This is a genomic window from Pseudomonas sp. 1L-C-7-B-C1 (genome assembly GCF_057291635.1).
In genome coordinates this window covers 57,672-173,014 of sequence record NZ_JBXAWH010000002.1, presented here as the reverse complement: position 1 = coordinate 173,014, position 115,343 = coordinate 57,672, and the positions used below count along the sequence as shown (strand labels likewise).

General features: G+C 60.9%; 96 protein-coding genes, 5 tRNA genes and 6 pseudogenes (1 of these 107 only partly in view). 68 read left to right on the top strand and 39 right to left on the bottom strand.

Going from position 1 to position 115,343, the window contains the following annotated elements; all coding sequences use genetic code 11:
* Together AC0Z8Z_RS03950 and AC0Z8Z_RS03945 are read left to right on the top strand one after the other, a co-directional pair.
* A protein-coding gene (locus tag AC0Z8Z_RS03950) for a MerR family transcriptional regulator (RefSeq protein WP_074887387.1) crosses the window boundary here: on the top strand, positions 1–84 show its 3' end. It extends 273 nt beyond the left edge of the window; the window shows 84 of its 357 coding nt (coding positions 274–357); the start codon falls outside the window, past its left edge; it ends in the stop codon at positions 82–84.
* A 108-nt stretch (positions 85–192) separates the two neighbouring features.
* A tRNA-Pro gene (locus AC0Z8Z_RS03945) sits at positions 193–269 on the top strand.
* A gap of 421 nt (positions 270–690) precedes the next feature.
* Here the strand turns inward: AC0Z8Z_RS03945 and AC0Z8Z_RS03940 are convergent.
* The gene (locus tag AC0Z8Z_RS03940; protein ID WP_485617974.1) at positions 691–1,122 is read right to left on the bottom strand and encodes a hypothetical protein; all 432 of its coding nucleotides are present in this window, start codon (positions 1,120–1,122) and stop codon (positions 691–693) included.
* Between the two features lie 510 nt (positions 1,123–1,632).
* On the opposite strand from AC0Z8Z_RS03940, the pseudogene AC0Z8Z_RS03935 reads away from it, so the two are divergent.
* From AC0Z8Z_RS03935 to AC0Z8Z_RS03920, 4 genes and pseudogenes are all read left to right on the top strand, one after another.
* Positions 1,633–2,706, top strand: a pseudogene (locus AC0Z8Z_RS03935) (methyl-accepting chemotaxis protein); the annotation flags it as partial.
* Positions 2,689–3,561: a methyl-accepting chemotaxis protein gene (locus AC0Z8Z_RS03930; RefSeq protein WP_485618261.1), complete on the top strand. Its 873-nt coding sequence runs from the start codon at positions 2,689–2,691 to the stop codon at positions 3,559–3,561. The pseudogene AC0Z8Z_RS03935 and the gene AC0Z8Z_RS03930, both read left to right, overlap by 18 nt.
* Positions 3,562–3,862: 301 nt before the next feature.
* Complete coding sequence (locus tag AC0Z8Z_RS03925) at positions 3,863–4,084, top strand: hypothetical protein (protein WP_122538273.1); 222 nt, start codon at positions 3,863–3,865, stop codon at positions 4,082–4,084.
* A gap of 146 nt (positions 4,085–4,230) precedes the next feature.
* Positions 4,231–4,449, top strand: a complete 219-nt coding sequence (locus AC0Z8Z_RS03920) for a hypothetical protein (RefSeq protein WP_122538275.1) — start codon at positions 4,231–4,233, stop codon at positions 4,447–4,449.
* Between the two features lie 59 nt (positions 4,450–4,508).
* Here AC0Z8Z_RS03920 and pseH read toward each other — a convergent pair whose 3' ends face one another.
* Positions 4,509–5,063 (bottom strand): UDP-4-amino-4,6-dideoxy-N-acetyl-beta-L-altrosamine N-acetyltransferase, encoded by a 555-nt coding sequence (gene pseH, locus AC0Z8Z_RS03915; protein ID WP_485617972.1) that lies wholly within the window; start codon positions 5,061–5,063, stop codon positions 4,509–4,511.
* A 167-nt stretch (positions 5,064–5,230) separates the two neighbouring features.
* Here pseH and AC0Z8Z_RS03910 point away from each other — a divergent pair, with 167 nt between their 5' ends.
* Together AC0Z8Z_RS03910 and AC0Z8Z_RS03905 are read left to right on the top strand one after the other, a co-directional pair.
* Entirely contained in the window at positions 5,231–5,563 is a 333-nt protein-coding gene (locus AC0Z8Z_RS03910; RefSeq protein ID WP_485617971.1) for an ElaB/YgaM/YqjD family protein, read from the top strand.
* A 10-nt stretch (positions 5,564–5,573) separates the two neighbouring features.
* Positions 5,574–5,972 (top strand): DUF2934 domain-containing protein, encoded by a 399-nt coding sequence (locus AC0Z8Z_RS03905; protein WP_240356686.1) that lies wholly within the window; start codon positions 5,574–5,576, stop codon positions 5,970–5,972.
* 78 nt (positions 5,973–6,050) lie between these two features.
* Here AC0Z8Z_RS03905 and AC0Z8Z_RS03900 read toward each other — a convergent pair whose 3' ends face one another.
* Entirely contained in the window at positions 6,051–7,262 is a 1,212-nt protein-coding gene (locus AC0Z8Z_RS03900) for an MFS transporter (protein WP_485617970.1), read from the bottom strand.
* Positions 7,263–7,381: 119 nt separating this feature from the next.
* Positions 7,382–8,539, bottom strand: coding sequence for an MltA domain-containing protein (gene mltA / locus AC0Z8Z_RS03895; RefSeq protein WP_122624226.1), 1,158 nt, complete (start codon positions 8,537–8,539; stop codon positions 7,382–7,384).
* Positions 8,540–8,885: 346 nt separating this feature from the next.
* Between mltA and AC0Z8Z_RS03890 the strand changes: the two genes are divergently transcribed.
* The 9 genes and pseudogenes from AC0Z8Z_RS03890 to AC0Z8Z_RS03850 all read left to right on the top strand — a co-directional run bounded on the left by AC0Z8Z_RS03890 (position 8,886) and on the right by AC0Z8Z_RS03850 (position 17,690).
* Positions 8,886–9,086 (top strand): MbtH family protein, encoded by a 201-nt coding sequence (locus AC0Z8Z_RS03890; RefSeq protein ID WP_122538284.1) that lies wholly within the window; start codon positions 8,886–8,888, stop codon positions 9,084–9,086.
* A 37-nt stretch (positions 9,087–9,123) separates the two neighbouring features.
* Entirely contained in the window at positions 9,124–10,116 is a 993-nt protein-coding gene (locus AC0Z8Z_RS03885) for a TauD/TfdA family dioxygenase (protein WP_485617968.1), read from the top strand.
* Positions 10,117–10,127: 11 nt separating this feature from the next.
* Complete coding sequence (locus AC0Z8Z_RS03880) at positions 10,128–10,961, top strand: formyl transferase (RefSeq protein ID WP_485617967.1); 834 nt, start codon at positions 10,128–10,130, stop codon at positions 10,959–10,961.
* Positions 10,962–11,003: 42 nt separating this feature from the next.
* Positions 11,004–11,741 (top strand): siderophore-iron reductase FhuF, encoded by a 738-nt coding sequence (fhuF, locus tag AC0Z8Z_RS03875; RefSeq protein WP_485617966.1) that lies wholly within the window; start codon positions 11,004–11,006, stop codon positions 11,739–11,741.
* A gap of 170 nt (positions 11,742–11,911) precedes the next feature.
* A pseudogene (locus AC0Z8Z_RS03870) lies at positions 11,912–12,736 on the top strand (cache domain-containing protein); the annotation flags it as partial.
* A gap of 15 nt (positions 12,737–12,751) precedes the next feature.
* Positions 12,752–13,594, top strand: coding sequence for a methyl-accepting chemotaxis protein (locus tag AC0Z8Z_RS03865; protein WP_485618260.1), 843 nt, complete (start codon positions 12,752–12,754; stop codon positions 13,592–13,594).
* A gap of 195 nt (positions 13,595–13,789) precedes the next feature.
* Complete coding sequence (locus AC0Z8Z_RS03860; RefSeq protein ID WP_485617965.1) at positions 13,790–14,539, top strand: gluconate 2-dehydrogenase subunit 3 family protein; 750 nt, start codon at positions 13,790–13,792, stop codon at positions 14,537–14,539.
* Positions 14,540–14,541: 2 nt separating this feature from the next.
* Positions 14,542–16,317 carry a GMC family oxidoreductase gene (locus AC0Z8Z_RS03855; RefSeq protein ID WP_172611747.1) on the top strand — a complete coding sequence of 592 codons (1,776 nt, stop codon included), beginning with the start codon at positions 14,542–14,544 and terminating at the stop codon, positions 16,315–16,317.
* An 11-nt stretch (positions 16,318–16,328) separates the two neighbouring features.
* Positions 16,329–17,690 carry a cytochrome c gene (locus AC0Z8Z_RS03850; protein ID WP_485617964.1) on the top strand — a complete coding sequence of 454 codons (1,362 nt, stop codon included), beginning with the start codon at positions 16,329–16,331 and terminating at the stop codon, positions 17,688–17,690.
* A 347-nt stretch (positions 17,691–18,037) separates the two neighbouring features.
* On the opposite strand, the gene AC0Z8Z_RS03845 is transcribed toward AC0Z8Z_RS03850, so the two are convergent.
* From AC0Z8Z_RS03845 to AC0Z8Z_RS03815, 7 genes are all read right to left on the bottom strand, one after another.
* Positions 18,038–19,270, bottom strand: a complete 1,233-nt coding sequence (locus AC0Z8Z_RS03845) for a sugar MFS transporter (RefSeq protein ID WP_485617962.1) — start codon at positions 19,268–19,270, stop codon at positions 18,038–18,040.
* 192 nt (positions 19,271–19,462) lie between these two features.
* Positions 19,463–19,813 carry an L-rhamnose mutarotase gene (locus AC0Z8Z_RS03840; protein WP_485618258.1) on the bottom strand — a complete coding sequence of 117 codons (351 nt, stop codon included), beginning with the start codon at positions 19,811–19,813 and terminating at the stop codon, positions 19,463–19,465.
* 8 nt (positions 19,814–19,821) lie between these two features.
* Positions 19,822–20,598 carry an L-fucose dehydrogenase gene (locus AC0Z8Z_RS03835; protein ID WP_485617961.1) on the bottom strand — a complete coding sequence of 259 codons (777 nt, stop codon included), beginning with the start codon at positions 20,596–20,598 and terminating at the stop codon, positions 19,822–19,824.
* A complete protein-coding gene (locus AC0Z8Z_RS03830; RefSeq protein ID WP_485617960.1) occupies positions 20,595–21,488 on the bottom strand; it encodes an amidohydrolase family protein in 894 nt (297 codons plus the stop codon). Before AC0Z8Z_RS03830 ends, AC0Z8Z_RS03835 begins: the two co-directional genes overlap by 4 nt.
* A gap of 51 nt (positions 21,489–21,539) precedes the next feature.
* The gene (locus tag AC0Z8Z_RS03825; protein ID WP_485617959.1) at positions 21,540–22,817 is read right to left on the bottom strand and encodes an L-fuconate dehydratase; all 1,278 of its coding nucleotides are present in this window, start codon (positions 22,815–22,817) and stop codon (positions 21,540–21,542) included.
* Positions 22,818–23,131: 314 nt separating this feature from the next.
* Positions 23,132–23,977: a fumarylacetoacetate hydrolase family protein gene (locus tag AC0Z8Z_RS03820; protein WP_122538299.1), complete on the bottom strand. Its 846-nt coding sequence runs from the start codon at positions 23,975–23,977 to the stop codon at positions 23,132–23,134.
* A gap of 63 nt (positions 23,978–24,040) precedes the next feature.
* Positions 24,041–24,781, bottom strand: coding sequence for an SDR family oxidoreductase (locus AC0Z8Z_RS03815; RefSeq protein WP_485617957.1), 741 nt, complete (start codon positions 24,779–24,781; stop codon positions 24,041–24,043).
* Between the two features lie 233 nt (positions 24,782–25,014).
* On the opposite strand from AC0Z8Z_RS03815, the gene AC0Z8Z_RS03810 reads away from it, so the two are divergent.
* On the top strand, positions 25,015–25,776 hold the full coding sequence (locus tag AC0Z8Z_RS03810; RefSeq protein WP_485617956.1) for a FadR/GntR family transcriptional regulator: 762 nt from the start codon (positions 25,015–25,017) through the stop codon (positions 25,774–25,776).
* A gap of 169 nt (positions 25,777–25,945) precedes the next feature.
* Here the strand turns inward: AC0Z8Z_RS03810 and AC0Z8Z_RS03805 are convergent, their stop codons facing one another.
* The 4 genes from AC0Z8Z_RS03805 to AC0Z8Z_RS03790 form a co-directional block, all read right to left on the bottom strand.
* Positions 25,946–26,779, bottom strand: a complete 834-nt coding sequence (locus tag AC0Z8Z_RS03805; protein WP_485617954.1) for an oxidoreductase — start codon at positions 26,777–26,779, stop codon at positions 25,946–25,948.
* A gap of 245 nt (positions 26,780–27,024) precedes the next feature.
* Positions 27,025–28,350 carry an MFS transporter gene (locus AC0Z8Z_RS03800; protein ID WP_272629374.1) on the bottom strand — a complete coding sequence of 442 codons (1,326 nt, stop codon included), beginning with the start codon at positions 28,348–28,350 and terminating at the stop codon, positions 27,025–27,027.
* Between the two features lie 354 nt (positions 28,351–28,704).
* The gene (locus AC0Z8Z_RS03795; RefSeq protein ID WP_485617953.1) at positions 28,705–28,989 is read right to left on the bottom strand and encodes a hypothetical protein; all 285 of its coding nucleotides are present in this window, start codon (positions 28,987–28,989) and stop codon (positions 28,705–28,707) included.
* A gap of 544 nt (positions 28,990–29,533) precedes the next feature.
* A complete protein-coding gene (locus AC0Z8Z_RS03790) occupies positions 29,534–30,730 on the bottom strand; it encodes an amino acid aminotransferase (RefSeq protein WP_485617951.1) in 1,197 nt (398 codons plus the stop codon).
* Between the two features lie 334 nt (positions 30,731–31,064).
* On the opposite strand from AC0Z8Z_RS03790, the gene uvrB reads away from it, so the two are divergent.
* The 10 genes from uvrB (at position 31,065) to AC0Z8Z_RS03740 (ending at position 38,657) form a co-directional block, all read left to right on the top strand.
* Complete coding sequence (gene uvrB, locus AC0Z8Z_RS03785) at positions 31,065–33,080, top strand: excinuclease ABC subunit UvrB (RefSeq protein WP_172611757.1); 2,016 nt, start codon at positions 31,065–31,067, stop codon at positions 33,078–33,080.
* A gap of 83 nt (positions 33,081–33,163) precedes the next feature.
* Entirely contained in the window at positions 33,164–34,645 is a 1,482-nt protein-coding gene (gene gltX / locus AC0Z8Z_RS03780) for a glutamate--tRNA ligase (RefSeq protein WP_485617949.1), read from the top strand.
* A gap of 206 nt (positions 34,646–34,851) precedes the next feature.
* Positions 34,852–34,927, top strand: a tRNA-Ala gene (locus AC0Z8Z_RS03775).
* Positions 34,928–35,010: 83 nt separating this feature from the next.
* Positions 35,011–35,086: transfer RNA gene (locus AC0Z8Z_RS03770), tRNA-Glu, on the top strand.
* A 51-nt stretch (positions 35,087–35,137) separates the two neighbouring features.
* Positions 35,138–35,213: transfer RNA gene (locus AC0Z8Z_RS03765), tRNA-Ala, on the top strand.
* Between the two features lie 54 nt (positions 35,214–35,267).
* Positions 35,268–35,343, top strand: a tRNA-Glu gene (locus AC0Z8Z_RS03760).
* Between the two features lie 199 nt (positions 35,344–35,542).
* Positions 35,543–36,082, top strand: a complete 540-nt coding sequence (locus AC0Z8Z_RS03755) for a TetR/AcrR family transcriptional regulator (protein ID WP_485617947.1) — start codon at positions 35,543–35,545, stop codon at positions 36,080–36,082.
* Between the two features lie 541 nt (positions 36,083–36,623).
* Positions 36,624–37,064, top strand: coding sequence for an acyl-CoA thioesterase (locus AC0Z8Z_RS03750; protein ID WP_485617945.1), 441 nt, complete (start codon positions 36,624–36,626; stop codon positions 37,062–37,064).
* Between the two features lie 75 nt (positions 37,065–37,139).
* Positions 37,140–38,099, top strand: a complete 960-nt coding sequence (locus AC0Z8Z_RS03745) for a tRNA dihydrouridine synthase (RefSeq protein ID WP_485617944.1) — start codon at positions 37,140–37,142, stop codon at positions 38,097–38,099.
* A gap of 114 nt (positions 38,100–38,213) precedes the next feature.
* Positions 38,214–38,657, top strand: a complete 444-nt coding sequence (locus tag AC0Z8Z_RS03740) for an Hsp20 family protein (RefSeq protein ID WP_122538320.1) — start codon at positions 38,214–38,216, stop codon at positions 38,655–38,657.
* Positions 38,658–38,708: 51 nt separating this feature from the next.
* Here the strand turns inward: AC0Z8Z_RS03740 and AC0Z8Z_RS03735 are convergent, their stop codons facing one another.
* A complete protein-coding gene (locus AC0Z8Z_RS03735; protein WP_485617943.1) occupies positions 38,709–39,605 on the bottom strand; it encodes a LysR family transcriptional regulator in 897 nt (298 codons plus the stop codon).
* Positions 39,606–39,760: 155 nt separating this feature from the next.
* Between AC0Z8Z_RS03735 and leuC the strand changes: the two genes are divergently transcribed.
* The 5 genes from leuC to AC0Z8Z_RS03710 all read left to right on the top strand — a co-directional run bounded on the left by leuC (position 39,761) and on the right by AC0Z8Z_RS03710 (position 44,942).
* The gene (gene leuC, locus AC0Z8Z_RS03730; protein WP_485617942.1) at positions 39,761–41,185 is read left to right on the top strand and encodes a 3-isopropylmalate dehydratase large subunit; all 1,425 of its coding nucleotides are present in this window, start codon (positions 39,761–39,763) and stop codon (positions 41,183–41,185) included.
* Between the two features lie 10 nt (positions 41,186–41,195).
* A complete protein-coding gene (leuD, locus tag AC0Z8Z_RS03725) occupies positions 41,196–41,834 on the top strand; it encodes a 3-isopropylmalate dehydratase small subunit (RefSeq protein WP_074885036.1) in 639 nt (212 codons plus the stop codon).
* A 141-nt stretch (positions 41,835–41,975) separates the two neighbouring features.
* Positions 41,976–43,058: a 3-isopropylmalate dehydrogenase gene (gene leuB / locus AC0Z8Z_RS03720; protein ID WP_485617940.1), complete on the top strand. Its 1,083-nt coding sequence runs from the start codon at positions 41,976–41,978 to the stop codon at positions 43,056–43,058.
* Between the two features lie 81 nt (positions 43,059–43,139).
* Positions 43,140–44,252 carry an aspartate-semialdehyde dehydrogenase gene (gene asd, locus AC0Z8Z_RS03715; RefSeq protein ID WP_485617938.1) on the top strand — a complete coding sequence of 371 codons (1,113 nt, stop codon included), beginning with the start codon at positions 43,140–43,142 and terminating at the stop codon, positions 44,250–44,252.
* 312 nt (positions 44,253–44,564) lie between these two features.
* Positions 44,565–44,942, top strand: a complete 378-nt coding sequence (locus AC0Z8Z_RS03710; RefSeq protein WP_122538696.1) for a response regulator — start codon at positions 44,565–44,567, stop codon at positions 44,940–44,942.
* A 62-nt stretch (positions 44,943–45,004) separates the two neighbouring features.
* Here AC0Z8Z_RS03710 and AC0Z8Z_RS03705 read toward each other — a convergent pair whose 3' ends face one another.
* Together AC0Z8Z_RS03705 and AC0Z8Z_RS03700 are read right to left on the bottom strand one after the other, a co-directional pair.
* Positions 45,005–47,035: a response regulator gene (locus AC0Z8Z_RS03705; protein ID WP_485617936.1), complete on the bottom strand. Its 2,031-nt coding sequence runs from the start codon at positions 47,033–47,035 to the stop codon at positions 45,005–45,007.
* Positions 47,032–48,516 (bottom strand): ATPase domain-containing protein, encoded by a 1,485-nt coding sequence (locus AC0Z8Z_RS03700; RefSeq protein ID WP_485617934.1) that lies wholly within the window; start codon positions 48,514–48,516, stop codon positions 47,032–47,034. The genes AC0Z8Z_RS03705 and AC0Z8Z_RS03700 overlap by 4 nt, the downstream gene beginning before the upstream one ends.
* 284 nt (positions 48,517–48,800) lie before the next feature.
* Here AC0Z8Z_RS03700 and AC0Z8Z_RS03695 point away from each other — a divergent pair, with 284 nt between their 5' ends.
* On the top strand, positions 48,801–49,613 hold the full coding sequence (locus tag AC0Z8Z_RS03695) for a crotonase/enoyl-CoA hydratase family protein (RefSeq protein ID WP_485617932.1): 813 nt from the start codon (positions 48,801–48,803) through the stop codon (positions 49,611–49,613).
* Between the two features lie 89 nt (positions 49,614–49,702).
* Positions 49,703–50,557: an NAD(+) diphosphatase gene (nudC, locus tag AC0Z8Z_RS03690; protein ID WP_485617931.1), complete on the top strand. Its 855-nt coding sequence runs from the start codon at positions 49,703–49,705 to the stop codon at positions 50,555–50,557.
* On the opposite strand, the gene AC0Z8Z_RS03685 is transcribed toward nudC, so the two are convergent.
* The 6 genes from AC0Z8Z_RS03685 to AC0Z8Z_RS03660 form a co-directional block, all read right to left on the bottom strand.
* A complete protein-coding gene (locus AC0Z8Z_RS03685; RefSeq protein ID WP_122538340.1) occupies positions 50,519–51,292 on the bottom strand; it encodes a TSUP family transporter in 774 nt (257 codons plus the stop codon). The genes nudC and AC0Z8Z_RS03685 overlap by 39 nt on opposite strands.
* A gap of 278 nt (positions 51,293–51,570) precedes the next feature.
* Complete coding sequence (locus AC0Z8Z_RS03680) at positions 51,571–52,710, bottom strand: Gfo/Idh/MocA family protein (RefSeq protein ID WP_485617929.1); 1,140 nt, start codon at positions 52,708–52,710, stop codon at positions 51,571–51,573.
* A 126-nt stretch (positions 52,711–52,836) separates the two neighbouring features.
* Complete coding sequence (locus AC0Z8Z_RS03675; RefSeq protein WP_122538346.1) at positions 52,837–53,604, bottom strand: SDR family oxidoreductase; 768 nt, start codon at positions 53,602–53,604, stop codon at positions 52,837–52,839.
* Positions 53,605–53,628: 24 nt separating this feature from the next.
* Positions 53,629–54,696, bottom strand: a complete 1,068-nt coding sequence (locus AC0Z8Z_RS03670; protein WP_485617927.1) for a phosphotransferase family protein — start codon at positions 54,694–54,696, stop codon at positions 53,629–53,631.
* Between the two features lie 354 nt (positions 54,697–55,050).
* The gene (locus AC0Z8Z_RS03665) at positions 55,051–55,365 is read right to left on the bottom strand and encodes an SCP2 sterol-binding domain-containing protein (protein ID WP_074887795.1); all 315 of its coding nucleotides are present in this window, start codon (positions 55,363–55,365) and stop codon (positions 55,051–55,053) included.
* A 57-nt stretch (positions 55,366–55,422) separates the two neighbouring features.
* Positions 55,423–56,133 carry a histidine phosphatase family protein gene (locus tag AC0Z8Z_RS03660; protein WP_485617925.1) on the bottom strand — a complete coding sequence of 237 codons (711 nt, stop codon included), beginning with the start codon at positions 56,131–56,133 and terminating at the stop codon, positions 55,423–55,425.
* A 207-nt stretch (positions 56,134–56,340) separates the two neighbouring features.
* On the opposite strand from AC0Z8Z_RS03660, the gene sohB reads away from it, so the two are divergent.
* Positions 56,341–57,363, top strand: coding sequence for a protease SohB (gene sohB / locus AC0Z8Z_RS03655; RefSeq protein ID WP_122538352.1), 1,023 nt, complete (start codon positions 56,341–56,343; stop codon positions 57,361–57,363).
* Between the two features lie 144 nt (positions 57,364–57,507).
* On the opposite strand, the gene AC0Z8Z_RS03650 is transcribed toward sohB, so the two are convergent.
* The 3 genes from AC0Z8Z_RS03650 to AC0Z8Z_RS03640 all read right to left on the bottom strand — a co-directional run bounded on the left by AC0Z8Z_RS03650 (position 57,508) and on the right by AC0Z8Z_RS03640 (position 61,395).
* Positions 57,508–58,002, bottom strand: coding sequence for a DUF934 domain-containing protein (locus AC0Z8Z_RS03650; RefSeq protein WP_074887803.1), 495 nt, complete (start codon positions 58,000–58,002; stop codon positions 57,508–57,510).
* A complete protein-coding gene (locus AC0Z8Z_RS03645; RefSeq protein WP_485617923.1) occupies positions 57,986–59,644 on the bottom strand; it encodes a nitrite/sulfite reductase in 1,659 nt (552 codons plus the stop codon). Before AC0Z8Z_RS03645 ends, AC0Z8Z_RS03650 begins: the two co-directional genes overlap by 17 nt.
* A 587-nt stretch (positions 59,645–60,231) precedes the next feature.
* Positions 60,232–61,395 carry an acyltransferase family protein gene (locus AC0Z8Z_RS03640; protein WP_485617922.1) on the bottom strand — a complete coding sequence of 388 codons (1,164 nt, stop codon included), beginning with the start codon at positions 61,393–61,395 and terminating at the stop codon, positions 60,232–60,234.
* 416 nt (positions 61,396–61,811) lie between these two features.
* On the opposite strand from AC0Z8Z_RS03640, the gene AC0Z8Z_RS03635 reads away from it, so the two are divergent.
* The 4 genes from AC0Z8Z_RS03635 (at position 61,812) to AC0Z8Z_RS03620 (ending at position 66,228) form a co-directional block, all read left to right on the top strand.
* Positions 61,812–62,828, top strand: coding sequence for a 2-dehydro-3-deoxygalactonokinase (locus tag AC0Z8Z_RS03635; protein WP_485617920.1), 1,017 nt, complete (start codon positions 61,812–61,814; stop codon positions 62,826–62,828).
* A gap of 1 nt (position 62,829) precedes the next feature.
* Positions 62,830–63,465, top strand: a complete 636-nt coding sequence (locus AC0Z8Z_RS03630) for a 2-dehydro-3-deoxy-6-phosphogalactonate aldolase (RefSeq protein ID WP_485617919.1) — start codon at positions 62,830–62,832, stop codon at positions 63,463–63,465.
* A gap of 83 nt (positions 63,466–63,548) precedes the next feature.
* A complete protein-coding gene (gene dgoD, locus AC0Z8Z_RS03625; protein WP_065986272.1) occupies positions 63,549–64,697 on the top strand; it encodes a galactonate dehydratase in 1,149 nt (382 codons plus the stop codon).
* Between the two features lie 217 nt (positions 64,698–64,914).
* Positions 64,915–66,228 carry an MFS transporter gene (locus AC0Z8Z_RS03620; protein WP_485617917.1) on the top strand — a complete coding sequence of 438 codons (1,314 nt, stop codon included), beginning with the start codon at positions 64,915–64,917 and terminating at the stop codon, positions 66,226–66,228.
* Between the two features lie 269 nt (positions 66,229–66,497).
* On the opposite strand, the gene AC0Z8Z_RS03615 is transcribed toward AC0Z8Z_RS03620, so the two are convergent.
* The 3 genes from AC0Z8Z_RS03615 to AC0Z8Z_RS03605 form a co-directional block, all read right to left on the bottom strand.
* Positions 66,498–69,608, bottom strand: coding sequence for an autotransporter domain-containing protein (locus AC0Z8Z_RS03615; protein WP_485617915.1), 3,111 nt, complete (start codon positions 69,606–69,608; stop codon positions 66,498–66,500).
* A 151-nt stretch (positions 69,609–69,759) separates the two neighbouring features.
* Positions 69,760–72,762, bottom strand: coding sequence for an autotransporter serine peptidase EprS (eprS, locus tag AC0Z8Z_RS03610; protein WP_485617913.1), 3,003 nt, complete (start codon positions 72,760–72,762; stop codon positions 69,760–69,762).
* A 727-nt stretch (positions 72,763–73,489) separates the two neighbouring features.
* Positions 73,490–74,512: a metallophosphoesterase gene (locus AC0Z8Z_RS03605; protein ID WP_485617911.1), complete on the bottom strand. Its 1,023-nt coding sequence runs from the start codon at positions 74,510–74,512 to the stop codon at positions 73,490–73,492.
* A gap of 237 nt (positions 74,513–74,749) precedes the next feature.
* Between AC0Z8Z_RS03605 and AC0Z8Z_RS03600 the strand changes: the two genes are divergently transcribed.
* Both AC0Z8Z_RS03600 and AC0Z8Z_RS03595 read left to right on the top strand, forming a co-directional pair.
* A complete protein-coding gene (locus tag AC0Z8Z_RS03600) occupies positions 74,750–75,553 on the top strand; it encodes an IclR family transcriptional regulator (protein WP_122538373.1) in 804 nt (267 codons plus the stop codon).
* A gap of 214 nt (positions 75,554–75,767) precedes the next feature.
* Positions 75,768–76,472, top strand: coding sequence for an AlgP family protein (locus tag AC0Z8Z_RS03595; protein ID WP_485617909.1), 705 nt, complete (start codon positions 75,768–75,770; stop codon positions 76,470–76,472).
* 46 nt (positions 76,473–76,518) lie between these two features.
* Here the strand turns inward: AC0Z8Z_RS03595 and AC0Z8Z_RS03590 are convergent, their stop codons facing one another.
* The gene (locus AC0Z8Z_RS03590) at positions 76,519–77,571 is read right to left on the bottom strand and encodes an NAD(P)-dependent alcohol dehydrogenase (protein ID WP_172611782.1); all 1,053 of its coding nucleotides are present in this window, start codon (positions 77,569–77,571) and stop codon (positions 76,519–76,521) included.
* 177 nt (positions 77,572–77,748) lie between these two features.
* Here AC0Z8Z_RS03590 and AC0Z8Z_RS03585 point away from each other — a divergent pair, with 177 nt between their 5' ends.
* Positions 77,749–78,654 carry an AraC family transcriptional regulator gene (locus tag AC0Z8Z_RS03585; RefSeq protein WP_485617907.1) on the top strand — a complete coding sequence of 302 codons (906 nt, stop codon included), beginning with the start codon at positions 77,749–77,751 and terminating at the stop codon, positions 78,652–78,654.
* Between the two features lie 242 nt (positions 78,655–78,896).
* On the opposite strand, the gene AC0Z8Z_RS03580 is transcribed toward AC0Z8Z_RS03585, so the two are convergent.
* Complete coding sequence (locus AC0Z8Z_RS03580) at positions 78,897–80,561, bottom strand: electron transfer flavoprotein-ubiquinone oxidoreductase (protein ID WP_325719529.1); 1,665 nt, start codon at positions 80,559–80,561, stop codon at positions 78,897–78,899.
* 561 nt (positions 80,562–81,122) lie between these two features.
* Here AC0Z8Z_RS03580 and AC0Z8Z_RS03575 point away from each other — a divergent pair.
* The 9 genes from AC0Z8Z_RS03575 to AC0Z8Z_RS03535 all read left to right on the top strand — a co-directional run bounded on the left by AC0Z8Z_RS03575 (position 81,123) and on the right by AC0Z8Z_RS03535 (position 88,369).
* Positions 81,123–81,872 (top strand): electron transfer flavoprotein subunit beta/FixA family protein, encoded by a 750-nt coding sequence (locus AC0Z8Z_RS03575; protein WP_065986283.1) that lies wholly within the window; start codon positions 81,123–81,125, stop codon positions 81,870–81,872.
* Positions 81,872–82,801 carry an electron transfer flavoprotein subunit alpha/FixB family protein gene (locus AC0Z8Z_RS03570; protein ID WP_485617905.1) on the top strand — a complete coding sequence of 310 codons (930 nt, stop codon included), beginning with the start codon at positions 81,872–81,874 and terminating at the stop codon, positions 82,799–82,801. The genes AC0Z8Z_RS03575 and AC0Z8Z_RS03570 overlap by 1 nt, the downstream gene beginning before the upstream one ends.
* A gap of 130 nt (positions 82,802–82,931) precedes the next feature.
* Positions 82,932–83,753, top strand: coding sequence for a substrate-binding periplasmic protein (locus AC0Z8Z_RS03565; protein ID WP_485618257.1), 822 nt, complete (start codon positions 82,932–82,934; stop codon positions 83,751–83,753).
* Between the two features lie 21 nt (positions 83,754–83,774).
* The gene (locus tag AC0Z8Z_RS03560; RefSeq protein WP_205487522.1) at positions 83,775–84,128 is read left to right on the top strand and encodes a DUF4398 domain-containing protein; all 354 of its coding nucleotides are present in this window, start codon (positions 83,775–83,777) and stop codon (positions 84,126–84,128) included.
* Positions 84,125–84,940, top strand: a complete 816-nt coding sequence (locus AC0Z8Z_RS03555; protein ID WP_172611786.1) for an OmpA family protein — start codon at positions 84,125–84,127, stop codon at positions 84,938–84,940. Before AC0Z8Z_RS03560 ends, AC0Z8Z_RS03555 begins: the two co-directional genes overlap by 4 nt.
* Before the next feature lie 150 nt (positions 84,941–85,090).
* Positions 85,091–86,530, top strand: a complete 1,440-nt coding sequence (locus AC0Z8Z_RS03550; protein WP_122538388.1) for an aminotransferase-like domain-containing protein — start codon at positions 85,091–85,093, stop codon at positions 86,528–86,530.
* Between the two features lie 156 nt (positions 86,531–86,686).
* Positions 86,687–87,364, top strand: coding sequence for a translation initiation factor 2 (locus tag AC0Z8Z_RS03545; RefSeq protein WP_485617904.1), 678 nt, complete (start codon positions 86,687–86,689; stop codon positions 87,362–87,364).
* 94 nt (positions 87,365–87,458) lie between these two features.
* Positions 87,459–87,716, top strand: a complete 258-nt coding sequence (locus tag AC0Z8Z_RS03540) for a YkgJ family cysteine cluster protein (protein ID WP_485617902.1) — start codon at positions 87,459–87,461, stop codon at positions 87,714–87,716.
* 44 nt (positions 87,717–87,760) lie between these two features.
* Complete coding sequence (locus AC0Z8Z_RS03535; RefSeq protein WP_122624266.1) at positions 87,761–88,369, top strand: START domain-containing protein; 609 nt, start codon at positions 87,761–87,763, stop codon at positions 88,367–88,369.
* An 86-nt stretch (positions 88,370–88,455) separates the two neighbouring features.
* Here AC0Z8Z_RS03535 and gltA read toward each other — a convergent pair whose 3' ends face one another.
* Positions 88,456–89,745: a citrate synthase gene (gltA, locus tag AC0Z8Z_RS03530; protein ID WP_037009384.1), complete on the bottom strand. Its 1,290-nt coding sequence runs from the start codon at positions 89,743–89,745 to the stop codon at positions 88,456–88,458.
* A 362-nt stretch (positions 89,746–90,107) separates the two neighbouring features.
* Between gltA and sdhC the strand changes: the two genes are divergently transcribed.
* The 10 genes from sdhC to brnQ all read left to right on the top strand — a co-directional run bounded on the left by sdhC (position 90,108) and on the right by brnQ (position 103,226).
* Positions 90,108–90,482, top strand: coding sequence for a succinate dehydrogenase, cytochrome b556 subunit (sdhC, locus tag AC0Z8Z_RS03525; protein ID WP_172611790.1), 375 nt, complete (start codon positions 90,108–90,110; stop codon positions 90,480–90,482).
* Positions 90,476–90,844 (top strand): succinate dehydrogenase, hydrophobic membrane anchor protein, encoded by a 369-nt coding sequence (sdhD, locus tag AC0Z8Z_RS03520; RefSeq protein WP_122538398.1) that lies wholly within the window; start codon positions 90,476–90,478, stop codon positions 90,842–90,844. The genes sdhC and sdhD overlap by 7 nt, the downstream gene beginning before the upstream one ends.
* 3 nt (positions 90,845–90,847) lie before the next feature.
* Complete coding sequence (gene sdhA / locus AC0Z8Z_RS03515) at positions 90,848–92,620, top strand: succinate dehydrogenase flavoprotein subunit (protein WP_122538400.1); 1,773 nt, start codon at positions 90,848–90,850, stop codon at positions 92,618–92,620.
* 11 nt (positions 92,621–92,631) lie between these two features.
* Entirely contained in the window at positions 92,632–93,336 is a 705-nt protein-coding gene (locus AC0Z8Z_RS03510) for a succinate dehydrogenase iron-sulfur subunit (protein ID WP_485617900.1), read from the top strand.
* 269 nt (positions 93,337–93,605) lie between these two features.
* Positions 93,606–96,437 (top strand): 2-oxoglutarate dehydrogenase E1 component, encoded by a 2,832-nt coding sequence (locus AC0Z8Z_RS03505; RefSeq protein WP_122538403.1) that lies wholly within the window; start codon positions 93,606–93,608, stop codon positions 96,435–96,437.
* Between the two features lie 42 nt (positions 96,438–96,479).
* Entirely contained in the window at positions 96,480–97,736 is a 1,257-nt protein-coding gene (odhB, locus tag AC0Z8Z_RS03500) for a 2-oxoglutarate dehydrogenase complex dihydrolipoyllysine-residue succinyltransferase (RefSeq protein WP_485617899.1), read from the top strand.
* Between the two features lie 172 nt (positions 97,737–97,908).
* Positions 97,909–99,345 carry a dihydrolipoyl dehydrogenase gene (gene lpdA, locus AC0Z8Z_RS03495; RefSeq protein WP_065986297.1) on the top strand — a complete coding sequence of 479 codons (1,437 nt, stop codon included), beginning with the start codon at positions 97,909–97,911 and terminating at the stop codon, positions 99,343–99,345.
* Between the two features lie 199 nt (positions 99,346–99,544).
* Positions 99,545–100,711, top strand: coding sequence for an ADP-forming succinate--CoA ligase subunit beta (sucC, locus tag AC0Z8Z_RS03490; protein WP_004882574.1), 1,167 nt, complete (start codon positions 99,545–99,547; stop codon positions 100,709–100,711).
* Positions 100,711–101,598 carry a succinate--CoA ligase subunit alpha gene (sucD, locus tag AC0Z8Z_RS03485; RefSeq protein ID WP_037009399.1) on the top strand — a complete coding sequence of 296 codons (888 nt, stop codon included), beginning with the start codon at positions 100,711–100,713 and terminating at the stop codon, positions 101,596–101,598. Before sucC ends, sucD begins: the two co-directional genes overlap by 1 nt.
* Positions 101,599–101,912: 314 nt before the next feature.
* Positions 101,913–103,226, top strand: a complete 1,314-nt coding sequence (brnQ, locus tag AC0Z8Z_RS03480) for a branched-chain amino acid transport system II carrier protein (protein ID WP_172611793.1) — start codon at positions 101,913–101,915, stop codon at positions 103,224–103,226.
* Positions 103,227–103,327: 101 nt separating this feature from the next.
* Here the strand turns inward: brnQ and AC0Z8Z_RS03475 are convergent, their stop codons facing one another.
* Positions 103,328–103,579 (bottom strand): hypothetical protein, encoded by a 252-nt coding sequence (locus AC0Z8Z_RS03475; protein ID WP_065986299.1) that lies wholly within the window; start codon positions 103,577–103,579, stop codon positions 103,328–103,330.
* Between the two features lie 327 nt (positions 103,580–103,906).
* On the opposite strand from AC0Z8Z_RS03475, the gene htpG reads away from it, so the two are divergent.
* The gene (gene htpG / locus AC0Z8Z_RS03470; protein WP_485617896.1) at positions 103,907–105,811 is read left to right on the top strand and encodes a molecular chaperone HtpG; all 1,905 of its coding nucleotides are present in this window, start codon (positions 103,907–103,909) and stop codon (positions 105,809–105,811) included.
* Between the two features lie 78 nt (positions 105,812–105,889).
* Complete coding sequence (locus tag AC0Z8Z_RS03465) at positions 105,890–106,615, top strand: dienelactone hydrolase family protein (RefSeq protein WP_485617895.1); 726 nt, start codon at positions 105,890–105,892, stop codon at positions 106,613–106,615.
* Positions 106,616–106,723: 108 nt separating this feature from the next.
* Here the strand turns inward: AC0Z8Z_RS03465 and AC0Z8Z_RS03460 are convergent, their stop codons facing one another.
* Positions 106,724–107,587, bottom strand: a complete 864-nt coding sequence (locus tag AC0Z8Z_RS03460; protein ID WP_485617893.1) for a pirin family protein — start codon at positions 107,585–107,587, stop codon at positions 106,724–106,726.
* 191 nt (positions 107,588–107,778) lie between these two features.
* On the opposite strand from AC0Z8Z_RS03460, the pseudogene AC0Z8Z_RS03455 reads away from it, so the two are divergent.
* Positions 107,779–108,546, top strand: a pseudogene (locus AC0Z8Z_RS03455) (MCP four helix bundle domain-containing protein); the annotation flags it as partial.
* Positions 108,541–109,404: a methyl-accepting chemotaxis protein gene (locus AC0Z8Z_RS03450; RefSeq protein ID WP_485618255.1), complete on the top strand. Its 864-nt coding sequence runs from the start codon at positions 108,541–108,543 to the stop codon at positions 109,402–109,404. The pseudogene AC0Z8Z_RS03455 and the gene AC0Z8Z_RS03450, both read left to right, overlap by 6 nt.
* 214 nt (positions 109,405–109,618) lie before the next feature.
* On the opposite strand, the gene fabB is transcribed toward AC0Z8Z_RS03450, so the two are convergent.
* The 4 genes and pseudogenes from fabB to AC0Z8Z_RS03430 form a co-directional block, all read right to left on the bottom strand.
* On the bottom strand, positions 109,619–110,845 hold the full coding sequence (gene fabB / locus AC0Z8Z_RS03445) for a beta-ketoacyl-ACP synthase I (RefSeq protein WP_122538419.1): 1,227 nt from the start codon (positions 110,843–110,845) through the stop codon (positions 109,619–109,621).
* Between the two features lie 10 nt (positions 110,846–110,855).
* Positions 110,856–111,371, bottom strand: a complete 516-nt coding sequence (gene fabA / locus AC0Z8Z_RS03440) for a 3-hydroxyacyl-[acyl-carrier-protein] dehydratase FabA (RefSeq protein ID WP_122538421.1) — start codon at positions 111,369–111,371, stop codon at positions 110,856–110,858.
* A gap of 210 nt (positions 111,372–111,581) precedes the next feature.
* A pseudogene (locus AC0Z8Z_RS03435) lies at positions 111,582–113,081 on the bottom strand (response regulator); the annotation flags it as partial.
* A 68-nt stretch (positions 113,082–113,149) separates the two neighbouring features.
* Positions 113,150–113,519 (bottom strand): annotated as a pseudogene (locus AC0Z8Z_RS03430) (hybrid sensor histidine kinase/response regulator); the annotation flags it as partial.
* 313 nt (positions 113,520–113,832) lie between these two features.
* Between AC0Z8Z_RS03430 and AC0Z8Z_RS03425 the strand changes: the two are divergent.
* Together AC0Z8Z_RS03425 and AC0Z8Z_RS03420 are read left to right on the top strand one after the other, a co-directional pair.
* Complete coding sequence (locus tag AC0Z8Z_RS03425) at positions 113,833–114,858, top strand: NAD(P)H-dependent glycerol-3-phosphate dehydrogenase (protein ID WP_122538425.1); 1,026 nt, start codon at positions 113,833–113,835, stop codon at positions 114,856–114,858.
* A 19-nt stretch (positions 114,859–114,877) separates the two neighbouring features.
* Positions 114,878–115,198: pseudogene (locus AC0Z8Z_RS03420) on the top strand (DUF4389 domain-containing protein); the annotation flags it as partial.
* Positions 115,199–115,343 lie beyond the last annotated feature (145 nt).

Below are 115,343 nucleotides of genomic sequence, written 5' to 3'. Positions count from 1 at the left end.
AAGGATGATTCACTGCAGTACAAGCAGTTGATCAAACAGATGATTGTCGAGCTGGAAGATGTGCTGGTCGTGCTGCGCAAGTGACATCGCGAGGTGAGTCGAAATACTTCCATCATTCAAAAGCTTAGGGTATATTCCTCGACGCTTTCGCAAGAACCCGCAACACAGAAGTAGCAGTGAGTAACGCCTAGTCGGGGCGTAGCGCAGTCCGGTAGCGCACTAGCATGGGGTGCTAGGGGTCGAGTGTTCGAATCACTCCGTCCCGACCATATTTTGTAAAGGGAATCAGCCACTTACCGGCCTGATTCCCTTTTTCATTTCTGGCTTGCGCAAAACCCGCCGCAACTTCCCGGCGGTTTTCAACAAACGGACTTGAGGTGCCTGATGTTCGAGCCTTACGGTGAACAGGCGAGGGATCGAAAATTTTCGGCGTGGGCCGCATTGGTTGCTCTAGTGCTCTGCGTGGGCTTTGTCTTCTATGGGGCCTGGTGGATCGGTTCCGTGTGTGGGATTTTCGCGCTTGTTTTCGGCATTCCCCCATTTGTATTCGGGAAGGAGCGGTTTGCGACAACGATGCATATTCTGAGTTGGATTGGCACGTTCGGGTGGCTCGGATAACGAGCCATCCAATTGAGATCAGGCATCGGGATACTAGGGTGACCCAATCAGGCGCGCCGTTCCAACCTCACGTCATTGGATGCAGTCCGACTTGCTTACCTGCAAGTTGACTATCAGTGAGTCGCTTGAGTCCTTGAAGGTGTAGACAAGGATCAGTCCGGACTTCACAAAAGGTCCCAGACCTTCTCTTGCGCAGGATTGCTCGACCGCGACAGTTTTTGCCCGCGTCTTAAAATCTGCAACATCAATATCAGCCTTTGCTAACTGTGTGAGTGTGTAGGAAACCCGCATCGTGCCGTCTTGGTAGGTGACTGAGTCGAGACGACTCGCATCATCAACCATTTTTGGCGTGCCGAGACTCATAATGACGGCGATGCCTTCAAGCTTTCGCTCTCGTTCCATCTTTTCCTCTTCCGGTCCAACCCTCGCGTGCCAGACCTGAATCAGGACAAAGACTGCTGTGACAACAATGAAAAATATGATGATTCCGCGATACTGCTTCAATTCAGATCCCTCTGGCAAAAGGCCGGCGGCATTTGATCACGCCAACATCGTCACCTCAAGATTGGGAACGGCTCGGTAAGGGCCGGATGGGATTGCCATTGGCCGTTTAGAAAATCCTCTACATGCCGGGCCTCGGCATGATACCGATGCCGCTCGCGCTCGATCCGTGGCAAGCGAAAATGGCCATATAAGTAGCGGTGGCAGTCACTGCGCTTTCTGGATGGGGGCGAGGTCATGATCGCAGTGTTAATGATGTCCTGTTCTGTTCAAGTCCCTCTTTGCGCTGATCGGCTGCAACACCTTTTATGCACGTTGCGAACGCCTCATTCGGCCTGACCTCGCCAGAACGAGAGTGGGCCTCGGGGCAGGGTCGTGGCCCAAAGAAGGATCGACCTCAATCAATAGATAACTTCGAACTGGATCATTAGTTTTGACGATGATCTTTTTGATCAACTTTTCAACCAGTGGGTCGATGACAAAGCATTACGAAAAAAATCAAAGGTTAAAGCTATGAGATCCAATTGGCTGGATAATTTGAAAGTGAGCAAGAAGCTTGGCCTGGGCTTCGGTGCCATCCTGCTGGGCGTTCTGACCGTGACCGGGATTGGCTATGGCAGCGCGGACCTGCTGATCAAGCGCCTGGAAAAAGCAGCCAAGGTCGCGGAAGTGAAAGCCGATATGCTCAACGTAAAAGCGGCGGCGCAAGCTTACGCCGCCAGTCCCAGTGCCAGCGCTGCGGAGGCTTACAGCGCTGCCATTGTGTCAATGAACAGCACAATTGATAACGGGCTGCTAATTCTGACCGTGCCCAAAAACGTGGACATGCTCAAGGCGATCGATAATCAGGCGGCAGAACTCAAGAAAACCTTCGATCAACTGGTCAGCAACAACCAGAAAATCGATGGAGCGATGAAGCCGCTGATCAAGGTCTCTGATGAGGTGAGCGCGACCTTCGAAAACCTGCTGGAGAAAACGCTCCAGGATGCGTCGCGCTCGCCAGACCAGTCCACTATCGACGATGTGAAAATTGCAGGCGACTTACGCAATGGGATGACCAACTTCCGTCTGGTATTCCGTCGCTACTTGAGCATGCCTACCGCGGACAATCGCCAAGCCACTTTCGCGACTGCGGACGCACTGCTTAGCCAAGTGTCCGCAGCCCGTAGTCAGCTGCCTGTGCAGTCAAACGCAGCAGTCGACACCTCGCTTGTTGCGCTTCGGCAGTACAAAGAGAACATGGCGATCATTTCGCAGATGCTGCAACAAAATGATCAGATACGCGACGCGTTACAGCAGCTTACGACCGACACCGTTAAAAGTGTCGAGGACTTGATGGCCTCACAGGTTGTTGCGGCAAACAATGAAAAGAGCAACGCCATCATCCAGTTGTTCAGCGTGGCGTTGGTTGTGCTGTTGCTGGGTGTGCTCGCTGCGGTACTGATCACCCGCCAGATCACCCGTCCGCTTAACGACAGCGTCATTGCTGCCCGACGCATCGCCGACGGTGACCTGACCTACGACATTGGCACAGACCGGGAAGACGAGTTGGGCCTGCTGCAAAACACCATGCAGCTTATGACGTCTTCCTTGCGTGAATTGATTGGCGGCATCGGCCAGGGGGTCACCCAAATCGCAACCGCCGCCGAAGAGTTGTCGGCCGCGACCGAACAGACCAGCGCTGGCGTCACTCAGCAGAAGCTGGAGGTTGACCAAGTTGCAACGGCCATGAACGAAATGGCTTCCACCGTGCAGGAGGTTGCGCAAAACACCGAAGATGCTTCGCGCGCCGCCAGACAAGCCACCGAGCGCGCTGTGCATGGCAGTTCAGTCGTACAGCATGCAACCAGAGAAATCAGTCAGCTGTCTGGAGAAGTCGGTCAGTTGGGCGTGGCGATGCAGCGCTTGACCCATGACAGCGATAAGATCGGCAGCGTCATCGACGTGATCAAGGCCGTTGCGGAGCAGACCAATCTGCTCGCCCTCAACGCAGCCATCGAAGCTGCACGCGCCGGCGAACAGGGCCGAGGTTTTGCGGTGGTGGCCGACGAGGTCCGCTCACTTGCCCAGCGCACACAGAGCTCGACCACTGAAATTGAAGCGCTGATCCAGGCCCTTCAGCACGGCACCGTGGAGGCGTCGAACCTGATGGATGCCAGCATGCGCCGGACAGAGGGCACCGTGGAGCTGGCACGCCAAGCCGAGCAAGCGCTCCTGGAGATCACTCACTCCATTTGCACGATCGAGCAGATGAGCCAGCAAATTTCGGCCGCAGCCGAGGAGCAAAGCGCTGTGACTGACGAAATCAATCGCAGCGTCATCAGTGTGCGTGACGTAGCCGACCAGTCCGCAACCGCGACGGAGCAGAGTGCCGCCTCGACATTGGAACTGGCACGCCTGGGCAATACCCTGCAGAACATGGTGGCTCGCTTCAAGGTGTAAACCACTGGGCTGATCTGTACACGAGAAACCGCTTCGGCGGTTTTTTTGTGCGGCATCACCCAGTGCGTCGCTCAGTGTTCAGGGTCGCTGGATGTTGATACCGAGAACTTTAACGACTGCAACGCGGCGAAGGTGCTGGCCTGGAATACGTTGATCATCTGCTTCATCGACCTGGTTGCGTGACAGGCGGGCAAGTTTCAGCGGCTCAACGCGCCATTCATCTGTCACCCGGCACTAATTCCCCTCAACCCACCTCTGTCCTATAAGCGCAGATTTCCTGCGTCTCGTACTGGAGGTCATCATGGGTATCGAAGACAACGGGCCAGAGAACGCGTATCCAGGCCCTGCCGAGCCGGGTAGCGAAGAAGAGGTCTATCCCGACGCAAGTGCTGACTCGGCTGAAGGCATCGACAATGAAGAGGACGCAGCCATCGCCGCCCGTAACAAAGGGCTGGACGAGATGGAAATACCTGACAATCCTCCCGTCGACGAGGACGAAGAGCCCTCTCCAGGGAACAGCTAGCGCTTGGCGTCAGACCAAACCCCACCCCGTGTGGGGTTTTTTCTGCAACACGGCCAATGTGTAACATAAATGAGCCACTCGTCGGAACGCGCGCACTATCAACGAGTTGGCTACTCCATTCAGTAGCCAAAAAAAACGGATCGATTATGCGACCTCAGACTTTCGATATTCCTAACGCTCTCGACCTGATCAGCGAGCTGGATCAGGCTACCGAGCAAATGATGTCTATCCCTGTTGAGCACGTCGGAGGAACGCAGTGGGAAGAAGCGTTTGTCAGGCAGCAGAGCGCCTTCAGAAAGTGGCGCGACTATTTGTACTGCAAGGCTGATGAACGTCCCGCTGTCCGGCTGATGAATATCGCCTGACGCGCGCCTTTTTGCTGGGCGATCCTGCTCGCTCTTAGCTGCGCAGCTCGGGCGACTCTCTACCGACGCCCGGAAATACGCTCCACCCCAGCCAGCACCTTGGGCCGCTGTGTTTGCCATTCGGTTTTGGTGATGCCCAACAGCACCACGCTGACGCGTTTGCCGTCGCGAATGATGTTTTCACGTCGAACGCCCTCGATCACAAAACCGAATTTCTGATGCATCTTGATCACTGCCGGATTGATCTCCAGCACTTCGCAGTTGAGTTTCTCCAGCGCTGCGGCGCCGAACGCGTGGTCGAGCATCCATAACTCCACCTGACTGCCAAGGCCTTTGCCCTGCAGCGTGGTGTCGAGATAGAAGGCCCAATCTGCTGTGCGGTGGGTGGTGTTGATGGCGCTCAGCGAGACAACGCCCGCCGCCGCGCCCTCAATCAGCACGACGAAGACGTGCTGCCGCGAACTGGCACGAAGCCCCTCTAGCCAGTTCAGATGCTCAGCCTCGCTGATCTCATGGTCGGTGTACATGAACTTGCGCACGTCGGGTTGATTGCGCAGTTGCCGGACGTGGGCTTGCTGGTCAACGGGCAGCTCGAGGATCGGCACGATGTTCATGGAGTCTCTTTTAAACAGATCATAAGGCTATTGAGTCCCGACCCATGCTGGCTGGCGAGCGATGCTCATTACGCGCGGCGTTGCGAAAGGCGGTTTTTTAAAAGTCGCTGGAACGAATCGATTCGCGCTTCAGTCAACCTTTCTCACACCCAGGAGGCAGAATTATTATGGCAAGCGATATCACTGAACAACTTCGTGAAGATCTTTATCAGAAAACCCGTTCCGAGCTGAACACTTTTCTCGATGAGACCAATGCCTTACTGGCGGCAGGGGATGCCTTGAACGAGGATCGCACCACTCAGGCCCATGAGCGGCTCAAGGATTTCCTTGCCCGTGGCACTACTGCGGTGAGCGACATCGAAATGGACGCCCAACCCGCGCTGACCCGAGCGGTGGGCACTGCCAAGTCCTACGTGACGACCCATCCATGGGCCGCCGTCGGTGTCGCTGCGGGACTGGGCCTGGTGGCCAGCCTGCTGCTCAAACGCAACAGGGATTGAGGAGGCCATCGTGGTTCGCCGTCGATTTCCGGTGGATCCGTTAAGTCCGACCAGCGGCCGGCTGGCGTTCGCCGGCCTCTGCACGCCCGTCATTTACCCTCGTTACCGGCTGGTACTGTTCATGGCGGGTACCGTAGCGGACGATGGATTCGGCACCGCTTTGGCGCCGGCCAATGTCTTGCGCAAGCATAAATGGGGGATACGCATGAATGTCGACGAAGACACTGTTCGTCAGTTGGCCCAGTTGATCTGGGAGACCGAAGGCAAGCCGGAAGGGCAGGAATCCCGTCACTGGGAAATGGCCACGCGCTTGGCGGAGTCCGCCGCCATGGCACCGGTCCGCACTTCCAGCAAGCATAAGGTCGATACCTTGTTCCCGTCGCCCGACGAGTCCGGCCCCGACGCATGAGAAGTCCAGAGCGCGCCCGGGCGCAGTGTCAGGGCGACGCTTGAATCAACGTCACAATCAGGCACCAGCCCTCAGCATTCAAACTGACCCGGTCGGATGCCTGACAACGCGGCGCTCCGCGTGCCGCGCATCCATCAGTGCCCAATACCACATGCCCAACCCGCCAAGGGTCAGCGCCGCTGCCGCATAGCCCGTGGCCGGCAGACCGTAACCCGCCGCAATCACCAAGCCACCCACCAGTGGCCCGATGGCGTTGGCCACGTTGAATGCGCTTTGCACCAGTGCGCCCGCCAGGGATTGCGCGTGGGGGGCAACGTCCATCAGGCGGGTTTGCAGAATCGCTGCCAGGCCCACACCGCACCCGATGAAAAACACCAGCGGAATGAGCAGCCACAGGTTATCGGTGGCCGACGGGTAGAGCGCCAGCACCAGCGCGGTGAAGCCCAGCGAGACGCCTGCGGCGAGCATGGTTGCGCGGTCGGCGGCCCATCCGCAGATGAGGTTGCCCACCGTGGTGCCCAGGCCGAACACGGCCATCACCACCGGGATCATGAAATCGGAAGCGTGAGTGACCTCGATCAGCGTGGCCGCCAGATAGGTGTACACGCAGAAGATCCCGCCGAAGCCGATGCCGGCGATGCCCAGGGTCAGCCAGACTTGCCGCGAGCGCAGGGCGTTGAGTTCGCGCAACGGGCTGGCGTCAGCTTCGGCGGGCGACGCGGGCGCGAGGCAGCGGATCAGCACCGCCGTGATCGCGGCGAGTCCGGCGACAATGGCCAAACCCCAGCGCCAGCCGAGGGTCTGGCCGATCCAGGTGGCGAACGGCACGCCGATGATGGTGGCGATGGTCAGCCCCAGGAACACGCGGGAGACCGCCTGGGCGCGACGGTTCTTCGGCACCAGCGAAGCGGCCAGCAGCATGGCGACGCCGAAATACGCGCCATGGGGGAAGCCGCTGAGAAAGCGGAAGAACACCAGCCATGGCAGCGAAGGCGCAATGGCACTCAGCGCGTTGGCGATTCCGATGAAGGCGGCGAGCGCTACCAGCAAGGCTCGACGGGGCAGGCGCACACCGAGGACCATGATCACCGGCGAACCGATGACCACGCCCAGCGCGTAGGCGCTGATGGCATGCCCGGCGAGGGGCTGGGTCACCTGGAAGTCATTGGCGATAAAGGGCAGCAACGTCATTGACGCAAATTCGGAGGTGCCGATGGCAAACGCGCCCATGGCAAGGGCGAACAGCAGCCAGCCCATATTGAAGGCCGGGGGAGTGTGGGAGGTAGTCATGGGAGATCGAGGAGGGTTTCCGGGAAGAAGCATGCTGTGATGCCTGAAACCGATTTCAGTTCAACCCGCGATACAAGCCGGCTGATGCGGGTGGCGCATCAGTCGGCGGTTCAGCATGATCAGTCCTTGGGCTTGGCATCGGGCAGGGCGGCGCCCTTGGGCCACAGCATCCAGATCTGGCCCTGCTGCTTCATATTGCCAGCCAGTTCGCCGGCCGCGTCGCCGGTGCCCCAGAACATGTCGGCGCGGACTTCGCCGGCAATAGCGCCGCCGGTGTCCTGCGCCGCGACCGGGCGCACCAGCGGCGTGCCGTCGGGGCGGGTCGACGACAGCCACAACAGGCTGCCGAGGGGGATGACCTTGCGATCAATCGCCACGCTGTAGCCAGCGGTCAGCGGCACATTCAGCGAGCCGCGCGGCCCTTCGGTGCTGTCCGGGCGCAAGGTGAAGAACACATAACTCGGGTTGCTGCCCAGCAGTTCATTCACGCGTTCGGGGTGCGCGATCGCCCAGTCGCGGATGCGGCCCATCGACACTTCGTCCTTGGTTAATTGCCCTTGCTCCACCAGCCAGCGGCCGATCGGCTTGTAGGGGTAGCCGTTTTGATCGGCGTAGGCGATGCGCAACTGACGGCCATTCTCCAGCTGAACCCGACCCGAACCCTGGATTTGCAGGAACTGCAGGTCGATGGGGTTTTCCAGCCAGGCCAGCACGGGGGCATTGGCGCCTTTGTTGCCGATGGTTGCGGCATCGTCGTAGGGACGCAGCACGCGGCCGTCAAGCCGCCCGCGCAGGCGCTTGCCCTTGAGTTCGGGATAGATGCTGTCGAGGTTGACGATGATCAGGTCATCGGGCACGCCGTACACCGCCACCGGGTGTGCGTCGTTGCGTTGCTCGCTCCCTTTGTAGATCGGTTCGTAATAGCCGGTGATCAGCCCGTTGGCGCCGTGCTCGGAGGAGCGCAGGCTGTAGACCTGCAGTTGATTCTTGAGAAAGTCGCGCACGGCCGCCGGGTTCTGCGGCACCTGGGCGGCGAGGGCGCAGGTGCCGCCCCAGACCGCGTCCTTGGCCAGACGCTTGCACGCCGAGAACCAGCTGTTGTAGCCGGCCATCAGGTCGGTGTCGTTCACCGCCGGCAGTTTGTCCCACTCGACGCTGACGTAGGTCGTCGCTTCGGAAGGCTTGGTCTTCGGCGCGCCGCCGTCACAGGCGGCGAGCAGGGCGATCAATGGAGCGAGGCAGAATACGAAACGGCGCCAGTGCAGGCTTGTGGTCATCACGCGGGGTGTTTCCTGAGAATCATGCGAAGGCGGCTAGCTTGGTGAAAGCCGAGGGCTGCGTCAAATGGATGAGGGAATCATTTGAATGAAAGCTCACGTGGCGGCGCAAGCGCCTTGAATGCGCGGCGGATTTGCGCGCGAATGCTTCATCTCAAACCCCAGATATTTTGTGTGTGTACCGACCCCTTGGTGGACACACTCACTTCACCCTGTCCGTCGCACCTCATCCGCCCTTGATCGGCTTTGAAGGTTTTTAAAAAAAGACTAACCACTTCGTCCCCTCATTCGTCTTTCAGATAAGGCGCGCTTACCTGCGCCGTTCCAACACCATGAGGGTTTACACATGAGCTTCGACAGCGAAAGCACACAGTTCCGGGTCGTCATCAACCACGAAGAACAGTACTCCATCTGGCCCGACTACAAAGCCATCCCGGACGGCTGGAAAAGCGTCGGCGTCGAAGGCGACAAACAGACCTGCCTCAACCACATCGAAAGCGTCTGGACCGACATGCGTCCCCTCAGCCTGCGCAAGGCGATGGCCTGAATCCACCCCCTTCAGCCACATCAGGAGCGTACCGCCCATGAACATGCGCATGCTCACCCCCGAACGCCTGCGCCTCGAAGCCGGCTTTCCCCTGCGCGTCCAGCCCTGCCAGGCCGGGGCTTCCCTGGCCGCCGAAATCGACGCCCTGCGCAGCATCGTCAACCAGTCCCTGGAGCGCGACGGCGCCATCCTCTTCAGCGGATTCACCCCTGAAGGGGTGGAAGGCTTCCAGCGATTTGCCGCCTCCTTCGGCCATCCGTTGCTCAACTACGAATTCGGCTCCACCCCGCGCAGCCAGGTCGATGGCAAAGGCGTCTACACCTCCACCGAATACCCGGCCCACCGCTCGATCCCCCTGCACAACGAACAGGCCTACACCACCGAATGGCCCATGCGCATCTTCTTCTACTGCGCCAAAGCCGCGGTCAGCGGCGGCGAAACGCCGATTGCCGACAGCCGCCGCGTGTTCCAGCGCATCAGCCCGGCCCTGCGCAAACGCTTTGAAGAAAAGCGCCTGATGTACGTGCGCAACTACGGCAACGGCCTCGACCTGACCTGGCAGCAGGTGTTCAACACCGACCGTCACAGCGACGTCGAGGATTACTGCCGCAGCCGGGGCATCCAGTGCGACTGGAACGAGGACGGCGACCTGCGCACCCGGCAGTTGGTGCAAGGCGTCGCCCAGCATCCGCGTACCAGAGACTGGGTCTGGTTCAATCAGGCACACCTGTTTCACCTGTCGAACCTGGATGAAGAAATGCAGGAAATCCTCCTCGACACCGTTGGCGAAGAAGGCCTGCCGCGCAACGTCTATTACGGCGACGGCAGCCCGCTGGAGGCCGACGCGCTGGCGGAAATTCGGGGCGTGCTGAGCGAATGCGAAGTGGTCTTCCCGTGGCAGACCGGCGACGTGCTGATGCTCGACAACATGCTCACGGCGCACTCGCGCAAGCCGTTCAGCGGTGAGCGCAAAGTCGTGGTTGCCATGGCCGAAGGCGTCAGCGGCAACACCCTGCACACCCTTTCCTGAGTCCGATATTCATGCAGAAAACCAAGCTTGTTTACGTCTGGTCGTTGCGTAACGCAGCGGCGGACAAGGCCGGTCAATACGTCGATTACCACGGCGAACAGCGCTACATGACCTCGCCACTGGAGTACCTGGTCAAAGCGCTCAACGACACCGCCCTCGGCGATCACTATTCCCTGGAAGCGATCATCTACGACGAGAACCCCGAGTCGGCACGCGATCGCGAGAGCATTAAGGATTACGGTTTCGCGCCGGGGCAGGGCGCGCACTGGTTCTACCCGGCGGGCCTGACGGTTCAGGGTCGCAAGGTCGATGACCTGCTTGAAAACGTGCCTTCGAGCTACCGCGCCTTGCCTTTGGGCGGCAGCGCGCGGCCGGCCGGCAAATCGGATTTCGAGCGACGTCTCGGCGAGCGCCTGCACGCGCTGGGCGCCGACATCGTGGTGCTCGACGGGCTGCTGGTGATCCTCGATGAACTGGTGCGTGAAGGCGCTGATTTCCATCGGCGCATCTTCAACGTGCACCCGGGCATCACGCGTCTGGAATCGCCTTACGAGCGGCGCGGCGCGTACGCCACCCTCGACGCGCTGTACGGCGCCCGCGGCAAGAAAGTGGTCGACTGGACCACGCGGGAGATGGTCGACATTCCGGTGGTGAACATGACCGGCGCGTCCTTCCATTACGTCGACACCGGCATTGACTCCGGTGAGGTGGTGTTCGATGTGCTCGACACGCCCATCGCGGCGGACGACACCATCCTCGAACTGCGTTGGAACAACTTCAACAACAGCCTGTTTCCGGCGTTGGAGCAGGGGTTGTGGGTGCTGGCGCGGCAGCGGTCTCATTGATCGTACGTGGTTGAACAGGTCGTCGGCGCAGCGAGTCGCCCCATGATTCCTGCGCTGGCGCCTTTGTTCATTGCCGATTTCCAGCACTATCGCGACGTCCTGGTGCTGCCCGACGATCCCCGCGCCGGCGTGCCGTTGCGTACGATTCTGACCGGCGACGGTTTAAGCGACGTGCTCACGCGATTCGGCAGCGCCTATCCGCCCAGCGACCCTCGAGGACTGGCGTCGCTGTGGAGTAAGCACTATTTCATCAAGCTGATTCCGCCGGTGGTGGCGGCGTCGCTGATCCTCAACCACCGCTTGCCACTGCGGCTTGACCACCTGCAATTGATCCTCGATGACAATGGCCTGCCTGCCGCCTTCAAGCTGCCTGACCCAGGCCAGCGCTGGACGCCTGCCCCGGTGGACGCCTTTGCGCGTTTCGACGACGTGGTTGAACACCACCTCCGGCCCTTCATTGATGCCATCGCCCGCACCGTGCGCTTGTCCCCAAACGTGCTGTGGAGCAACGCCGGCAACTATCTCGAGTGGCTTTTGGGCGTGCTGGCGAACGCCATGCCTCACACCGATCTGACCCATGGTCACCAGTTGCTCAACGCCCGACATTTGCCGGACGGACGTCGTAATCCGCTCTTCCAACCCGTGCGGTATGTCGGGGTCGACGGGCGACCCGAGCTGAAACGCCAACGCCGTGTGTGCTGCATTCGTTATCGCGTCAGCGGAGTTGAGTTGTGTGACAACTGTCCGTTGCTCCATCGCAGGCCCGATCTCACAAGCTGACTCCCGACTGGTCGGTCTAAAAGCTGCGCGGGCTCTGGGCTGTGGCTTTTGGCATATCCATATGCATAGGTGGTCGCCATAAGTGTGAGGTCAAATCGCTATCAAAATCTTTAAGTTGTACGATCTCTGGCCGATAGTGTGGGACTAACGACCAGGAGGTGACCCGTCCCATGAAGCTTACCGTCAAGAGCAAGCTGCTCTGTCTTGCCATCATTCCTGCCCTGTTGTTTGCACTGATTCTCAGCGGCGTCGCCGCCTGGGTGCTACAGCGCAGCGCGGATCAGGAAATGCAGGAAACCCGTGAAAAGCTCGTCGAGCGCAATCGCGACGTTCTCAAGAACTACGTCGACGTGGCGCTCACCACCATCAAGCCTTTGCACGACGCCTCCGCACCCGGCGACATGGCCGCACGAGACAGGGCCCTGGCGTTGCTCAAGCCAATGAAATACGGCGAAGACGGGTACTTCTTCGGGTATGACACCAAGGGTGTGCGGGTTTTTCGCGGCGACAGCGCGGCGGGCGTCGGCAAAAGCTTCTGGGACACCCGCGACCCTGACGGCACTTACCATTACCAGACCTTCGTGGAAGTGGCGAAAAACGGGAAACATTACGTCGATTACGCTGCGCCCAAACCCGGCGATGAAGCGGTGCAGGTGCCCAAGCTCGGTTACACCGTGTACCTGGAAAAGTGGGACATGGTGCTGGGCAGCGCGATCAACATGGACGACATCGACGCCGCCATGGTCCTGGAGCAGGCCGCCGTCACCAGCCGCAGCCGCAACATTCTCGGCAGCGTCTTTGTGGTGACCCTGGTCTTGCTGCTGCTCACGGCGGCGGCCGGCCTCTGGACCGCCAACGGGATCGTCCGGCCCCTGCGCATTCTCAAAAGCAATCTGGACGACATCGCTGCCGGCGACGGTGACCTGACCCACCGTCTGGTGGTTACCAGCCGCGATGAACTGGGTGACCTGGCGACCTCGTTCAACCGTTTCGTCGACAAGATCCACGCCATGGTCCGGCAGATTGCGCAGATGACCACCGACCTCGATGGGCTGGTGAATCAGGCCACCCAGCAAACCCTGCGCTCCGAAACAGCCATGCAGCGTCAGCGGGAGGAGACCGACCAGGTTGCCACCGCGATTCACGAGATGTCCGCCGCCGCGCAAGAAGTCGCACACAGCGCGCAACGGGCCGCCGAGGCCGCGTCGGAAACCGACCAGCAGGGCCAGGCCGCGCGCAAAGTGGTGGGCTCCAGTATCACCGGCATGAACTCGCTGGTGAACGACATCCGCCTGAGCGGCTCCAGCCTGGACAGCCTGCAACAGGACGTGCGCTCCATCGTATCGGTGCTCGCCGTCATCCGTTCGATCGCCGAACAGACTAACCTGCTGGCCCTCAACGCAGCGATCGAGGCCGCCCGCGCCGGGGAAGCCGGGCGCGGTTTTGCGGTGGTCGCCGATGAAGTCCGCGCACTGGCCAGCCGCACCCAGCAAAGCACCCAGGAAATCCAGGGCATGATCACCCGCCTCGAAACAGGCACCCACGCCTCGGTAGACGCCATGCGCCGTTCCACCGAAGCGGGCGAGGGCGCCAACCGGCAGACCAACGAAGTGGGCCAGTCGCTGGATTCCATTTCGGGGCTCATCGGCACCATCAACGCGATGAATGCGCAGATTGCCAGCGCCGCCGAAGAGCAGACCTCGGTGGCCGAAGAAATCAACCGCAGCGTCCACCAGATCGCCGGTGCCGTGGAGAACCTCGCAGAGGAAACCGAGCAGAGCTCGCGCACCATGCGTGACGTCTCCACGCTGGGCAGCAACCTCAGCGCGCTGGTGCGCCAATTCAAGATTTGATGAATCGTTTAACCCGAGCACGTTGAGGCGTTAGCTGTTTTAGTAACGCCTCAATGCTTAGCTTGGCAATGATTAGCACGCGATCTATTTCCCTCGCGCGTGCGGCTCAATCGCCGCAGCGCAGGGCGAATCCATAAGAAGAACACACAAGAAAAAACGAAGCACACCCGTGTTTGGTCTCAGGAGAAGTGAACAATGTTCGATGACGACACCTCCCCGGCGCGTCGCGACTTTCTACGCAAGTCGCTGACGCTCATCCCTGTTGTGACCCTGGCCAGCGCAGGCCTCCCGGCGGCTGCTTTCGCCCAGACCCCGGCCAGCGATGCAAAGCAAAGCCCGTCTGCCGCGTCGCCGCCCGCGGCGGGTGACTACACGCCGACGTTCTTCACCCCGCAAGAGTGGGCCTTCCTCATCGCCGCCTGTGATCGCCTGATCCCGGCCGACCACGTCGGCCCCGGCGCCGTCGAATTGGGCGTGCCTGAATTCCTTGATCGGCACATGCAGACGCCCTATGCCAACGGTGGCATCTGGTACATGCAGGGCCCGTTCCTCGAAGCCGCGCCCGAGTTTGGCTACCAGGGCCGGCTGAACCTGCGCGAAACCCTGCGCCTGGGTATCAAGGCCATGGACGCGAACTGCAAGAAGACCCACGACGGCAAGGTGTTCGCCGAGCTTTCCACCGCCCAGCAGGAAGACCTGCTCAAGGCGGCCGAGGGCGGCAAGCTGGCGCTGGACGACATCGCCCCGAAGCTGTTCTTCAGCAACCTGCTGAACGAAGTGCGCAACGGCTATTTCGCCGACCCGTCCCACGGCGGCAACAAAAACATGGGCGCGTGGAAAATGATCGGTTACCCCGGCATGCGCGCCGATTACATGGACTGGATCACCGTGCGCGACAAGCCGTATCCGCTGGCACCGGTCGATCTTTCCGGGCGGAGGGGCTGAGCATGGCCAACGCAAAACCGAAAGTAGACGCCGTCATCGTGGGCATGGGCTGGACCGGCGCGATCATGGCGAAGGAACTCACCGACGCCGGGCTGAACGTGGTCGTCCTGGAACGCGGCGCCGACCGCGACACGCAACCGGATTTCGCCTACCCGAAAGTGGTCGATGAGCTGGAAGGGTCCGTGCATCGCCGCTACCTGCAGAGCCTGGCGCAGGAAACCGTCACCGTGCGCCACAACCTCACGTCCACTGCCGTGCCGTATCGGCAGATGGGTTCTTTCAAACCTGGCACTGGCGTCGGCGGGGCCGGCAGTCACTGGTCCGGCTGCCATTTCCGCGCGTTGCCTGAAGACTTCAAGCTGCGTACGAACGTCGAGCAGCGCTATGGCGCCAGCTTCATCCCGTCGGACATGAGCATTCAGGATTTCCCGGTCAGCTACGAAGACCTCGAACCGCATTTCGATCACTTCGAATACGTCTGCGGCACCTCGGGCAAGGCGGGGATCATCAGCGGCGTCAGGCAGCCCGGCGGCAACCCGTTCGAAGGCTCGCGCTCCCGTGAGTTTCCCCTCGGCCCTAACCCCAATTACCTCGGCGCCGAAATGTTCTACGGCGCAGCAAGGGAAATGGGCTGGGACCCGTACCCGATTCCGGCCTCCAACGCGTCGGCGCCCTACGTCAATCCGTACGGTTGCCAGATGGGCCCGTGCAACGCCTGCGGCTTCTGCAGCGACTACGGCTGCCTGAACTACTCCAAGGCGAGCCCCAACATCAGCATTCTGCCGGTGCTGCGCCAGCGCAAGAACTTCGAGCTGCGCACCCACGCCCAAGTGCTCAAGGTCAACCTCGACAGCGATGGCAAAAAAGCCACCGGCGTCACCTACCTCGACGCCCAGGGTCGGGAAGTCGAGCAGCAGGCCGATCTGGTCCTGCTGTGCGCGTTCTCACTCTATAACGTTCACCTGATGCTGCTCTCCGGGATCGGAAAACCCTACGATCCGCAGACCGGCGAAGGCACCATCGGGCGTAACTATTCCTACCAGAACCTCAACCGGGTGGTGTTGTTTTTCAACAAGGACGTTCAGGCCAATCAGTTCATCGGGATCGGTGGCGCCGGCACGACGATGGACAACCTCAACGGCAACCAGCTGGACAACGCCAAGGCCGGGTTCGTCGGCGGCGGCATCATCTGGGCGCGGCAGCCTGGGGCCGGTCCGGTGCGCGGTATTAACGTGCCGCCGGGCACACCGAACTGGGGCACGGCCTGGAAACAGGCGGCGAGCGATTCGTTCCGTCACTCGTTTTATTTCGAAGTCCAGGGCGCCTGCATGTCCTACAAGCAGCATTACCTGAGCCTGGACCCGACCTACAAAGACGGGTTCGGTCGACCGCTGCTGCGCATGAACTTCGACTGGCACGACAATGAGGTCAAGGCCTCGCAGTTTCTGGTGGGCAAGGCGCTGGAAATGTCGAAGATCCTCAACCCGATCGCGCTGGCCGGCGACGCCAAGAAACCCGGCGAGCATTACAACATCACCAAGTACCAGAGCACCCACACTTGCGGCGGCGCGATCATGGGCAGCGATCCGAAGACCTCGGCGCTGAACCGTTATCTGCAATCCTGGGACGTTCACAACGTCTTTGCCATCGGCGCCAACGCGTTCCCGCAGAACAATGGCTACAACCCGACCGGCATGGTGGGTGCGCTGGCGTACTGGTCAGCCACGGCCATCCGCGAGCAGTACCTGAAAAACCCCGGCCCGCTGGTTCAGGCTTAAGGAGAAATGACATGAAAAAGTTCCTCCTGAGCCTGATTTCGCTGGCGGTGCTGGTGTTTGTCGCGCTGCTGGTGTTCGCGCTGTGGCCGACCTCGACGCCAAAACTCGCCCCCGCGCCCGACCCTGACCAAGCCGCGCTGATCGAGAAAGGCCGCTACCTGGCGGACGCCGGCGATTGCACGGCGTGTCACACCGTCAGTGGCGGCAAGCCATTCGCGGGAGGGCTGCCGATTGCTTCGCCGATCGGCACGCTCTACAGCAGCAATATCACCCCGGACAAGGCGAGCGGGATCGGCAGTTACTCCCTGGATGACTTCGACCGCGCGCTGCGTCATGGCATCGCGGCCAACGGCAACAGCCTGTACCCGGCCATGCCGTATCCGGCCTATGCGCGAACCACGGATGACGACGTGCGCGCGCTGTATGCGTACTTCATGCACGGCGTGGCACCGGTGGAGGCCGAGAACCGCGCCAATGACGTGCCGTGGCCATTGTCCATGCGCTGGCCGCTGGCGATCTGGCGCAAGGTGTTTGCGCCAACGCCCGAGGCCGTTGCGTTCAATGCGGCGCGTTACCCGGATTCGCAAGTGGCGCGCGGGGCTTATCTGGTTCAGGGACTGGGGCATTGCGGCAGCTGCCACACGCCCCGTGCGCTGACCTTGCAGGAAAAAGCACTGGATGAATCGGGTGCGGCGTTCCTGTCGGGCGGGCCGGTGATCGACGGCTGGCTGGCGGTCAACCTGCGCGGCAATCCTGCCGATGGCCTGGGCAGCTGGAGCAAGGACGACATCGTCGCCACCCTGCGCAGCGCGCGCAGTGCGACCCACGCGGTGTTGGGCGGCGCGATGGGCGATGTGGTCGTGCACAGCACCCAGCATCTCAACGATGCCGACCTGCAGGCGGTGGCCGCGTACCTGAAGACCCTGCCGGCGAGCGAGCGTCAGGTGTCCAGCTTCAAGGCGGATCCGGCCACGGCCAAGGCCCTGGCGGCGGGCCAGGAGGGCAGTCGCGGCGCCGAGTTGTATGTCGACAACTGCGCCGCCTGTCACCGCACCAACGGGCAGGGTTATGAGCGTGTCTTCCCGAAGATCGCCGGTAACTCGTCGGTGCTGTCGGAAGACCCGGTGTCGATGATTCGTCTGATGCTCGCGGGCAGCAACTTGCCCGCCACTGCCACGGCGCCGTCGCAACTGGGCATGCCCGGGTTCGCCTGGCGGCTGTCCGATGAGGAAGTGGCGCAACTGCTGACCTTCATCCGCAGCAGCTGGGGCAATCAGGCGCCTGCTGTCACCGCCGCGCAAGTGGCGCAAATGCGCGCGACCTTGCCCAAGGAGTCTCCAGCGGTGAGTCGCACGGACATCGCCAAGCCGTAAGCTTGAGCGCAGCAGGCCTCGCCTTTGTGGGACCGCGTGCCCTTAGTGGGACCGGCTTCAGCCGGGAAGGCGCCAGTGGTCACGCCGCAAAAGTAAGGGTGTTTTCACTGGCCTCTTCCCGGCTAAAGCCGGTCCCACTAAGGCATCGCGCGCACCGATTGGGACTGGCTGAAACCTGATAGTGGGACCGGCTTCAGCCGGGAATGCGTCGTTCCTCACACCGCAAAAGCGAGGGTGTTTTCACTGGCCTCTTCCCGGCTAAAGCCGGTCCCACTGACTGACCGCGTGCCCTCAGTGGGACCGGCTTCAGCCGGGAAAGCGTCACTCGCCACGCCGCAAAAGCCCGATCACGTCTCCCGTCCGCGCAACCCGCTGCGCCCATAAAACGCCACCACCACAAAACAACCTAGCGGCAGCAGGTACGCCAGCGCCGTGGAGAAGTGGTCCGCCACCAGGCCCATGAAATACGGCATCAGCGCGCCGCCGACGATGGCCATGATCAGGAACGAGCTGCCGCGTTTGGTGTGCGGGCCGAGGTTTTTAACGCCCATGGCGAAGATGGTCGGGAACATGATCGACATGAAGAAGAACACCGCGACCAGCGCCACCACCGATACGCTCTGCACGCCGCTGACCACCACCGCACATAGCGCAACGTTGATCCAGGCGTAGACCATCAACAATCGCTGTGCCGGAATGCGGCCCATCAGCCAGGTGCTGAAAAAACGCCCGCACATGAAGCAGATCATCGCCACCGACAGCAGATACGCGGCGTTCTGGCTGGTCATGCTTGCCCAGTGCTCGGTGACGTAGTTGATGAAGAACGCGCCCACGCCTACCTGCGCCGCCACGTAGAAAAACTGCGTCACCACGCCGCCGACAAATTCCCTGTGCTGCCAGAGGGTCTTGCTGTCGTGGCGTTGAATGCTCGATTCCTGCTCGCGCAGATCGGGCATGGGCGTACGGGCGAACAGCGCCGCCACCAGCAAAACGATCACCGCGATGACTACGTAGGTGGTTTGCAGCGAGCTGTTGTCGTTGCCCGCGTTGCTGCCGCCGAAGAACAGCGCGCCCCCCAGCAGCGGCCCGACGAACTGGCCGAGGCCGTTGAACGACTGCGCCAGATTGAGCCGACGCTCCGCGCCTTTCGGATCGCCCAACACCGTCGCATAGGGATTGGCCGCCGTCTCCAGGCAGCCCAGCCCCAGGGCGATGACGAACAGCGCGAACAGGAAAAACGGGAAGCTCGCCGCGCTGGCCGCCGGCATGAACAGCAACGCACCAGCGGCATACAGGCACAGCCCCAACAGGATCCCGGCCTTGTAGCCGAAGCGGTCCATCAGAAAGCCGGCGGGCAGGGCGATGATGAAATACGCCCCGAAGTACGCGGCTTGCAGCAGCCCGGACTGGGCCTTGCTGACGTGCAGCGTTTCCTGAAAATGCTTGTTCAGCACATCGAGCAGCCCGTACGACAGGCCCCAGAGGAAAAACAGACTGGTCACCAGCATCAATGCCACCCGCACCGACGGCTCAGCGTGCCGGTACACCCCAGTCTGTACTTTGCTGTGTTTGGTCAACATAACGCTCTCCTTTTTTGTTGTTGTTCAAGCGTGCAGCGTGATGAAGCAGATGTTCGGTCGTGCAGGGATCGAAGCCTTGCACTCGTACCTGTGGGAGTGAGCTTGCTCACGAAGACGGCGTTTCAGGCGCTGAGGATGTAGGAGGTGTTTCGGCCCCTTCGCGAGCAAGCTCGCTCCCACAATTGGAGCGCTTCAAGGCGGTTGATCCGCCAGACTAAAAATCTGCCCCATCGGCTGCCATTTATTGCCCGTCTCGGTCCACGGCGTCGGCCTCTGAAACCGCCACATCAATGCCTCCCATTCCTGCACCTTGGGGTTCGCCGCCGACGCCTGATCCATCGCGTCTGCACTGAATTCCGGGGCAGTGTCCATGACCATGAACAGCCGCGTGCCCAGCCTCCAGATCTGCATGTCCAGCACGCCTTGGCTGCGCAGGTGCGCGGCAATCTCCGGCCAGATGCGCCGATGCAACTGCTCATACTCGGCAATCAACGCCTCGTCATCGGCAAGGTCCAGGGCCAGACAGAACCGCTGCGCAGCCATGCCGGTACTCATGTCAGTGCCCGGTCGAGGTGTGTGTAGCCGCCATCGACCACCAGCCATTGCCCGGTGGTGTGGGACGCCCGCGGTGACAGCAGAAACAACACGCTGTCGGCAATCTCCGTTGGCGTGGTCATGCGCTGGCCCAAGGGGATTTTCTCGACGATCTTCGCCAGCTTCCCGTCAGGGTCGTCAAAGCTGGCAATCCAGCGCTCGTACAGCGGCGTCATGACCTCGGCCGGGATCACTGCATTCACGCGCACGCCATCACTCAGCAGCGAGGCAGCCCACTCCCGGGTCAGCGACAGTTGCGCGCCTTTCGACGCGGTGTAACCGCTGGTACCGCCCTGGCCGGTGAGGGCGGTTTTCGAGCCGATGTTGACGATGGCGCCCTGGCTGGCCTTCAGCGCGTCGACGCAAAGGTGGGCCATGACGTAGTAGTGAATGAGGTTCTTCTCCAGGGACTCGATGAACGCGCTGCGACCGGCGTCCAGCCCGACGTTGTCATTGACCCCGGCGTTATTCACCAGCCCGTCGATGCGGCCAAAGCGTTCCAGCACCGTGCTCACCGCCGCCGCACATTCGGCCTCGTCACGGAGCTCGACCTGCACGAACAGGGTTTGCGGCTGGCGTCTGTCCAGCTCGGCGGCCAATTCGGCAGGCAGCGGCTGATTGGCGAAGATCACCGGGATCGCGCCTTCTTCGGCCAGCCCCAGCGAGATGGCCGCGCCAATCCCCGAGCCGCCGCCGGTGACGATGATCACTTTGTCTTGCAGGTGCAGATTCATGGGCAGTTTCCTTGCAGGCCATAGAGGCGAATCGCGGTGCCGCCGCGCAGCGCATCTTGCTCGTCGACGGAGAGCGTGCTGATGGCGGATTCGAACAAGTGGTGAACGTCGCTGTAGCTGCCGGCCAGCTGACAGACCGGCCAGTCAGAGCCGAACATCAGCCGCTGCGGGCCGAACAGTTCCAGCGCCAGGTAGAAATACGGCAGCAGCTCCACCGGTCGCCAGTGCTGCCAGTCGGCTTCGGTGATCAGTCCGGACAGCTTGCAGGCAACGTGGGGCAGGGCAGCAAGGGGGGCAAGGCGCTCGGCCCAGGCGACGGGGTCTTCCAGGGCGAGGTCCGGTTTACCGAGGTGATCAAGGATCAGGTGATGCTGGTCGTGGCGTTGGCAGAAGTCAGTGGCGGCGTGCAGGTCTTTGTCTTTTATCAGCACGTCGTACGTCAGCCCGAGGGTTTGCAACTGACGCATGCCACGGGCAAAGGCCGGGTCCTGGAGGAACAGCGACGGCGCGGGTTCGTCCTGGATCAGGTGACGCAGGCCGACCAGCTTACGAGCGTCTTTATTAAAGTCGGCCCAACGGGCGAGTTGCCCGTCGAGATCGCCCGCCCGCAGGTCTGCCCAGCCGACCACGCCGAGAATCCATGGGTGATTGGCGGCATGGCTCAGCAGAACATCGGTTTCATCCAGGCTGTGCCGCGCCTGGACCGCGATGCAACCGTCGATACTGTGCTGATCGAGCAGCGGCTTCAGATCGTCCGGCAGAAAGTCCCGTTGCAACACGCCATGGCGTGGTTCAATCCACGGGTAGTCCTGCGGGGTGTAAGTCCAGAAATGCTGATGGGCATCCACCCGCAAGGGCGGTGCCGGAACGCTTGAGTGTCGGGACGACATTGTTGTTGTACTCCGTCCGTTTCATGCCTGGGCAAAGCTCTGGCGGGGTCCTCAGCCTTTGTACGCGTAGTGCTCCCGCGAAGCGGATTTCATCTGAATCGAGAACCCCGGCGCGGCCGGTGGCAGATACGCCGCATCGCGAATCACGCAAGGGTCTTCAAAATGCTCATGCAGGTGATCGACGTACTCCACGACCCGACCTTCATGGGTCCCGGCGATGCACAGAAAGTCGATCATCGACAGGTGCTGCACGTACTCGCACAGCCCGACACCGCCGGCATGGGGGCAGACCGGCAGCTGGTATTTGGCGGCCATCAGCATCACCGCCAGCACCTCGTTGACCCCGCCGAGGCGGCAGGCGTCGATCTGCACCACGTCGATGGCCCCGCGCATGATCAGCTGCTTGAAGACAATGCGGTTCTGGCACATCTCGCCAGTCGCCACCTTCACCGGGTGCACGCCGAGACGAATGGTGCGATGGCCCTCGACGTCGTCGGGGCTGGTCGGTTCTTCAATGAACCAGGGCTTGGCGAACGCCAGCTCGCGGACCCAGTCGATGGCCTCGCCGACCTCCCAGACCTGATTGGCGTCAATCATCAAATGGCGATCCGGCCCCAGCACTTCCCGGGCGATGCGCACACGGCGGATATCGTCCTGCAGGTCGCGGCCGACCTTCAGTTTGATGTGGGAGAAACCGCCGTCGACCGCTTCCTGACACAGCCGGCGCAGCTTGTCGTCCGGATAACCGAGCCAGCCCGCCGACGTGGTGTAGCAGGGGTAACCGTCGGCGAGCAGCGTTTGCAACCGTTGCGCCTTGCCCTCTGCACGCTCGGTCAGCAGGGTCAGGGCTTCGTCCGGGGTGATGCAGTCGGTGATGTAGCGAAAATCGATGCAGCGCACCAGTTGCGCGGGGGGCATTTCCGCCACCAGTTGCCACACCGGCTTGCCCTCGGACTTGGCCCACAAATCCCACGTGGCATTGACCACGGCGCCGGTCGCCAGGTGAATCGCGCCCTTGTCCGGGCCGATCCAGCGCAACTGGCTGTCGCTGGTGACGTGGCGCCAGAAACGGCCCATGTCTTCGGCGATCCACGCCAGCTTCAAGCCGACCATCACGCCGGCAAGCGCCTTGATCGCTGCGCAGCAGATCTCGTTGCCGCGACCGATGGTGAACGTCAGGCCGTGGCCCTGTAGGGTTGGGTGATCGGTTTCGAGAATGACGTAGGCCGCCGAGTAATCGGGGTCCGGGTTCATCGCGTCGGAGCCGTCGAGAAATTGCGAGGTGGGGAAACGAATGTCTTCAACGCGCAAGGCGGTGATGGTGGTCATGGCGGGTCCCTTTGGCATTGTTATGGGCAGCGCGGCGTATTGGGAAAACTGGAAAACCTGTTGTATCGGCACCACATGAATCTCAGGTCCACGAGGTCCTGTAGGAGTGACCGGGGTGGCGCTCCACCTTGCTCGCGAACGCGGTGGATCGGGCAACACGGATGCGCCAGACCCATAGCTTTCGCGACCGTCGTAACCTCCGATTGCTCCTACAGTGGATTTGCGTGTGCCCCGAATTTTGAATACCCCAATGACCTGTAGGAGCAAGGTGGAGCGCCACCCCGGTCGCTCCCACAGGAACGGTGTTTGCTGCCTCAGGCGTCGACCGTCAGCTGCTGCTGTTCGCCCAAGCCTTCAATGCCCAGACGCATGGTCTGGCCGGCGCGCAGGAACACCGGCTCAGGTTTGATTCCCAGGCCCACGCCCGGCGGCGTACCGGTGGAAATCACGTCGCCCGGCTGCAGGCTCATGAACTGGCTCAGGTAGCTCACCAGTTTGGGAATCTGGAAAATCATCGTGCGCGTGTTGCCGTTTTGATAGCGCTTGCCGTCGACTTCCAGCCACAGGTTGAGCTGATGGGGATCGGCGATTTCATCACGGGTCACCAGCCACGGGCCGATCGGGCCGAACGTGTCGCAACCCTTGCCTTTGTCCCAGGTGCCGCCGCGCTCGATCTGGAACTCACGCTCGGACACGTCGTTGATCACGCAATAGCCCGCCACGTGCTCCAGCGCATCGGCCTCGTCGATGTAGCGACCGCCCTTGCCGATGACCACGCCCAGCTCGACTTCCCAGTCGGTCTTCTTGGAGTTGCGCGGGATTTCCACGTTGTCGTTGGGACCGACGATGGCGCTGGTCCACTTGTTGAAAATGATCGGCTCTTTTGGGATATCCGCGCCGGTTTCAGCCGCGTGGTCGGCGTAGTTCAGGCCGATGCAGATGAACTTGCCGATCTTGCCCACGCACGGGCCCAGGCGCGGGTTGCCCTCAACCAGCGGCAGGCTGTTGACGTCCTGGGACTGCAAGTGCGCGATGCTTTCCGGGCTCAGGGCGGTGCCCGAAAGGTCGCCAATCAGATCGGTCAGGTCGCGAATGCGGCCGTTGCTGTCCAGCAGGCCTGGGCGCTCTTGACCGGGTTCGCCGTAACGCAGCAATTTCATGGGGTGTCCTCTAGAGGTGATTGACCAGAATTTGGTTTGATGTCGAAGCAAGGCTTGGCAGGCTCAGTTGCTCCAGCCGCCGTCGATGATCTGCGCGGTGCCAGTGGTAAAGCCGCTGGCGGATGAGCCCAGGTACAGCGCCAGTTGGGCGATTTCCTCGGGCGTGCCCAGGCGCCCCATGGGCTGGCGCGCTTGAAATGCCGCGTACACCTCGGCCTCTTCGCGGCCCTCGCGCGCCGCCTGATCGGCCACCCGCTGACGCAGGGAAGGGGATTCCACGGTGCCGGGGCAGATGCAGTTGCAGCGGATGTTCTGCCCGACGAAGTCGGCCGCGACCGAACGGGTGATGCCGATCACGGCGGCCTTGCTGGCGCAGTAGGCGAAGCGGTTGGGCACGCCTTTGATGGCCGAGGCGACCGACGACATGTTGATGATCGAGCCGCCGCCATTGGCCAGCATCGCCGGCAGAAACGCGCGGATCATCTTGTACATCGCCGTGACGTTGAGGTCGAAAGCGAAGCGCCAGTCGTCATCGGAGCATTCGAGGATGTTGCCGCTGTGTACCACGCCCGCGCAGTTGAACAGCACGTCCAGCGCGCCCACGTCGGCGGCCAGCCGTTCGATGGCGGCGTGATCGGTGACGTCGAGGACACGCTTATGCACGCCTTTGAGGTGATCCAGCGCTGCGCCGTTGATGTCGACGGCAAAGACTTCCGCGCCGGCCTTCAGATAAGCCTCGACGCTGGCTTGACCGATGCCCTGGGCGGCGGCCGTGATGAGCACTCGCTTACCGGTGAGGTCCATGTTGATCCCTTGTTTTTATTGTTGAGACGACCCGGCTGTGGGGTCTGTTGATCTAACCGGGGCCGCGCGATGAGCTGGATTGGATGCACGCGAACCCTAGTGGGGTTTGCTATGCTCCGCTCACTGCAGTGCTCCAATGGTCAGGCCATTGGTCCTGTTTTTAGCACTTGTCATGGACCGCAACAAGGTCATTTTTCGATCAAGTGCGCTGTAATTTTCCGAGCCGATTTCCGATGCCAATCCAAGTAATTGATAACCAGAGACTTTATCGCCAGATCGCCGATCAGCTCCGCGCGCTGATCGACAGCGGCGAGTTTCCACCAGGCAGCCGGCTGCCGGCCGAACGTGAACTGGCGAAGATGCTGGGGGTGAGCAGGGCGTCGGTGCGCGAGGCGATGATTGCGCTGGAGGTGATCGGGCTTGTAGACGTGCGGGTGGGCAACGGCGTGCTGGTATGCGAACCGCCGGTGCGGGTGCTGTCCGATGAACCGGTGATGACCCAGGTCACCCGTGACCAGTGGAAGGACGTCGACCCCGAGCTTGGCATTGAAGTGGATTTCAGCGCGGAAATCCCGCCCTTTGCCTTGCTCCAGGCAAGACGGCTGATCGAACCGGAAGCGGCGGCGCTGGCCGCGCATAACGCCAGCGATGAAGAACTTGAAGCCATCCGCGAGGCCTTCGAACGCAATGCGCGGGATAACCGCGAGCATTCCCACACCCACCCGGGCGATCGGCTGTTCCACATCCGCATTGCCCAGGCCTCGGGCAATCCGGCCTACGCGCTGATGATCAAGCATCTGCTCGGGCATCAGTACGGCAGCATGTTCCAGCGCTTACAGGCGCACTACACCTCCGACGACATGCCGTTCCGCTCCGAGCACGAACACCGCCTGATCCTCGACGCCCTGCAAAGCCGGAATGCAGAAGCCGCGAAGCAGGCGATGGCCGGGCATCTGGATGAAGTCATCCGGATATTCAGCCGGGGCGGGGTGTAGCTCGTAAAGCGGAAACATATCAGATGTAGCTGCTGGCGGAGAACTTGTGGGAGCGAGCTTGCTCGCGAATGCTGACTTCCAGCCGCTAAAGATGCAGTGGCTGGACCGGAGCCTTCGTGAGCAAGCTCACTCCCACCAGACCGCGCATGGCCCACCTTTCCATGACGCCTCACCCATCCGTCGAGCGCGACACCTCTTCCCATTCCGCAAACTCGGCCTCCAGCTGCGCCAGCTTTTCCCGCACCAGCTTTAACGCATCGCTGCCGAGCAACAGATGCGCTGGCGGGTTGGGGCTATCAATCAGCTTGAGCATCGCATCTGCCGCCTTGACCGGATCGCCCGGCTGTTTGCCGCTGCGTTCTTCGCGGGCCTTGCGGATCGGGTCGAAGCTGGCGTCGTAATCGGCGATCTGCCGTGCAGTCCGTTGCATCGAACGGCCCGCCCAATCAGTGCGGAACGAGCCCGGCGCCACGGCCGTGACAAACACGTTGAACGGCTTCAGCTCCTTGCTCAGCGATTCGGAAATGCCTTCCAGCGCGAACTTGCTGCCGTGGTAATACGCGATGCCCGGCATCGTAATGAAGCCGCCCATGGAGGTCACGTTGAGGATGTGCCCGCTTCGACGCTGGCGGAACAGCGGCACGAAGGCCTTGATGATCGCGACCGCGCCGAACACATTGACGTCGAACTGACGACGCAATTCATCCAGCGGCGACTCCTCCACAATGCCCTCGTGGCCATAACCGGCATTGTTCACCAGCACATCGATGGGCCCGAATGCGTTGTCCGCCTCGGCCACCACGCGGTCGATGGCGTCGAAGTCGGTGACGTCCAGCAGCACGCCGTGGGCGCGGCCGGGTGCCTGGGCTTCAAATGCCTGAACGGCGTCTTCATTGCGCAGCGTGCCGATCACGATGTGACCCGCCGCCAGCGCCTGTTGCGCCAACGCCTGGCCTAAGCCGCTGCTGACACCGGTGATGAACAGGGTTTTGGTTTTGCTCATAGCGCGTTTCCTCTCGGGGCGGAAGCCGTTGATCGTAGGCCCCCATGGTAGGAACCTTGCGCCCCAAACCGATCACCCAGTTCTACGCGATCATTGCCTGATCCTGTTCTGGCTGGATGCCACGATGGCTGCTGCCGATCCCTGTAGGAGTGAGCTTGCTCGCGATCACGGTGTGTCAGTCAACTCACCTGCAACTGACACGCCGCAATCGCGAGCAAGCTCACTCCTACAACATCGTGGGCATATCAAACTCGTGGATTGGCCGTGTTCTTCGTCACCAACCGCAAGCCGCTCGCCACACTGCCCACCGCCGCGAAGCCCGCGCCGATGCTCAACGCCAGCACCGGGCCGTGGGTGCTGGAAATGCCGAAACTCAAGGCCACCAACGCCGCACCCGTGGCCTGACCAATCAGGCGAGCGGTCGCAATCGTGCCGCTGGCGCCGCTGGAGCGTTCTTTCGGCGCGCTGGTCATCAGTGCTTTCTGATTCGGCGCCTGGAAGAAACCGAAGCCGATGCCGCACAGCATCATTCGCGCGATGATCGACATCACGCTGGCGTCGGCCGGCATGCTCGCCAGAGAAATCATCCCCAGGCACAGCATCGCCAGGCCGATCCCGCCCAGCAGCCCCGGCGGATAGCGGTCAGACATGCGCCCGGCAAACGGCGCGATCATCGCTACCACCACCGACCACGGCGTCATCAGAAATCCGGTCTGGATCGGGTCGCGGCCCAGGGTGCTTTCAAAAAAGAACGGCAGCGACACGAACGCCAGACCCTGGGTGGCGAACGAACAGAACGCCGTCAGCGCCGACAACGCAAACATCGGCCGCTTGAGCAAATCCAGGGGGAACATCGGGGCAGGGTGACCGACCTCGCGTTTTAGCATCAGCGCGCCGCCCACCAGAAAGATCGCCAGCGCGATCAGCACGCTGGCCATCGAACCCAGCTGCGCCGCCTGACTCAGGGCGAAGATCAGGGCGCCGAAGGTGATGACGTTGAGAACGGCGGTAACGCGGTCGAAGGTCAGCGTGCCGAGGCGCGTCGCGGGCAGCGAATTCCAGGCGAACACCAGCGCGAACAGGCCGATGGGCAGGTTGATCGCAAACAGCCACGGCCAGCTCGCCACCGACAACACCAGCGACGCGACGGTCGGGCCGATGGAAAACGACGTGCCGACCACCAGCGCGTTCATGCCCAGCCCGCGCCCGAGCCGTTCGTGGGGAAAGATCGAGCCGATCAGCGCGGCGTTGACGCTCATGATCGCGCTGGCGCCGATGCCCTGCAGCACGCGGGCAACAGTCAGCGTGGGCAACGACCAGGCGAGTGCACACAACGCCGACGACACCACGAACAGAATCAGCCCGCCCAGATACACCTTGCGATGGCCAAGCACACCGCCCAGCGCCGCGAACGGCAGCAGCGTGGCGACGGCAGCGAGCTGGTAGGCGTTGATAATCCACACCGATGCGGCGGGCGAGGCGTGCAGGTCGGCAGCGATGGCGGGGAGGGCAGTGTTGGCGATGGCGGTATCGAGGGTGGCGAGGGCGATTGACATCAAAATCGCCGCCATGCCGCGAAACTCGCGAGGGGTGAGTTTATTGCCGACGCGCGGCGCATCCTGAGTGGCGGGCTGGACCATTATCGACAACGCTCCGGGGAATGAACTTCAGGCGGGTCTGCAGGCGCAGACGAAAGCGTGATGGTGCCGTTTTGTTAGTGTGCTATGCAATGAAAGATCCGCGAGAGTGAGCGGATGGCGACGGCATAAAATAGCGGAGCTGCGGGAATGGCGACGCTCCACCTGACTGGAGCCGGCTTGCTGGCGAACGCGTCAGGTCAGTTATGAAACGGTCGGCTGACACGCAGCATTCGCCAGCAAGCCGGCTCCTACGGGTGAAATCAGGCAAGCATTCAGAGCATCACCTCAACCCCCCGCTGTATCAATGTCTTTATCCAGCTCGCCGGTCTGCCGTTCCTCTTTGGTGGTGTCCGGCGACTCATGCTCTTCAGGCTCGAAATCAGGCGTGAAACTGTTCTCGCCCGTCAGGTTGCCGTTGTTCTCCTGACTCTGCGCGCCGTCCTCGGACTGGCTCTGCGACCCGCCCTGGTTCTTCAACGCATCGTTCTGCGCCAGGCTGCTGTCCGGCGTCTCTGGATTAATCGCCGGGTCGTTGCGGTTGACGGTTTGATCATTGTTATGGGTAGCCATATGCACCTCTTCTGTCATATCCCGTTCACAGGACTTACAGATATCGAGGGCAATGAAGGGCAAGGGTTCGATTAAAGTGCTGATCGGCAATTTAGCAGCGTGCCCACTGATGCCTTCCCGGCTAAAGCCGGTCCCACTAACAGCAGTAGTGCGTGCGTTCAGCGGGAATGACCACAGCATGACGAATGCGCAGTCCGTAGGACCGGCTTCAGCCGGGAAGCCTTTGATGTGCTTTAAACGTGCTTTTGATCTTGATCTTCATACAAAAAAGGTCCAGACACCGCCAATCGCGACTTGGGTGCAGGCTGAACGCAGGTCTCGCTCCGTGGGCCGGGCGGCATGGATGCCGCGAGAGCCGCCCCCCGCCATGGATGGCGGATGGCGGCGGGCCCACGGAGCGAGACCGGAGTGAAGGAACCCGACGAAGTCGGGCCCAACCGAGAGCAGGCACTTTTGCTTACTTTTGGTGCTTTTCAAAAGTAAGTCGCCGAAGGCGAAACGTCTGCCCTTAGGCAGACGCTCTTGATCTTAAATGTTCAGCGGTTTAGATAACCGCCAAGATCGCCTCCGTAACAGCCCCGATATTCCCCTTGTTCAACGCCGCCACACAAATCCGCCCGGTATCCAGCGCATAAATCCCGAACTCATTGCGCAACCGATGAACCTGCGCCGTCGTCAGCCCCGAATACGAAAACATCCCCCGCTGCCGCGCGACAAAACTGAAATCCTGCCCCGCCGCATTATTCGCCAGACGCTGGGTCATCTCCTCACGCATGCCACGAATCCGCAGGCGCATCTCACCCAGCTCCTCCTCCCACTTCGCACGCAACTCAGGGCTGCTCAACACTGCGGCCACAATCGACGCGCCGTGGGTCGGCGGGTTGGAATAGTTCGTGCGGATCACACGCTTCACCTGAGACAACACCCGCGCCGTCTCCTCCTTCGAATCCGTCACAATCGACAGCGCGCCGACCCTCTCGCCGTACAGCGAAAAAGACTTCGAAAACGAACTGGAAGCAAAGAACGTCAGGCCGCTGTCGGCGAACAGACGAACCGCCGCCGCGTCCTCGTCAATGCCATCACCGAAGCCCTGATACGCCATGTCCAGAAACGGCACATGACCCTTGGCCTTCAGCACCTCAAGGACCTTCTTCCAGTCTTCCTGGGTCAGGTCAACGCCGGTCGGGTTGTGGCAGCAGGCGTGCAGCACGACGATCGAGCCGGACGGCAGGTTCTGCAGATCTGCCAGCATGCCCGTGCGGTTCACGTCATGGGTGGCGGCGTCGTAGTAGCGATAGTTCTGCACCGGGAAACCGGCGGTTTCGAACAGCGCGCGGTGGTTTTCCCAGCTTGGGTCGCTGATCGCCACAACGGCGTCGGGAGAAAGCTGCTTGAGGAAGTCAGCGCCGATCTTCAGAGCGCCCGTACCGCCGACCGCCTGAACCGTCATCACCCGGCCCGACGCCAGCAGCGGCGACTCGGCGCCGAACAGCAGGGCTTGCACGGCCTTGTCATAAGCGGCAATGCCGTCGATGGGCAGGTAGCCGCGGGGCAGGTGTTGGGCCACCCGGTTTTCTTCCGCTTCGACAACGGCGCGCAGCAGCGGAATTTTCCCTTCTTCGTTGCTGTAAACACCGACACCCAGATTGACCTTGGTCGTACGGGTATCGGCGTTGAATGCTTCGTTGAGGCCCAGGATAGGATCGCGTGGTGCCATTTCGACAGCGGAGAACAGGCTCATTGTGCGGGGGCTCTGAGTTGGGGAGTGAATGGGTCGCGTCGCTCCAGCCGATTGCACTAGAGCGGTGCACAAACGGGGAGCTAGTATAAAGACCCGGAACAGTGCGGGCGACAGGCCAGGTCGGGTTTTTGCCGCTTTTTGGCGAAATTTTTCGACCGTTAGTCCCGTGCTGCGGACTAATCTCGGGAGGGTGGCTTGAAAGCTGGCGCAGTCGACTCCACTTGTAGCCCCATCACTTCTTTTATGTACGTCTTTTCCCTAACGGGATCAGCCGTCCGTGCTCAATTGCGTTGCTGCAGGATTTATCTGGCAGTGACCCCTCCAGAGGTACCTTATGTCCGAGTTTCAGCTCGTTACCCGTTTTGAGCCGGCCGGTGATCAACCGGAGGCGATTCGTCAGTTGGTTGAAGGCATCGACGCCGGCCTGTCGCACCAGACCCTGCTCGGTGTAACCGGTTCGGGCAAGACCTTCAGCATCGCCAACGTCATTCAGCAAGTGCAGCGCCCGACCCTGGTGCTGGCGCCGAACAAAACCCTGGCCGCGCAGCTGTACGGCGAGTTCAAGGCGTTTTTCCCGAACAACTCGGTCGAATATTTCGTTTCCTACTACGACTACTACCAGCCCGAAGCCTACGTGCCGTCATCGGACACCTTCATCGAGAAGGATGCGTCGATCAACGACCACATCGAACAGATGCGCCTGTCCGCGACCAAAGCGTTGCTGGAGCGCAAAGACTCGATCATCGTCACCACGGTGTCGTGCATTTATGGTCTGGGCAGTCCGGAAACCTACCTGCGCATGGTTCTGCACGTGGACCGCGGCGACAAGCTCGATCAGCGCGCCTTGCTGCGCCGGCTGGCCGACCTGCAATACACCCGTAATGACATGGATTTTGCCCGGGCGACCTTCCGTGTCCGTGGCGACGTGATTGACATCTTCCCGGCTGAATCGGACCTGGAAGCCATTCGCATCGAGCTGTTCGATGACGAAGTCGAGAGCCTTTCGGCGTTCGACCCGCTGACCGGCGAGGTCATTCGCAAACTGCCGCGCTTCACGTTCTACCCGAAGAGCCACTATGTAACCCCGCGGGAAACGCTCCTGGAGGCAATGGAAGGCATCAAAGCCGAGCTGAACGAGCGCCTGGAATACCTGCGCGGCGCCAACAAGCTGGTGGAAGCGCAACGTCTGGAGCAGCGCACCCGTTTCGACCTGGAGATGATCCTCGAACTGGGTTACTGCAACGGCATCGAAAACTACTCGCGTTATCTGTCCGGGCGTCCTTCCGGCGCGCCGCCGCCGACGCTGTACGACTACCTGCCGGCAGACGCGCTGCTGGTGATCGATGAGTCCCACGTCAGCGTGCCCCAGGTCGGCGCCATGTATAAGGGCGACCGTTCGCGCAAGGAGACGCTGGTGGAATACGGTTTCCGCCTGCCGTCGGCGTTGGACAACCGGCCGATGCGTTTCGATGAGTGGGAAAACGTCAGCCCGCAGACCATTTTCGTCTCAGCGACACCGGGTAACTACGAAGCTGAACACGCGGGTCGTGTGGTCGAGCAGGTGGTGCGGCCGACCGGGCTGGTGGACCCGCAGATCGAAATCCGTCCGGCGCTGACCCAGGTCGACGACTTGCTCTCCGAGATCCACAAGCGCGTGGCGATCGAGGAGCGGGTGTTGGTGACCACGCTGACCAAGCGCATGTCCGAAGACCTTACCGATTACCTGGCTGACCATGGCGTGCGGGTGCGTTACCTGCACTCGGACATCGACACCGTTGAGCGCGTCGAGATCATCCGCGATCTGCGCCTGGGCACTTTTGACGTGCTGGTGGGGATCAACCTGCTGCGCGAAGGTCTGGATATGCCGGAAGTGTCGCTGGTGGCGATTCTCGATGCCGACAAGGAAGGCTTCCTGCGTTCCGAGCGCTCGCTGATCCAGACCATTGGCCGCGCTGCGCGTAACCTCAACGGCCGGGCGATTCTGTACGCCGACCGCATCACCGGCTCCATGGAACGCGCGATCGAAGAAACCGACCGTCGTCGCGAGAAGCAGATCGCGTTCAACCTGGCCAATGGCATCACGCCGAAAAGCGTGATCAAGGACGTCGCCGACATCATGGAAGGCGCCACTGTGCCCGGCTCGCGCAGCAAGAAGCGCAAAGGCATGGCCAAAGCTGCCGAGGAGAACGCCAAGTACGAAGCCGAACTGCGCTCGCCGAGCGAAATCACCAAGCGCATTCGTCAATTGGAAGAGAAGATGTACCAATTGGCCCGTGACCTGGAGTTCGAGGCGGCGGCACAGATGCGTGATGAGATTGGCAAGCTGCGGGAGCGGTTGTTGGCGGTTTGATCCGCGCAGGGTCTTGAATACTGGAGCCGCGCAGGCCGCGCCTGTTAACATTCGCGGCTTGTTCGACCTATCCGGGATTTTCCATGACCACCGTTCGCACCCGCATCGCGCCATCGCCCACCGGCGATCCCCACGTTGGCACGGCGTACATCGCGCTGTTCAACTATTGCTTCGCCAAGCAGCATGGCGGCGAATTCATCCTGCGCATTGAAGACACCGATCAACTGCGCTCGACCCGCGAGTCCGAACAACAGATTTTCGACGCTCTGCGCTGGCTCGGCATCGAGTGGAGCGAAGGCCCCGATGTCGGCGGTCCCCATGGTCCGTATCGCCAGAGCGAGCGCGGCGACATCTACAAGAAGTACGTGCAGCAACTGGTCGACGCCGGTCATGCCTTCCCGTGTTTCTGCACCGCCGAAGAGCTCGACCAGATGCGCGCCGAGCAGACCGCCCGTGGCGAAACCCCGCGCTACGACGGCCGCGCGCTGTTGCTCTCGAAAGAAGAAGTCGAGCGCCGCCTGGCCGCTGGCGAACCCCATGTGATCCGCATGAAGGTGCCAAGCGAAGGTATTTGCGTGGTGCCGGACATCCTCCGTGGCGAAGTCGAAATCCCCTGGGACCGCATGGACATGCAGGTCCTGATGAAGACCGACGGCCTGCCGACCTACTTCCTGGCCAATGTCGTCGACGACCATCTGATGGGCATCACCCACGTGTTGCGCGGCGAAGAGTGGCTGCCGTCGGCACCGAAGCTGATCCTGCTCTACGAATACTTCGGCTGGGAAAAACCGGCGCTGTGCTACATGCCGCTGCTGCGTAACCCGGACAAGAGCAAGCTGTCCAAGCGCAAGAACCCGACCTCGGTGACGTTCTACGAGCGCATGGGCTTCATGCCGGAAGCGATGCTCAACTACCTGGGCCGCATGGGCTGGTCGATGCCCGACGAGCGCGAAAAGTTCTCGCTGGACGAAATGGTCGAACACTTCGACCTGACCCGCGTCTCCCTGGGCGGCCCGATTTTCGACATCGAGAAACTGTCGTGGCTCAACGGCCAGTGGCTGCGTGAACTGCCGGTGGAAGAGTTCGCCACCCGCGTGCAGAAGTGGGCGTTCAACAGCGACTACATGATGAAGATCGCGCCCCACGTTCAGGGTCGCGTCGAAACCTTCAGTCAGATTGCGCCACTGGGCGGCTTCTTCTTCGCCGGTGGCGTGACGCCGGACGTGAAGCTGTTTGAGCACAAGAAGTTGTCGCCGGAACAGGTGCGTCAGGTTATTCAACTTATCCTGTGGAAGCTGGAATCCCTGCGGCAGTGGGAGAAGGACAAGATCACCGGTTGCATTCAGGCCGTGGTCGAGCACCTTGAACTGAAGCTGCGCGATGCCATGCCGCTGATGTTTGCCGCCATCACCGGTCAGGCAAACTCGGTGTCAGTGACCGATGCGATGGAGATTCTTGGTCCGGACCTGACCCGCTTCCGTCTGCGCCAGGCGCTGGACATGCTGGGCGGCGTGTCCAAGAAAGAGAATAAAGAGTGGGAAAAGCTGCTCGGCGCTATTGGCTGAACGCCGCCGGGCCATTGGGCATTTGCCGGATGGCCCGGCGTGGGGCATTTTTGCGGGAGGCGGTAAGTGATTGTTATCCCGGAAAATTCTTTTGGAATTGTTTGAAAAAGAGTTTGACAGCTTTGTGGGTCGCACTTAATATGCGCCCCGTCCACACGGCAACGCAGAAACACGCGGTAACGCACCGTTCTCTGCAAGTGTAATGTGGGGCTATAGCTCAGCTGGGAGAGCGCCTGCATGGCATGCAGGAGGTCAGCGGTTCGATCCCGCTTAGCTCCACCAAATTAGAAGCTTCAAGGGTCGCTTTACTGCCTTGAAGCTTGTACCGCTTCGGAACCAGCACCGATGCGGCACGCAAGGGTTACGTCCCCTTCGTCTAGTGGCCTAGGACACCGCCCTTTCACGGCGGTAACAGGGGTTCGAGTCCCCTAGGGGACGCCAGTTTCACCGAGTGATGCGTTAAAGCTGATCTCCGCCGAGAGGCGTAAAGTCGGGGCTATAGCTCAGCTGGGAGAGCGCCTGCATGGCATGCAGGAGGTCAGCGGTTCGATCCCGCTTAGCTCCACCAATTTCTGCCAGGGTTCGTCATGTTATCACCGACGAATCTGCTCGAAGGTTTTGCGTCCCCTTCGTCTAGTGGCCTAGGACACCGCCCTTTCACGGCGGTAACAGGGGTTCGAGTCCCCTAGGGGACGCCACGATTTCTCGCTCTGCGAGACCAAGGGTCATTCGATTATTGAATGGCCCTTTTGTTTTTTTTGGGGTCTGGTTCCAGACCTTGTCCTTGATATGTCTCTCCAGTCGTTCATCCACCGGTCGTTGATCTCAAACATCGGTTGAGTCCTTGCCAACGCACATGATGAGGATAATATTATCGCCATCATCCCGGAGGCGGTCATGAACGACAAAAAAGCACAGACCCGCGAACGCATACTCACTGCTGCAAGCACAGCGCTGATCGCGCGCGGCCCGATCGAGCCCAGCGTCAACGAGATCATGGGCGCAGCCGGACTAACCGTGGGTGGCTTCTATGCGCACTTCGACAGCAAGGAAGCGCTGATGCTGGAAGCCTTCAGCCAGTTGCTGGCCGAGCGCCGAGAGATGGTTGCGACGATCGACGATCAGTTACCGGGCGAGGAGCGGCGCGCGCTGCTGGCGGCGTTCTACCTGTCGCGCAAGCACCGTGACGCGCAACAGCATGCATGCCCGTTGCCGACGGCGATCGGGGAGATGGCGCGTCTCTCCGCCGACTTCCGCAGCGCCCTGGCGGAACACGTCGAACTGATGGTGGCGCAACTCGCTGCAAGCCCTGAGGAGGCCGACAAGACCCTGGCCGACATCGCCTTGATGGTCGGTGGTCTCGCGCTCGCCCGGGCCCTGGGCCCCGGCGAACTGTCGGATCGGGTGCTGAGGGCGGCGAAGTCGGCGGTGGTCTGAGTCAGGCAGGTGGAGGGGACTGATTTATTTACAACGCTTCACCGTAGATCAATCTGTCCCGGGTGAGCCACCGTGGGACCGGCTTCAGCCGGGAAGGGGCCAGCATAAGCAACCTCAATCTTGCGGTGTAACGTCCGACGCCTTCCCGGCTAAAGCCAGTCCTACTAAATGCATGCGGTCAGTCAGTGGCACCGGCTTCAGCCGGGAAGGGGCCAGCATAAGCAACCTCAATCTTGCGGTGTAACGTCCGACGCCTTCCCGGCTAAAGCCAGTCCCACTAAATACAGGCGGTCAGTCAGTGGGACCGGCTTCAGCCGGGAAGAGGCCAGTGCAGGCGCCCTCAATTTGCGTTGTGACATCTGACGCCTTCCCGGCTAAAGCCAGTCCTACAAGATGCGCGCGGTCAGTCAGTGGGACCGGCTTCAGCCGGGAAGGGGCCAGCGGGGACACCCTCAATCTCTGGTCAGGCAAGCCCGCCATCAGTTTTGTCCGATGCTTTTGGTTACACTGCCCGCAGGATGAACCGAGGAGGCAGGAAGAAATGGTCTGGGATCTGGCAACGCCGTTCGTCATCGATCTGCAGGTGGGCGAGGAGGACATTGATGGCTTGGGTCACGCCAACAACGCTGTGTACGTCACCTGGCTCGAGCGCTGTGCGTGGCGGCATTCGCAGCAACTGGGCCTGGACCTGACGGAGTACCGTCGACTGGACCGTGCCATGGCCGTGGTCCGGCATGAGATAGATTACCTGGCCAGCGCCTATCAGGACGACCAACTGCAACTCGCAACCTGGATTGTCGACTGGGACCAACGCCTGAAAATGACCCGGCGCTTCCAGCTCAAACGTCCCAGTGACGGCATGACATTGCTGCGGGCGCAAACCACCTTCGTCTGCATCGAACTGTCGTCGGGCAAACCCAAGCGCATGCCCAGCGAGTTCATCGACGGATACGCCGCCGGCCTCCACAGCGCGATCTCCTGACGTCCGGCGCGCTTAAACCGTATCCAATCCGCCGGCCTCTGCGTAAACTGCCGGACTTTTTTTCGAGTGTGACCCATGCAAATTGCCCTGGCGCCCATGGAAGGCCTGGTCGACGACATCCTGCGCGACGTGCTGACGCAGGTCGGCGGTATCGATTGGTGCGTGACCGAATTCATCCGGGTGACCGAGCGCGTATTGCCGGAGCATTACTTCCACAAGCTCGCGTCCGAACTGCTGCAGGGTTCGAAAACCCGCGCCGGCGTGCCGCTGCGTGTGCAGCTGCTGGGTTCGGACCCGGTGTGCCTGGCCGAGAATGCAGCTTTCGCGGCCGAACTGGGCGCTCCGGTCATTGACCTGAACTTCGGCTGCCCAGCCAAGACGGTCAACAAGTCCCGGGGCGGCGCGGTGTTGCTCAAAGAGCCAGAGCTGCTGCACACCATCCTCAGCCACGTGCGCCGCGCGGTGCCGGCACACATCCCGGTCACCGCCAAGATGCGCCTGGGCTACGACAGCACCGAGCCGGCCCTTGATTGCGCCCGGGCGCTGGAAGCGGGCGGCGCTGAACACATCGTCGTCCACGCCCGCACCAAAGTTGACGGCTACAAGCCGCCGGCGCACTGGGAGTGGATCGGCAAGATTCAGGACGTGGTGAAGATTCCGATCATCGCCAACGGCGAGATATGGACCGTTGACGACTGGCGCCGCTGCCGGGAAATCTGCGGGGCCCGCGACATCATGATCGGTCGCGGTCTGGTGGCACGTCCGGACCTGGGCCGGCAGATTGCCGCCGCGCAGGCCGGGCGTGAGGTCATCCCCATGACCTGGATCGAGCTGCAGCCGCTGCTGCGAGACTTCTGGCTGCAGGCCATGGCCAAGATGACCCGCGTTCAGGCACCGGGCCGGCTCAAGCAATGGGTGGTCCTGCTGACCAAAAGCTACCCCGAAGCGACCATTCTGTTCGATGCCCTGCGCCGCGAAACCGACTGCGAGCGGATCAGCCAGATGCTCGGTGTGAGCGTGCCGGAAGCTGCCTGAATTTTTTTTTTGAGGACTCTTGAAACGCAAATGGCCGTCCCTATTTTGGGATTACGCGATGCCGAAGTCGGGTCGCGGAGATAACCACTTGCTGATTTATCAGGAGATTTTCAGATGACTACTGCATTTTCCCTGGCTCCACTGTTCCGTCACTCCGTTGGCTTCGACCGCTTCAACGACCTGTTCGAGTCTGCGGCGCGCAACGAGTCGGCCAGCAGCTACCCTCCCTACAACGTCGAGAAACACGCTGATGACCAATACCGCATCGTCATCGCGGCGGCCGGGTTCCAGGAGGAAGATCTGGAGTTGCAAGTCGAGAAGGGCGTACTGACCGTCACTGGCAACAAGCGCGAGAACACCGCAGAAGGCGTGACCTTCCTGCACCAGGGCATCGCCCAGCGTGCATTCAAGCTGTCGTTCCGCCTGGCTGACCACATCGAGGTCAAAAACGCTGCTTTGGCCAATGGCCTGTTGAACATTGACCTGCTGCGTCTGGTGCCTGAAGAGGCCAAGCCAAAACGCATCGAAATCAATGCTCAGAAAACCCTGACTCACTGATCCCGAGTCAGCGTCAGAAGGCGCCCTGCGGGGCGCCTTTTTTGTGCGCGTTCAGCGCGCCTGCGATTGCTCCAGCCCTGCAGCCTGCGCATCCAGCAGCGCCATGAACGCCCGCGCGGCGTTGGACAGTGTGCGCTCGGTGTGGACGATGTACCCCAACTGCCTGCGCAACTGGATTCCCGGCAACGGGATGGCCGTGACTTGCTCGTCGAGCATGGTCCGGGGCAGCACGCTCCACGCCAGGCCGATGGACACCATCATCTTGATCGTCTCCATGTAGTTGGTGCTCATGGCGATATTCGGCTTCAGGCCCTGGGCTTCGCAGAGTCCGCTGACGATGTGGTGAGTGAAGGTGTTCTCGCCCGGAAATACCGCCGGGTAGCCTGCGATGTCGGCCAGGCTGACGTTTTTCTGAGTGGCCAGCGGGTGCTCGGGTGCGGCGACGAAGTCCAGGGGGTCGTCCCAGACCTTCACGGCTTTCACCCGCGCGTGGGGCTCGGGCGCCAACGTGATCACCGCCAGCTCCGCACGGCCATGGAGGATTTCTTCGTAGGCCACTTCCGAATCGAGAAACTGGATGTCCAGCGCAACGTCCGGATAAGTCTTGGTAAACGCCCTTAACAACGTAGGCAAACGGTGCAGGCCAATGTGGTGACTCGTCGCCAGGGTCAGGCGCCCGGTCACTTCGCCACTCAGGTTGGTCAGCGCACGCCGGGTGTCGTCCAGCACATTGAGGATCTGATAAGCGCGGGGGAGCAGGGCGCGACCGGCTTCCGTCAGGCTGACTTCGCGGCCCAGCCGATCAAACAGTCGCACGTCGAGCTGCTGCTCCAGACCAGCGATGCGCTTGCTGACGGCGGGCTGAGTCAGATGCAGGCGCTCTCCCGCCGCCGAGAAGCTGCCCGTCTCGGCGATGGCAATAAAGGCATTGAGGTTAGCCAGATCCATCTCGAATTCCTGTTGGTTATGCAAAGCATGAAAAATATGAATTTGAGTTATTTAATCATATTCCATAGCATCACCCCCACAAGCCAAGGGTCTTTCCGGTGTCATTGCGACATCGGCGGCCGGGGCATAGAAATACGCTGATGAGGAACCGTCTGATGGCTGGCAAAACGCTCTACGACAAGCTCTGGGATTCGCATTTGGTCAAGCAGCGCGACGATGGCTCCGCGCTGCTCTACATCGACCGTCACATCATTCACGAAGTGACTTCGCCTCAGGCTTTCGAAGGCTTGCGCCTCGCCCGTCGCAAACCTTGGCGCATCGACGCCAACGTTGCGACCGTCGATCACAACGTGCCGACCACCCCAGACCGCAAGGATGGCGTTGACGCCATCGTCGATCAGGTGTCGCGCTTGCAGGTCAAGACGCTGGATGACAACTGCGACGAGTACGGCATCACCGAATTCAAGATGAACGATGTGCGTCAGGGCATCGTTCACGTCATCGGCCCGGAGCAAGGCGCGACCTTGCCGGGCATGACCGTGGTCTGCGGCGACTCGCACACCTCGACCCACGGCGCATTCGGCGCATTGGCCCACGGCATCGGCACTTCCGAGGTCGAGCACGTCCTCGCGACCCAGTGCCTGGTCGCCAAGAAGATGAAGAACATGCAAGTGAAGGTCGAAGGCAAGCTGCCATTCGGCGTCACCGCCAAGGACATCGTCCTGGCCATCATCGGCAAGATCGGCACCGCCGGCGGCAACGGCCATGCCATCGAATTTGCCGGCAGCGCCATCCGCGACCTGTCTGTAGAAGGCCGCATGACCATTTGCAACATGTCGATCGAAGCCGGCGCCCGTGTGGGTCTGGTGGCGACCGATGAAAAGACCATTGCCTACGTGAAGGGTCGTCCTTTCGCACCGACTGCCGAGCAGTGGGACGCAGCCGTCGAGGCCTGGAAAGACCTGGTGTCCGACGACGACGCGGTGTTCGACACCGTGGTCGAGCTCGACGCGGCCCAGATCAAGCCGCAAGTCAGTTGGGGCACGTCGCCGGAAATGGTCGTGGCCGTGGATCAGAACTTGCCGGATCCGGCGCAGGAAGCCGATCTGGTCAAGCGTGGCTCCATCGAGCGCGCCTTGAAGTACATGGGCCTGAAGGCCAATCAGGCGATCACCGATATTCAACTGGATCGCGTGTTCATCGGCTCGTGCACCAACTCGCGGATCGAAGACCTGCGCGCCGCAGCGGACATCGCCAAAGGCCGTAAAGTGGCGTCGACCATCAAGCAGGCGATCGTCGTGCCGGGCTCGGGTCTGGTGAAAGAACAGGCCGAGCGGGAAGGGCTGGACAAGGTGTTCATCGAAGCTGGTTTCGAATGGCGTGAGCCGGGCTGCTCGATGTGCCTGGCGATGAACCCGGACCGCCTGGAGAGCGGCGAGCACTGCGCGTCCACCTCCAATCGTAACTTCGAAGGCCGTCAGGGCGCCGGTGGACGTACTCACCTGGTCAGCCCGGCGATGGCGGCAGCGGCAGCGGTCAACGGCCGTTTCGTCGACGTTCGCACCATGAGCCAGGCATAAGGAGCCCCGTATGAAGCCTTTTACCCAACACACCGGTCTGGTCGCTCCGCTGGATCGCGCCAACGTTGACACCGATCAGATCATCCCCAAGCAGTTCCTGAAGTCGATCCGCCGGACCGGCTTTGGCCCGAACCTGTTTGACGAGTGGCGCTACCTCGACGTAGGTCAGCCGTATCAGGACAACAGCAAGCGTCCGCTGAACCCGGACTTCGTGCTCAACGCCGAGCGTTACCAGGGCGCCAGCGTTTTGCTGGCCCGGGAAAACTTCGGCTGCGGCTCAAGCCGCGAACACGCCCCGTGGGCGCTGGAAGAGTACGGCTTTCGCAGCATCATCGCGCCGAGCTACGCGGACATCTTCTTCAATAACAGCTTCAAGAACGGCTTGCTGCCGATCATCCTGAGCGAAAGCGAGGTCGATGAGCTGTTCAAGGTGGTCGAAGCCACACCGGGCTACCAGTTGAGCGTGGATCTGGAAGCGCAGACCGTGACCCGTGAAGATGGCAAGGTGTACCGCTTTGAGATCGATGCCTTCCGCAAGCACTGCCTGCTCAACGGCCTGGACGATATCGGGCTGACCCTGGTGGACGGCGAGGCGATTGCAGCGTTCGAGAGCAAGCATCGGGCTTCGCAGCCTTGGCTGTTTCGCTGAGGGGCAGTTATTAGCTTCAAGCTTCAAGCGGCAAGTTGACCGCGGTGTGACTGCTGGTTCTTGCAGCTTACCGCTTGGAGCTTGCCGCTCCCGAGTTGGCACCATCTACCGGCTCGACGCATATTCTGAAACGAGGGTTTTATGAGCAAGCAGATTCTGATTCTCCCAGGTGATGGCATCGGTCCGGAAATCATGGCCGAGGCGGTCAAGGTGTTGGAGCTGGCCAGCGAGAAATACCAGCTGGGTTTCGAACTGAGCCACGACGTCATCGGCGGCGCGGCGATCGACAAGCACGGCGTGCCGCTGGCAGATGAGACCCTTGAGCTTGCCCGCTCTGTTGACGCAGTGTTGCTTGGCGCCGTCGGCGGCCCGAAATGGGACGCCATCGACCGCGACATTCGTCCGGAGCGCGGCTTGCTGAAGATCCGCTCGCAACTGGGCCTGTTCGCCAACCTGCGTCCGGCGATTCTTTACCCGCAGCTGGCCGATGCGTCGAGCCTGAAGCCCGAGATCGTGGCGGGCCTGGACATCCTCATCGTCCGCGAGCTGACCGGTGGCATCTATTTCGGTGCTCCCCGTGGCACCCGCGAACTGGAAAACGGCGAGCGTCAGTCCTACGACACGTTGCCCTACAGCGAAAGCGAGATTCGCCGTATTGCCCGTGTCGGCTTTGACATGGCCCGCGTGCGCGGCAAAAAGCTCTGCTCGGTGGACAAGGCCAACGTGCTGGCGTCCAGTCAGTTGTGGCGCGAAATCGTCGAGCAGGTCGCCAAGGACTACCCGGACGTCGAACTCAGCCACATGTACGTCGACAACGCTGCCATGCAGCTGGTCCGCGCACCGAAGCAGTTCGACGTGATCGTCACCGACAACATGTTCGGCGACATCCTTTCCGACGAAGCCTCCATGCTCACCGGTTCCATCGGCATGCTGCCGTCGGCATCGCTGGACTCGAACAACAAGGGCATGTACGAGCCTTGCCACGGTTCGGCGCCGGATATCGCCGGCAAGGGCGTGGCCAACCCGCTGGCAACGATTCTGTCGGTGTCGATGATGTTGCGTTACAGCTTCAGCGAGCACGCAGCCGCCGACGCGATCGAGAAAGCCGTAAGCCTGGTGCTGGATCAGGGTTTGCGCACTGGCGACATCTGGTCCGAAGGCAATGCCCGGGTCGGTACGCAGGAAATGGGCGACGCCGTAGTCGCCGCGCTGCGCAATCTGTAATATCTCGGGCCCACGACCGTCAGGTTGAGCCCGTTGGCTCTCTGCGGTCGGGGCCCCACTTTTAATTAAGGTGTAGTTGCGATGAAACGTGTAGGTCTGGTCGGTTGGCGCGGGATGGTCGGTTCCGTGCTCATGCAGCGCATGCTGGAAGAGCAGGATTTCGATCTCATTGAGCCGGTTTTTTTCACCACCTCCAACGTCGGCGGCCAAGGCCCGTCCGTGGGCAAGGATGTCGCGCCGCTCAAAGATGCCTACAGCATCGACGAGCTCAAGACCCTGGACGTGGTGCTGACCTGCCAGGGCGGCGACTACACCAGCGAAGTATTCCCCAAGCTGCGTGAAGCGGGCTGGCAGGGCTACTGGATCGACGCGGCGTCTTCCCTGCGCATGCAGGACGATGCGGTGATCATCCTCGACCCGGTCAACCGCAAGGTCATCGACCAGCAGCTGGATGCCGGCACCAAGAACTACATCGGCGGCAACTGCACCGTCAGCCTGATGCTGATGGGCCTGGGCGGGCTGTTCGAGGCCGGTCTGGTGGAGTGGATGAACGTCATGACCTATCAGGCGGCTTCCGGCGCCGGTGCGCAGAACATGCGTGAGCTGATCAAGCAGATGGGCGCGATCAATGCGTCAGTGGCCGACGAACTGACAAACCCTGCCAGCGCGATTCTGGACATTGACCGCAAGGTGGCTGAGGCGATGCGCGGCGAGGGTTTCCCGACCGAGAACTTCGGCGTGCCGCTGGCGGGCAGTCTGATTCCGTGGATCGACAAGGAGCTGCCGAACGGCCAGAGCCGTGAAGAGTGGAAAGGGCAGGCGGAGACGAACAAGATTCTGGGCCGCTTCAAGAGCCCGATTCCGGTCGACGGCATTTGCGTGCGCATCGGCGCGATGCGGTGCCACAGCCAGGCGCTGACCATCAAGCTGAACAAGGATGTGCCGATTGCGGACATCGAAGGGATGATCAGTCAGCACAACCCGTGGGTGAAGCTGGTGCCGAACAACCGCGAAGCGAGCATTCAAGAGCTGAGCCCGACGTCGGTGACCGGGACGTTGAATATCCCGGTAGGGCGTTTGCGCAAGTTGAACATGGGGTCGCAGTATCTGGGCGCGTTCACCGTGGGTGACCAGTTGTTGTGGGGTGCGGCCGAGCCGTTGCGTCGGATGTTGCGCATTCTGCTGGAGCGTTGATTTTGCGGTGACTGCAGCTCTTCCTCGCGGCAGAGCTGCATCGCGTTCGGCGAGTTACTTTCAAAACTGCTGCACAGCGCTTCGGCTGGTATGGCGATCTCCTGCCCAGCGCGGCCTGTAATGATGCGATGGCAACGGCCCTGTTGAATCGCAAGATGCCCTTCTGAATCCATCTGCCAGAGATCTTTCGGCTGTCAGGCCGCCCCATTCTCAGCCCCCCACAGGCCCTGATCAAATAACTGATGATCTGCGCAACCTCCGGCGCGGCCCATGGTCGTATTGGCAGCTATCTATAAGATCAAAGGCGTTCAAATGAGCTCTGATGCAGAAAATGTCGTACTCATCGTCGAAGACGAGCCGCTCATTCTGATGCTGCTGTCCGATTACCTCTCGGGCGAAGGCTATCGGGTGTTGCAGGCGGAGAACGGGGAGCAGGCATTCGAAATTCTTGCCACCAAACCCCATCTCGATCTGATGATCACCGATTACCGCCTGCCGGGCGGGGTGTCTGGCGTGATGATCGCCGAGCCCGCCGTCAAGCTGCGACCGGAGCTCAAGGTTATCTTCATCAGTGGCTACCCGGCAGAGATCGTGGATTGTGGTAGCCCGATCACCAAAAAGGCGCCGATCCTGGCCAAGCCGTTCACCATGGAAACGCTGCATTTGCAGATCCAGACCCTGCTCAACTGAGCCTGCCTCAACAAACAACAAAGCCGGCAATCGCCGGCTTGTGTGTCTAAACCCGTCCTGCTTCAGATCTCGATCATCTCCCGCACCTTGGCCGTCAGTTGGTCAAAGGCAAATGGCTTGGTGATCATCTGCATCCCTTCCTCGAGAAAGCCTGAGCGGGCGCTGGCGTTTTCCGCGTAGCCGGTGATGAACAGCACTTTCAGGTCAGCCCGCAGCTGTCGGCCGATGTCCGCCAATTGGCGTCCATTCATGCCGGGCAGGCCGACATCGCTGATCATCAGGTCGATACGCTGGCTCGATTCAAGTATGGGAATCGCCCCGACCGCATCACCGGCCTCCACGTACGCATAACCCAGTTCGCTCAGCACCTGGCTGACCAGCGCGCGCACGGCCGGATCGTCTTCAACCAGCAGAATGGTTTCGCCCTCTCGGGCCTGGGGTGTGTCGCCGGGAAGGGCGGGGGTCTCTTGCTGCTCGGCGCCCTGATAACGGGGCAGGAACAGCTGCACCGTGGTGCCATCGCCCACTTGGCTCTCGATCGCGACATGACCGTGTGACTGCTTGCTGAAGCCGTAGATCATCGACAAACCGAGGCCGGTACCCTGGCCGATCGGTTTGGTGGTGAAAAACGGATCGAACGCCCGGCTGATGACGTTCTCCGGCATCCCGCAGCCTGTGTCGCGCACGCTGAGCACCACGTAGTCGCCCGGCAGCAGGTTCTCGTAGGCGTTGGTGAACTCGCGGTCGAGATGGCGGTTGAAGGTCTCGATCATCAGCATGCCGCCGTCGGGCATGGCGTCGCGGGCGTTGAGCACCAGGTTGAGCAGGGCGCTTTCCAGCTGGTTCGGATCGGCCTCGGCGGTCCACAGTTCCGGGTCCAGGCACATGTCGAGGCGGATGCTCTCATTGACGCTGCGATTCAGCAGTTCGCCCATGGAGTTGACCAAGTCGTTCATCAAGACCGGCTTGGGGTCCAGCGATTGGCGCCGCGAGAACGCCAGCAGGCGATGGGTCAGGGCAGCGGCGCGGTTGGCCGACGTTACACCGAGGTCGATCAGGCCATCGAGATCGTCAGTGCGACCCCTTGCAAGACGCCGCCTCAGCAGCTCGAGGCTGCCGATGATCCCGGTCAGCATATTGTTGAAGTCGTGAGCGATACCGCCAGTCAGCTGGCCCACGGCTTCCATTTTCTGCGACTGACGCAGGACTTCTTCGTTATGACGCAACTGCGAGGTGCGTTCTTCGACTTGCTGCTCCAGCGTTTCGTTGAGGCGGCGCAGCTGTTGTTCGGCCAGCTTGCGCTCGGTGATGTCCGACGTCACACCGGAAAGCAGGCTGACGCGGCCGTTCTGCGCCCGAATCGCCCGTGCGCGAATATCGATCCAGTGCACCGACCCGTCCGGCCAGACGTTGCGAAACTCAATGATGAAGTCCGCGCCGCTGTCCAGGGTGTGCTGCAGAGCCGACTGCATGCGCGGCTGATCTTCGGCATGCACCGAACTCAGCCAGTCGTGGTAGGACAGCGCGTCGCGCTCGGCCCTGCCAAAATGCGCCTTGGTGATGTCCGAGCACTCCAGCGCCAGAAATTCGGTGTCCAGCTGCCAGGAACCCAGGCGTCCAGCCTTCAGTGCATGCTGCAGCCGCTGTTCGCTTTCCAGCAGTTCTTCCAGGCGGGAGCGGGCTTCGTATTGCCGTCGACGCCCGCGCACCGCCGTGCTCACCAGACTGATAAGCGTCGCAGGATGAAACGGGCGCTCCAGAAATGTGACGTTGCCAAGCATTTTGCCCAGGTGGGCCGACGGATTCTGTTTCGGGCCTCCGTGGTGGGTCAGCAACACGATGGGAAAGTCCGACCAGGCCGGCTGATGGGCCAGCAGCCTCAGCAACGGGTTGATGTCCGCATTGCGCAGGGCCTCGTCGGCGATGATTGCCAGACCGGCACCGGCCATCAGCTCACTGCAGAGCTGCGCCAGGTCGCCGGTAATCATCGCCGGGTAGCCGGCTTCCTGCAGCATCGTCAACGCGATCTGGCTGTCCCGCCCAAGGGGGGCCAGGATAATGGCCCGCTCCGATAGCTGTCCCGGCGTGCTCACGCGTCAGTGTCCCGCAGCAGCGGATTGTTCTCACCGTGATACTGAGGGATACCACGCAATACGCCCTGAAAGGCTTCCAGCGGTTCGCCGATGGTCATGCCGGACGAACTGATGCGATATTCACGAATGGTTGATTCATGGGTGCCTGTGCGTTTTTTGATAACAGAAATGGCCCGACGGACCTGACCCAGCGCTTCGAAGTAACGCAGCAGGATCACTGAATCGGCGAGGTAGGTGATGTCCACCGGGGTCTGCATGTCGCCGACCAGGCCGTGCTGGGCGACGGTCATGAACGTCGAGGCGCCGTGACGATTGAGGTAGAGCAGCAATTCGTGCACGTGCAGAACCAGCGCGTTCTCTTCAGGCATCGCAGCCTGATAGCCGTTCAGGCTGTCGATCACCACGGTCTGGATGCCCAGTTCGTCGACACAGCGGCGAACGCGGTGGGCAAATTCCCCGGGGGACAATTCAGCGGCGTCGACTTGCTCAATGAGCAGATTCCCGGTGTCTTGAAGTGCACGAAGATCAATGCCGAGGTTGCGCATCCGCGTGTACAGCAGGCCCAGTTCTTCATCGAAAATAAACAGCGCTGCCTTCTCGCCGCGCGCTACTGCCGCAGCGGCAAATGTCAAAGAAATCAGCGACTTGCCGGTGCCTGCAGGCCCCAGAATCACAGTGCTCGAGCCGCTGTCCAGTCCGCCCCCGAGCAGGGCGTCGATTTCCTTGATGCCGCTGCTGAGCTGTCGGCTGACATACCCGGCACGGTGCTCGGCCGCCACCAGGCGGGGGAATACTTGAATGCCGTTATCCATGATGTTGAAGTCGTGATAGCCACCGCGGTATTTCTGGCCGCGGTACTTCACCACCCGCAGGCGGCGGCGCTCGGCGCCATAGGTCGGCGTCAGGCCTTCAAGGCGGATTACGCCATGGGCAACGCTGTGCACGGTTTTGTCCAGAGACTCGGTGGTGAGGTCGTCGAGCAGGACGACTGTCGTGTCGTAGCGCGCGAAGTAATGCTTGATCGCCAGGATCTGCCGGCGGTAACGCAACGAACTCTGTGCCAGCAGGCGAATTTCCGAAAGGCTGTCGATGATCACCCGGGAAGGTTTGACCTTTTCCACAATTTCGAAAATCTGCTTGGTCGCCTCGCCCAGTTCAAGGTCCGAGGAGTACAGCAAACTCTGCTGATGGGCAGCGTTCAACAAGTCTTCAGGAGGCGTCAGCTCGAACACCGAAATGTTCTCGTCCAGCTCCCAGCCGTGGGAACGTGCGCCGTCGCGCAATTCGCGCTCGGTTTCAGACAACGTAATGTACAGACCCCGTTCGCCCGCTGCCGAACCCGCCAGCAGAAACTGCAGCGCGACGGTGGTCTTGCCGGTGCCGGGCTCTCCTTCCAGGAGAAACACGTGGCTGCGTGAAAGACCACCCGCGAGGATGTCGTCCAGGCCCACGATACCGGTTGCCGCTTTTGATGTAGTCAAGAATCGCCCTCTTGCGACCTGAGAAAGTGTCGGGCGCCAAAACAGATTTGGCTGCCCAGGCCGTCAGGGTCGTGAAAATCCGATCCCATATCGCCAACACTCTGGACCGTTACCGGATAAGACCGTTCAGTTTATTACTGGCCGATCAGTGGCATTTGCTGGGGGTTTTCGCCGTATTCGCCGTCCGGCAAATGGCGCAACCGTGGCCTGCGAGCGCACATACTGACTTGCTATGATCCGGCGTCAAGGAATAAACCTCGTCTGCCCCTGGAAGGATCAACATCGTGTCTGACTACAGTGCGTTCAAGGTCGAACTGGCCGACCACATTGCCCATGTGCAAATCAATCGCCCGGAAAAAATCAACGCGATGAACGCGGCGTTCTGGCAGGAGATCGTCGAGATTTTCCGCTGGATCGAGGACACCGACGACGTCCGCGTGGTCGTGCTCAGTGGCGCCGGCAAGCACTTTTCAGCCGGCATTGACCTGACGCTGCTCGCGTCGGTAGCCAACGAGCTGGGCAAGGATGTGGGCCGCAACGCGCGCCTGCTGAGGCGCAAGATCCTGCAGATGCAGGAATCCTTCAGCGTTGTCGACCGCTGCAGCAAACCGGTGCTCGCGGCCATTCAAGGCTACTGCATCGGCGGCGCCATCGATCTGATCAGCGCCTGTGACATGCGCTATGGGGCGGACGATGCGCTGTTTTCCATTCGCGAGATCGACATGGGCATGGCGGCAGACGTTGGCACGTTGCAGCGCCTGCCGCGCTTGATCGGCGACGGCATGATGCGTGAGATGGCTTACACCGGGCGTAACGTCGGTGCTGATGAAGCGCTGCGCATCGGCTTGGTCAACCGGACGTTCACCGACCTCCCGCAGCTGCTCGACGGCGTGTTCGCCATCGCCCGTGACATCGCAAGCAAATCACCCATCGCCATCAGTGGCAGCAAGCGCATGATCGGCTACATGCGCGATCACAGCGTGGACGACGGCCTCGAATACGTTGCCACCTGGAACGCTGCCATGTTGCAATCGGCCGACCTGAAGCTGGCGATGGTGGCTCACATGAGCAAACAAAAGCCTGTCTTCGACAATTGACTGACCTATTTGAATGCATAACTGCCTGCCGCTTCTGAGCACTTCATCAAGCTGCAGACGGTGAGGTCGGTGATCAGAGGAGTTGAGGCATGACACGCCCGAAGCGTTGGACCACCGCCGTGCTTGATGTTCAGGCACCCGGCGGTTGGGCTGTGGTTCAGAGTGACCAGGGCTTTTTGAAGGACCGCAACGGCGTGCTGTTTCCGCGCGAATGGCTGAAGCGGCAGGATTTGTCCTTGATGCATGAGCACGGCATTGGCCATTTTGACGGCGAGCCGGTGTACGTGCAGACACTTCGAGATGCTCAGGCGTTGGATGTAGAGGGTGCGCAGTGGCAAACCCTGCGCCAGTTCATGCTCGCCGACGACGCCGAGGTGTTCCAGATGCTCGGTTACGCGGCGCAGATCAGCACTTGGGCCCGTGAACATCGTTTTTGTGGCAGTTGCGGCCAGCCGGCCCGGCAGGTGCCGGGGGAGCGGGCGATGTATTGCCCGCATTGCGATCTGCGTGCTTATCCGCGGATCTCGCCGAGCATGATCGTACTGATCACCCGCGGCGACGAAGTGCTGCTGGCGCGTTCACCGCGTTTCGTGACCGGGGTGTACAGCACGCTGGCCGGATTTGCCGAGCCCGGAGAGTCGGCCGAGGATTGCGTGCGCCGCGAGGTGATGGAAGAGGTGCAGGTGACGGTCAGGAACATCCAGTACAAGGGCAGCCAGTGCTGGCCGTTCCCGCACTCGATGATGCTCGGCTTTCACGCCGAATACGCCAGCGGCGAGATCGTGCCCCAGGCAGACGAAATCGAAGACGCCCAGTGGTTCAGCATCCACGATCTGCCGCCGTTGCCGGCCAGTCGCTCGATTGCGCGCTATCTGATCGATCTTTACCTGGCCCAGCGCTCAGGCTCAGTTGAACCAGTGTTGCCAGGCCAGGCGGACGGTTAACCCCAGCACCACGGTGATGAACACAGGGCGGATGAACTTGGCACCGCCCTTGATCGCGGTTCTGGCGCCCATGAAGGCGCCAGCCATCACCGCCACGCCCATCGTCAATCCGATCACCCAGTCCACCGAGCCGTTGATGGCGAAGATCATCAGCGCAGCGGCGTTGCTGACGAAGTTCATGCTGCGTGCGACGCCGCTGGCTTTCACCAGATCGACCGGGTAGATCAGCAGCGTGCTGACGGTCCAGAACGCCCCGGTGCCGGGTCCGGCCACCCCGTCGTAAAAGCCCAGCCCCAGGCCTTGGGGCAGCTGCCATTTGGTCTTGATCGGCGCGTTGCTGTCCAGCGGTGCTTTGGGCGTGCCGCCGAACAGCAGGTACAGCCCGCAGCCGAACACGATCACCGGGAGCATCTGATTCAGCAGCTCGGCAGGCAGATAATGTGCGACGACCGCGCCGATCAGCGCTCCCACCGCCGTACCGATCAACGCGCGTTTCCACTGCGCCGGGTGAAACAGCTTGCGGCGATAAAAGGTGTAGCTGGCGGTCGCCGAGCCGAAGGTCGAGCTGAGCTTGTTGGTGCCCAGCACCAGATGCGGCGGCAGGCCGGCAGTGAGCAGGGCAGGCGTGGTCAACAGACCGCCGCCACCGGCGATGGCGTCGATGAAACCGGCGACAAAGGCAACGACAGCCAGCACCAGCAGGGTGGTGGGTTCAACGGTGAGTTCGAAAGGCATGGGAAGGCGCTTATCGGGCAGATGGGCAGAATGGCTGCCCGGAAGCGCAGCATTCTACCTGCAAGGCGGGCGGTGGAGTAGGACCGGCTTCAGCCGGGAAGAGGCCGGCGTGAACACAATCAATCTCGCGGTGTGGCACCTGACGCCTTCCCGGCTAAAGCCAGTCCCACTCACAGCGCGCGCGGTGTGTCAGGGGGTGCACGCTCTTACTGTGGGACCGGCTTCAGCCGGGAAGAGGCCAGTTTGAACGCCCTCAATCTCGCGGCATGACACCTGACTCAAATATCGGAAATACTCACCCAGCGCATCTCTTTCGCCGCCATGCGAATCGCTGTGGCCAGGCGCTCGACTTCCATGGCTTCGGCAAAATCCGTCCCGTTTGAACCCTGCCCACCCAGCGCCTGAATCAGTTCATGCACTTCCAGCGTCTTGAGCTCGTTGTAGCCCAGCTGATGTCCCGGCGCCGGGCAGAAAGACGCATACCCCGGTTGCGCGGGCCCCGCCAGAATTCGCTGAAACCCGTCGCGTCCGGGGGATCCTGCCCGGTACAGCCGCAGTTCGTTCAGACGTTCTTGATCAAACGACAGCGTGCCTTCGGTGCCACCGATCTCGAAACTCAGATGATTTTTGTAGCCATGCTTGAGCCAACTGCTGCCGAACGTGCCCCGCGCGCCGTTGGCAAAGCGCAGCAGCGCGTATGTCTGGTCATCGATGCTGATCGCCCGTTGGTCTTCACTGCCGCAGGTGGCCGGGCGTTGTGGGTGCACCGTTTGCGAGTCCGCGCACACCGCGTCGACGTCGCCGAGCAGGTACCGCGCCATCGCCAGCAAATGACTGCCGAGGTCCGCCAGGGCGCCGCCGGCATGGGCGTCTTCACAGCGCCAGGACCAGGGCGACAGCCCATCGCCCATGAAGTCCTCGCTGAACTCCCCCTGAAAACTGACGATCCGCCCCAGCTCGCCGCTTTCGATCATCTGCTTCGCCAGCCCGATGATCGGGTTGTGCTGGTAGTTGTAGCCCACCCTCGTCACGACGCCGGCCTTGCGCGCCGCCGCCTGCATCTCCCGCGCCTGTTCCAGGCTCACCGCCAGCGGCTTCTCGCAATACACCGCTTTGCCCGCTTCAAGAGCGGCCATCGCCATGGGGAAATGCAGCAGGTTTGGCGTGGTGATCGCTACCAGGTTGACCGCCGGATCGCTGACCAACTGCTGCCAGTCGCCATGACTGCGCTCGAACCCCCAACCGGCTGCGCACTGTTCCGCGCGCGCAACATCCGCATCGGCCAGCGCGACGAGCTTGAGGTTGAAGGGAAGATCGAAGGTGGTGCGTGCGTTGTGGAACGCCAGGGCATGAGCCCGACCCATAAAGCCCGTGCCGATCAGACCGACGCCCAGTTCTGGAAGAGAATTCCCGCGCATGACAGCGTGTCCTTTGAGACCTGTTGTTGTGCGGAAAATGTAGGCGGTTGGAGGTTCCTGATGGAATCTTTATTCCATCAGGAACACCTCAGTTTCACCTCGGCGGCTCAGGTGGGCTCAAGAGGCTCAGGACAGGAAACCGCCATCCACATTCAATGCCACGCCTGTCGTATAGCTCGACGCATCGCTGGCCAGGTACAGCACCGTCCCCGCCATTTCGCTTGGCGCCGCGACCCGCTTCAGGGGAATCTGCGCCAACGCGGTGTTGAGGATCTTCTCGTTGCTCACCAGCGCCGAGGCGAACTTGGTGTCAGTCAGGCCAGGCAGCAGGGCGTTGCAGCGGATGCCGAACTGCGCGCACTCCTTGGCGAAGACCTTGGTCATGTTGATCACCGCCGCTTTGGTCACCGAATAGATGCCCTGATACACACCCGGCGAGACGCCGTTGATCGACGCGACGTTGATGATGCTGCCGCCGCCGTGTTCGCGCATCAGCTTGCCGGCCTCCACCGACATGAAGAAGTAGCCGCGGATGTTCACGTCGACGGTCTTCTGGAACGCGCCGAGGTCGGTGTCCAGCACGTTGCAAAACTGCGGGTTAGTGGCTGCGTTATTTACCAGAATGTCCAGGCGGCCAAACTGCTCGCGGATCTGCGCGAACACTGCCGTGATCTGTTCCATTTCACCGATGTGGCAGGCGATGGCCGTGGCTTGGCCGCCGTCGGCGATGATCGCATCTGCCACTTGCTGGCAGCCGTCGATCCGGCGGCTCGAGACGATGACATGGGCACCCTGCTGGGCCAGCAGTTTGGCGATCGCCTCGCCGATGCCACGGCTGGCGCCCGAGACGAAAGCGATCTTGCCATCGAGGTCGAACAGTTGGGTCTTGGACATGTTGTTTTCCTTGTCGTGTCGCAATCAGAGGCTGGAACGCTCAATCACTTGCAGGGCCATCCGCTCGAGCAGTCCGTTCATGTGAATGAACTGGGCGAAGCGCTTGTCCTGGGTCTGGCCGTAGAAGAAGCGGTAATAGATTTGCTGGACGATGCCGGCCAGACGGAACAGCCCATAGGTGTAGTAGAAGTCGAAATTGTCGATGGCAATGCCCGAGCGCTCGGCGTAGTAGGCCACGAACTGCTCGCGGGTGAGCATGCCCGGCGCATGGCTGGGCTGGCGCCGCATCAGTTGCACCGGTGCCGGGTCGTCCGCCTGAATCCAGTACGCCAGGCTATTGCCCAGGTCCATCAGCGGATCCCCCAGCGTGGTCAGCTCCCAATCAAGCACGCCGATAATCTGCATCGGGTTGTCCGGGTCGAGGATCACGTTGTCGAAGCGGTAATCGTTGTGCACCAGGCTTGAAACGGGATGGTCCGCGGGCTTTTTCTCGTCCAGCCAGCGCGCGACCTTTTCCCAGCTCGGTGCGTCGGCGGTGCGCGCTTTCTCGTAGCGCTCGGTCCAGCCGCGAATCTGCCGCTCCACATAGCCCTGGGGTTTGCCCAGGTCGCCCAGCCCACAGGCGGTGTAATCCACCTGATGCAGCTCGACCAGCCGATCGATGAAGCTCTTGCACAGGGCTTCGGTTTGCGCGGCGTCGAGGTTCAGCTCGGCGGGCAACTCCGAGCGGAGGATGACGCCCTTGACCCGCTCCATCACGTAAAACTCGGCACCGATGACGCTTTCGTCGGTGCAATGCAAGTACGCCTTGGGGCAATAAGGGAAGGCGTCGCGCAACTGATTGAGAATGCAAAATTCGCGGCCCATGTCATGGGCGCTTTTCGCTTTGTGGCCAAACGGCGGGCGGCGCAGGACGAATTCCTGCTCCGGATACTTCAGCAGGTACGTCAGGTTCGACGCGCCACCGGGAAACTGGCTGATCTGCGCGCTGGCGCTCAGGCCGGGGATATGGGCTTTCAGGTAAGGGTCGATCAACGCAGCGTCGAGTTCTTCGCCGGATCGAACCTGGGTGGACTGGTCGGTGAGCGGCATGCTTATCCCTGCAGATTATTTTGGTTGGCCCGGATCATTGGCTAATCTAATGCGCCCCCACGCCCGTGAACAAGGGCTATTGGCGTGGGTGTTACGGGGCAATCAGCCTCCCTGATTCACGGCTTTCGCGAGCAAGCTCGCTCCCACAGTGTGCCGTGCTACAGAGAATACGCACACGGACAGGCACCACGTTTTCGCGCAGTAAACACGGCCCCGGTGGGAGTGAGCTAGCTCACGAAGACGGCATTCCAGTCGCTGCATACTTAGCGGCCGTTCCTCTGTCTTCGCGAGCACAGTCCGGGCGAAAAAAAACCGAAGCCGGGCAGCTTCGGTTTTTGCAAGAACGGTGCGTTCTCAGGAAGGGAACAGCTCGCTCAGTTTCATCGCCAGCATCATGTCGCCTTCAGCGCGCAGTTTGCCGCCCATGAACGCCTGCATGCCGTCGGTCTCGCCGCTGACGATGCCTTCCAGGGTTTCGCCGTCCATCACCAGCGTGACCTGCGCGTCCGGGTTTTCGCCTTCCTGCAATTCGCAGGTGCTGTCCTTGACGATCAGGGAGAAGTTCTTGGTTTCGTCGATGCGAAACCCGAACACCAGGTCCAGGCCTGCAGCGGCGGCTGGGTTGAACTTGGCTTTCATGGCTTGAACGGCGTTTTCTACGGAGCTCATGGTGTGATCCTTTTATATGAGTGATGACGAGCACTTTGCGGGTGCGGTTGGCCGGGCTCAGCGGTAGGTGATGAGCTCCGGCGCCTTCATCAGTTGCAGGTGCGCGTAACTGTTGAAGGAAGCCAGGGACACCTCGCGCTCACGGAACTTCAGGTGGTTAAGCGAGGTGTTGACGATGTGCCAGTTGAGTTCGAAGGCCTGGGTGGCCGGCATTTGCGTAATCAGGTGGAGCAGGGCAGTGATGGTGCCGCCGGAGGTGAACACGGCGATGCGATCGCTCGGCCCGGCGCTGTCGAGAATCCCGCTCAGGCCCGCTTCAACCTCCTCGACGAACGCTTGCCAGCTCTGCAGGGCGGCGGCGTCGTGATCGCCCACCAGCCAGCGGCGAATGATCGCGGCAAACAAACGCTGAAACTCGGCGCGGTTGTTGGCGGCGTCGCGCATGATCTCGAAGGCATGGGGCTCGTCATCCAGCATGGCCGGGAGCAGCGCACGGATCACGCCTTCGGCGTTGAATTCATTGAAGGCGATGTCGGTTTCAAGCTCGGGGGTGGGGAGGCCGGCGGCGTTGAGCTGGGCAATCACCGTTTCAGCCGTGTGGCGCTGGCGGTACAGGGCGCCGCTGATGCAGCGGTCGAAGGTCAGGCCCAGCTGCGCGAGGTGTGCGCCGAGGATTTCCGACTGGCGAAAACCGGTGGGCGACAAGACGTCGTAATCGTCCGCACCAAACGAGGCCTGGCCATGTCGTATGAGATAGATGCTGCCCACGACCGCGTCACCCTGGCACGTTGAAAGTGCTGGGAGGTTATGAGGACGGCCCGCGGTCTGTCAATGAAAAAACATACGCTCGTTTGAATTGGCCGATCTGGCCCGTATTCACCCGTCTCGTCACTGGCCCGGCCACCGGCGCACCGGTATGCTTGGCCCCATTCGCGATCCTCTGCCGAGGATCTGCTGTACCGGTAAGGAGTTTCTGTGGAGTTCATTTTCGATTACGCCAGTTTCCTGGCAAAGACCGTCACCATCGTGATCGCGATCATCGTGGTGCTGGTGGTCATCGGCTCGATGCGAGGTCGAGGGCGCCGCGGTGCAGGCGGACAGTTGCACGTCACCAAGCTCAATGACTTCTACAAAGGGCTGCGTGATCGCCTTGAAGGTTCGCTGCTGGACAAGGCGCGGCTCAAGGCGTTGCGCAAGTCCCAGGCCAAGGAATTGAAAAAGGACAAGAAGTCCACCGAGGTAAAGTCGCGTGTCTACGTGCTGGACTTCGACGGTGACATCAAGGCCTCGGCCACCGAGAACATGCGCAACGAGATCACCGCGTTGTTGACCCTCGCCACCCCCAAGGATGAAGTGGTGCTGCGCCTCGAAAGCGGCGGCGGCATGGTGCACAGCTACGGTCTGGCGTCGTCGCAGCTGGCGCGGATTCGTCAGGCGGGCATTCCGCTGACCATTTGCATCGACAAGGTCGCGGCCAGCGGCGGCTACATGATGGCGTGCATCGGCACCCGGATCATCAGTGCGCCGTTCGCGATTCTTGGGTCGATTGGCGTGGTTGCCCAGCTGCCTAACGTCAATCGCCTGCTGAAGAAGCACGACATCGATTTCGAAGTGCTGACCGCCGGCGAGTACAAGCGCACGTTGACGGTGTTCGGCGAAAACACCGAGAAGGGTCGCGAGAAATTCCAGGAGGACCTGGACATCACCCACGAGCTGTTCAAGAACTTCGTCGCAAGCTACCGCCCGCAGTTGCAGATCGACGAAGTCGCCACCGGCGAAATCTGGCTGGGCATCGCGGCCAAGGACAAGCAACTGGTGGATGAGCTGAAGACCAGCGATGAATACCTGTCGGAGAAAGCCAAAACCGCCGAGGTGTTCCATCTGCACTACGCCGAGCGCAAAAGCCTGCAGCAGCGTGTGGGCATCGCGGCGAGCACCTCGGTCGACCATTTGGTGACAGGGTGGTGGGGCAAGCTGACGCAACAGCGGTTCTGGTGATTTCGTAGGACCGGCTTTAGCCGGGAAGGCGTCGGACGTCATACCGCAGGACTGAGGGTGTTTGTAGCTTGATCCCGCAGAACTAAAAAAGCCCCGGCTTCTCACGAGACCGGGGCTTTTTGTTGCCTGTCGATCCGTGTCGGATCAACGGCGCCGGAACAGCGGCAGCGGCTCGTCGGTAGCAGCTTGATACGTTACGGAAAAGTCCCTCAGACCCTCCAGCGCTTCGTACGGGTCTTTGTCTGCACGAATCGCGAACGCGTCGAACCCGCAGCGGTGCAGGTAGAACAGTTGATCACGCAGCACATCACCGATGGCCCGCAACTCGCCCTTGTAACCGTAGCGGTCACGCAACAGGCGGGCGTTGGAGTAGCTGCGGCCGTCGGTGAACGCCGGAAAGTTCAGGGCGATGACCTGAAACTGATCCGCGTCGTCGCCGATTTCCTCGGCTTCCTCGTCGCTGTCCAGCCAGACACCCAGACCGCCGTCGCGGGCCTTTAGCGCATGGGCATGCTCGCGCCACAGGTTCAGCGGCACAATCAAGTCGTCGCAGTTGGACAAGCTGTCGAACGTCGTGTCCTTGGGCAGCAAGTGCCAGGTCTCGTCGATGACTGCGTTGTTCTTAATGATTCGCTGCATAGACGCGCTCCTTGAAAGGGTCGATGCCAATACGCTGGTAGGTATCGATGAAGCGCTCGTCTTCGTTGCGTTTCTCGACGTAGACGTTGATCAGCTTCTCGATCACATCCGGCATGACGTCCTGTGCGAACGACGGGCCGAGGATCTTGCCCAGGCTCGCGTCGCGGCTGGCGCTGCCGCCCAGCGACACCTGATAGAACTCTTCGCCCTTTTTGTCCACGCCGAGAATACCGATGTGGCCAACGTGGTGGTGACCGCAGGCGTTCATGCAACCGGAGATGTTGAGGTCCAGCTCGCCGATGTCGAACAGGTAATCAAGGTCGTCGAAACGGCGCTGGATCGATTCGGCAATCGGGATCGACTTGGCGTTGGCCAGCGAGCAGAAGTCGCCGCCCGGGCAGCAAATGATGTCCGTCAGCAAGCCAATGTTTGGCGTCGCGAAGCCTTGCTCGCGCAGCTCGCCCCACATCGTGAACAGTTGGCTCTGCTCAACGTCGGCCAGGATTATGTTCTGCTCGTGGGACGTACGCAGTTGACCGAAGCTGTAGCGGTCGGCGAGGTCGGCGATGCCATCCAGTTGCTTGTCGGTGAGATCGCCCGGGGCAACACCCGTGGGTTTCAGCGACAGCGTCACCGCGGCGTAACCCGGCTTTTTATGGGCCAGGACGTTGCGCGAGCGCCAACGGGCAAAACCGGGGTGCTGTTTATCCAGCTCAGCCAGTTCGGCGCTGTAATCGGTCAGCGGCTTGTAGTCCGGATCGACGAAGTGTTTGGCGACGCGATGCACTTCGGCCTCGGTCAGCGTGGTCTGGCCGCCGCGCAGGTGGGCCATTTCGGCCTCGACCTTCTCGGCGAACACTTCAGGCGTCAGCGCCTTGACCAGAATCTTGATGCGCGCCTTGTATTTGTTGTCGCGACGGCCGTAGCGGTTGTACACACGCAGGATGGCGTCGAGGTAGCTCAACAGATCCTGCCACGGCAAGAACTCATTGATGAACGCACCGACCACTGGCGTGCGGCCCAGGCCACCGCCGACCAGCACGCGGAAGCCCAGTTCGCCGGCAGCATTCTTGACCGGCTCCAGGCCGATGTCGTGCACTTCGATGGCGGCGCGGTCGGACGTCGAACCGTTGATCGCGATCTTGAACTTGCGCGGCAGGTAGGCGAATTCCGGGTGAAAGGTCGTCCACTGACGGACGATTTCACACCAGGGGCGCGGGTCTACCAGTTCGTCGGCAGCGACGCCGGCGAACTGGTCCGTGGTGACGTTGCGCAGGCAGTTGCCGCTGGTCTGGATCGCGTGCATCTGCACGGTGGCCAGCTCGGCGAGAATGTCGGGAATGTCTTCGAGTGCCGGCCAGTTGAACTGCACGTTCTGGCGGGTACTGATGTGCGCGTAGCCCTTGTCGTAATCGCGGGCGATCTTCGCCAGCATGCGGGCCTGGCGTGACGTCAGCTGGCCGTAAGGCACAGCCACCCGCAGCATCGGGGCGAAGCGTTGGATGTAGAGGCCGTTTTGCAGGCGAAGCGGGCGGAACTCTTCTTCACTGAGCTCGCCGGCCAGATAGCGGCGGGTCTGGTCGCGGAACTGCTTGACGCGGTCCTCGACGATCCGCTGATCGTACTCGTCGTATACGTACATGGTGGTCCTGTTCTCAGGCGGTTCACTGCTGCTGGGCCAGCCGGAAAGGCGATGCGTTGTCGTCTGCTTTCAGGCTACCGAACAAATCTGCGCGCACGGCCGCGCACTCCTTGCGGAGCCGGGGGAGGTTACCAGTTTGCAGATATGCGCAAAAGTGATGTTTGAGTATATGCACAGAACCGAAAGTGCTAAGCAGCACGTCGGGTTGGCATAGCCTCACTTGTGATAAGGGCATCCCTGAACTTTACTGAGGCGGTGGCCGACCACGTCCGTCGTTGGCACGCGAGTTTTGCGATCACCCATAAAACAGACAAAAGGCGATGCAATGCGAAATCACCCGAAAGTTGCCAAATCCGAGAGCCATGTGGATGCATGGGCCATTCTTTTCATTATTGTGCTGGTTGTGGGGGCGGTGGCGTTCTGGGTGACGCACCAGTAGCGGGCATGGCCTGTTCGGCGAAGAGTGCCGATGCCGCAGGAGCCTCGCCATTGAAGGTGGCGGGTCCATGTGCCAGACCGGACCGGACTGAGGGTACTCGATGAAGTCGGATTAAACCGAGAGCAGCGCCCTAGATCCTGCTCTGCCCTCAGACATTGATGCGAGAAACATCATCGCTCCGCCGGCCACGAAACGACCTGCGTCTCAAGCACTCCCCAAACCGCACCCCAGGTACCTCGATGTAGCGATGAACCAACATCGAAAGGACCACAACCGCCACCACCACCAACAGCAACAACAGATTGTCGTTCAGGGCACTGCCTGTACTCAGATAACGCACCAGCGACCCCGGCATCTCCCCCGGCCTGTCCACCAACAGCGGATAACCGCCGAACTTGGCCGCCACCGTCAGCCCGGTGGCGACCACGAAAATCACCGCCGCATGGGTCAGGTAAATCGACAGCCACAGCCTGCCCAGCGCCGGAAACACTCGCTTCTGCAACAGCCGCGAAACCGCTCCGGCCTCCCACGCGAATATCAGAATCGCCAGGCAAAACAGCAGCGCCAGTTCAATCGTCAGCGGGGCCTCGCCGTCCACCATCATCCAGCCGATCATCGCCAATATTCCCAGTTCAAGCACGCTGGCCAATGCCACCCCCGGCGCAAAATTCCGCAGCCGCGCATAGAGCCTGTACGTCACCGTGCCCGCAAAGAAACACGCCGCGCCCCACAACACATAGCGCGTCAGCAGATCGGAATCTGCGAACAGCCCGACAAACGCCAGCCCGCCCAGCAGCGTGAACAGCATCCGCGCCATTCTCGGCAACGCGTAGCAGATCAGCCCGAAGATCAGCCACAGATAAAACGCTACGCTGACCCACCAGGACGGGTAGTTGAACGACAGCGCATTGAAGCCCGGCCACCACGCCTGGATCAATAACAGATTGGGCAGGATTTCCCCGGGCGCCCGATCCCCACTGAACGCCGGGAAATTCAACAGCAGCCCATAGCGCTCCATGACTAGCTTCAAACACTCGAAACCGATGAAGAACAACAGTACCGCCAAGTGCAGCGGCATTACCCGGCAGGCGCGGGCCATCGTGAAGTCGCCAAGCTGCCGCGCACTATTTAGTGCGCCGACGTAGCGGCGGTACATCAGAAAGCCGCTGAGGGCAAAAAACAGACCGGCGAACTGGCTGGCATTACGGAAAAACGCCAGCTCCGTGATGCTTCGCTCGATGTGCGAGTGATGAACAATCAGGGTCAGGGCGCAGAGACCGCGCAGGCTGTCGAGCACGACGAATCGCTTCATCTTGAGGATCCTTTTTCAGATGAGTCAGGCGTGCGGGCACGCGAAAAGGCGCCAGCAGGCGTGCAAGGCAGAGCAAACAATGAAAGGGTGCGACAGGCAGGAAAGTTACCACCTTCGACACTGAGGCCGATGAGTGGGCAGGGCACATGAAAAACCGGTGAAAGGCACAGCGTGAGGCGGAGCAGCCCCAAGGTCATCATGCGTCGAGACGAATCCGGGTCTTCGTATAAGTGCCGCCAGCGACGGGCAGCAGTATGCCGAACCGCAAACCCGGACGGAACAGGCATTTATCGAATTTGCCTGTCGATCCACTGGTATCCCAATATGTGGGATCGAACGTTATATATTGAGATATCGCCAGCAACCGGTTTATAGTCCGTCCCGCATTCACTCATTAATAACAATCAGGTGAAGCCATGCAGGCGCAATTGATCGCGCTCGATTGGGGTACGACATCCCTTCGCGCGTATCGACTCGGCGAACACGGCCGGGTACTGGAACAACGTTCGCTCGACGCGGGCATCATGCAGCTGCCCTCGACGCCTCGCTCGATCGGCGGGCAGCAGACATCCAACGGATTCGAACTCGCGTTTGACGAAGCCTGCGGCGACTGGCTCGACGCCGAACCAACGCTGCCGGTGATCGCCTGCGGGATGGTCGGCAGCGCTCAGGGCTGGCGCGAAGCCGTCTACCAGCAGACGCCCGCCAGCGTCGCGGCCCTCAGTTCCGCGCTGGTCACGGTGCGCAGCGTGCGCGGCGTCGACGTTCACATCATTCCCGGCATCCTGCAGCGCTCCGAGCTGCCCAACGTGATGCGCGGCGAAGAAACCCAGGTCCTCGGCATTCTCGACTCGCTGCCCGCCAGCGAAGCCGCCAAACCCTTGTTGATCGGCCTGCCCGGGAGCCACTCGAAGTGGGTGAGGGCGGTGGACGGCCGGATCGAGCATTTCGATACCTTCATGACCGGTGAGGTCTACGCCGCGCTGTCCAGCCACACCATTCTCGGCCGCACGATGCAGCGCAGCGAGACCTTCGACGCTGAAGCGTTTGACCGCGGCGTGGCAGTGTCTCGCTCGGCCAGCGGTGCGGCAGGTCCCCTGTCGACCATCTTCAGTTGCCGAACGCTCGGCTTGACCGGTGTATTGTCCGGTGCTGCCCAGTCCGATTACTTGTCCGGCCTGTTGATCGGCCATGAAATCGTCGCGCTCGCCCAACTGTTGCGCCAGACCGACGCGCAGTTGCCTGCCGTGATCCTGATCGGCAGCGACGCCCTGATCGCCCGCTACCGGCGCGCCCTCGATGCCAATGGCTTTGCCCAGGTGATCCTGGCGGAACAGGCCACCGAACGTGGTCTCTGGCAGGTTGCGGTGCAGGCCGGTCTGATTCAATCCTCCTCTTCGGCCGCTGCCCGGCCCCTTCACGTAGAGAACTGACATGCTCAAGCAAGCCCTCGTGCAAAACGGTCTGGTCGCGATTCTGCGCGGCCTGCGCCCCGAAGAAGCGCCGGCCATCGGTGATGTGCTGTACACCGCCGGTTTCCGCGTCATTGAAGTGCCGCTCAATTCTCCGCAGCCGTACGACAGCATCCGCCTGCTGCGTCAGAGCCTGCCCGCCGATTGCCTGATCGGTGCGGGCACGGTGTTGACGCCGGAGCAAGTGCGTCAGGTCAAGGAAGCGGGCGGTCAGGTCATCGTCATGCCCCACAGCGATCCGAGGGTGCTGCGCGCGGCCAAGGCCGAAGGCCTGTTCCTCTCTCCGGGCGTGGCCACACCGACCGAAGCCTTCGCCGCGCTGGCCGAAGGTGCCGACGTGCTGAAGATGTTCCCTGCCGAGCAGATGGGCCCGGCGGTGGTCAAGGCCTGGCTGGCGGTGTTGCCGGCCGGCACGGCGTTGATCCCGGTCGGCGGCATCACCCCGGACAACATGAAGGTGTTTCTCGACGCCGGGGTCTCCGGTTTCGGTCTGGGTTCGGGCTTGTTCAAGCCGGGCATGAACGCCGAGGACGTCGCAAAGAGCGCCAAGGCCTACGTTGAAGCCTGGAACCAGCACAAGCCAGCAAACAACCAGTGAACCACCCGCTCGTTGCGCCATCGAGGCTGTGTTTTTAAACAAGTGCGCCAACAGCATGTGTTTTTGAATAAGAGAGACAAGACATGAAAATCACCAAACTCACGACGTACATCGTTCCGCCGCGCTGGTGCTTCCTGAAAGTCGAGACCGACCAGGGCGTCACCGGTTGGGGCGAGCCTGTGGTCGAGGGCCGCGCCCACACCGTGGCTGCAGCGGTTGAGGAACTGTCCGACTACCTGATCGGCAAAGACCCACGCAACATCGAAGACATCTGGACCGTGCTCTATCGCGGTGGCTTCTATCGGGGCGGCGCCATCCACATGAGCGCGCTGGCGGGCATCGATCAGGCGCTGTGGGACATCAAGGGTAAGGCGCTGGGCGTATCGGTCAGCGACCTGCTCGGCGGCCAAGTGCGCGACAAGATCCGGGTGTATTCGTGGATCGGCGGCGACCGTCCGGCTGACACCGCCCGTGCCGCAAAAGAAGCAGTGGAGCGAGGCTTCACCGCGGTGAAAATGAACGGTACCGAAGAGCTGCAGTTCCTCGACACCTTCGACAAGGTCGATCTGGCCCTGGCCAACGTCGCCGCGGTACGTGATGCCGTAGGCCCGAATGTCGGTATCGGCGTCGACTTCCACGGTCGCGTGCACAAGCCGATGGCCAAGGTGCTGATGAAAGAGCTGGACCCGTACAAGCTGATGTTCATCGAGGAGCCGGTGCTCAGCGAGAACTACGAAGCGCTGAAGGAACTGGCGCCGTTGACCAGCACGCCGATTGCCCTGGGCGAGCGCCTGTTTTCCCGCTGGGATTTCAAGCGCGTCTTGAGCGAAGGCTATGTCGACATCATCCAGCCGGATGCTTCCCACGCCGGCGGTATCACTGAAACCCGCAAGATCGCCAACATGGCCGAGGCCTATGACGTCGCACTGGCGCTGCATTGCCCGCTGGGCCCGATCGCGCTGGCCGCATGCCTGCAACTGGACGCCGTCTGCTACAACGCGTTCATTCAGGAGCAAAGCCTGGGTATTCACTACAACGAGAGCAACGACCTGCTCGACTACATCAAGAACCCCGAAGTCTTCGACTACGACAAGGGCATGGTGAAGATCCCGAACGGGCCGGGCCTGGGCATCGAGATCAACGAAGAGTACGTCAAGGAGCGCGCCGCCATCGGCCACCGCTGGCGCAACCCGATCTGGCGCCATGCCGACGGCAGCTTTGCCGAGTGGTGATTGACCTGCAAGTTTGACGTCGATTCGGCGTCAAGCCCATTCGCGAGCAAGCTCGCTCCCACAGGAACTGTGCATGACCCTGATATCGAGGGCGCTGACCATCCTGTGGGAGTGACCGGGGTGGCGCTCCACCTTGCTCACGAAGCTTTTGGCTACTCGTCCACACACGAAACACATAACGCCAGACCTCAGATAACCATAAAAAGAGGCACTTCCCTTGCGCACACAGACCGCAACCCAGGCGCGGGCGACCACCGCCACGCCGACCCGCAAACGCTTTTTCATCATGGTGCTGCTGTTCATCACCGTGGTGATCAACTACCTCGACCGCAGTAACCTGTCCATCGCCGCGCCCGCACTGACCAGCGAGCTGGGCATCGACCCGGTGCACGTCGGCCTGATCTTCTCCGCGTTCGGCTGGACCTACGCCGCCATGCAGCTGCCCGGCGGCTGGCTGGTGGATCGCGTACCGCCGCGCATCCTCTACACCGTGGCGCTGGCGCTGTGGTCCATTGCGACCATCTTTCTCGGCTTCGTTGGCAGCTTCATCGGCCTGTTCATTTTGCGCATGGCCGTCGGCGCGCTGGAGGCCCCGGCGTACCCGATCAACAGCCGCGTCGTCACCGCCTGGTTCCCAGAAAAGGAACGCGCCACCGCCGTCGGCTTTTACACCTCCGGCCAGTTCGTCGGCCTGGCGTTCCTGACCCCGGTGCTCGCCTGGCTGCAAACCCGCTATGGCTGGCACATGGTGTTCGTGGCCACCGGCGGCGTCGGCGTGCTCTGGGCGGCGATCTGGTACATGGTTTACCGCGAGCCCCGCGATTTCAGAGGCATCAATCAGGGCGAGATCGACTTGATCAAGGACGGCGGCGGGCTGGTCGACATGCAGACCGACGCCTCGAAACGCAAAAGCGGTTTCAGCTGGCAGGACCTGGGCATCGTGCTGACCAAGCGCAAGCTGTGGGGCATCTACCTGGGCCAGTTCTGCCTGAACTCGACGCTGTGGTTCTTCCTCACCTGGTTCCCGACCTACCTGGTCAAATACCGCGGCATGGACTTCATCAAGTCCGGCCTGCTGGCGTCGCTGCCGTTCCTCGCGGCCTTCGTCGGCGTGCTCTGCTCGGGGTTCTTCTCCGACTGGCTGATCCGTCGCGGTTACACCGTGGGTTTCGCGCGCAAGACGCCGATCATCGCCGGTCTGCTGATCTCCACCTCAATCATCGGCGCCAATTACGTCGACTCGACCCCGCTGGTGATCGCCTTCCTGGCCCTGGCGTTTTTCGGCAACGGCTTGGCGTCGATCACTTGGTCGCTGGTCTCGACCCTCGCACCGGCGCGGCTGTTGGGGCTGACCGGCGGGACGTTCAACCTGATCGGCAACCTGGCAGCGATCGCCACACCGATCGTCATCGGCTTCCTGGCGTCGGGTGATTCCTTTGCGCCAGCGATCACCTACATCGCCGTTCTGGCGCTGCTTGGGGCGCTGTCTTACATCCTGTTGGTGGGCAAGGTGGAACGCATCGAGTTGTGATGACCCTGTCGATGCGTAATGAGGGACGTCAATCACTTGCCCGGTGACGAACGTTTCTTGAGGAAGGCATGGCAGCCGCCAATGCCTTGTTAAGAGCGTGCCTGAGAGGTTGTCTACATCAAAAAGAGAGCGACCTTTCGAGCGCGTGCTCAGGTGCTCCATCCGATAGCTGCTGAACCGTTTGGAGGGACAAAATCGACCCGCCAAACGGTTTTTTAGTAGCGGGTGAGAGCACCAAGCTGGCGCAGACTTTCAGGCAGCGCTAGAGGTTAGAACTGCCAATTCAGCGACAGGCCTACGCCGTGGGTTTTATCCCGGGCACCCAGCAGCCCGTTGTAGTCCAGGTTGATCCGCGCATCCCGATTCAAGGCAAGGCTGGCGCGAGCGCCCACCACGGCTGCGTCCCGGTCCATGGACACGCTTTGCACGGCAAAGGTATTCACCCCGCTGGCAAAGGCCAGGTGCTGCTCGGCCGAGGTATCGCTCAGGTTATGCTGCCAGCCCAAGGTACCGGACACATCCAGCTTCTGAGCGTCGGTCAGGTTGAAACGGCTACCGGCGCGTACGCCAAGGGTGGAGAGCACGGTGTCGCGGGTGTCGTCATTACCCTTGAGGGCCGTGGCGCCTCCCTTCTCGGTAAAGCTGTCGCTGTCGAAGTGCACATAGGCCAGGTTGGCGAAAGGCTCCAGCGCCAAAGGCTGCAGGTTCAGGCGATAGGCCGCTTCGGTGAACACCTGGGTCGATTGCGCGTCGAGCTTGACCTTCAGGCGGTCGTTCGAGGTGCCCAGTTGCAGGTCTCGCTTGACGTCGATGCGGTGCCAGCTATGGGATGCACCCGCGGTCAGGCGCAACGGCCCTTCTTCGTGGCCAATGTAGGCACCCAGGTGGTAGCTGTCAGCCGAGGCGCTGGAATGAGTGTCGTCACCCATGCCTAGCGAGGTATCGCTGTAACCGGCCATGGCGCCCAACCGGGTGTGCTCAGCCACCAAACCGTCCACACCGGCGAGCAGGCCGCCCAGGGATGAGGTTGAACTGGCGCTGTCGCTGCTGCCGGCGTTCTTGCCCCAGGCGCCCAGGCCTTTCACCCACAGGTTGTTGCCTTCAACACCCTCCGCAGGCTGTTCGTACAGCGCTTCGACGCGCAGGCGATCACCTACGGCATCGCGTAGCTGTCGGCTGTCGTTGATCAACTGAGTGGCGATGGCCGGATGCACTTCGCCGGACAACTGGGTATAGGCACGCCGAGCGGTAGCCGCATCAGGGCTCAACAGCAGCTCTTCGTACACCGCATTACCGGCGCCTAATTGCTCGGCGGCGGCCGCTACGTTGGCCTGGTTAGCGGTTTGCGCGGCGCTGGCGAAGCTATCCCCGTTGCGCTCCAGGGCCAAGGCAACGCCCGTACCGCTGTAGGCCAGGTCGCCATCCAGAAAGGCGTAGTTATCCAGCACCGACCCGAACTGGCCCTGCACGCCGCCAGCGGCTTGCAGCACGTTGAACTGCCGGCCGATCAGGCTGTTGACCTCGCCTGTGGTGAAGCCGGTGCCGTTTTCCAGCGAGAGGGCCATGGTCGCACCGCTCACCGTAGCCTGTCCGCCGGCGATGATGCGGTCGCTGCCAGTGGGCGACAACTCCACCGCATACACAGCGCCGGGCGCCAGGTTAAGGTCGCCCGCCACCTGTAAGGTCCCCACGGAATTGCCCGGCGCTACCGTACCGCCACGGTTGGCAGTAAGGGACGCGACCCGGCCGTTGCCGCCAAGCATGCCGGTGTCGTTGACGGTCACCGCCGAGGCCAGCGATCCATTGATCGCCAGGCGCCCTTCATTGACCAGGGTTGGGCCGCTGTAGGTGTTGGCACCGGTCAGCACCAAGGTACCGATACCCGTCTTGGTCAAGCCGCCATGCCCGGAGATGTCATTGCTCCACGTGTCCCGCCCGCATTGTGGCCCGCTGCAGAGGCGCTGGGTCGGTTTACCGGCATCGACCACCGCGCCTACCCCCGGCAGGTTGGCCACGAACTGGCTGTCGCCATAAGCGCCGCTGATACGAAACTCAGCAGGAATATCCGCCTCGGTGACGAACATGCTCGGGCCGTTGACGGCCTTGCCCAGGTTGATCATGCCCCAGCCATAGAGCGCGTCCACGCCAGGCGCGCCGAGGTCGGTGGCGGTGGTTTTCAACACGTCGGCCACCTGTGCGCCGGTCATGTAGGGGAAGCGCTCCATCAGTACCGCCATGCTGCCCGCCACATGGGGCGCGGCCATGGAGGTACCGTTTTTGTTGGCCCAGCCAACCGTCAGGTCTTGCAGGCTGGTGCCGTTCAGCACGGAGCTGTAGATCCGTGTACCTGGCGCCGACACGCAGAAGCTGGCCGTGTAGCCGCAGCGAGAAGAAAAGGTGCTCAAGGTGTAAGGCGTGGCGCCGGCGGCCGTGGCGTTGGGGTTTTGCTGCAAGGCAGCAACCGTCAGCCAGTTGGGGGCGATCTCTGGCACGAAATACCCGAGTCCGGCCATGGCGTCCGGGTTGTTCAGGTTGTAGTCGTTGCCTGCGGCGAAAATAGTCACCACGCCGCTGCGCGCGGCATCGATGGCGCCCTGGTAAGCGCCCCCTGGGCGAGTGCCGAGGATCTGTTGGATCTGATTGAACTGCAGCTGCGCATCCTGCACGGTAAAGTGCGGAAAGGCCGGGTCGCGACCGCCCTGGTCAAAGCGGTCGGTAATGCCAATGCCCCAGCTGTTATTGATGATGCGCGCGCCACTGCTGACCAATGCGTTCCAGCCAGCCTGGTAAACCGCGCCATCGTTGCCCAACACAATACCGTCTTCCGGGCCTGGGTCGCCGTTGTCGGCGCTGATGATCTGGGCGTTGAAGGCCACGCCGTGCATGGGCCCGCCGTCTCGGTTGCCTCCAGCGATGCCACCTACGTGGGTGCCATGATTGCCCAGCCGGCCGTTGGAGTCAGGTGTAGGGGTGCCATCGTAACGAAAGGCATCGCCGGCCTTCACCGGAATATAGGGGTCGGTGTACTCGCGAATGCCACTGGACACCAGGTTGATCACCTTTTCCGGGCTGGCGAATTCCGGGTGCGCTGCGTACACCGGCTGATCGAAAATCCCCAACTTCACGCCCTTGCCGGTATAACCGGCCGCGTAGGCCTGGTCGGCGTTAATCGCGCCCAGCCCCCATTGCGCAGTGAACTCCGGGCTGCGCCAACTGGCGACGTTCTCCGCCTGGCCGGCTTCTACGTAAGGCGCAGCCTCGGCTGCACCGAGGGTGGCCAGGTAACAGGCCAGGGCGCCGCAAGAAACGCGATGGGCTTGCCGAATAGCGTGCCGAATGGAGCTGACAGCAAGCTGTCGAGTGGTGGATGGCTTTTTCATAAATACAACTGTCCTTAGTTAGCGCACACAAAACCCCGCGCGAATGCCGTCTTGGCATCCGCGGTGTTCTTTTTCCAACAATGGGAAGGTTGAAACATTCAGCTTCAGGAAAGCGGCGGGCGAAGTCCTGGCCCGCCGTGCCGCTTTGCTCTTAGAACTGCCAGTTAAGGCTCAAGCCGATGCCGTGGCTTTTTTCACGGCTGGCCAATTGGCCGTTGTAGTCCAGGCTGACGCTGGCCTCACGGCTCAGCGCCATGCGGGCATGGGCACCCACCAGGGCCGCATCACGGACCAAGGGCGAGCTTTCGATGCCAAAACGACTGCCGCCTGCCGCAAAGGCCATGTGCTGCTCTGAATCGGTGTCGCTCAGGTTGTGCTGCCAGCCCAGGCTGCCGGAGAGATCCAGCTTCTGATGATCATTGATTGCGATGGTTTTAAGCGCCCGTACACCCAGTGTGCCGAGCACGGCTTCACGGGTATCGCTGCCGGATGCAAGCGCTGCAGCATCTCCCTTCTCGCTGAAGCTATCCGTGCCAAGGTGCACATAGGCCAGGTTGGCGAAGGGCTCAAGCACTGCGGGCTGCAACTGAATACGGTACGCCGCTTCGGTGAACACCTGTGCGGTTTGCGCATCGTGTTTGGTTTTCTCCCGGCCACTGGCGCCGCCGACCTGTACATCGCGCCTGCCGTCGATCCGGTGCCAGCTGTAGGCACCGCCGAAGGTCAGGCGCCAGGCGCCGATCTCATGACCCAGGTACGCGCCCAGATGGTAGCTGTCTACCGATGCACGGGAATGGGTGCCCGAGCCCATATTCACCGAGCTGTCACTGTAGCCGCCTACCAGGCCAAGGCGCGTGGCTTCACCTACGTCGCCGTCGACACCCGCCAGCACGCCGCCAATGGATGAGGTATAGCCCGCCGTATCGCTAGCGGAATCCGTTTTGCCCCACGCGCCCAAGGCCTTGAACCACACATTGTCTTGCGCTGCCGTATTGGCGTCGGCACCGAACACGCTGGCGCCCAGGCGCTCGCCAACGGCATCACGCACATAGCGGCTGTCGTTGATCAACTGGGTGGCGACTGCCGGGTAGATCTCGCCCGACAGCTGCTGGAAACTTTCCCGGGCCGAGGCGGCACTTTGAGCGAGCAGCAGGTTTTCATACACCGCGTTGCCCGCCCCCAATTGCTCGGCGGCCGAGGCCACGGCTGCCTGGTTAGGGGTTCGCGCCACGCTGTCGAAAGCCGCCGTGCGCTCGATATTCAGCGCGACGCCGTTAGCGGCGTAGTCCAGGCGGCCGCCGAGGAAAGCGTAGTTGGAGGTGACCGCAGCAAACTGCCCGTTCACACCATTGGCGGCTTGCAACACGTTGTACTGGCGGCCTATCAGGGTTTGGCCGGGCGTGGCATTCAATGGTAGCGGCGTTGGGTCCAGGGCCAGGGTCATGTTGGCCCCCGACACCGTGGCACTGCCGGTGGCCACAATGCGGTCACTCGCCGTTGGCGAAAGCTCTACCGCGTAGGTTGAGCCCGGCGCGAAGGTTAAGTCACCGTTCACCCGCAAGGTGCCGATGGAGTTGCCCGGCGCAACCTGCCCGCCGTTTAACGCGGTGAGGTTACCGACCTGGCCATTGCCGCCCAGGGTGCCACCCGCATTGACCTGCACGGCGGACGCCAGGGAGCCATTGACCGACAGCACACCACCGTTGACCTGGGTATCGCCGCGATAGGTATTGTTCCCTTCTAGGATCAACCGGCCCGCGCCGGACTTGATCAGGCTGCCCTGGTACTGGCGCTGAGCCGCTGCCGCTGCACGGGCGGTGCCTACGGCGTAGTCGGTCTGGTCCTGTTGGCTGGCGGTGCTGGCCACGCCGTTCTGCCAGCCTCTGCTGACCAGGGTTTGCTGCCAGGCGGTCTGTTCAGCAGCGTCCTCGGCCTGACGCTGGATCAACGCCTGATCAGAGATACCGTTACTCCAGACATCGGTTTGGCCGGCGCTCAGGTTGGCGTTGAAGGTCCCCAGCAACTGGCCTGGGCCGCGCATGGCCCGCTCCAGGTTGGCCACACCCCAGCCCACAGTGCCATTGGGCACCTGGGTGACCGAACCATCGAGCTGGGTCGCGGTGGTGAGCAGCACCTGCAAGGCCTGCTCGTTGTTCATGTACGGGTAGCGCTCCATCACCAGCGCCAGTGCGCCCGTGGCATGGGGCGCGGCCATGGACGTGCCGGATTTGAGCGCATAGCCGCCGCCAGGCACGGTGCTGTTGATCAGCCTCCCGGGCGTGGTGATGCACCAGTATTTGGCAATGCCGCACTGGTTGTAGCGCTGGGCATTGGCGCTATCAAGGCCAGACACCGCCAGCCAGTGGCCTTCCAGGTCTGGCTCGAAATACGGCAGCGCAGAACGCACACTGGCGTTGGCATAGCCGGTATTGCCAGCACTGAAGACGTTGATCACGCCCCTGCGCGACACGTTAGCCGCTTCATCCAGCCAGGTGCCCCGGTTGTAATGCTGGGCATAGGCAGCCTGCACGCCTTTCAACGTCGCGTAGGTCACATCCGGCGGCTGGCTACCCCAACTGTTGTTGATCGCCCGCACGCCGGCATCGGCCAGCGCGCCATAGGCCGCTTTGAAATACTGCGGATCCGGGCTCGGGCCAAACAGGAAGCTGTCGCTCTGGTTGGTGTTGGCGACATAGATTTGCGCGTTGTACGCCACGCCATGCATGCCGACGCCATCGCGGGCCGCGCCCATGGTCCCGGTCACGTGCGTGCCGTGGGTGTCGTTATTTGGGTTGATGGCACCCGTAACGCTAAAGGGCGAACCATTTACGTAGGTGCCGTTGGCCGTTACCGCATGGTAGCGCGATGGGCTGGCTTCGGGATGAGAGGGGTCGAATCCTGAGTCCATTGCGCCGATTTTTACGCCGCTGCCGGTGATACCGGCAGCATAGGCCTGGTCAGCCTGGATACGGCCCAATCCCCAGTCACTCTGAAACTCTTCCGAGCGCCAACTGGCCGCGTTGCCTAACTTTCCCTGTTCTGCGTAGTCGGCATAAGCCGAGCAGCCAAAGGTAAAAGACAACGCGCAAAGTGCGGTCGTGGTTGCGGGTTTAACGGAATAACGGACAGCATTGGACGGCTTGAACCTTCGCATCCCTGCACACCTTTTTTATTTGTTAGCTCCCTAGTGAGCGCCGTAAGAAAATAGTCCGCTCCACAGGGGATGGCAACTTATTTGTTTCAAATTTGATACAAAACCAATAGCAAGAAAACAAGCGGATGATAAGGCACAAGGCGCTGTGATGAGGCATCCAGACGGAGCAGGCACAACTAAGGTGCGATCCGGAATAGTGGCATTCTAGTTCCACTGTAGAGAAGGTAGCGCGTCTTTAGTTGGTTCAGCGTGGGGCTTGGCGACCTCCGCAGTCACATGACTACGCGGGATGAGTAATAGAGAGGTATTCAAGTAACAGATCGCAGGAACTTGAGCTGCGCCACTACTTAGCCACGACGCAAGATAGACTTGTGGCTCGAGGGACTTCGCGCTTACCCCGCGGCACTTTTGAATTTACAGAAATGGTCTTTAAGTGAAAGAGTGCCAAGACTTCGCTGGCGCAATGATTACGTTCGCGCAATTTCCCGCAGTGCTGGTCACAGCAAACGATACTTCGTATGCAATCAGCGAATACACCGCGAGCGAATGGCTAATACACCCTGGATTATGGGGTAGCGCCCCATTGTTATGCTGACCGAGCAATCACAAGACGCGCCACCATGTTCAACGAGTTGTGCCGTGCAAGGTCAGCCATCGATGATCCATCACCTGTTCCAAGTCATCAGTCTTGCCCCCGAATACTGTCGGGGAGCAACAGCGCTCGCGTTTAGGAGAACAGCCTGTTCAGTAATCCTTCAATGTGGGTTCCTTCGTATGCAGACCGTAATTCTTTTAGCTTCATGACCCTACGCTCCCCGCCAAGCAGGCTGAGCCCGTGGAGCTCATTCAAGAGCTTCTGAGACGCTTCGACCTCAGGCTGCAGTGCGCGCCAGGCAGTATTCGCCCGACCCGCTAAACCTTCAGCCTTACGGCTCAGGCGTTGGGATTCGATTAGCGCGCCAGCACCCAATGTGTTGTTGAGTTCTGCCTGCGTGCGCTCTAGATCGTTAAGCAACTCCGTGAAAACTTCAGCTTGGTCAAGCGCCACGGGAAGACCGTCGACATAGAGGGTATCGTCCTGGACGCAGTAAATCCCCAAAGGCCCGTCGCCGCCTCCGGTGCAATCCAGCGCGAGCACGTTCCCGAGGCGTAACGGCGCTGGAATCCATGTGTGACCCATGCAAACACGCCAAACGCCGGCGACGCCTTGACGGTAATGTTTTTTGATCCGCTCTCGCCCCCAAAGGGCTATTTCTTCGACTTGCGCGTTGTCGATATCGTTGACGAACCGCTGCCAGGACAAGCCTCTCGGTACATCCCCGTGTATAACGCCGACGACCCCAAGGAGTGATTCGATCTCGATGAGGGTAGGGAGGGTCTCAAGCTTGACGATGATCATCTCTTTCGACTCATCGGCGACGGTTGCCCACCAACCAGCACCATGAGAGCTATAACGAGCGTCCGGGTTCTCACGGTAAGCCCGAATCAGCATCTGTTCATGGTTACCCATTACGGTGAAAAACCACGGCTCGCCCAAAAGCTTAAGCCCATCGAGCACGCCCGGGCCGCGATCAATGAGGTCGCCGACGCCGATGACTCGGTCAGTCTTGCTGTCAAAGCCGAGTTTGCGCAGGCCTTTGTACAGGTCGTTGGTTTTGAAGTGAATGTCACCTACGACAAAGTCACGGCCATGGTGATTTTGCGAAAGTCTCAGAACCTTTTGCCTCATGCCTGCGGAATCCTTCGTCATCGAAACTGCTGAATTATCTGCCCTGCGAAGCGTGCTACCAAGGTGAATCTTGGGGAAAATGCGAGGGTCTTCGAGCGTGCGTACGGCGCGTTGTCCGACATGCTGTTGGTGGGCAAGGTCGAACGCATCGAGTGGTCATGACCCTGCGCCGACGCAGAGCAAATTCTGCACAACGCTGGCAGGCTTCAAGGCTGGCGACGATAATGACGCCGGTTTTCTGATTCGATAAGGCGCGCCATGCAAGATGCATCCGACACCGCCGTCACTGGCAAAGACCCTGCACCCACCGGCACGCAAACGCTGATTCGCGGCCTGGGCGTGATTCATGCGGTCGCCAGCGGCGCCCGCGACCTCAAGGAAATCGCCCGGCTCATCGGCACCACCCGCAGCACCACTCACCGGCTTGCCAGTTGTCTGGTGGAGGAGCGCTACCTGCGAGTGGTGCCGCAAACGGGTTATCTCCTCGGGCCCAGGTTGATCGAACTGGGGTTCCAGGCCCAGGAAGAAGTGCCGCTGCTGGTGCTCGCCAAACCCTTTCTCGACGAATTGTCGGCGCTCACCGGCGACACTGTGCACCTGGCGATGCGCGATGGCGACGAGGTGCTCTACCTGCATAAGAATCCCGGCCGCAATGGTCCGGAGATGCGTTCGCGGGTGGGCCATCGCATGCCGCTGGCGCGCACCGGCATCGGCAAGGCGCTGCTGCTGGACAGCCCGGAAAGCGAATGGCAACGGCTGTATGAGATCAGCGTGCCTACCACGGGCAAAAACCCGCTGTGGCCGGCCCATGAAGAGCAGACTTGGGAGCAGGTGCAGGCGCGCATGCGCGAGTACGTGCAGGGTGGTTATGCGTTCGATCTGGAAGACAACGAACCGTCGATCCGCTGCGTGGCCGCGCCCGTGCGTGACGCCAGCAAACAGATCGTCGCTGGCATCAGCATCGCCAGCACCGTGCCGTACATGCCATTGGAAAAGATGGCCGACCTGGTGCCGGTGATCAAGGACGCCGCGGCACGGTTGTCTGCGGAGTTGGGTGGCTAGCGTGTAGATGAGCAGAGCAGGGGATAACGGGCGAACTGTTGAAGCAATCGACGGCAATCAACCCTGTTGAAATCCTCGAAAGCGCCTTCTGGTGAAGCGATCGAGAAAGGGGCTCGTGATCGACCCAACCATAATCCCGGCCCGCGGTCTTAGTTGTTCAGACGCCAATGGCCGACCGGCCAGGGCACATGCGATTCGGGAAGGAGAGGCTGGTATGGCGAATAAACAAAAAACTGAGCTCACACCACTGCAGCTGCTTCAGAAGCTGGCCACAATCTTGCTGGAGCATTTTGAGCACGCCTGTGGGCAAGCCCTCGCCGGGGCGGAAAAGAAGCTCGCCAAGCTCGAAAAGAAACACAGCAAGGTGGAGAAGAAGCTTGGCAAGCAGCGGGACCGTCTCGACGCCACGCCAGCCGGAAAACGCAAAAAACAGATGAAGCTGCGCGCCACTATTTCACTGCTGGAGACAGCTTTGGTTGACATGCAGCGCCAGGCTGATGAAACCCGGCACTACATCCGCGACTTCAAGCACGACGTCCACGTAAGCCTGGCGTTATTGCAGGGCGTGGGCGAGGTGCGTGAAGCTGCCAGCGAAATGCTGCGCCAGCGCGAGCTCGGCCAACTCGAAATCAGCGGAGCTACCTCGCCGGCCGCACAAACGGAGGCGACCGCCAAGTCTGCCGTGAAGCCTTCGCCTGCGGCTCGCCGCGCTACGAGGGAGGCCACGGCACTGAAAGCCATGGCTAATGCGGTGGTCGCCACGCCCACGGTGACGGTGGTCAAGGGACGGAAGCATGCACCCAGCGAGGTTGCACCATTGGCTCACGGGGTCGCAGAGGCCAGCGCTGCGCCCGAGCCGGATGAGGCGCCTCATGCTGAATCGGCGCTCCAGCCGGAGTGGCTTGAACGCTCGCGGTAGGGGTGTCGCCGTTCGCCCCGCATTGCGCGCGGGGCGAACCCGTGGATCAGGCCTTCAACGTGGCCATATCAATCACGAAACGGTATTTCACGTCACCGGCGATCATGCGGCTGTAGGCCTCGTTGATGTGCTTGATATCGAGCATCTCGATGTCGCAGGTGATGCCGTGCTCGGCGCAGAAATCCAGCACCTCCTGGGTTTCGGCGATGCCGCCGATCAGTGAGCCCGCCAGCACGCGACGCTTCATCACCAGATTGGCAGCGTGCAGCGCCGGGTCCACGGGTTCGATCAGGCCGACCAGAATGTGCACGCCGTCAAATCGCAGGGTTTCGAGGTAGGGATTCAGGTCGTGCTGTACCGGAATGGTGTCCAGCAGGAAGTCGAAATGACCGGCAGCGGCTTTCATCTGCTCGGCATCCGTCGAGACGATGACGTGGTCAGCACCCTGACGACGACCTTCTTCCGCCTTGCTCGCCGAGCGGGTGAACAGCGTCACTTCCGCGCCCATGGCCTTGGCGAACTTGATGCCCATGTGGCCCAGACCGCCCATGCCCAGCACACCCACTTTGTCGCCGGCCTTGACGCCGTAATGCTTGAGCGGCGAATAGGTGGTGATGCCGGCACACAGGATCGGTGCGGCAGCGGCCAAGTCGAGTTTCTCCGGGATACGCACGACGAAGTGCTCGCTGACCACGATGCTGTTGGAATAGCCACCCATGGTGTTGCTGCCGTCGACGCGGTCCGGAGTGGCGTAGGTCATGGTCGCGCCTTCGAGGCAATACTGCTCGAGGTCGCGGGCGCAGGCTTCGCACTGACGGCAGGAATCGACCATGCAGCCGACGCCGACCAGATCACCGACTTTGTGCTTGCTGACGTTGGCGCCGACTTCGGTGACCTTGCCGACGATCTCGTGACCCGGCATGAGTGGGTACACGGCGATGCCCCACTCGTTGCGTGCCTGGTGGATGTCGGAGTGGCAGACGCCGCAGTAGAGGATCTCGATGGCCACGTCGTCCGGCCGCGGGCTGCGGCGGCTGAACGTCATGGGGGCGAGGGGTGTGGTGGCGGACTGGGCGGCGTAACCGATGGCTGTGTACATGAAGAACCTCGCAAAACGATGACAGTTGAGGCGGTCCATTCTCCCCACGCAGGGCATCGTCGGCCATGGTCATTCCTCCGCCTGTCATGCCTGATCCTCCGGATTTGATCAATCGAGTAGGGCTTGGCGCCGCTGATCTGCGATGATGGCGGTGTCAAATCCTCCGTACGGCTACCCATGTCTCCACTCTCCCATTCCGACGCCAACGCCGAGTTGGTCTCCCTTATCAAACCGCTGGCGCCGCGCCCGGGTTTGGTCGACACCCGAGTGCCGGGCGTGCAGGCGATGTCCTGGGATTATTACGTCGCGAGCAGCCCGCAGATCTATGAACCGAGCCTGGTGATCATTGCCCAGGGCAGCAAGCTCGCGCGCCTGGGCCCGCGAACCCTGGAATACGGCGCCGGTCATTACCTGGTGCAGGCGTTGTCGGTACCGTTCATGTGCGAAACCTTCGCGACGGCCGAGGCGCCGATGTATGGCGTCGCCGTATCAATTGATCGGGCTCTATTGGGTGAGCTTGTTCAGGCCATGGGCGAGGCGCCGAACGTCAAGGTCAAGGCGCAGACGCTGGAGTCCATGACCTCCGCCGAGCTGGATGCGCCGATGCGCGAGAGCGTGGAGCGGTTGCTGCGCTGTCTGCACGATCCACTCGACGCGCAAGTGATGGGCCAGGCCCGGGTCCGGGAAGTGGTGTATGCCGCGTTGCGCGGTCCGCAAGCCGGGGTGCTGCGTGCGCTGGTCGAGCAGACCGGCCACTTCGCCCGTATCGCGGCAGCGTTGCACTACCTGCGCGACCATTACGACGAGGCATTGAGCGTCGAGGATCTGGCCCGCTGCGCCAACATGAGCGCTTCAACCTTCCATGAGCATTTCAAACGCAGCACGCTGCTGTCACCCGTTCAGTACTTGAAGCGCGTGCGGCTGCTCAAGGCTCAACAGATGCTCATCGGCGAGGGCATGGGGGTGGCGCAGGTTGCGCACAAGGTCGGGTATCAGAGCACCTCGCAATTCAGTCGCGAGTACAAACGCTACTTCGAGCGCAATCCGGGGGAGGAGGGCGAGCGGCTGAAGGTATCGGCGTGAGGGTGGTTGCTGAACCATAAAAGCTTCCCGGCTAAATCCGGTCCTACGAGGGTACGCGGTGTCTTTGTGGGACCGGCTTCAGCCGGGAAGAGGCCAGCGTGCACACCATCAATTGTGCGATGTGGCCGCTGACGCCTTCCCGGCTAAAGCCGGTCCCACTGAACACGCGCAGTGTCGGTAGGACCGGATTCAGCCGGGAAGCTTGCAGCTCAAAGCTTGAAGCTTGAAGCTTGCCGCTTCCCTTACATATTGGGATAGGTCGGCCCGCCTGCGCCTTCCGGTGCTACCCACGTGATGTTCTGCGATGGATCCTTGATGTCGCAGGTTTTGCAGTGGACGCAGTTCTGCGCGTTGATCTGGAAGCGTTTCGCGCCGTCTTCCTGGGTCACCACCTCGTAAACCCCTGCCGGGCAGTAACGCTGCGCAGGCTCGTCGTACTTGGGCAGGTTGACGCTGATCGGGATGCTCGGGTCCTTCAGCTTCAAGTGGCAGGGCTGTTCTTCTTCGTGGTTGGTGCCAGAGATGAACACCGAACTCAGCTTGTCGAAGCTCAGCTTGCCGTCGGGTTTCGGGTAGTCGATCTTCTTCGAGTCGGCCGCCAGCTTCATGCAGGCGTAGTCCGGCTTGGTGTCGTGCAGGGTGAAGGGGATCTTGCCGCCGAACAGGTTCTGATCGATGAAGTTGAACGCGCCACCGAAGATGGCGCCGAACTTGTGAACCGCCGCGCCAAAGTTGCGGCTGGCGAACAGCTCTTCGTGCAGCCAGCTGGCTTTGAAACCTTCAACGTAGCCGTTCAGCGCGTCGCCACCCTCGTTGCCGGCGAACAGCGCATCCGCCACCGCTTCAGCGGCGAGCATGCCGGACTTCATGGCGGTGTGGCTGCCCTTGATCTTGGCGAAGTTCAGCGTGCCCAAGTCGCAACCGATCAGCGCGCCACCGGGGAAGACCATCTTCGGCAGCGAATTCAGTCCGCCCTTGCAGATGGCCCGAGCGCCGTAACTGATGCGCTTGCCGCCTTCCAGGTATTGCTTGAGGACCGGGTGGTGCTTGAGGCGCTGGAATTCATCGAACGGCGACAGGTACGGGTTGGCGTAGGACAGATCCACGATCAGCCCGACCACGACCTGATTGTTTTCCAGGTGGTAAAGGAACGAGCCGCCAGTGTTTTCAGTGCCCATGATGTCCAGCGGCCAACCGGCGGTGTGCACCACCAGGCCTGGCTGGTGTTTGGCCGGATCGACTTCCCAGATTTCCTTCAAGCCGATGCCGTAATGCTGGGCGTCGGCCTCACTGTCGAGGTTGAAGCGGTTGATCAGTTGCTTGCCGATGTGACCACGGCAGCCTTCGGCGAACAGCGTGTACTTGCCGCGCAGTTCCATGCCGGGGGTGTACAGGCCTTCTTTCGGATTGCCTTCGCGGTCAACGCCCAGGTCGCCGGTGAGAATCCCGCGCACCACGCCGCTTTCATCGATCAGCGCTTCCTGAGCCGCGAAGCCCGGGTAGATTTCGACGCCCAGGTTCTCGGCCTGCTGTGCCATCCAGCGGCACAGGTTGCCCAGGGAGATGATGTAGTTGCCTTCGTTGTGCATGGTCTTGGGAACGAATGCCCCCGGGACTTTCTGGCTGGCGTCGGCACCGGTCAGCACATAGATGTCGTCGCCTTTGACCGGGGTGTTGAGCGGGGCGCCGAGGGCTTTCCAGTCAGGGAAGAGTTCGTCGAGGGCTCGGGGTTCGAACACCGCGCCGGAGAGGATGTGGGCACCGACCTCGGAGCCTTTTTCCACGACGCAGACGCTGATTTCCTGACCGGCGTCAGCGGCTCTCTGTTTCAGGCGGCAAGCGGCAGACAGCCCGGCGGGCCCGGCTCCGACGATGACGACGTCGAACTCCATAAATTCGCGTTCCACAGGCTATCTCCTACTCAAGGCTCAACGGCGTATTTTTAGACGTATTTTTATAGATGACTAAAACCGACACCGGGAAGGTCGTTCGCCCGGGTGTCATTGTGAAGGCGCGCATTATATCTACACCACCTCGCAGGTCCAATACAAACGTTTGTTTGAATCGGCCGAAACCCTGATAAATCATGGTGAGGCGGCTTGTGACTGGCGTTTATGTCGTATTGACCCGACCAGACGTTGCGGTCAAGATACGGGCGGTTTTGCACTCGCCCCAGCTGGCTGTTCGCCTCGGCTGCCGGTACAAACCCGTTGGCAGCAGAACACCGCTAAAAGCAACGTGAGCATCGCCCCCGCGCCACCTTCAGCTCCACGCCGGCGGCGCGCTGCAGTTTACACGGGCGATCAGCGTCTGGCTTGGATTGCCGCCGTAGCGTCGCCGCTTTTGCTGACATCCGCATTCGGCAACCGCGAATACGTTGTTTTCACAGGTGTTCTTTACACTGACGAGTACCCATCGCCGGGCATGGCCTGGCGATTTTCTTTTCACCGGAGAGAAACGAGGAATCCATGAAGGTTCTTGTAGCTGTCAAACGAGTGGTCGACTACAACGTCAAGGTTCGCGTCAAAGCGGACAACTCCGGCGTCGATCTCGCCAACGTTAAAATGTCGATGAACCCCTTCTGCGAAATCGCTGTAGAAGAAGCCGTGCGCCTGAAAGAGAAGGGCGTTGCGACCGAGATCGTTGTCGTTTCCATCGGTCCGACCACGGCTCAGGAGCAACTGCGCACCGCGCTGGCACTGGGTGCCGATCGTGCCATCCTCGTAGAATCCGCTGACGAACTGACCTCCCTGGCCGTGGCCAAGTTGCTCAAGGCCGTTGTCGACAAAGAGCAGCCGCAGCTGGTCATCCTCGGCAAGCAGGCAATCGACAGCGACAACAACCAGACCGGCCAGATGCTGGCTGCGCTGAGCGGCTATGCTCAAGGCACGTTCGCCTCGAAAGTCGAAGTCTCCGGCGACAGCGTCAATGTCACCCGTGAAATCGACGCCGGCGCGCAGACCGTTTCCCTCAAGCTGCCGGCCATTGTCACTACCGACCTGCGCTTGAACGAGCCGCGCTACGCGTCGCTGCCGAACATCATGAAAGCCAAGAAAAAGCCGCTCGAAGTGCTGACCCCTGATGCGTTGGGTGTTTCGATTGCGTCCACCAACAAGACCCTGAAGGTTGAAGCTCCGGCTGCCCGCAGCGCAGGCATCAAGGTCAAGTCGGTTGCTGAACTGGTCGATAAACTGAAAAACGAAGCGAAGGTGATCTGATGACGACCCTGGTTATCGCTGAGCACGAAAACGGCGCAATCGCTCCCGCCACCCTCAACACCGTTGCCGCGGCTACCAAGATCGGTGGTGACATTCACGTTCTGGTCGCGGGCCACAATGTCGGTGCCGTTGGCGAAGCCGTTGCAAAAATCGCAGGCGTGTCCAAGGTCCTCGTGGCTGACAATGCGGCCTACGAACACCAACTGCCGGAAAACGTCGCCCCGCTGGTCGTCGAGCTGGCTTCGGCCTACAGCCACGTGCTGGCTGCTGCAACCTCCAACGGCAAGAACATCCTGCCGCGTGTGGCCGCCCAGTTGGACGTCGACCAGATCTCCGAGATCATCTCGGTTGAAAGCGCTGACACCTTCAAGCGCCCGATCTATGCGGGCAACGCCATTGCGACCGTTCAGTCGTCGGCCGCCGTGAAGGTCATCACCGTTCGGGCTACCGGCTTTGACGCCGTGGCAGCTGAAGGCGGTTCTGCCTCGGTTGAAGCCGTCAGCGCGGCTCACGATGCGGGCAAGTCGTCTTTCGTCAGCGAAGAGCTGGCCAAGTCCGACCGTCCGGAACTGACCGCTGCCAAGATCGTTGTTTCCGGCGGCCGCGGCATGCAGAACGGCGACAACTTCAAGCACCTCTACACCCTGGCTGACAAGCTGGGTGCAGCGGTCGGCGCTTCCCGCGCGGCCGTCGACGCAGGCTTCGTGCCCAACGACATGCAGGTCGGTCAGACCGGCAAGATCGTTGCGCCACAGCTGTACATCGCGGTCGGCATCTCCGGCGCGATCCAGCATCTGGCAGGCATGAAGGACTCCAAAGTGATCGTCGCGATCAACAAGGACGAAGAAGCGCCAATCTTCCAGGTGGCCGATTACGGCCTCGTCGCGGATCTGTTCGAAGCGATCCCCGAGTTGGAGAAGCTGGTTTAATCCACTTCCCTGACTTATAAAGAGAACCCGTTCGTTCGGGCTGCTGCAAGCGTGTTCACTTGATGAACCAGCGCTCAGGCAGTCGGATCTGACGGGTTTTTTTATGGGCTGAAAAAAGGACGTTGTCATGTTGTCGCCAAAGCAGACGCTGGCTTCACTGCTGGGCGGGTTGCTGTTGCTGCCGTCGCTGGCCTGGTCTGCGGGCAAGTGTGACCGGCTGATTGTCACCGGCAGCCCGGATGCGCCGCCGTACCTGTGGCGCGACCCCCAAGACCCCAAACACCTGATGGGGGCCAATGCCGACCTGCTCAAGGAGGTCGCGCAGCAGGTCGGCGTCAAGGTCGAGCTGCTGTATGGGGGCAAGCGCAGCCAGGCCCTTGAGGAAGTGCGCACCGGGCGCATGGACATGCTCGCCGACACGCCGCTCAACAGCGCCGAGCTGGAATCCCTGGACTTTATTCACCCGCCCATCGCCCAGAACGACATCATGGTCTGGACCCGCATCGGCCACGAACAGCCCTTCAACTCACTGGCCGATCTGCAGGGCCATCTTGGGGCCATGTCAGAGAAGACCCGGGTGACCGCCGGATTCGATCAGGCGATCAGGGCGCAGTTGACGCTGGAGAAGCAGGCCAGTCTCGTTCTGGCGTTTCAGAAACTGGCGGCGGGGCAGGTCGAATTTGTCCTGGCCGGCCGCTACGCCGGGATGGCTGTGACCCAGGCGCTGGACATCGCCAAAGACCTGCAAAGCGAGCCCGCGGTTCTTGATCATCCGGGGTTTTATCTGGCGTTGTCGTTCAACTCGGCCTGCAACGATCCATGGCTGCGCGGACAGCTGGCGAAAAAAATGACAGAATTGGCGGCTTCCGGTCGCTCCGGTGAAGCCGTCACGCGCAATCTGGACCTGTGGAAAAACCAATTGCAGCAGTCCGGCAATGCCCTCCATCAGTAGGAATGTGTTTTGAGCTTTCTCTTGAAAATCCAGCCTGTATTTGGCGCTGTCGTGCTCGCCGCCCTTGTCGGCTGCGCCAACGACCCGGCGCCCACCGAACAACTCAAACTCACCGAACAGGCTGTTGCCCAGGCCACTGCAGTCGGTGCTACGGATGAAGAACCGGACTTGGTGACAGCCCAGGCGAAGCTGACCCAGGCTCGCGCCGATATGGCGGACAAGTCCTACAAGGATGCGCGCATGCAGGCCGAACAGGCCGAGCTGGACGCGCGTCTGGCCGAGGCCCGAGTGTTGACCCGGAAGAGCGAAGCGCAGGTGGCTCAGGTCAACACCCGGCTCGAGCGTCTGCGCAAGCAGTTGGGGGCCAGCCAATGAATGCTGTCGTGCGAAGCCTCAGTCTCGGCCTCATGCTGGCCAGTGCCGGTCTTGCGGGCTGTGCCGGCCACCAGAGCAGTGAGCAGTCGTTGCAGGGTGCCATTGCCGATTACCAGAAGGTCAAGGAAGACACCAACGTCCTGCGCAGCGCGCCGAAGGATGTCATCCGTGCCGGCGAATTGCTCGGCCGGGCCGAGCGCCTGTCGAGTTATATCGGCAGCGCTGACGACGTCAGTCATTACGCCTACTTGAGCAGCCGTTACAGCGCCATTGCCCGGGAGCACAGCAAGCTGCTGTTGAATCAGGAAAAGCTCGCGCGACTGGAACTGGAGCGTCAGCGCCTGCAGCTGGCTTTGCGTGAAGCCAAGCTGGCCGGTGCCCAGCAACAAGGCAAGTGGGCGGAAGATCAGGTGATCAGTCTGTCGACACAGCAGAACGAGCGCGGGCTGGTGATGACCCTCGGCGACATGCTCTTTGATACCGGCCGCGCCGAACTGAAAAGCTCGGCCAACCGCACGGTGCTGAAGGTCGTGCAGTTCCTGCAATTCAATCCCAAACGCGTGGTGCGCATTGAGGGCTACACCGACAGCACAGGCGATGCTCGGGAAAACCTTGCGCTGTCGAAGGACCGCGCACAGGCCGTTGCTGACGTGCTGTCTGATCTGGGCATCGAGGAAGACCGCATGCAGGTCGAAGGTTACGGCGATCAGTACCCGGTGGACGCCAACACCTCTGAAAGCGGCCGTGCGCAGAATCGCCGTGTCGAAATTGTCTTCTCGGACGACAAGGGACATTTGAGCGCGCCTCGCTAAGGCGCAGAGGAAGGTAGGAATCCGAGTGATTCAAACGCCGCGCCCTCTAGCCGGAACAGGAACTGTCACCGTACACTTCCGAACTGTTCCGGTGATCCTGCTTTTTGATCAACGGATACGAGATCAAAGCACAGGATCGAGGGACGCGAAATGACCAGTCTGTTGCTGTACCAACGCATCGCCCAACAGCTGGCCGAAGACATTCGCCGGGGCGTGTATCAGCCAGGCGAACGCGTGCCGTCCGTGCGCAAAATGAGCTCCCAGCTCAACGTCAGTCATGCCACCGTCCTGCAGGCCTACGCCAACCTTGAAGACCAGGGTTTGATCCGCGCCCGGCCACAGTCCGGTTACTACGTGCACCAAACCCCGGCCCTTACGGCGGCGACTCCCGATATCGCTCGGGTGGAGCGCCCCGGCCTGGTCACCCGCGCCAGCATCATTCAACAGGTGCTGGTCGAGGCGCGGCGGGAAGGGGTGTTCGCGTTTGGCGCAGCGGTCCCGCACATTGATTACCTGCCCCTGCGCGCGTTGCACCAGCAACTGGCCAAGGTCACCCGCTTTCAGAGCCCTCGGGCGTTCAATTACATGTTCAGCCCCGGCTTCGAGCCGCTGCGCCGTCAGGTGGCGATTCGCATGCGCGACGCTGGCGTAGTGATCGACCCGTCTGAAGTCGTGATCACCCATGGCTGCGTCGACGCGCTGCAAATGTCACTGCGGGTGCTGACCAGTCCGGGCGACCTGATCGCCGCAGAATCCCCGACCTACTACGGCCTGCTGCAGCTGGCTGATCTGCTTGGCCTGAAAGTCATCGAAATTCCCAGCGACCCCAACACCGGCATCAGCCTCGAGGCCTTGCAGCTGGCTGCCAATCAATGGTCGATCAAAGCGCTGGTGATGACCTCCCGGCTAAGCAATCCTCTGGGCAGCACCATGCCGGAAGAGCGGCAGAAACACCTGCTGCGCCTGGCGTCGGACTTCGACATTCAAATCATCGAAGACGACATCTACGGCGAGTTGATGTACGAGCAGAACAAGACGAAAGCCTTGAAGGCCTTCGACCGGCTGGGCCATGTCATCTACTGCTCCAGCTTCTCCAAGACCCTGTCGCCCGGGGTGCGTATTGGCTGGATGATCGCCGGCAAATACCAGGCCGAAATCCAGCGTCTGCAAACCTTCAGCACCCACTCAGCGTGCAGCGTGACGCAGATGGCGGTGGCGTCTTATCTCGAAAACGGCGGGTATGACCGGCACTTGCGCTTTATCCGCCAGGAGCACCGCAAGAATCTCAGCGCGTTTCAACTGGCGGTGCAGCAGATGTTTCCGGAAGGCACGCAGATCAGTCGACCTGCGGGCGGGTTCATTCTGTGGATCAGCCTGCCGGGGCGGGTGAACACCCAGGAGTTGCACGTGCGTGCGCTGGAGCAGGGCATCAGCATCGCACCGGGCCTGATTTTCAGTAATACGGAGCAGTTCAATCACTGCATTCGCCTCAATTGCGGTCTGCCGTGGAACCGTGAGGCGGAGAGGGCGTTGATGACAGTGGGCATGCTCGCCAAGCAGCTGTGCCAGGATGCCGGGCAATCCTGGTGAACTCGCAGGGTTGCCAGCTTTCCATACGTTATCGGGGGAGGCAGACAGGACCAACTTGTCAGCCGCCATGCAAAGGGCCAGCATATGGCCCCTGTCTTACTTACTGCCGTTCAGACTATGAAATCACTGCGTTGTGTAAGTGTGATGTTGTTGGTGATGCTTAGCGCGTGTGATGCCGACAAAGCGCCCACGCCACCGGCGAAAGCCACTGCGTCGGCGGCCGGTACCCGTGCTGACGCGCCCGCTGTGTCGCCTATGTCTCCCGAGCCAGCGAAGCCTGCCTCTGGAGCTGAGCCTTCGTCTGCAGTGCCGGACAAGCCTGCGGTCGAAGCGCCAGAGGTCCATGCCCTGACGCCGAATATCAAGACCGTGCCGGTTGTCGCGTCGGGGAAGGCGTCGGTTGAAGCGCCGCGAGCGGTTACCAACGCCAAAACGGCTGACGATAAAGCGGCGGGCTCCAACGCCAAATCCGCCAAGGTTAAAGCGGATAATGCCGAAGTGGCGCGGCGTGCCCCCGTGGCCAGCAAGAGCAAGTCGGCGTCCCAAGTGGTGAAAGAAACCAAGCTGAACAAAGTGCCGCTGGACCTTAGCCTGCCCCCCGAGATGGTCAAGCAGTTGACCCCGCCGGCTAATGTGATCAGCTCCGCGTCGAAGGCCAAGGCGCCCTCAACCGGTGCCAAGCCCCTGCTGCCGAAAATGTTTCCTGACGCCAACGCTGACCCTGACTTCCAGATGCAAGGCCGTCTGCTGAGCAACGAAATGGACTTGCAATTGCGCAATGAGGCGCGCAAGGACGTGGAAGGCGCTGCGCTGGATTTCACATTCAAGAAGTGATGAACCCGTAACCCGGTCTCAGTGCCCGATTTCAAACGTGTGTTTTAGCGCGTAAGATCCTGCCATCGTTCTCACCGCCACACAGGTTCTCTTCATGGAATGCCGTCCAGGCTGCGGCGCATGCTGCATCGCGCCGTCCATCACCTCACCGATTCCCGGCATGCCCAACGGCAAACCTGCGGGCGTACGCTGTCTGCACCTGTCGCTGGAGATGCTCTGCGGCATTTTTGGACAGCCGGGAAGGCCGGCGGTGTGTGGCCAGTTCGCGGCGGAGCCTGAGGTCTGTGGTACCAGTCCGCAGGAAGCGATTCGACTGATCGGCTGGTGGGAAGAGATGACATCGGTGGCATGAAGCGCGACCGGTCGTGACTGAACTTCAACAATAAGGAACAACCTATGAGTTCGCTGTACCGCATTGCTTTCGGGCTGGGACTGACTGTATGGGTCGCAGCGTCGGCCCAGGCTGAAGAGTGGAAAGTCGCGAAGAACGAGGAGGGCATCAAAGTCTCCCTCAGCGATGTGCCCGGATCGCAGTACAAGGCCTATCAGGGCGTGACCACCATTAAGGCGAGCATCGGCAAGCTCCGTGCTTTGCAGGAAGATGTGGCCAGCGCCTGTGCCTGGATTCACGAATGCAAGCTGCAGAAGATCCTCAAGCACGACGGCGACAAGACCTGGACGTACTCCCAGTTCAACACGCCGTGGCCGGTTACGCCTCGGGACTCGGTGCTGAAAGTGACGACGGTGGAAGGCGCCGATGGCAGTGTGACCCGTGAGCTGGAAGGCGAGCCCAAGTACATCCCGGAAGAGAAGGGCTTCGTGCGGGTCGCGCAGGTCGAAGGGTTCTGGAAGTTCGCGCCCAAGGGCGACAACCTGACCGAGGTCACCTATCAAGTTCACACCGAGCCCGGCGGCAGCGTGCCATCCTGGCTGGCGAACAAGTTCGTGGTGGATGCGCCGTTCAACACTCTGAAGGCGCTGAAGGACCGAGCCGAGAAGAACTGAGTCGGTTCGCTTGCGACGTTAAAGCCACACACTAAAAAGGCTGCCCTAGGGCAGCCTTTTTTTGCGTCTTCGTGATGGCTGTCGAGTTACTTGCGCTCGGCCAGCGGAACGATGTCGCGCGACACTTCACCGGTGTACAGCTGACGTGGACGGCCGATCTTGTACGGGCTCGACAGCATTTCCTTCCAGTGAGAGATCCAGCCGACAGTTCGCGCCAGCGCGAAAATCACGGTGAACATACTGGTCGGGATGCCGATTGCCTTTAGGATGATGCCCGAGTAGAAGTCGACGTTCGGGTACAGCGAGCGTTCGATGAAGTACGGGTCGGTCAGGGCGATCTCTTCGAGACGCATGGCCAGCTCGAGTTGCGGGTCATTGGTGATGCCCAGCTCGCGCAGGACTTCGTCGCAGGTCTGTTTCATCACGGTGGCGCGCGGGTCGCGGTTCTTGTAAACGCGGTGACCGAAGCCCATCAGCTTGAACGGATCGTTCTTGTCCTTGGCCTTGGCGATGTAAGTGTCGATGTTGGACACATCGCCGATCTCATCGAGCATGGTCAGCACGGCTTCGTTCGCGCCGCCGTGGGCAGGGCCCCAGAGTGCAGCAATACCGGCTGCGATGCAGGCGAAGGGGTTGGCGCCCGAGGAACCTGCCATGCGCACGGTGGAGGTCGAGGCATTCTGTTCGTGGTCGGCATGGAGGATGAAGATCCGGTCCATGGCCTTGGCCAGCGTCGGGCTGATCGGTTTGATCTCGCACGGCGTGTTGAACATCATGTGCAGGAAGTTTTCCGCGTAGCTGAGGTCGTTGCGCGGGTACATCATGGGCTGGCCCATGGAGTACTTGTAAACCATCGCGGCCAGGGTCGGCATCTTGGCGACCAGACGGATCGCGGAAATTTCCCGGTGCTGCGGATTATTGATGTCCAACGAGTCATGGTAGAACGCCGAGAGGGCGCCGACCACACCGCACATGACGGCCATCGGGTGGGCGTCGCGACGGAAACCGTTGAAGAAGGTCTTCAGTTGCTCGTGCACCATGGTGTGATTCTTCACGGTGACGACGAATTCGGCTTTTTGCTCGGCGGTTGGCAGTTCGCCGTTAAGCAGCAGGTAGCAGGTTTCCAGGTAGTCCGATTGCTCGGCCAGCTGTTCGATCGGGTAGCCGCGATGCAGAAGAATGCCGTTGTCACCGTCGATGTAGGTGATCTTGGATTCGCATGAGGCGGTGGACATGAAGCCTGGGTCGAATGTGAAGCGTCCGGTGGCAGTCAGGCCGCGTACGTCGATAACATCGGGACCAACGGTGCCGGTCAGAATGGGCAGCTCGACGGGGGCTGCGCCCTCGATGATCAACTGCGCTTTTTTATCAGCCATGTGGCCTCCTAATTATGCTTCAAATCATCAGACAGACCCCCCACGCAGGGCCCGCATCACTATAGTGAGATAAATTCTAAAGTCAATTTGCCAAAAGTCTTGTAGCAGAAGGCTTTAACGGGGGATTTTCGTCGAAATTACGGGCCATTTACGCCAATTATCGGGCTAAAGCAATCCACCCTTGGGACGGGGTCTGCGCGTTGTCATTAGTTGGCTAACTGTCTATACTCGGCGTCCGACCGCCAGGGGCTTTCAGGCCCGATTCAACGGGGTTGGTCACTTCCTGGGTAGTGGGTACCTGACCAGTACACTTCCCAACAACTTGCCCTGAGTGTTAGGGCTCTTCAGTGTGAAAAAAAGCCGTGAAAAGCCAACGACCTGTAAACCTAGACCTAAGGACCATCAAACTCCCTATCACTGCTTACACGTCCATCCTTCATCGTATCTCCGGTGTCATCCTCTTCGTCGGCATTGCCATCATGCTCTATGCATTGGACCTGTCGCTCGACTCCGAGGAAGGCTTCGCGTCGGTGAAAGCAGGGCTGACCAGTCCGCTGGCCAAGTTTGTGATCTGGGCTCTTCTGTCCGCGCTGCTGTATCACCTGGTGGCGGGCATCCGTCATCTGATCATGGACACGGGCATTGGCGAGACGCTGGAAGGCGGCAAGCTGGGCTCTAAAATCGTTATCGCCGTGTCTGTGGTGGTGATCGTTCTGGCAGGAGTGTGGATATGGTAACCAACGTCACCAACCTTTCTCGTTCGGGCCTGTATGACTGGATGGCGCAACGCGTCTCCGCCGTCGTACTCGCGGCTTATTTCATTTTCCTGATCGGGTACCTGATCGCTCACCCTGGCATCGAATACGCCACGTGGCACGCGCTCTTCTCCCATAACGCAATGCGCATCTTCAGCCTGTTGGCCCTTGTAGCCCTGGCGGCTCACACCTGGGTTGGCATGTGGACCATCGCGACCGACTACCTGACGCCGATGGCGCTGGGCAAGTCCGCGACAGTGGTGCGTTTCCTTTTTCAGGCGGTGTGCGGCATTGCGATGTTCGCTTACTTCGTCTGGGGTGTGCAGATTCTTTGGGGTATCTGATTCATGGCTAACATTAATACGCTTTCATTCGACGCCATTATCATTGGCGGCGGCGGTGCGGGCATGCGTGCCGCATTGCAGCTGGCTCAGGGCGGCCACAAGACCGCTGTCGTCACCAAGGTCTTCCCGACTCGCTCCCACACCGTTTCCGCCCAGGGTGGCATCACCTGCGCAATCGCTTCGGCCGATCCGAACGATGACTGGCGCTGGCACATGTACGACACCGTCAAGGGCTCCGACTACATCGGTGACCAGGACGCTATCGAATACATGTGTTCCGTGGGCCCGGAAGCCGTGTTCGAGCTCGAGCACATGGGTCTGCCGTTCTCCCGTACCGAGCAGGGCCGCATCTATCAGCGTCCGTTCGGCGGTCAGTCGAAAGACTTCGGCAAGGGCGGTCAGGCTGCACGTACCTGTGCGGCGGCTGACCGTACCGGTCACGCGCTGCTCCACACCCTGTATCAGGCCAACCTGAAAGCCGGCACCGTATTCCTTAACGAGTACTACGCAGTTGACCTAGTGAAGAACCAAGACGGCGCGTTCGTCGGCATCATCGCCATCTGCATCGAAACCGGTGAAACCTCCTACATTCGCGCCGACGCGACTGTACTGGCCACCGGCGGTGCCGGCCGCATCTATTCCTCCACAACCAACGCCCTGATCAACACCGGCGACGGCGTGGGCATGGCGCTGCGTGCCGGTGTACCGGTTCAGGACATCGAAATGTGGCAGTTCCACCCGACCGGCATCGCCGGCGCAGGTGTACTGGTCACCGAAGGTTGCCGTGGTGAAGGCGGTTACCTGATCAACAAGCACGGCGAGCGTTTCATGGAGCGCTACGCGCCAAACGCCAAGGACCTTGCTGGTCGTGACGTTGTGGCTCGTTCGATGGTTAAGGAGATCATCGCCGGCAATGGTTGCGGTCCTGACGGCGACCACGTAATGCTCAAGCTTGATCACCTCGGCGAAGAAGTGCTGCACAGCCGCCTGCCAGGGATCATGGAACTGTCCAAGACCTTTGCACACGTTGACCCGGCCGTTGCGCCGATCCCTGTCGTACCGACCTGCCACTACATGATGGGCGGCGTTGCCACCAACATTCATGGTCAGGCGATCACCCAGGACGCTGCCGGCGTCGACACCATCATCCCCGGCCTGTTCGCGGTGGGTGAAGTGGCGTGCGTTTCGGTTCACGGTGCCAACCGTCTGGGCGGCAACTCGCTGCTCGATCTGGTGGTGTTCGGTCGTGCTGCCGGTCTGCACCTGGAGCAGGCGCTCAACGAAGGCGTCGACTACCGTCGCGCTTCCGAAACCGACATCGACGTCGCGCTGGCTCGCCTTAATGGCTTGAACTCGCGTACCGATGGCGAAGACGTCGCAACCCTGCGCAAAGAGCTGCAGAGCTGCATGCAGAACTACTTCGGTGTGTTCCGTACCGGCGAATACATGCAGAAGGGTATTGCCCAGCTGGCTGACCTGCGCACGCGTATTTCCAATGTCAAGATCAACGACAAGAGCCAGGCGTTCAACACTGCCCGGATCGAAGCGCTGGAGCTGCAAAACCTGCTGGAAGTCGCTGAAGCAACGGCGATCGCCGCAGAGCATCGCAAGGAGTCCCGAGGCGCTCACGCCCGTGAAGACTTCGAAGATCGCGACGACGAGAACTGGCTGTGCCACACCCTGTACTTCCCGGGTGACAAGCGCGTAGCCAAGCGTGCCGTGAACTTCTCGCCGAAAACTGTTCCGACTTTTGAACCTAAGATTCGGACTTATTAAGGGTGACCGCCATGTTGCAAGTCAGTGTTTATCGCTACAACCCTGATCAGGACGCCGCGCCGTTCATGCAGGATTTCCAGGTCGACACCGGTGGCAAAGACCTGATGGTGCTGGACGTCCTGGCTCTGGTTAAAGAGCAGGACGAAGGCTTCTCGTACCGTCGTTCGTGCCGCGAAGGCGTGTGCGGTTCCGACGGCATGAACATCAACGGCAAGAACGGCCTGGCCTGCATCACGCCGCTGTCGGCTGTGGTCAACGGCAACAAGCTGGTGGTTCGCCCACTGCCTGGTCTGCCGGTCATCCGTGACCTCGCCGTTGACATGAGCATCTTCTACAAGCAATACGAGAAGGTGAAGCCATTCCTGCAGAACGACACGCCGGCTCCGTCCATCGAGCGCCTGCAGACCCCGGAAGAGCGGGAAAAACTCGACGGCCTGTACGAGTGCATTCTGTGCGCTTGCTGCTCGACGTCCTGCCCGTCCTTCTGGTGGAACCCCGACAAGTTCCTGGGTCCTGCTGCGATTCTGCAAGCCTATCGTTTCCTGGCCGACAGCCGCGACACCAGAACGCAAGAGCGTCTGGCATCCATGGACGATCCGTTCAGTGTGTTCCGCTGCCGCGGCATCATGAACTGCGTCAACGTGTGTCCGAAAGGCCTTAACCCAACCAAGGCTATCGGTCACGTGCGCAACATGTTGCTCAAAAGCGGTGTCTGAGTTCGCCACACCTGTAACATCGCAGCACCCGCTACTGCAGCACCCGTAAACGCTGCGGCGCAGGCTTCAACCGGCGCCGTAGTTTTAACCTGAGCAGTTGTCGTATGGCTTCAGCTCTTATTTTGAAGAAATGAAACCAGCAGGGGCATCCGGGCTGGTACCCGGACTATCTGCGTGATTCCTAGTGACTTGAAGTCGCTGCACATGGACTTTTCAAGTTTGCGCTGGCATCGACGCCGATGGTGTCCCCTAATCGAGGGTGACCAAGCATGCAAGAAAGCGTGATGCAGCGCATGTGGAACAGCGCCCACCTTTCCGGTGGTAACGCTGCCTATGTGGAAGAGCTCTACGAGCTCTACCTGCACGACCCTAACGCTGTGCCAGAAGAGTGGCGCACCTATTTTCAGACGTTGCCGGCTGACGGCAGCACTGCCACCGATGTATCGCACTCTACGGTTCGCGATCATTTTGTGTTGCTGGGGAAAAACCAGCGCCGCGCCCAACCGGTCTCTGCCGGCAGCGTGAGCAGCGAGCATGAAAAGAAGCAAGTTGAAGTGCTGCGACTTATCCAGGCATTCCGTATGCGCGGCCATCAGGGTGCGCAACTCGATCCTCTGGGTCTGTGGAAGCGTACTGCGCCAGCTGACCTGTCGATCAACCATTACGGTTTGACCAACGCTGACCTCGATACCACATTCCGTGCCGGCGACCTGTTCATCGGCAAGGAAGAAGCGAGCCTACGCGAAATCGTCGAAGCGTTGCAGCAGACATATTGCCGCACCATCGGCGCCGAGTTCACGCACATCGTCGATTCCAACCAGCGCAACTGGTTCATGCAGCGCCTCGAAAGCGTGCGTGGCCGTCCTGCCTATTCCGCCGACATCAAGAGCCATCTGCTCGAGCGTGTGACGGCGGGCGAGGGTCTGGAAAAGTACCTGGGCACCAAATACCCGGGTACCAAGCGTTTCGGTCTGGAAGGCGGCGAAAGCCTGATCCCGATGCTCGACGAGCTGATTCAGCGTTCCGGCTCCTACGGCACCAAGGAAGTTGTCATCGGCATGGCCCACCGCGGCCGTCTCAACGTGCTGGTCAACACCTTCGGCAAGAACCCGCGCGACCTGTTCGACGAGTTCGAAGGCAAGAAGAAGGTCGAGCTGGGTTCCGGTGACGTCAAGTATCACCAGGGCTTCTCGTCCAACGTGATGACCACCGGCGGCGAAGTCCACCTGGCGATGGCGTTCAACCCGTCCCACCTGGAAATCGTGTCCCCTGTGGTCGAAGGCTCGGTGCGTGCCCGTCAGGATCGTCGCAACGACGCCACTGGCGAGAAAGTGCTGCCGATCTCTATTCACGGTGACGCTGCGTTCGCAGGTCAGGGTGTGGTGCTGGAAACCTTCCAGATGTCGCAGACCCGTGGCTTCAAGACGGGCGGCACGATCCACATCGTGATCAACAACCAGGTCGGCTTCACCATCAGCAAGCAGGAAGACTCGCGCTCCACCGAGTATGCGACCGACGTTGCCAAGATGATTCAGGCGCCGATCCTCCATGTGAACGGCGATGATCCTGAAGCGGTGCTGTTCGTGACCCAACTGGCGATCGACTACCGCATGCAGTTCAAGCGTGACGTGGTCATCGATCTGGTTTGCTACCGTCGTCGCGGCCACAACGAAGCCGACGAGCCAAGTGGCACCCAGCCGCTGATGTACCAGCAGATTGCCAAACAGCGCACCACCCGTGAGCTGTATGCCGATGCTCTGGCCACCGCTGGCATTCTCAACGCCGAAGCCGCCCAGGCCAAGGTCGACGAGTACCGCAACGCGCTCGACAACGGCATGCACGTGGTCAAAAGTCTCGTCAAAGAGCCGAACAAGGAATTGTTCGTCGATTGGCGTCCGTACCTGGGTCACGCGTGGACCGCACGTCATGACACCAGTTTCGACCTCAAGACCCTGCAGGAACTGTCAGCCAAGCTGATGGAAGTGCCGGAAGGTTTCGTGGTTCAGCGTCAGGTCCAGAAAATCTACGAAGACCGCCAGAAGATGCAAGTCGGTGGCCTTCCGATCAATTGGGGTTATGCCGAAACCATGGCCTACGCAACGCTCGCGTTCGAAGGCCATCAGGTGCGCATCACCGGGCAGGACGTCGGTCGCGGTACGTTCTCGCACCGTCATGCCGTGCTGCACAACCAGAAGGACGGCGACACGTACGTGCCTCTGCAGAACCTGTACGCCGGTCAGCCGCGCTTTGACCTGTACGACTCGTTCCTGTCGGAAGAAGCCGTGCTGGCGTTCGAATACGGCTACTCGACGACTCAGCCTAATGCGCTGGTCATCTGGGAAGCGCAGTTCGGTGACTTTGCCAACGGTGCACAGGTCGTGATCGACCAGTTCATCACCAGTGGCGAGCACAAGTGGGGTCGTCTGTGTGGTCTGACCATGCTGTTGCCCCACGGCTACGAAGGGCAGGGGCCGGAGCACTCATCGGCACGTCTTGAGCGTTACCTGCAGTTGTGCGCCGAGCACAACATTCAGGTCTGCGTACCGACCACCCCGGCTCAGATCTACCATCTGCTCCGTCGTCAGGTGATCCGTCCGCTGCGCAAGCCGCTGATCGTGTTGACGCCGAAGTCGTTGCTGCGCCACAAGCTGGCCGTGTCGACCCTGGAAGATCTGGCCCATGGCTCGTTCCAGACTGTCATCCCGGAAATCGACACCCTCGATGCCGCGAAAGTGACGCGTCTGGTGCTGTGCAGCGGCAAGGTCTACTACGACCTGCTGGAAAAACGCCGTGCCGAAGGCCGCGAAGACATCGCCATTGTGCGTCTCGAGCAGCTCTATCCGTTCCCGGAAGACGACCTGATGGACGCTATCGCGTCGTACACCAACCTGACCAACGTGGTCTGGTGTCAGGAAGAACCGATGAACCAGGGCGCCTGGTACAGCAGTCAGCACCACCTGCGCCGCAGCATTGGCAACCACAACCGCAACCTCGTTCTCGAGTACGCCGGCCGTGATGCTTCCGCTGCCCCAGCTTGTGGATACGCTTCGATGCACGCCGAGCAGCAGGAAAAACTGCTGAAAGACGCGTTCTCCGTTTAACGCCTTCGCGCACTAGAAACCGAATTAAAGGAATTACAGATAATGGCTATTGAGATCAAAGCCCCCTCTTTCCCGGAATCCGTTGCCGACGGCACCGTTGCCACCTGGCACAAGAAACCGGGCGACGCCGTCAAGCGTGACGACCTGATCGTCGATATCGAAACCGACAAGGTCGTGCTGGAAGTATTGGCCGAAGCTGACGGCGTACTGGGCGCAATAGTTGCCGAAGAGGGCGCCACCGTCCTGTCGAACCAGTTGCTGGGCTCGATCGAAGCGGGCGGTGCTGCTGCCGCTCCTGCTGCCGCCGCTCCAGCCGCTGCTGCATCGGCTCCGGCTCCGGCTGCTGCGCCGGCCCAGGCTGCCGCTGCACCTGCTGCTTCCGGTGACGAAGACGCCATCGGCGCTCCGGCTGCCCGCAAGCTGGCCGAAGAAAACGGCATCAACCTGTCCAGCGTCAAAGGCACGGGCAAAGACGGCCGCGTGACCAAGGAAGACGTGGTTGCTGCCATCGAAGCCAAGAAATCCGCGCCGGCCGCTGCACCTGCCGCCAAACCGGCCGCTGCCGCTGCCGCTGCGCCTGTGGCTGCCGTTGGCGACCGCACCGAGAAGCGCGTGCCGATGACCCGTCTGCGCGCCAAGGTGGCAGAGCGTCTGGTTGAAGCTCAGTCGAACATGGCGATGCTGACCACCTTCAACGAAGTCGACATGACCGAAGTCATGGCGCTGCGTTCGAAGTACAAGGACCTGTTCGAGAAGTCCCACAACGGCGTACGCCTGGGCTTCATGTCGTTCTTCGTCAAGGCCGCGACCGAAGCGCTGAAACGCTACCCTGCGGTCAACGCTTCGATCGATGGCACCGACATCGTTTACCACGGTTATGCCGACGTCGGCGTTGCCGTGTCGAGCGATCGTGGTCTCGTGGTTCCGGTGCTGCGCAACGCCGAGCAGATGAGCCTGGCTGAAATCGAAGGCGGCATCGCTACTTTCGGCAAGAAAGCCCGTGACGGCAAACTGTCCATCGACGAGATGACTGGCGGTACCTTCACTATCACCAACGGTGGTACTTTCGGTTCGATGATGTCGACCCCGATCGTCAACCCGCCGCAAGCGGCCATCCTGGGCATGCACAACATTCTGCAGCGTCCTATGGCGATCAACGGTCAGGTTGTCATCCGTCCGATGATGTATCTGGCGCTGTCCTACGATCACCGCCTGATCGACGGTAAAGAAGCCGTGACGTTCCTGGTGACCATCAAGAACCTGCTGGAAGACCCGGCGCGTCTGTTGCTGGACATCTGATTCAAGGACAGCTGCAAGCCGCAAGCGCCAAGCTGCAAGTTACAGCAGCCTGGCGCCAACGCTTGGGTCGTCGCAACATCCTAATGAACAGGCTGCAACTCGTCTGTAAAGCATCACGGATCAGCTTGCAGCTTGTGGCTTAAAGCTCGCAGCTAAAGAGGAACTCTTTTCTATGTCCCAGAAATTCGACGTGGTAGTGATTGGCGCTGGCCCTGGCGGCTACGTGGCCGCTATCAAGGCCGCGCAACTCGGTCTCACGACTGCCTGCATCGAGAAGTATCAGGATAAGGAGGGCAAGCTGGCCCTCGGCGGTACCTGCCTGAACGTGGGCTGCATCCCTTCCAAGGCGCTGTTGGACAGCTCCTGGAAATTCTACGAAGCCAAGAACCAGTTCGGTGTTCACGGTATCTCGCTCAGCGACCTGAAAATGGACATTGCTGCCATGATTGGTCGCAAGGCTCAGATCGTCAAAGGCCTGACCGGCGGCGTTGCCAGCCTGTTCAAGGCCAACGGCGTCACTTCCCTGCAAGGCCACGGCAAACTGCTGGCCGGCAAGAAAGTCGAGCTGACCAAGCCAGACGGCACCACCGAAGTCATCGAAGCCGAGAACATCATTCTGGCTTCCGGTTCGCGTCCGATCGATATTCCGCCGGCTCCGGTCAATCAGGTCACCATCGTCGATTCGACAGGCGCCCTGGAATTCCCGGCCGTGCCTGAGCGTCTGTGCGTCATCGGCGCCGGTGTCATCGGTCTGGAACTGGGTTCTGTCTGGGCTCGCCTGGGTGCCAAGGTAACCGTCCTCGAGGCCCTGGAGAAATTCCTGCCAGCCGCTGATGAAGCCGTTGCCAAAGAAGCGCAGAAGACCTTCAACAAGCAGGGTCTGGACATCAAGCTGGGTGCACGCGTCACCGGTTCCAAGGTCAATGGCGACGAAGTCGTCGTGACCTACACCGACAAGGACGGCGAGCAGAACATCACCTTCGACCGCGTGATCGTGGCCGTGGGCCGTCGCCCGGTGACCACCGAGCTGCTGGCTGCCGACAGCGGCGTCGACATCGATGAGCGCGGTTTCATCTTCGTCAACGAGCAGTGCGAGACCAGCGTTCCTGGCGTGTACGCGATCGGTGACGTGGTTCGTGGTCTGATGCTGGCGCACAAAGCGTCCGAAGAAGGCATCATGGTTGTCGAGCGCATCAAGGGTCACAAGACCCAGATGAACTACGACCTGATCCCGTCGGTTATCTACACCCACCCGGAAATCGCCTGGGTCGGCAAAACCGAGCAGACGCTCAAGGCCGAAGGCGTGGAAGTCAACGTCGGTCAGTTCCCGTTCGCGGCCAGCGGCCGTGCAATGGCAGCCAATGACACCGGCGGTTTCGTCAAGGTCATCGCTGATGCCAAGACCGACCGTGTACTGGGTGTACACGTCATTGGTCCGGGCGCTGCAGAGCTGGTACAGCAGGGCGCGATCGGTATGGAGTTCGGCACCAGTGCCGAAGACATCGGCATGATGGTCTTCTCCCACCCGACGCTGTCCGAAGCGCTGCACGAAGCGGCACTGGCTGTGAATGGCGGCGCCATCCACATCCAGAACAAGAAAAAACGCTGAAAATAACCACGACGGTCCGCCCGTCGTAGGTCCTGCTCGCAGGGCTTACCGCGGAAGGTCCGTTGGACTCGAACTCCTGGCAGCACAGGGCAGGCTTGATGCCTGACCTGCGTTTGCCGGGAGAAGCGGTCACAGGTGGTGCGGCACGCTTTGACGAGCAGCACCGAATGCGCAGTACCTAACGAAGACGGTAATAAGCATGAATCTTCACGAGTATCAGGGTAAGCAGCTGTTTGCTGAATACGGCCTGCCAGTTTCCAAGGGCTATGCAGTAGACACCCCGGAAGCAGCAGCAGAAGCGTGCGACAAGATCGGCGGAACCGAGTGGGTCGTCAAAGCCCAGGTTCACGCTGGTGGTCGCGGTAAAGCGGGCGGCGTCAAGCTGGTTCGCAGCAAGGAAGACGCAGCTGCGTTCGCTCAACAGTGGTTGGGCAAGCGTCTGGTCACTTACCAGACTGATGCCAACGGTCAGCCGGTCACCAAGATCCTGGTTGAATCGTGCACTGACATCGCCAAAGAGCTGTACCTGGGCGCTGTAGTCGATCGTTCGAGCCGTCGTATCGTGTTCATGGCGTCCACCGAAGGTGGCGTGGACATCGAGAAAATCGCTCACGACACGCCTGAGAAGATTCTCAAAGCCACGATCGATCCACTGGTTGGCGCTCAGCCATTCCAGGGTCGCGATCTGGCCTTCCAGCTGGGTCTGGAAGGCAAGCAGGTCACTCAGTTCGCCAAGATCTTCACCGGTCTGGCCAAGCTGTTCCAGGACCACGATCTGGCCCTGCTGGAAGTGAACCCGCTGGTAATCAAAGCTGACGGTGATCTGCACTGCCTCGACGCCAAGATCAACATCGACGCCAACGCCATGTACCGTCAGCCAAAGCTGAAGGCTTTCCACGACCCATCGCAAGATGACCCACGTGAAGCCCACGCTGCCAAGTTCGAACTGAACTACGTGGCACTGGAAGGCAACATCGGCTGCATGGTCAACGGTGCCGGTCTGGCCATGGGCACCATGGACATCGTCAACCTGCATGGCGGCAAGCCAGCCAACTTCCTCGACGTAGGCGGCGGCGCAACCAAAGAGCGCGTTACCGAAGCGTTCAAGATCATCCTGTCCGACACCAACGTCGCTGCAGTACTGGTCAACATCTTCGGCGGCATCGTTCGTTGCGACATGATTGCCGAAGGCATCATTGGCGCCGTGAAAGAAGTCGGCGTGAAAATCCCGGTGGTTGTTCGCCTTGAAGGCAACAACGCTGAGCTGGGCGCTAAAGTACTGGCAGAAAGCGGCTTGAACATCATCGCAGCTACCAGCCTGACCGACGCTGCTCAACAAGTCGTCAAAGCTGCGGAGGGCAAATAATGAGCGTCCTGATCAATAAAGACACCAAGGTTATCTGCCAGGGCTTCACCGGCTCCCAGGGTACCTTCCACTCCGAGCAAGCCATTGCCTACGGCACCAAAATGGTTGGCGGCGTGACCCCAGGCAAGGGCGGCACCACGCACCTGAACCTGCCAGTGTTCAACACCGTGTCCGAAGCAGTAGAAAAAACCGGCGCAACCGCTTCGGTCATCTACGTTCCGGCTCCGTTCTGCAAGGATTCCATCCTTGAAGCAGCGTTCGGCGGCATCAAGCTGATCGTCTGCATCACCGAAGGCATCCCGACCATCGACATGCTCGAAGCCAAGGTCAAGTGCGACGAACTGGGTGTGGTCCTGATCGGCCCTAACTGCCCAGGCGTCATCACCCCGGGCGAGTGCAAGATCGGCATCATGCCAGGTCACATTCACTTGCCAGGCAAGGTCGGTATCGTGTCGCGTTCCGGCACCCTGACTTACGAAGCTGTGAAGCAGACCACTGACGCCGGTTTCGGTCAGTCGACCTGCGTCGGCATCGGTGGTGACCCGATCCCGGGTTCGAACTTCATCGACATCCTGAAGCTGTTCCAGGAAGACCCGAAGACCGAAGCGATCGTCATGATCGGTGAGATCGGCGGTTCGGCTGAAGAAGAAGCGGCTGCCTACATCAAGGCACACGTGACCAAGCCAGTCGTTTCCTACATCGCGGGTGTGACTGCTCCTCCGGGCAAGCGCATGGGCCATGCGGGCGCGATCATCTCTGGCGGCAAGGGCACTGCAGACGAGAAATTCGCTGCGCTGCAAGACGCAGGTGTGAAAACCGTGCGTTCGCTGGCAGACATCGGCAAAGCCCTGGCTGAGCTGACCGGTTGGGAAGTGAAGAAGGCTTAATCGCCTTCGTCTCACTGCTTGATCAACAAAAGCCACCTTCGGGTGGCTTTTGCGTTTCCGCTGTTTCGATTTGCGCCGACGCTTTGCCCCTAATTCTGTAAGACATTTCTGATATGCGACACGAACGTGCGTTGAGTGGTCGCACCGCCCTGTATCGGTGCGGCAAATAGGGTAGGCTAGCCGCCGTTTTGTGCAGTCGGCTCCCACAAGGAGCGGCAGCGCGCTCAGGGTCTGTCTTAAAAGGGCGGGCAGCATTTCCCCCACCCTCAGGGAAATCCTCTTCTTAATTCCGATTCAGCAGTGTGGTTTCCTTAATGAAAGTGTTGAAAGGCCAGGACATTCTGGCATTGGGTTTCATGACATTTGCGCTGTTCGTGGGCGCTGGCAATATCATCTTCCCCCCGATCGTAGGCCTCCAGGCCGGCCCCAACGTATGGATGGCGGCCCTGGGCTTTCTGGTCACGGCCGTCGGCCTTCCGGTGGTGACGGTCATCGCGCTCGCCAAGGTGGGCGGCGCGATGGACGCGTTGAGCAGTCCGATCGGCAAGGTCGCCGGAACCATCCTCGCCGCCGTCTGCTACCTGTCCGTAGGCCCGTTGTTCGCCACGCCTCGCACGGCGACGGTGTCGTTTGAAGTCGGCCTGGCGCCGCTGACCGGTGAAAGCCCGCTGGCGCTGTTCCTTTATAGCCTGGTTTATTTCGTCCTGGTGTTCTGGATCTCCCTTTATCCGGGTCGTTTGCTCGACACCGTGGGCCGCTTCCTCGCGCCGCTGAAGATCATCGCTCTGGCCATCCTCGGCATCGCCGCGTTTGTCCTGCCTGCGGGTGAGGTCGGTATCGCCGAACCTGCCTATGTTGCGGCACCGTTTTCCCAAGGTTTCATCAACGGCTACCTGACCATGGACACGTTGGGCGCGCTGGTTTTCGGCATCGTCATCGTCAACGCGATACGCTCGCGTGGTGTCGAGTCGCCCCGGCTGATTACTCGTTACGCCATCATCGCCGGCCTGATTGCCGGTGTCGGTCTGGCACTGGTCTACATCAGCCTGTTCCGTCTGGGTTCCGACAGCCATGCCGTTGCCGCCGGTGCAACCAATGGCGCTGCCGTCTTGCACGCCTATGTCCAGCACACCTTCGGCACCTTGGGCAGTAGCTTTCTCGCCGTGCTGATCTCGCTGGCGTGCCTGGTGACCGCGGTGGGTCTGACCTGCGCCTGCGCCGAGTACTTCAGCCGCGTGCTTCCGCTGTCCTACAAGACGCTGGTGATCCTGCTGGCGGCGTTTTCGCTGCTGGTCTCCAACCTGGGCCTGACCAAGCTGATCCAGTTCTCGATTCCGGTGCTGACCGCTATTTACCCGCCATGCATTGCGCTGGTGGCGTTGAGCTTCTGCAAGGATTTCTGGCACGAGCAAGGGCGGATCGTCGCCCCGGTCATGCTGGTGGCATTCCTGATCGGTGTGGTGGATGCCGTCAAAGGTTCTGCGCTGGGGGGGTATGTGCCGGATGCACTGGCTCATCTGCCGTTGAGCGAGCAAGGCCTGGCATGGCTGATCCCGTCACTGATCACGCTGTTCGTCGCGTTCGTGGTGGATCGCGTGCTGGGCAAGCGCAGCGAAGCGCTGGCCTGAGGAGGAGGTCGGCGCGTCGCGGAATAAACGCGCCGATCTTTTTCGAGCAGACAAAACAAAGCCCGCTAAATGCGGGCTTTGTTTTTTGAAACTCTGGAAACTTACTGCTTAGTTGCAGGTGCTGCCTGGTTCGCTTCTTTAGCGCGCTCTTGAGCGGCTTCAGCGTTCTTTTGAGCGGCTTCCTGACTTTCTTTGGCAGCGTCGTTCACTTTGTCTTGCGCTTTTTGCATCGATTCTTGCGACTGCTCGGCAGCCTTGTTTGCATCTTGCTGTTTATCTTCGGATTTTTTGTCACAGGCGGCGAGGCCCAGAGTGGCAGAAAGCATCAGGGCAATAGCTAAAGATTTACGCATGGGGTGTTTCTCCTTATTGGTCATCAACGTGGCTTCGAGCACTTGGTCGCAGGGTTAGTTCCATGTTCCGACGGGATTAATACATTAGCGTCTCAGCGACGTAACACCTCTGCGGATCACAGGAGGCTAATCGTTAATGTTCCGTCGTCAGTCATCAGATCTATGGCCTTGGGGGTTTCGATGACGAAGATTCTTCACTGACAGGATGTCTCTCCCTTGAAATCGTCTCCTCAGCCCCCACCTTGATGACAACCCGCTGCTCGGAGCCGCCCTCGGCGTTTCGCGCAGCTACCCCTATTTGTGTGGACTGATTGGAGTTTGATGACCATGAGTGTGGAAACTCAAAAGGAAACCCTGGGCTTCCAGACCGAGGTGAAGCAGCTGCTACACCTCATGATCCATTCGCTGTACTCGAACAAGGAAATCTTCCTTCGCGAGCTGATTTCCAACGCGTCCGACGCGGTGGACAAGCTGCGTTTCGAGGCGCTGTCCAAGCCCGAGCTGCTGGAAGGCGGTGCCGAGCTGAAGATCCGTGTCAGCTACGACAAGGACGCCAAGACCGTTACCCTGGAAGACAACGGCATCGGCATGAGCCGCGAAGATGTCATCACTCATCTGGGCACCATCGCCAAGTCCGGCACCGCCGATTTCATGAAGAATCTGTCCGGTGATCAGAAGAAAGATTCCCATCTGATCGGTCAGTTCGGTGTCGGCTTCTACTCCGCCTTCATCGTGGCCGACCAGGTTGAAGTGTTCACCCGTCGCGCCGGCCTCTCCGCCAGCGAAGGTGTGCACTGGTCGTCGAAAGGCGAGGGCGAGTTCGAAGTCGCCACGGTCGAGAAGGCTGATCGTGGTACCCGCATCGTGCTGCACCTTAAGAGCGCCGAAGACGAGTTCGCGGACGGCTATCGCCTGCGCAACATCATCAAGAAGTACTCTGACCACATCGCTCTGCCCATCGAGCTGCCGAAGGAGCAGGCGCCTGTCGAGGGCGATGCGGAGCCTGTTGAAGAGTGGGAAACCGTCAATCGCGCCAGCGCGCTGTGGACCCGTCCCCGTGCCGAGGTCAAGGACGAGGAATACCAGGAGTTCTACAAGCACATCGCCCACGATTTCGAAAACCCGCTGAGCTGGAGCCACAACAAGGTTGAGGGCAAGCTGGAATACAGCTCGCTGCTGTACGTGCCGGCCCGCGCACCGTTCGATCTGTATCAGCGCGAAGCGCCGCGCGGCCTGAAGCTGTACGTGCAGCGCGTGTTCGTCATGGACCAGGCCGAGTCGTTCCTGCCGCTGTACCTGCGCTTCATCAAGGGCGTGGTCGATTCCAACGACCTGTCCCTGAACGTGTCCCGCGAAATCTTGCAAAAAGACCCGATCATCGATTCGATGAAGTCGGCGCTGACCAAGCGCGTGCTGGACATGCTGGAGAAGCTGGCAAAAAACCAGCCGGAAGACTACAAGGGCTTCTGGAAAAACTTCGGTCAGGTGCTGAAAGAAGGCCCGGCCGAAGACTTCGCCAACAAAGAGAAGATCGCTGGCCTGTTGCGCTTTGCATCAACCTCCGACGGCAGCGGCGAGCAAAGCGTTTCGTTGGCCGACTACCTGTCGCGCGCCAAGGAAGGTCAGGACAAGATCTACTTCCTCACCGGCGAAAGCTACGCGCAGGTCAAGAACAGCCCGCACCTCGAAGTCTTCCGCAAGAAAGGCATTGAAGTGCTGCTGCTGACCGACCGCATCGACGAGTGGCTGATGAGCTACCTGAGCGACTTCGACGGCAAAGGCTTTGCCGACGTGGCACGCGGTGACCTGGACTTGGGCAAGCTTGACTCCGAAGAGGACAAGAAAGCCCAGGAAGAAGTCGCCAAGGACAAGGAAGGCCTGATCGAGCGCCTTAAAACCGCGCTAGGTGATGCCGTCAGCGAAGTCCGCGTCTCCCACCGTCTGACCGATTCGCCTGCGATTCTGGCGATTGGCGAGCAGGACCTGGGGCTGCAGATGCGTCAGATTCTGGAAGCGAGTGGTCAGAAGGTCCCGGATTCCAAGCCGATCTTCGAATTCAACCCGTCGCACCCGCTGATTGGCAAGCTGGACAATGAGCAGAATGAAGATCGCTTCGGCGATCTGTCGCACATCCTGTTCGACCAGGCTGCGCTGGCAGCCGGCGACAGCTTGAAAGATCCGGCGGCTTACGTGCGCCGTTTGAACAAGTTGTTGGTTGAGCTCTCGGTTTAACATCCGCGTCACGGCAGAACCCGCTCCGGCGGGTTTTGTCATTTAATCTCCCTCCATCCTTGTCAGCAGGAGTTCGCTATGAGCAATGTGACTGTGCAGTCCATCGTCTATGAAATCGACGGCGTCAGCTATGAGAGCCGTCTGGCCTTCAGCGAAAGGGCTCAGGCCGCACCGGGTCTGGTGATGGCGCCTAACTGGATGGGTGTCAGCGTAGACGCCGAGCAGATTGCCAAAGATGTGGCAGCGAAGGGCTACGTGGTGTTGTTGGCGGATCTGTACGGCCAGCAGGTGCGCCCGTCCAATGGCGATGAAGCGGCGGCTGCCATGATGCCGTTGAAGAATGATCGCGTGCTCTTGAACAAGCGCATGAAGGCCGCTCTGGATCAACTGACCGCGCAGACCATTGCCGCTGTTGACACGTCCCGGCTGGCGGCATTTGGCTTCTGCTTCGGCGGTTGCTGCGCGTTGGAGCTCGCACGTACCGGTGCGCCGTTAAAGGCTGCGGTGTCCTTTCACGGCACGCTCGACACGCCGAACCCGGCTGACGCCAACAACATCAAGGGCAAGGTGCTGGTGATGCACGGCGCTTCCGACCCTCTGGTGCCAAAAGAGCAACTGCCGGCGTTCGAAGCGGAAATGAACGCTGCCAACGTCGACTGGCAATTGCTGAGCTACGGCGGGGCGTTCCATTCCTTCACCGACCCGCACGCCAACAACCCGGGCGTACAGATGTACAACCCGACCGTTTCGAAGCGTGCGTTTACCTCGATGCACAACCTGCTGGACGAGGTGTTTGCGGGCTGATCACCTGAAGCAGGAGGCTGCTGACCGCTTGAATTTCCAATGTCAGCAGTTGCCTCGTCTGAAGGGTTCGCCAGCAAGTCGGCTCCCACAGGGTGTGTGACCCTGCGTCTATTTCCGGGGCCTTGGCAGTTCAATCCGCTCCACTTCCCCCGGCACGGTTGGCCAGTCCCCGGCCGCCCATTTTGCTCTGGCCTGTTCAATCAGCGCCGGGTCGCTGGCTACGAAGTTCCAGTTCATCCTTCTCGGCCCATCCAGTGGCGCACCGCCAATCAGCACCGCGTGACATTCGCTTTCCGCGCAAAGCGTCGGCTCGCTTCCAGCATCCAGTACCACCAGACTGCGCGCCTGCACCGGCTCGCCATCCAGCAGCAAATCGCCTTCGATGACGTACAGCGCGCGCTGTTCGTGCTCGGCGGGCACACACAGCGTCGTGGCGGTCTGCAGGTTCAGTTCGGCGTAAAGCGTGGGTGACAGCACCGGCACCGGCGACTTCAGGCAAAAGCCTTCGCCGGCAATCAGGCGGATACGAATGCCCATGCCATCACTGACCGGCAGTGTATCGGCAGGGTGATGGCTGTAATGACCTTCGCCCTGCTCATGGGAGGTGGGCGATGCCAGCCAGACCTGCAAACCATGCAGGCGCGAGCCGATGGCGTGCAGGGCTTCGGGTGTGCGCTCGATGTGGGCGATGGCCCGGCCGGCGGTCATCCAGCTGACTTCGCCGGGTCTTACCTGCTGATCGCTGCCGAGGCTGTCTTTGTGTCGGATTTCGCCTTCAAAGAGGTAGGTCAGGGTCGACAGACCGATGTGTGGGTGCTGGCGGATGTCCATGCCGGTGCCGGGCGCATAGGTGGTTTCCAGCATGTGATCAAAAAACACGAAGGGCCCGACGCTCCGGCATTGCGCAGCGGGGAGGGGGCGCAGGATGGGTTGGCCTTCGACGTCCTCGGCGCGGGGAATGATGGTCAGCATGATGGCGCTCTCCTCTGAATAGGGCACACAGGATATAGATCACTCGCGTACGTGGCTGGAATGCCGGTGCTACGCACTCTGTAATGAATTATTACGAAGTACTCAAGGAATTGTCCTACAGAGCTTAATCTCTGAGCCGACATCACGAGCAACTGCTCTTTTCAGAGCGGAGTCTTGGGAAGGGACAAGGCATGACCGTGAGAAACATGAATATCGCACCCCGGGCCGCACTCGGTTTCGGCGTACTGGCCTTACTGGTGTTCGGTCTGGGCGCCTTTGCGTTGTTGCAGATGTCGAACATGCGCAAGCAGTCGGACCAGGTGGAAAACAATTGGCTGCCCAGCATTATGGAGCTTGGCACCATGGGCCAGGACCTCATGCGGATTCGTACCCTCACGTTGCGGCTGATGCTCAACCGCAGTCCAGAGGCTCTTCGTGACAACACAGCCAAGCTCGACGAGCTCAAGGCAGGCCTGCAAACCACGCAGCAAAACTACGCTGCCCTGATCGGCTCGCCCCGCGAGCGTGAGCTGTACGACAGTTTCTCCAGTGCGCAACAGGCTTATTTCCAGCGCCAGAATCGGGTCATGGAGCTCTCCGCTGCCAATCAGGTGGAGGACGCGATGCAGCTGGTCAATGGCGAGATGAACCAGTTCGCCGACAAGATGACCCTCGCCCTGACCGAGCTGACGGCGTTGAACAAGGAGGGCGCAGGACAGGCGAGTCATCTGGCGCGGGCGGTCTTCTCGAATGCGTTCGCTTGGGTCATGGGCATGATGCTGTTGACGGCGTTGATTACGTTACTGCTGGCGTGGGGATTGACCCGCAGCATCGTCAGGCCGATCACCCAGGCGCTGGGCATTGCTCAGGTGGTGGCGGCGGGGGATCTCACCGGGGAGATCGTCGTGCAAGGTCGAGATGAACCGGCCCGATTGCTGGAAGCGCTCAAGTCCATGCAGCAGAGTTTGCGCAGCACGATCATGCGCATCGCCGATTCGTCGAATCAGTTGGCGTCGGCGTCAGAGGAATTGAGTACCGTCACTGAAGACGCGACGCGCGGCCTTCATCAGCAAAGCCTGGAGATCGATCAGGCGGCAACGGCGGTTAATCAGATGACCGCCGCTGTCGAGGAAGTAGCGCGCAATGCGGTGGCCACGTCAGAGGCGTCCGGGGAGTCTGACCGGATTGCCCAGCACGGTCGTCAACAGGTCCAGCAGACCGTGGCGTCCATTGCCCATCTGGCCGAAGACGTGACCGACGCCGGCGAGCAGGTACAGACCCTTGCGCAGAAGGTATATGGCATCAGCAAGGTGCTGGACGTGATTCGCTCGGTTGCCGAGCAGACCAATCTGCTGGCGTTGAACGCAGCCATTGAAGCCGCGCGGGCAGGGGAGGCGGGACGCGGCTTTGCGGTGGTGGCAGATGAGGTTCGAGCTTTGGCCCATCGGACGCAGTCGTCAACCCTGGAAATCGAACAACTGGTGGGCGACATCCGTCAGGGCACCGATCACGCCGTGGCCGCCATGCAAGGCAGCAACAGCCGCGCCCAGACCACGCTGGAGCTGGCACAGTCCGCCGGGGTTGCGCTGGACGACATCGCTGCTGCCATTACGCTGATCACCGAACGCAACACGGTCATCGCCAGTGCCTCCGAGGAGCAGGCGCAGGTCGCGCGGGAGGTGGATCGCAATCTCACCAACATCCGCGACATCTCCCTACAGAGTTCGGCGGGGGCCAACCAGACCAGCGCCGCCAGCCACGAGCTGTCCCGATTGGCGACAGACCTGAACGGCATGGTTGCAGCGTTTTCGGTGTGACACCTGACGCCGTTCCACGGAATGCACGCGGTGCTTTTGTGGGACCGGCTTCAGCCGGGAAGGGGCCAGTTTGCGCACCATCCATTCTGCTGCGTGACAACCGACGTCTTCGCGGCTAAAGCCGGTCCTGCAAAAAGCAGGTCCGGCTCAATGCATTTCAACAGCCCACAAAAAAGGCGCCCCGAGGGGCGCCTTTTGTCTGCAACTGACTGGATTACTTACCAGTCCAGCGCTTCATCACCAGCGTGGCGTTGGTACCGCCGAAGCCGAAGCTGTTGCTCATCACCAGATTCAGCTCGGTGTTTTCGCGGGTCTTGGTCAGAATCGGCATGTCGGCAACGGCGGGGTCCAGCTCGTCGATGTTCGCCGAACCCGCCATGAAGTTGCCTTCCATCATCAGCATGCAGTAGATCGCTTCGTGAACGCCGGCGGCGCCCAGGGAGTGACCTGACAGGCTCTTGGTGGAGCTGATCGCAGGCGCCTTGTCACCGAACACTTCACGCACGCCTTCCATTTCCTTGACGTCGCCGACCGGAGTCGAGGTGCCGTGGGTGTTCAGGTAGTCGATGGTGCCGTCTACGGTCGACAGCGCCTGCTGCATGCAGCGGATGGCGCCTTCGCCGCTCGGCGCGACCATGTCATAACCGTCGGAAGTTGCGCCGTAGCCAACCAGTTCGGCGTAGATCTTCGCGCCACGGGCCAGAGCATGCTCCAGCTCCTCAACTACCACCATGCCGCCGCCGCCAGCGATGACGAAACCGTCACGGTCGGCGTCGTAGGCACGGGAAGCCTGTTCAGGCGTGTCGTTGCGCTTGCTGGACAGCGCGCCCATCGCGTCGAACAGGAACGACTGGCTCCAGTGCTCCTCTTCACCACCGCCGGCAAACACGATGTCCTGCTTGCCCATCTGAATCTGTTCCATGGCGGTACCGATGCAGTGAGCACTGGTGGCGCAGGCAGAAGCGATTGAGTAGTTCAGGCCCTTGATCTTGAATGGCGTCGCCAGGCACGCTGAGACAGTGCTGCTCATGGTGCGGGTGACGTAGTACGGAAGAACCTTCTTGATGCCTTTCTCACGCAGGATGTCCAGCGCCTCCATCTGGTTCAGGGTCGACGCACCGCCGGAGCCGGCAATCAGACCGGTGCGCGGGTTGGAGACCTGCTCTTCAGTCAGCCCGGAGTCTTCCACGGCGCTCTTCATGGCGACGTATGCATAAGCTGCCGCCTGACCGACGAAGCGCAGGGTCTTGCGGTCGACCAGTTCCTTGAGCGGCAGATTTGGATCGATAGAGCCCGAGACCTGACTGCGCAGACCCATTTCGGCGTATTCCGGATTGAAACGGATGCCAGGGCGACTTGCACGCAAGTTGGCGGAGACGGTGTCTTTGTCATTGCCCAAGCAGGAAACAATGCCCAGACCAGTGATAACGACGCGGCGCATGCGAATACCCTTAGAAATTGTCAGTGGAAGTGAAGACGCCGACACGCAGGCCTTCGGCGGTGTAGATTTCGCGGCCGTCCACGCTGACCGAACCATCGGCAATCGCCAGGTTCAGCTTGCCTTTGAGGACGCGCTTGATTTGGATGTTGTAGGTGACCTTGCTGGCGGTCGGCAGGACCTGGCCGAAGAATTTCACTTCGCCCGAGCCCAGTGCGCGACCGCGGCCCGGCAGGCCTTGCCAGCCCAGAAAGAAGCCGACCAGTTGCCACATGGCATCGAGTCCCAGGCAACCTGGCATCACCGGGTCACCTTCGAAGTGACAGGCGAAGAACCACAGGTCCGGGTTGATATCGAGTTCGGCGACCAATTCACCCTTTCCGTACTTGCCGCCTTCTTCGCTGATATGGGTGATGCGATCAACCATCAGCATGTTGGGGGCGGGCAATTGCGCGTTACCTGGGCCGAACAGCTCGCCGCGACTGCAGCGCAGCAGATCTTCCCGGGTAAAGGCGTTTTGTTTGGTCATGCGAGCTCCTCGATAATCCTGTGCGGCAGGGTGTGGCGTTACTTACCCAATCTGGCCAGCGGGAAATCCCTCGGCTGGCAGCCTACTCATAGACTATTGCGTTGTAGTGAAAGTCACAGCACGGGTGAAATGAATGTACACCTGTGCACTGAAATATTTCGTCCGCGCGTTGGCGTAGGTCGAATCTGCGCACAAGACTGCCGCAATTTATCATTTCCCGCCAGTCGCAGATGGCTTAATGGTCAGCCATCGCTGCAAAACCTGCTGTAAATCAGTACGTTTGAACGGCTTGGCCAGGTAATCGTTCATTCCGGCTTGCAGACAAATATCCCGGTCGCCGTGCTGGGCATTGGCGGTCAGGGCAATAATGGGCAACGTCGCCAGCCCCGGCAACAGCCGGATTCGGCGTGTCGCTTCGTAGCCGTCCATGACCGGCAGTCGGCAGTCCATCAGAATCAGCGCGAAGCTTTCCCGACTGGCCATGCTCACTGCTTCAACACCATCCGCCGCCACACTCACCTGCAGGCCCAGACTGCGCAGCATTGCGTCGACCACCGTGCGGTTCACCGGGTTGTCTTCGACCAACAGCACGCAGGCATCGCGGCTCTGGGGCAGCTCACCGACGGCGCCGGGCGCAGGCTCGATCACCGGCTGCTGAACCCGCTGCAGCGGGATTTGCAGCTGGAACACCGAGCCGAGTCCTTCGCTGCTCTGCGCCTGGAGCGACCCGCCCATGCGTTCGGCCAGATTGCGCGCGATGGGCAGTCCCAGCCCGGTGCCGCCGTAGCGCCGGGAGATGGAGTTGTCCGCTTGCTGAAATGCATCGAACATTAACTCCAGCAAATCCGGGGAAATGCCGATGCCGCTGTCGCGGACTGCGCAGGTAAACAGGACGTGCTGCGGGTCGGGGCAGGTGAAACCCGCTTCGACGCGCACGCTGCCAAACTCGGTGAATTTCAGCGCATTGCCGATCAGGTTGACCAGAATCTGCCGGATTCGCGTGGGGTCGCCCTTGACCTGCAAGGCCTCTATCGAAGGCGGCGTATCCAGTTCCAGTGCCAGACCGCGCTGCTGGGCGTTGTGGGCAAACGCCTGAACCGAGGTGCTGATGAGGTCGGCGAGATTGAATGAAATGCTCTCCAGTTCCAGCGCATCGCGTTCGAAGCGTGAGAAATCGAGGATGTCGTTGATGACCCGCAGCAGATGCTCGGTGGATTCCATCGCCAGCGCGGCGTATTCGGCCTGCTCGTCGGTCATGCTGGTGGTTTCCATCAACTGCAGCATGCCCAGCACGCCATTCATGGGCGTGCGCAGCTCGTGGCTCATCATTGCCAGGAATTCGGACTTCGCGTTGTTGGCGCGTTCGGCTTCTTCGCGGGTGCGGATGAGTTCGTCCATCGCCTGCTTCTGCTCGCGGCTCGCCTTTTCCAGGCCCAGGGCCAGATTGTTGATGTGCCGCGCCAGATCGCCCAGTTCGGCATCATCCGCAACCGGCAGCGGCGCTGAATAGTCACCGTGCTGGATGGCCTTCACCGCTGCGCTCATGGCACTGATCGGCTGGGACAGGCTTAGCGACAAGCGCCTCGCCAACATGTAGGTGAACAGAAGGGCGAACATCGCCAGCACACCGGCCTTCAGCAATATTTCCTGTTCGCGCTGATTGAACGCATCACTGGACATGCCCACCAGCACCCGGCCCAGGTAACCCTCGACCGGCACGCTGGGATCGTCATCGGCACGTGCCGTATCGGCGTTTTCGATTAGCCGGGAGGACCTGTCAGGCTGTAGGCGAATCGGTGCCTGAAACACTTCCATCTGCCGCGAACGCCCCAGCTCTTCGGCAGGCTCGACATGCACCAGCACCACCCCAGCGCTGTTGCGAACCTCGAGAAAACGCACGTGGGGCGTGTTCATCGTGGCCTTCATGAGGTTTTCCAGAACGGCATTGTTGCCGACGATGACGCCATATTCCGACGCAGGCGCCAATTGGTTGGCGATGAGCTGCCCGGTGTGATTGAGCTCCTGTCGCAGGTCCTGAATGCGCACCACAGTAAAGAAGCTGATCAGCAGCAAGGTCAGCAACAGGGCCGGGCCCAGGCTGAGGATCTGCGTCCGGGTGCTGATGTTCCAGCCGCGTTGAGCTGTCACGAGGCGGTTCCGGCTGTCAGGGCCCGGAGGGTTTGCCGATGTTCAGGCATGGCGAAGCCTGACGGGGCACGAGAGGTGGACGCTTGGTGTCATGTGACGGATCTCTTCGGGAGCGACCTGACGATAGCTCATCGGCGCCGTTGAGGAATTTTCATTTCGGGTGCGCATCTTAACTGAGCTGTGGGCATTTTCCTCGGCAAGAGTGGGGGATCGGCTATAAGTTCGTGGGGGCAACTTTTGCCGCTGGCCGCGAGCCTGACGCTCCGTATAATGCCCGCATCGCCAGATGTGATGGCCCTGAATGGATTGTTTTATGACCCAGCAGCAACCAATAGCGGTCCTTGGCGGCGGCAGCTTCGGGACCGCAGTGGCCAATCTGTTGGCCGGCAACGGTCATCGGGTGACGCAGTGGATGCGCGATCCGGAGCAGGCCGAGGCGATCCGCGTCAATCGCGAGAACCCGCGCTACCTCAAGGGTATCAAGGTGCTCGAAGGCGTCGAGCCGGTCACTGATCTGCACGCTACCTTGCAGGGCAGTCAACTGGTCTTCGTCGCGCTGCCGTCCAGTGCGCTGCGTGGCGTATTGACGCCGCATGTCGATCTGCTCACCGGCAAGATGCTGGTCAGCCTGACCAAGGGCATCGAGGCCGACACCTTCAAGCTCATGAGCGAGATCCTTCAGGACATCGCACCTGCCGCGCGAATCGGCGTGCTGTCCGGCCCCAACCTGGCCCGCGAAATCGCCGAACACGCCCTCACTGCTACGGTCGTCGCCAGCGAAGATGAAGACCTCTGTCAACAGGTTCAGGCCGCGTTGCACGGCCGCACCTTCCGCGTGTACGCCAGCGCCGACCGTTTTGGCGTGGAGCTGGGCGGTGCGCTGAAAAACGTCTACGCCATCATCGCCGGCATGGCAGTGGCGCTGAACATGGGCGAGAACACTAAGAGCATGCTGATTACTCGAGCGCTGGCGGAAATGACCCGATTTGCGGTCAGTCAGGGTGCCAATCCGATGACCTTCCTCGGGCTGGCCGGGGTCGGCGATCTGATCGTCACCTGTTCCTCGCCGAAGAGCCGCAATTACCAGGTCGGTTTCGCCCTGGGCCAGGGCCTGAGCCTGGACGAAGCGGTTACCCGGCTGGGCGAGGTCGCGGAGGGCGTCAATACGCTTAAGGTGCTCAAGACCAAGGCGCAGGAACTGCAGGTTTACATGCCGCTGGTGGCCGGGCTTCACGCGATTCTGTTCGAGGGCCGTACGCTGGAGCAGGTCATCGAGCTGTTGATGCGCGCCGAGCCCAAGACCGACGTCGATTTCATCTCAACCAGTGGTTTCAACTGATCCCCACACGGAGAAGCTCTTGAACGAATCAAAACTCAAGCAACACGAACCAATCCTGCTGCGCATCCTATGGATGGTGCTGTTTGTGCTGGTCTGGCAGGTGGCGGAGGTCGTGCTGGGCGTGGCGGTCCTGGTGCAGCTGGTTTACCGCCTGTTCAACGGCGCGCCGAGCCTCAGCGTGATGTCGTTCGGTGACAGCCTGAGTCAGTACCTGGCGCAGATCGGCCGCTTTGGCACCTTCCACACCGATCAGAAGCCATGGCCTTTTGCCGATTGGCCAACGCCGCGTGCACCGGAGGGCGAGGCGCCGCATGTTGTGGTTGATAAGCCGGAACCGGCGCCTTCTGCTCCGCAATCCGCTGTAGCCACGCCGCCACCGGCGCCTGTTACCCCGCAGCCGGTACCTGCTGCGACGCCACCGGTTTCCGAAACCACATCACCGGTCTTCGAAGGGCCGTCGGTGGTTGCCGACACGTCGCACGGGG

Coding starts and splice junctions, on each gene's coding strand:
- AC0Z8Z_RS03600 (WP_122538373.1), top strand. CDS start 74,750: ATGCAAGATGCATCCGACACCGCCGTCACTGGCAAAGACCCTGCACCC.
- sucD (WP_037009399.1), top strand. CDS start 100,711: ATGAGCGTCCTGATCAATAAAGACACCAAGGTTATCTGCCAGGGCTTC.
- eprS (WP_485617913.1), bottom strand. CDS start 72,762: ATGCGAAGGTTCAAGCCGTCCAATGCTGTCCGTTATTCCGTTAAACCC.
- AC0Z8Z_RS03890 (WP_122538284.1), top strand. CDS start 8,886: ATGAGCTTCGACAGCGAAAGCACACAGTTCCGGGTCGTCATCAACCAC.
- AC0Z8Z_RS03450 (WP_485618255.1), top strand. CDS start 108,541: ATGCAGCAGAGTTTGCGCAGCACGATCATGCGCATCGCCGATTCGTCG.
- AC0Z8Z_RS03640 (WP_485617922.1), bottom strand. CDS start 61,395: ATGAAGCGATTCGTCGTGCTCGACAGCCTGCGCGGTCTCTGCGCCCTG.
- AC0Z8Z_RS03740 (WP_122538320.1), top strand. CDS start 38,214: ATGACTACTGCATTTTCCCTGGCTCCACTGTTCCGTCACTCCGTTGGC.
- AC0Z8Z_RS03460 (WP_485617893.1), bottom strand. CDS start 107,587: ATGCTGACCATCATTCCCCGCGCCGAGGACGTCGAAGGCCAACCCATC.
- odhB (WP_485617899.1), top strand. CDS start 96,480: ATGGCTATTGAGATCAAAGCCCCCTCTTTCCCGGAATCCGTTGCCGAC.
- AC0Z8Z_RS03630 (WP_485617919.1), top strand. CDS start 62,830: ATGCTCAAGCAAGCCCTCGTGCAAAACGGTCTGGTCGCGATTCTGCGC.
- AC0Z8Z_RS03925 (WP_122538273.1), top strand. CDS start 3,863: ATGGGTATCGAAGACAACGGGCCAGAGAACGCGTATCCAGGCCCTGCC.
- AC0Z8Z_RS03605 (WP_485617911.1), bottom strand. CDS start 74,512: ATGACGAAGGATTCCGCAGGCATGAGGCAAAAGGTTCTGAGACTTTCG.
- AC0Z8Z_RS03805 (WP_485617954.1), bottom strand. CDS start 26,779: ATGAGCAAAACCAAAACCCTGTTCATCACCGGTGTCAGCAGCGGCTTA.
- AC0Z8Z_RS03910 (WP_485617971.1), top strand. CDS start 5,231: ATGGCAAGCGATATCACTGAACAACTTCGTGAAGATCTTTATCAGAAA.
- uvrB (WP_172611757.1), top strand. CDS start 31,065: ATGTCCGAGTTTCAGCTCGTTACCCGTTTTGAGCCGGCCGGTGATCAA.
- AC0Z8Z_RS03475 (WP_065986299.1), bottom strand. CDS start 103,579: ATGCGTAAATCTTTAGCTATTGCCCTGATGCTTTCTGCCACTCTGGGC.
- AC0Z8Z_RS03670 (WP_485617927.1), bottom strand. CDS start 54,696: ATGCCGCTCACCGACCAGTCCACCCAGGTTCGATCCGGCGAAGAACTC.
- AC0Z8Z_RS03840 (WP_485618258.1), bottom strand. CDS start 19,813: ATGGCTGCGCAGCGGTTCTGTCTGGCCCTGGACCTTGCCGATGACGAG.
- fhuF (WP_485617966.1), top strand. CDS start 11,004: ATGATTCCTGCGCTGGCGCCTTTGTTCATTGCCGATTTCCAGCACTAT.
- AC0Z8Z_RS03800 (WP_272629374.1), bottom strand. CDS start 28,350: ATGGCGGCGATTTTGATGTCAATCGCCCTCGCCACCCTCGATACCGCC.
- AC0Z8Z_RS03685 (WP_122538340.1), bottom strand. CDS start 51,292: ATGCCTTTCGAACTCACCGTTGAACCCACCACCCTGCTGGTGCTGGCT.
- gltA (WP_037009384.1), bottom strand. CDS start 89,745: ATGGCTGATAAAAAAGCGCAGTTGATCATCGAGGGCGCAGCCCCCGTC.
- nudC (WP_485617931.1), top strand. CDS start 49,703: ATGACACGCCCGAAGCGTTGGACCACCGCCGTGCTTGATGTTCAGGCA.
- AC0Z8Z_RS03675 (WP_122538346.1), bottom strand. CDS start 53,604: ATGTCCAAGACCCAACTGTTCGACCTCGATGGCAAGATCGCTTTCGTC.
- leuC (WP_485617942.1), top strand. CDS start 39,761: ATGGCTGGCAAAACGCTCTACGACAAGCTCTGGGATTCGCATTTGGTC.
- dgoD (WP_065986272.1), top strand. CDS start 63,549: ATGAAAATCACCAAACTCACGACGTACATCGTTCCGCCGCGCTGGTGC.
- AC0Z8Z_RS03645 (WP_485617923.1), bottom strand. CDS start 59,644: ATGTACGTATACGACGAGTACGATCAGCGGATCGTCGAGGACCGCGTC.
- asd (WP_485617938.1), top strand. CDS start 43,140: ATGAAACGTGTAGGTCTGGTCGGTTGGCGCGGGATGGTCGGTTCCGTG.
- AC0Z8Z_RS03815 (WP_485617957.1), bottom strand. CDS start 24,781: ATGGACCTCACCGGTAAGCGAGTGCTCATCACGGCCGCCGCCCAGGGC.
- lpdA (WP_065986297.1), top strand. CDS start 97,909: ATGTCCCAGAAATTCGACGTGGTAGTGATTGGCGCTGGCCCTGGCGGC.
- AC0Z8Z_RS03880 (WP_485617967.1), top strand. CDS start 10,128: ATGCAGAAAACCAAGCTTGTTTACGTCTGGTCGTTGCGTAACGCAGCG.
- htpG (WP_485617896.1), top strand. CDS start 103,907: ATGAGTGTGGAAACTCAAAAGGAAACCCTGGGCTTCCAGACCGAGGTG.
- AC0Z8Z_RS03900 (WP_485617970.1), bottom strand. CDS start 7,262: ATGACTACCTCCCACACTCCCCCGGCCTTCAATATGGGCTGGCTGCTG.
- AC0Z8Z_RS03425 (WP_122538425.1), top strand. CDS start 113,833: ATGACCCAGCAGCAACCAATAGCGGTCCTTGGCGGCGGCAGCTTCGGG.
- AC0Z8Z_RS03595 (WP_485617909.1), top strand. CDS start 75,768: ATGGCGAATAAACAAAAAACTGAGCTCACACCACTGCAGCTGCTTCAG.
- AC0Z8Z_RS03865 (WP_485618260.1), top strand. CDS start 12,752: ATGGTCCGGCAGATTGCGCAGATGACCACCGACCTCGATGGGCTGGTG.
- AC0Z8Z_RS03750 (WP_485617945.1), top strand. CDS start 36,624: ATGGTCTGGGATCTGGCAACGCCGTTCGTCATCGATCTGCAGGTGGGC.
- leuB (WP_485617940.1), top strand. CDS start 41,976: ATGAGCAAGCAGATTCTGATTCTCCCAGGTGATGGCATCGGTCCGGAA.
- AC0Z8Z_RS03755 (WP_485617947.1), top strand. CDS start 35,543: ATGAACGACAAAAAAGCACAGACCCGCGAACGCATACTCACTGCTGCA.
- AC0Z8Z_RS03735 (WP_485617943.1), bottom strand. CDS start 39,605: ATGGATCTGGCTAACCTCAATGCCTTTATTGCCATCGCCGAGACGGGC.
- AC0Z8Z_RS03615 (WP_485617915.1), bottom strand. CDS start 69,608: ATGAAAAAGCCATCCACCACTCGACAGCTTGCTGTCAGCTCCATTCGG.
- AC0Z8Z_RS03555 (WP_172611786.1), top strand. CDS start 84,125: ATGAATGCTGTCGTGCGAAGCCTCAGTCTCGGCCTCATGCTGGCCAGT.
- mltA (WP_122624226.1), bottom strand. CDS start 8,539: ATGACCACAAGCCTGCACTGGCGCCGTTTCGTATTCTGCCTCGCTCCA.
- AC0Z8Z_RS03585 (WP_485617907.1), top strand. CDS start 77,749: ATGTCTCCACTCTCCCATTCCGACGCCAACGCCGAGTTGGTCTCCCTT.
- AC0Z8Z_RS03860 (WP_485617965.1), top strand. CDS start 13,790: ATGTTCGATGACGACACCTCCCCGGCGCGTCGCGACTTTCTACGCAAG.
- AC0Z8Z_RS03835 (WP_485617961.1), bottom strand. CDS start 20,598: ATGAATCTGCACCTGCAAGACAAAGTGATCATCGTCACCGGCGGCGGC.
- AC0Z8Z_RS03665 (WP_074887795.1), bottom strand. CDS start 55,365: ATGAGCTCCGTAGAAAACGCCGTTCAAGCCATGAAAGCCAAGTTCAAC.
- AC0Z8Z_RS03505 (WP_122538403.1), top strand. CDS start 93,606: ATGCAAGAAAGCGTGATGCAGCGCATGTGGAACAGCGCCCACCTTTCC.
- AC0Z8Z_RS03850 (WP_485617964.1), top strand. CDS start 16,329: ATGAAAAAGTTCCTCCTGAGCCTGATTTCGCTGGCGGTGCTGGTGTTT.
- AC0Z8Z_RS03570 (WP_485617905.1), top strand. CDS start 81,872: ATGACGACCCTGGTTATCGCTGAGCACGAAAACGGCGCAATCGCTCCC.
- fabB (WP_122538419.1), bottom strand. CDS start 110,845: ATGCGCCGCGTCGTTATCACTGGTCTGGGCATTGTTTCCTGCTTGGGC.
- AC0Z8Z_RS03790 (WP_485617951.1), bottom strand. CDS start 30,730: ATGAGCCTGTTCTCCGCTGTCGAAATGGCACCACGCGATCCTATCCTG.
- AC0Z8Z_RS03535 (WP_122624266.1), top strand. CDS start 87,761: ATGAGTTCGCTGTACCGCATTGCTTTCGGGCTGGGACTGACTGTATGG.
- AC0Z8Z_RS03920 (WP_122538275.1), top strand. CDS start 4,231: ATGCGACCTCAGACTTTCGATATTCCTAACGCTCTCGACCTGATCAGC.
- sdhA (WP_122538400.1), top strand. CDS start 90,848: ATGGCTAACATTAATACGCTTTCATTCGACGCCATTATCATTGGCGGC.
- leuD (WP_074885036.1), top strand. CDS start 41,196: ATGAAGCCTTTTACCCAACACACCGGTCTGGTCGCTCCGCTGGATCGC.
- AC0Z8Z_RS03710 (WP_122538696.1), top strand. CDS start 44,565: ATGAGCTCTGATGCAGAAAATGTCGTACTCATCGTCGAAGACGAGCCG.
- AC0Z8Z_RS03745 (WP_485617944.1), top strand. CDS start 37,140: ATGCAAATTGCCCTGGCGCCCATGGAAGGCCTGGTCGACGACATCCTG.
- AC0Z8Z_RS03855 (WP_172611747.1), top strand. CDS start 14,542: ATGGCCAACGCAAAACCGAAAGTAGACGCCGTCATCGTGGGCATGGGC.
- AC0Z8Z_RS03465 (WP_485617895.1), top strand. CDS start 105,890: ATGAGCAATGTGACTGTGCAGTCCATCGTCTATGAAATCGACGGCGTC.
- AC0Z8Z_RS03545 (WP_485617904.1), top strand. CDS start 86,687: ATGCTTAGCGCGTGTGATGCCGACAAAGCGCCCACGCCACCGGCGAAA.
- pseH (WP_485617972.1), bottom strand. CDS start 5,063: ATGAACATCGTGCCGATCCTCGAGCTGCCCGTTGACCAGCAAGCCCAC.
- AC0Z8Z_RS03885 (WP_485617968.1), top strand. CDS start 9,124: ATGAACATGCGCATGCTCACCCCCGAACGCCTGCGCCTCGAAGCCGGC.
- AC0Z8Z_RS03510 (WP_485617900.1), top strand. CDS start 92,632: ATGTTGCAAGTCAGTGTTTATCGCTACAACCCTGATCAGGACGCCGCG.
- brnQ (WP_172611793.1), top strand. CDS start 101,913: ATGAAAGTGTTGAAAGGCCAGGACATTCTGGCATTGGGTTTCATGACA.
- gltX (WP_485617949.1), top strand. CDS start 33,164: ATGACCACCGTTCGCACCCGCATCGCGCCATCGCCCACCGGCGATCCC.
- AC0Z8Z_RS03650 (WP_074887803.1), bottom strand. CDS start 58,002: ATGCAGCGAATCATTAAGAACAACGCAGTCATCGACGAGACCTGGCAC.
- sdhD (WP_122538398.1), top strand. CDS start 90,476: ATGGTAACCAACGTCACCAACCTTTCTCGTTCGGGCCTGTATGACTGG.
- AC0Z8Z_RS03540 (WP_485617902.1), top strand. CDS start 87,459: ATGGAATGCCGTCCAGGCTGCGGCGCATGCTGCATCGCGCCGTCCATC.
- sucC (WP_004882574.1), top strand. CDS start 99,545: ATGAATCTTCACGAGTATCAGGGTAAGCAGCTGTTTGCTGAATACGGC.
- AC0Z8Z_RS03810 (WP_485617956.1), top strand. CDS start 25,015: ATGCCAATCCAAGTAATTGATAACCAGAGACTTTATCGCCAGATCGCC.
- AC0Z8Z_RS03635 (WP_485617920.1), top strand. CDS start 61,812: ATGCAGGCGCAATTGATCGCGCTCGATTGGGGTACGACATCCCTTCGC.
- AC0Z8Z_RS03575 (WP_065986283.1), top strand. CDS start 81,123: ATGAAGGTTCTTGTAGCTGTCAAACGAGTGGTCGACTACAACGTCAAG.
- AC0Z8Z_RS03845 (WP_485617962.1), bottom strand. CDS start 19,270: ATGTTGACCAAACACAGCAAAGTACAGACTGGGGTGTACCGGCACGCT.
- AC0Z8Z_RS03825 (WP_485617959.1), bottom strand. CDS start 22,817: ATGACCACCATCACCGCCTTGCGCGTTGAAGACATTCGTTTCCCCACC.
- AC0Z8Z_RS03930 (WP_485618261.1), top strand. CDS start 2,689: ATGCAGCTTATGACGTCTTCCTTGCGTGAATTGATTGGCGGCATCGGC.
- AC0Z8Z_RS03550 (WP_122538388.1), top strand. CDS start 85,091: ATGACCAGTCTGTTGCTGTACCAACGCATCGCCCAACAGCTGGCCGAA.
- fabA (WP_122538421.1), bottom strand. CDS start 111,371: ATGACCAAACAAAACGCCTTTACCCGGGAAGATCTGCTGCGCTGCAGT.
- AC0Z8Z_RS03820 (WP_122538299.1), bottom strand. CDS start 23,977: ATGAAATTGCTGCGTTACGGCGAACCCGGTCAAGAGCGCCCAGGCCTG.
- AC0Z8Z_RS03795 (WP_485617953.1), bottom strand. CDS start 28,989: ATGGCTACCCATAACAATGATCAAACCGTCAACCGCAACGACCCGGCG.
- AC0Z8Z_RS03590 (WP_172611782.1), bottom strand. CDS start 77,571: ATGTACACAGCCATCGGTTACGCCGCCCAGTCCGCCACCACACCCCTC.
- AC0Z8Z_RS03830 (WP_485617960.1), bottom strand. CDS start 21,488: ATGTCGTCCCGACACTCAAGCGTTCCGGCACCGCCCTTGCGGGTGGAT.
- AC0Z8Z_RS03680 (WP_485617929.1), bottom strand. CDS start 52,710: ATGCGCGGGAATTCTCTTCCAGAACTGGGCGTCGGTCTGATCGGCACG.